Annotated in this window: 109 protein-coding genes and 2 riboswitches (2 of these 111 cut by a window edge); of the genes, 58 read left to right on the forward strand and 51 right to left on the reverse strand. The window is 68.4% G+C overall.

All coding sequences use genetic code 11. From position 1 onward, the window contains the following. The 7 genes from ACTZQ5_RS09735 to ACTZQ5_RS09765 all read left to right on the forward strand — a co-directional run. Positions 1-244, forward strand: the final stretch of a protein-coding gene (locus tag ACTZQ5_RS09735; protein ID WP_443584985.1) for a thymidylate synthase. It extends 551 nt beyond the left edge of the window; only the last 244 of its 795 coding nucleotides appear in the window; its start codon lies off the left edge, out of view; the stop codon is at positions 242-244. After that, entirely contained in the window at positions 241-702 is a 462-nt protein-coding gene (locus tag ACTZQ5_RS09740; protein ID WP_443584986.1) for a dihydrofolate reductase, read from the forward strand. Before ACTZQ5_RS09735 ends, ACTZQ5_RS09740 begins: the two co-directional genes overlap by 4 nt. Positions 703-850: 148 nt before the next feature. Continuing rightward, a complete protein-coding gene (locus ACTZQ5_RS09745; protein WP_443584987.1) occupies positions 851-2041 on the forward strand; it encodes a dipeptidase in 1191 nt (396 codons plus the stop codon). Positions 2042-2052: 11 nt separating this feature from the next. Beyond that, entirely contained in the window at positions 2053-2982 is a 930-nt protein-coding gene (locus ACTZQ5_RS09750) for a bifunctional riboflavin kinase/FAD synthetase (protein ID WP_443584988.1), read from the forward strand. 33 nt (positions 2983-3015) lie between these two features. Next, positions 3016-5817 (forward strand): isoleucine--tRNA ligase, encoded by a 2802-nt coding sequence (gene ileS, locus ACTZQ5_RS09755; protein ID WP_443584989.1) that lies wholly within the window; start codon positions 3016-3018, stop codon positions 5815-5817. Next, positions 5810-6319: a signal peptidase II gene (gene lspA, locus ACTZQ5_RS09760; protein WP_443584990.1), complete on the forward strand. Its 510-nt coding sequence runs from the start codon at positions 5810-5812 to the stop codon at positions 6317-6319. The genes ileS and lspA overlap by 8 nt, the downstream gene beginning before the upstream one ends. Further along, positions 6312-6725: a DUF3035 domain-containing protein gene (locus ACTZQ5_RS09765; RefSeq protein ID WP_443584991.1), complete on the forward strand. Its 414-nt coding sequence runs from the start codon at positions 6312-6314 to the stop codon at positions 6723-6725. Before lspA ends, ACTZQ5_RS09765 begins: the two co-directional genes overlap by 8 nt. A 146-nt stretch (positions 6726-6871) precedes the next feature. On the opposite strand, the gene metC is transcribed toward ACTZQ5_RS09765, so the two are convergent. From metC to ACTZQ5_RS09780, 3 genes are all read right to left on the reverse strand, one after another. Continuing rightward, positions 6872-8071 carry a cystathionine beta-lyase gene (gene metC, locus ACTZQ5_RS09770; protein WP_443584992.1) on the reverse strand — a complete coding sequence of 400 codons (1200 nt, stop codon included), beginning with the start codon at positions 8069-8071 and terminating at the stop codon, positions 6872-6874. Next, a complete protein-coding gene (sseA, locus tag ACTZQ5_RS09775; RefSeq protein WP_443584993.1) occupies positions 8061-8924 on the reverse strand; it encodes a 3-mercaptopyruvate sulfurtransferase in 864 nt (287 codons plus the stop codon). The genes metC and sseA overlap by 11 nt, the downstream gene beginning before the upstream one ends. A gap of 62 nt (positions 8925-8986) precedes the next feature. Further along, positions 8987-10531, reverse strand: a complete 1545-nt coding sequence (locus tag ACTZQ5_RS09780) for a cryptochrome/photolyase family protein (protein ID WP_443584994.1) — start codon at positions 10529-10531, stop codon at positions 8987-8989. Between the two features lie 29 nt (positions 10532-10560). Here ACTZQ5_RS09780 and queF point away from each other — a divergent pair, with 29 nt between their 5' ends. The 3 genes from queF (at position 10561) to ACTZQ5_RS09795 (ending at position 14737) form a co-directional block, all read left to right on the forward strand. Then, positions 10561-11007, forward strand: coding sequence for a preQ(1) synthase (gene queF / locus ACTZQ5_RS09785; protein ID WP_443584995.1), 447 nt, complete (start codon positions 10561-10563; stop codon positions 11005-11007). A gap of 124 nt (positions 11008-11131) precedes the next feature. Further along, positions 11132-13405 (forward strand): glycosyltransferase family 4 protein, encoded by a 2274-nt coding sequence (locus ACTZQ5_RS09790; protein ID WP_443584996.1) that lies wholly within the window; start codon positions 11132-11134, stop codon positions 13403-13405. Between the two features lie 51 nt (positions 13406-13456). Beyond that, complete coding sequence (locus ACTZQ5_RS09795; protein WP_443584997.1) at positions 13457-14737, forward strand: glycoside hydrolase family 130 protein; 1281 nt, start codon at positions 13457-13459, stop codon at positions 14735-14737. A gap of 50 nt (positions 14738-14787) precedes the next feature. On the opposite strand, the gene ACTZQ5_RS09800 is transcribed toward ACTZQ5_RS09795, so the two are convergent. The 3 genes from ACTZQ5_RS09800 to ACTZQ5_RS09810 all read right to left on the reverse strand — a co-directional run bounded on the left by ACTZQ5_RS09800 (position 14788) and on the right by ACTZQ5_RS09810 (position 18138). Then, the gene (locus ACTZQ5_RS09800) at positions 14788-15663 is read right to left on the reverse strand and encodes an FRG domain-containing protein (protein WP_443584998.1); all 876 of its coding nucleotides are present in this window, start codon (positions 15661-15663) and stop codon (positions 14788-14790) included. Positions 15664-15849: 186 nt separating this feature from the next. After that, on the reverse strand, positions 15850-16035 hold the full coding sequence (locus tag ACTZQ5_RS09805) for a hypothetical protein (protein ID WP_443584999.1): 186 nt from the start codon (positions 16033-16035) through the stop codon (positions 15850-15852). 135 nt (positions 16036-16170) lie between these two features. Then, positions 16171-18138 carry an OPT family oligopeptide transporter gene (locus ACTZQ5_RS09810; protein WP_443585000.1) on the reverse strand — a complete coding sequence of 656 codons (1968 nt, stop codon included), beginning with the start codon at positions 18136-18138 and terminating at the stop codon, positions 16171-16173. Positions 18139-18276: 138 nt separating this feature from the next. On the opposite strand from ACTZQ5_RS09810, the gene ACTZQ5_RS09815 reads away from it, so the two are divergent. Beyond that, a complete protein-coding gene (locus tag ACTZQ5_RS09815; RefSeq protein ID WP_443585001.1) occupies positions 18277-19572 on the forward strand; it encodes a homoserine dehydrogenase in 1296 nt (431 codons plus the stop codon). A gap of 175 nt (positions 19573-19747) precedes the next feature. Here the strand turns inward: ACTZQ5_RS09815 and ACTZQ5_RS09820 are convergent, their stop codons facing one another. The 4 genes from ACTZQ5_RS09820 to ACTZQ5_RS09835 are packed head-to-tail and all read right to left on the reverse strand — an operon-like array spanning position 19748 to position 21974. Then, positions 19748-20308 (reverse strand): hypothetical protein, encoded by a 561-nt coding sequence (locus ACTZQ5_RS09820; protein WP_443585002.1) that lies wholly within the window; start codon positions 20306-20308, stop codon positions 19748-19750. Next, on the reverse strand, positions 20305-20652 hold the full coding sequence (locus tag ACTZQ5_RS09825) for a hypothetical protein (RefSeq protein WP_443585003.1): 348 nt from the start codon (positions 20650-20652) through the stop codon (positions 20305-20307). Before ACTZQ5_RS09825 ends, ACTZQ5_RS09820 begins: the two co-directional genes overlap by 4 nt. A 57-nt stretch (positions 20653-20709) precedes the next feature. Then, the gene (locus tag ACTZQ5_RS09830; RefSeq protein WP_443585004.1) at positions 20710-21141 is read right to left on the reverse strand and encodes a CoA-binding protein; all 432 of its coding nucleotides are present in this window, start codon (positions 21139-21141) and stop codon (positions 20710-20712) included. 17 nt (positions 21142-21158) lie between these two features. Continuing rightward, the gene (locus ACTZQ5_RS09835; protein WP_443585005.1) at positions 21159-21974 is read right to left on the reverse strand and encodes an Mrp/NBP35 family ATP-binding protein; all 816 of its coding nucleotides are present in this window, start codon (positions 21972-21974) and stop codon (positions 21159-21161) included. A 243-nt stretch (positions 21975-22217) separates the two neighbouring features. Between ACTZQ5_RS09835 and hflK the strand changes: the two genes are divergently transcribed. The 7 genes from hflK (at position 22218) to ACTZQ5_RS09870 (ending at position 29748) form a co-directional block, all read left to right on the forward strand. Continuing rightward, a complete protein-coding gene (hflK, locus tag ACTZQ5_RS09840) occupies positions 22218-23357 on the forward strand; it encodes an FtsH protease activity modulator HflK (protein WP_443585006.1) in 1140 nt (379 codons plus the stop codon). Between the two features lie 32 nt (positions 23358-23389). Beyond that, entirely contained in the window at positions 23390-24229 is an 840-nt protein-coding gene (gene hflC / locus ACTZQ5_RS09845; RefSeq protein ID WP_443585175.1) for a protease modulator HflC, read from the forward strand. 115 nt (positions 24230-24344) lie between these two features. Then, a complete protein-coding gene (locus ACTZQ5_RS09850) occupies positions 24345-25898 on the forward strand; it encodes a Do family serine endopeptidase (RefSeq protein ID WP_443585007.1) in 1554 nt (517 codons plus the stop codon). Continuing rightward, the gene (locus tag ACTZQ5_RS09855; protein WP_443585008.1) at positions 25861-27708 is read left to right on the forward strand and encodes a helicase HerA-like domain-containing protein; all 1848 of its coding nucleotides are present in this window, start codon (positions 25861-25863) and stop codon (positions 27706-27708) included. Before ACTZQ5_RS09850 ends, ACTZQ5_RS09855 begins: the two co-directional genes overlap by 38 nt. Before the next feature lie 34 nt (positions 27709-27742). Next, positions 27743-28039 (forward strand): hypothetical protein, encoded by a 297-nt coding sequence (locus tag ACTZQ5_RS09860; protein ID WP_443585009.1) that lies wholly within the window; start codon positions 27743-27745, stop codon positions 28037-28039. Continuing rightward, the gene (locus ACTZQ5_RS09865) at positions 28020-28529 is read left to right on the forward strand and encodes a hypothetical protein (RefSeq protein WP_443585010.1); all 510 of its coding nucleotides are present in this window, start codon (positions 28020-28022) and stop codon (positions 28527-28529) included. The genes ACTZQ5_RS09860 and ACTZQ5_RS09865 overlap by 20 nt, the downstream gene beginning before the upstream one ends. A gap of 4 nt (positions 28530-28533) precedes the next feature. Continuing rightward, the gene (locus ACTZQ5_RS09870; RefSeq protein ID WP_443585011.1) at positions 28534-29748 is read left to right on the forward strand and encodes a M20 metallopeptidase family protein; all 1215 of its coding nucleotides are present in this window, start codon (positions 28534-28536) and stop codon (positions 29746-29748) included. Positions 29749-29788: 40 nt separating this feature from the next. Here the strand turns inward: ACTZQ5_RS09870 and ACTZQ5_RS09875 are convergent, their stop codons facing one another. Continuing rightward, entirely contained in the window at positions 29789-30748 is a 960-nt protein-coding gene (locus ACTZQ5_RS09875; RefSeq protein WP_443585012.1) for an isopenicillin N synthase family dioxygenase, read from the reverse strand. A gap of 325 nt (positions 30749-31073) precedes the next feature. On the opposite strand from ACTZQ5_RS09875, the gene ACTZQ5_RS09880 reads away from it, so the two are divergent. The 5 genes from ACTZQ5_RS09880 to ACTZQ5_RS09900 all read left to right on the forward strand — a co-directional run bounded on the left by ACTZQ5_RS09880 (position 31074) and on the right by ACTZQ5_RS09900 (position 35748). Beyond that, positions 31074-32243 (forward strand): M23 family metallopeptidase, encoded by a 1170-nt coding sequence (locus ACTZQ5_RS09880; protein ID WP_443585013.1) that lies wholly within the window; start codon positions 31074-31076, stop codon positions 32241-32243. Positions 32244-32374: 131 nt separating this feature from the next. After that, positions 32375-32713: an iron-sulfur cluster insertion protein ErpA gene (gene erpA / locus ACTZQ5_RS09885; RefSeq protein ID WP_443585014.1), complete on the forward strand. Its 339-nt coding sequence runs from the start codon at positions 32375-32377 to the stop codon at positions 32711-32713. A gap of 5 nt (positions 32714-32718) precedes the next feature. Then, a complete protein-coding gene (gene xth / locus ACTZQ5_RS09890; protein ID WP_443585015.1) occupies positions 32719-33489 on the forward strand; it encodes an exodeoxyribonuclease III in 771 nt (256 codons plus the stop codon). After that, entirely contained in the window at positions 33486-34292 is an 807-nt protein-coding gene (locus ACTZQ5_RS09895; RefSeq protein WP_443585016.1) for a transporter, read from the forward strand. Before xth ends, ACTZQ5_RS09895 begins: the two co-directional genes overlap by 4 nt. Positions 34293-34353: 61 nt before the next feature. Beyond that, complete coding sequence (locus ACTZQ5_RS09900; protein ID WP_443585017.1) at positions 34354-35748, forward strand: amino acid permease; 1395 nt, start codon at positions 34354-34356, stop codon at positions 35746-35748. 4 nt (positions 35749-35752) lie between these two features. Here ACTZQ5_RS09900 and ACTZQ5_RS09905 read toward each other — a convergent pair whose 3' ends face one another. From ACTZQ5_RS09905 to ACTZQ5_RS09920, 4 genes are all read right to left on the reverse strand, one after another. Then, positions 35753-36223 carry a DUF2141 domain-containing protein gene (locus tag ACTZQ5_RS09905; protein ID WP_443585018.1) on the reverse strand — a complete coding sequence of 157 codons (471 nt, stop codon included), beginning with the start codon at positions 36221-36223 and terminating at the stop codon, positions 35753-35755. Between the two features lie 141 nt (positions 36224-36364). Beyond that, the gene (gene acnA / locus ACTZQ5_RS09910) at positions 36365-39049 is read right to left on the reverse strand and encodes an aconitate hydratase AcnA (RefSeq protein WP_443585019.1); all 2685 of its coding nucleotides are present in this window, start codon (positions 39047-39049) and stop codon (positions 36365-36367) included. Positions 39050-39398: 349 nt separating this feature from the next. Then, positions 39399-40052 carry a GAF domain-containing protein gene (locus ACTZQ5_RS09915; RefSeq protein ID WP_443585020.1) on the reverse strand — a complete coding sequence of 218 codons (654 nt, stop codon included), beginning with the start codon at positions 40050-40052 and terminating at the stop codon, positions 39399-39401. 104 nt (positions 40053-40156) lie between these two features. After that, a complete protein-coding gene (locus tag ACTZQ5_RS09920) occupies positions 40157-40855 on the reverse strand; it encodes a L,D-transpeptidase family protein (protein ID WP_443585021.1) in 699 nt (232 codons plus the stop codon). 172 nt (positions 40856-41027) lie between these two features. On the opposite strand from ACTZQ5_RS09920, the gene ACTZQ5_RS09925 reads away from it, so the two are divergent. From ACTZQ5_RS09925 to ACTZQ5_RS09950, 6 genes are all read left to right on the forward strand, one after another. Beyond that, positions 41028-41582: a hypothetical protein gene (locus ACTZQ5_RS09925; protein WP_443585022.1), complete on the forward strand. Its 555-nt coding sequence runs from the start codon at positions 41028-41030 to the stop codon at positions 41580-41582. Positions 41583-41689: 107 nt separating this feature from the next. After that, entirely contained in the window at positions 41690-41947 is a 258-nt protein-coding gene (locus tag ACTZQ5_RS09930) for a hypothetical protein (RefSeq protein ID WP_443585023.1), read from the forward strand. 221 nt (positions 41948-42168) lie between these two features. Beyond that, entirely contained in the window at positions 42169-42741 is a 573-nt protein-coding gene (locus ACTZQ5_RS09935) for a helix-turn-helix domain-containing protein (RefSeq protein ID WP_443585024.1), read from the forward strand. A gap of 42 nt (positions 42742-42783) precedes the next feature. Further along, positions 42784-43161, forward strand: a complete 378-nt coding sequence (locus ACTZQ5_RS09940; protein WP_443585025.1) for a hypothetical protein — start codon at positions 42784-42786, stop codon at positions 43159-43161. A 59-nt stretch (positions 43162-43220) separates the two neighbouring features. After that, positions 43221-43688: a hypothetical protein gene (locus ACTZQ5_RS09945; RefSeq protein WP_443585026.1), complete on the forward strand. Its 468-nt coding sequence runs from the start codon at positions 43221-43223 to the stop codon at positions 43686-43688. Then, the gene (locus ACTZQ5_RS09950) at positions 43685-44158 is read left to right on the forward strand and encodes a hypothetical protein (RefSeq protein WP_443585027.1); all 474 of its coding nucleotides are present in this window, start codon (positions 43685-43687) and stop codon (positions 44156-44158) included. The genes ACTZQ5_RS09945 and ACTZQ5_RS09950 overlap by 4 nt, the downstream gene beginning before the upstream one ends. 20 nt (positions 44159-44178) lie before the next feature. Here ACTZQ5_RS09950 and ACTZQ5_RS09955 read toward each other — a convergent pair whose 3' ends face one another. Beyond that, on the reverse strand, positions 44179-44367 hold the full coding sequence (locus ACTZQ5_RS09955) for a hypothetical protein (protein WP_443585028.1): 189 nt from the start codon (positions 44365-44367) through the stop codon (positions 44179-44181). Positions 44368-44499: 132 nt separating this feature from the next. Here ACTZQ5_RS09955 and ACTZQ5_RS09960 point away from each other — a divergent pair, with 132 nt between their 5' ends. Beyond that, positions 44500-44910 (forward strand): phasin family protein, encoded by a 411-nt coding sequence (locus ACTZQ5_RS09960; protein WP_443585029.1) that lies wholly within the window; start codon positions 44500-44502, stop codon positions 44908-44910. Positions 44911-44913: 3 nt separating this feature from the next. On the opposite strand, the gene ACTZQ5_RS09965 is transcribed toward ACTZQ5_RS09960, so the two are convergent. The 4 genes from ACTZQ5_RS09965 to ACTZQ5_RS09980 all read right to left on the reverse strand — a co-directional run bounded on the left by ACTZQ5_RS09965 (position 44914) and on the right by ACTZQ5_RS09980 (position 51760). Continuing rightward, on the reverse strand, positions 44914-45417 hold the full coding sequence (locus ACTZQ5_RS09965; protein WP_443585030.1) for a GNAT family N-acetyltransferase: 504 nt from the start codon (positions 45415-45417) through the stop codon (positions 44914-44916). Positions 45418-45538: 121 nt separating this feature from the next. Further along, positions 45539-47119: an efflux transporter outer membrane subunit gene (locus tag ACTZQ5_RS09970; protein ID WP_443585031.1), complete on the reverse strand. Its 1581-nt coding sequence runs from the start codon at positions 47117-47119 to the stop codon at positions 45539-45541. Then, positions 47119-50361: an efflux RND transporter permease subunit gene (locus ACTZQ5_RS09975; RefSeq protein WP_443585032.1), complete on the reverse strand. Its 3243-nt coding sequence runs from the start codon at positions 50359-50361 to the stop codon at positions 47119-47121. Before ACTZQ5_RS09975 ends, ACTZQ5_RS09970 begins: the two co-directional genes overlap by 1 nt. Before the next feature lie 148 nt (positions 50362-50509). Next, positions 50510-51760, reverse strand: coding sequence for an efflux RND transporter periplasmic adaptor subunit (locus ACTZQ5_RS09980; RefSeq protein ID WP_504434243.1), 1251 nt, complete (start codon positions 51758-51760; stop codon positions 50510-50512). Between the two features lie 173 nt (positions 51761-51933). On the opposite strand from ACTZQ5_RS09980, the gene rpiA reads away from it, so the two are divergent. The 6 genes from rpiA to ACTZQ5_RS10010 all read left to right on the forward strand — a co-directional run bounded on the left by rpiA (position 51934) and on the right by ACTZQ5_RS10010 (position 58587). Further along, positions 51934-52611 (forward strand): ribose-5-phosphate isomerase RpiA, encoded by a 678-nt coding sequence (gene rpiA / locus ACTZQ5_RS09985; protein WP_443585033.1) that lies wholly within the window; start codon positions 51934-51936, stop codon positions 52609-52611. A 72-nt stretch (positions 52612-52683) separates the two neighbouring features. Next, the gene (gene tkt, locus ACTZQ5_RS09990; protein ID WP_443585034.1) at positions 52684-54759 is read left to right on the forward strand and encodes a transketolase; all 2076 of its coding nucleotides are present in this window, start codon (positions 52684-52686) and stop codon (positions 54757-54759) included. Beyond that, on the forward strand, positions 54752-55876 hold the full coding sequence (gene tal / locus ACTZQ5_RS09995; protein WP_443585035.1) for a transaldolase: 1125 nt from the start codon (positions 54752-54754) through the stop codon (positions 55874-55876). Before tkt ends, tal begins: the two co-directional genes overlap by 8 nt. Further along, the gene (gene gnd / locus ACTZQ5_RS10000; protein WP_443585036.1) at positions 55827-57026 is read left to right on the forward strand and encodes a phosphogluconate dehydrogenase (NAD(+)-dependent, decarboxylating); all 1200 of its coding nucleotides are present in this window, start codon (positions 55827-55829) and stop codon (positions 57024-57026) included. The genes tal and gnd overlap by 50 nt, the downstream gene beginning before the upstream one ends. Next, on the forward strand, positions 57023-57844 hold the full coding sequence (locus ACTZQ5_RS10005) for a Cof-type HAD-IIB family hydrolase (RefSeq protein WP_443585037.1): 822 nt from the start codon (positions 57023-57025) through the stop codon (positions 57842-57844). The genes gnd and ACTZQ5_RS10005 overlap by 4 nt, the downstream gene beginning before the upstream one ends. After that, positions 57841-58587 carry an HAD-IIB family hydrolase gene (locus tag ACTZQ5_RS10010; RefSeq protein ID WP_443585038.1) on the forward strand — a complete coding sequence of 249 codons (747 nt, stop codon included), beginning with the start codon at positions 57841-57843 and terminating at the stop codon, positions 58585-58587. Before ACTZQ5_RS10005 ends, ACTZQ5_RS10010 begins: the two co-directional genes overlap by 4 nt. A 24-nt stretch (positions 58588-58611) precedes the next feature. Here the strand turns inward: ACTZQ5_RS10010 and ACTZQ5_RS10015 are convergent, their stop codons facing one another. The 8 genes from ACTZQ5_RS10015 to aroQ all read right to left on the reverse strand — a co-directional run bounded on the left by ACTZQ5_RS10015 (position 58612) and on the right by aroQ (position 64993). Continuing rightward, positions 58612-58911 (reverse strand): hypothetical protein, encoded by a 300-nt coding sequence (locus tag ACTZQ5_RS10015; RefSeq protein WP_443585039.1) that lies wholly within the window; start codon positions 58909-58911, stop codon positions 58612-58614. A 238-nt stretch (positions 58912-59149) separates the two neighbouring features. Then, entirely contained in the window at positions 59150-60562 is a 1413-nt protein-coding gene (glnA, locus tag ACTZQ5_RS10020) for a type I glutamate--ammonia ligase (RefSeq protein WP_443585040.1), read from the reverse strand. Between the two features lie 123 nt (positions 60563-60685). Further along, positions 60686-61024 (reverse strand): P-II family nitrogen regulator, encoded by a 339-nt coding sequence (locus tag ACTZQ5_RS10025; protein WP_115377572.1) that lies wholly within the window; start codon positions 61022-61024, stop codon positions 60686-60688. Positions 61025-61341: 317 nt separating this feature from the next. After that, positions 61342-61677, reverse strand: coding sequence for an arsenate reductase family protein (locus ACTZQ5_RS10030; RefSeq protein ID WP_443585041.1), 336 nt, complete (start codon positions 61675-61677; stop codon positions 61342-61344). Positions 61678-61823: 146 nt separating this feature from the next. Then, the gene (locus tag ACTZQ5_RS10035) at positions 61824-62207 is read right to left on the reverse strand and encodes an HdeA/HdeB family chaperone (RefSeq protein ID WP_443585042.1); all 384 of its coding nucleotides are present in this window, start codon (positions 62205-62207) and stop codon (positions 61824-61826) included. A gap of 484 nt (positions 62208-62691) precedes the next feature. After that, positions 62692-64041, reverse strand: coding sequence for an acetyl-CoA carboxylase biotin carboxylase subunit (accC, locus tag ACTZQ5_RS10040; protein WP_443585043.1), 1350 nt, complete (start codon positions 64039-64041; stop codon positions 62692-62694). A 5-nt stretch (positions 64042-64046) separates the two neighbouring features. Next, positions 64047-64544, reverse strand: coding sequence for an acetyl-CoA carboxylase biotin carboxyl carrier protein (gene accB / locus ACTZQ5_RS10045; protein ID WP_443585044.1), 498 nt, complete (start codon positions 64542-64544; stop codon positions 64047-64049). 14 nt (positions 64545-64558) lie between these two features. Next, complete coding sequence (gene aroQ / locus ACTZQ5_RS10050; protein WP_443585045.1) at positions 64559-64993, reverse strand: type II 3-dehydroquinate dehydratase; 435 nt, start codon at positions 64991-64993, stop codon at positions 64559-64561. A gap of 291 nt (positions 64994-65284) precedes the next feature. Between aroQ and thiS the strand changes: the two genes are divergently transcribed. From thiS to ACTZQ5_RS10065, 3 genes are all read left to right on the forward strand, one after another. Then, positions 65285-66346, forward strand: a complete 1062-nt coding sequence (gene thiS, locus ACTZQ5_RS10055) for a sulfur carrier protein ThiS (protein ID WP_443585046.1) — start codon at positions 65285-65287, stop codon at positions 66344-66346. Positions 66347-66467: 121 nt separating this feature from the next. Next, positions 66468-66650, forward strand: a complete 183-nt coding sequence (locus ACTZQ5_RS10060) for a CsbD family protein (protein ID WP_443585047.1) — start codon at positions 66468-66470, stop codon at positions 66648-66650. 988 nt (positions 66651-67638) lie between these two features. Next, on the forward strand, positions 67639-67848 hold the full coding sequence (locus tag ACTZQ5_RS10065) for a hypothetical protein (protein ID WP_443585048.1): 210 nt from the start codon (positions 67639-67641) through the stop codon (positions 67846-67848). Positions 67849-67939: 91 nt separating this feature from the next. Here the strand turns inward: ACTZQ5_RS10065 and ACTZQ5_RS10070 are convergent, their stop codons facing one another. Together ACTZQ5_RS10070 and ACTZQ5_RS10075 are read right to left on the reverse strand one after the other, a co-directional pair. Beyond that, positions 67940-69592, reverse strand: a complete 1653-nt coding sequence (locus tag ACTZQ5_RS10070) for a thiamine pyrophosphate-binding protein (RefSeq protein WP_443585049.1) — start codon at positions 69590-69592, stop codon at positions 67940-67942. 41 nt (positions 69593-69633) lie between these two features. Next, positions 69634-70020 carry a hypothetical protein gene (locus tag ACTZQ5_RS10075; RefSeq protein ID WP_443585050.1) on the reverse strand — a complete coding sequence of 129 codons (387 nt, stop codon included), beginning with the start codon at positions 70018-70020 and terminating at the stop codon, positions 69634-69636. 44 nt (positions 70021-70064) lie between these two features. On the opposite strand from ACTZQ5_RS10075, the gene ACTZQ5_RS10080 reads away from it, so the two are divergent. Beyond that, a complete protein-coding gene (locus ACTZQ5_RS10080; RefSeq protein WP_443585051.1) occupies positions 70065-70247 on the forward strand; it encodes a BrnA antitoxin family protein in 183 nt (60 codons plus the stop codon). A 53-nt stretch (positions 70248-70300) separates the two neighbouring features. Here the strand turns inward: ACTZQ5_RS10080 and ACTZQ5_RS10085 are convergent, their stop codons facing one another. The 7 genes from ACTZQ5_RS10085 to ACTZQ5_RS10115 form a co-directional block, all read right to left on the reverse strand. Continuing rightward, positions 70301-71281 (reverse strand): type II secretion system F family protein, encoded by a 981-nt coding sequence (locus tag ACTZQ5_RS10085; protein ID WP_443585052.1) that lies wholly within the window; start codon positions 71279-71281, stop codon positions 70301-70303. Positions 71282-71303: 22 nt separating this feature from the next. Further along, positions 71304-72278, reverse strand: coding sequence for a type II secretion system F family protein (locus tag ACTZQ5_RS10090; RefSeq protein ID WP_443585053.1), 975 nt, complete (start codon positions 72276-72278; stop codon positions 71304-71306). 49 nt (positions 72279-72327) lie between these two features. Continuing rightward, on the reverse strand, positions 72328-73608 hold the full coding sequence (locus tag ACTZQ5_RS10095) for a CpaE/TadZ family protein (RefSeq protein WP_443585054.1): 1281 nt from the start codon (positions 73606-73608) through the stop codon (positions 72328-72330). A gap of 1 nt (position 73609) precedes the next feature. Further along, complete coding sequence (locus tag ACTZQ5_RS10100; RefSeq protein ID WP_443585055.1) at positions 73610-74251, reverse strand: CpaD family pilus assembly protein; 642 nt, start codon at positions 74249-74251, stop codon at positions 73610-73612. A gap of 21 nt (positions 74252-74272) precedes the next feature. Beyond that, a complete protein-coding gene (locus ACTZQ5_RS10105) occupies positions 74273-75886 on the reverse strand; it encodes a type II and III secretion system protein family protein (protein ID WP_443585056.1) in 1614 nt (537 codons plus the stop codon). Position 75887: 1 nt separating this feature from the next. Beyond that, positions 75888-76922 (reverse strand): Flp pilus assembly protein CpaB, encoded by a 1035-nt coding sequence (gene cpaB, locus ACTZQ5_RS10110; protein ID WP_443585057.1) that lies wholly within the window; start codon positions 76920-76922, stop codon positions 75888-75890. Positions 76923-76989: 67 nt separating this feature from the next. Then, positions 76990-77469 carry an A24 family peptidase gene (locus tag ACTZQ5_RS10115; protein ID WP_443585058.1) on the reverse strand — a complete coding sequence of 160 codons (480 nt, stop codon included), beginning with the start codon at positions 77467-77469 and terminating at the stop codon, positions 76990-76992. A 50-nt stretch (positions 77470-77519) separates the two neighbouring features. Between ACTZQ5_RS10115 and ACTZQ5_RS10120 the strand changes: the two genes are divergently transcribed. Both ACTZQ5_RS10120 and ACTZQ5_RS10125 read left to right on the forward strand, forming a co-directional pair. Further along, a complete protein-coding gene (locus ACTZQ5_RS10120) occupies positions 77520-78464 on the forward strand; it encodes an alpha/beta fold hydrolase (protein WP_443585059.1) in 945 nt (314 codons plus the stop codon). Further along, complete coding sequence (locus ACTZQ5_RS10125) at positions 78461-79555, forward strand: NAD(P)/FAD-dependent oxidoreductase (protein WP_443585060.1); 1095 nt, start codon at positions 78461-78463, stop codon at positions 79553-79555. Before ACTZQ5_RS10120 ends, ACTZQ5_RS10125 begins: the two co-directional genes overlap by 4 nt. 158 nt (positions 79556-79713) lie before the next feature. Here the strand turns inward: ACTZQ5_RS10125 and rnhA are convergent, their stop codons facing one another. The 3 genes from rnhA to ispH form a co-directional block, all read right to left on the reverse strand. Beyond that, positions 79714-80172 carry a ribonuclease HI gene (rnhA, locus tag ACTZQ5_RS10130; protein WP_443585061.1) on the reverse strand — a complete coding sequence of 153 codons (459 nt, stop codon included), beginning with the start codon at positions 80170-80172 and terminating at the stop codon, positions 79714-79716. Beyond that, positions 80169-81122 (reverse strand): homoserine kinase, encoded by a 954-nt coding sequence (gene thrB / locus ACTZQ5_RS10135; RefSeq protein ID WP_443585062.1) that lies wholly within the window; start codon positions 81120-81122, stop codon positions 80169-80171. Before thrB ends, rnhA begins: the two co-directional genes overlap by 4 nt. Before the next feature lie 85 nt (positions 81123-81207). Then, a complete protein-coding gene (gene ispH, locus ACTZQ5_RS10140) occupies positions 81208-82179 on the reverse strand; it encodes a 4-hydroxy-3-methylbut-2-enyl diphosphate reductase (protein WP_443585063.1) in 972 nt (323 codons plus the stop codon). Between the two features lie 115 nt (positions 82180-82294). Between ispH and ACTZQ5_RS10145 the strand changes: the two genes are divergently transcribed. The 10 genes from ACTZQ5_RS10145 (at position 82295) to proS (ending at position 92817) form a co-directional block, all read left to right on the forward strand. Next, positions 82295-82930: a hypothetical protein gene (locus ACTZQ5_RS10145; protein ID WP_443585064.1), complete on the forward strand. Its 636-nt coding sequence runs from the start codon at positions 82295-82297 to the stop codon at positions 82928-82930. 1 nt (position 82931) lies between these two features. Beyond that, a complete protein-coding gene (locus ACTZQ5_RS10150) occupies positions 82932-83252 on the forward strand; it encodes a hypothetical protein (RefSeq protein ID WP_443585065.1) in 321 nt (106 codons plus the stop codon). 24 nt (positions 83253-83276) lie between these two features. Next, a complete protein-coding gene (locus ACTZQ5_RS10155; RefSeq protein ID WP_443585066.1) occupies positions 83277-83585 on the forward strand; it encodes a hypothetical protein in 309 nt (102 codons plus the stop codon). Between the two features lie 135 nt (positions 83586-83720). After that, positions 83721-83812, forward strand: a riboswitch (glycine riboswitch). A 1-nt stretch (position 83813) separates the two neighbouring features. Further along, a riboswitch (glycine riboswitch) is annotated at positions 83814-83921 on the forward strand. Positions 83922-83980: 59 nt separating this feature from the next. Continuing rightward, positions 83981-85174: a glycine cleavage system aminomethyltransferase GcvT gene (gene gcvT / locus ACTZQ5_RS10160; protein WP_443585067.1), complete on the forward strand. Its 1194-nt coding sequence runs from the start codon at positions 83981-83983 to the stop codon at positions 85172-85174. Position 85175: 1 nt separating this feature from the next. Next, positions 85176-85547, forward strand: coding sequence for a glycine cleavage system protein GcvH (gcvH, locus tag ACTZQ5_RS10165; protein ID WP_443585068.1), 372 nt, complete (start codon positions 85176-85178; stop codon positions 85545-85547). A gap of 125 nt (positions 85548-85672) precedes the next feature. Then, positions 85673-87031 (forward strand): aminomethyl-transferring glycine dehydrogenase subunit GcvPA, encoded by a 1359-nt coding sequence (gcvPA, locus tag ACTZQ5_RS10170; RefSeq protein ID WP_443585069.1) that lies wholly within the window; start codon positions 85673-85675, stop codon positions 87029-87031. Further along, positions 87028-88596, forward strand: a complete 1569-nt coding sequence (gene gcvPB, locus ACTZQ5_RS10175) for an aminomethyl-transferring glycine dehydrogenase subunit GcvPB (RefSeq protein WP_443585070.1) — start codon at positions 87028-87030, stop codon at positions 88594-88596. The genes gcvPA and gcvPB overlap by 4 nt, the downstream gene beginning before the upstream one ends. Positions 88597-88677: 81 nt before the next feature. Then, a complete protein-coding gene (locus ACTZQ5_RS10180; protein ID WP_443585071.1) occupies positions 88678-89220 on the forward strand; it encodes a CcdC protein domain-containing protein in 543 nt (180 codons plus the stop codon). Positions 89221-89293: 73 nt separating this feature from the next. Then, positions 89294-91255: a DUF3857 domain-containing transglutaminase family protein gene (locus ACTZQ5_RS10185; RefSeq protein ID WP_443585072.1), complete on the forward strand. Its 1962-nt coding sequence runs from the start codon at positions 89294-89296 to the stop codon at positions 91253-91255. 32 nt (positions 91256-91287) lie between these two features. Further along, the gene (proS, locus tag ACTZQ5_RS10190; protein ID WP_443585073.1) at positions 91288-92817 is read left to right on the forward strand and encodes a proline--tRNA ligase; all 1530 of its coding nucleotides are present in this window, start codon (positions 91288-91290) and stop codon (positions 92815-92817) included. A 580-nt stretch (positions 92818-93397) separates the two neighbouring features. On the opposite strand, the gene trhO is transcribed toward proS, so the two are convergent. Continuing rightward, positions 93398-94318: an oxygen-dependent tRNA uridine(34) hydroxylase TrhO gene (trhO, locus tag ACTZQ5_RS10195; RefSeq protein WP_443585074.1), complete on the reverse strand. Its 921-nt coding sequence runs from the start codon at positions 94316-94318 to the stop codon at positions 93398-93400. 62 nt (positions 94319-94380) lie between these two features. Here trhO and ACTZQ5_RS10200 point away from each other — a divergent pair, with 62 nt between their 5' ends. Together ACTZQ5_RS10200 and ACTZQ5_RS10205 are read left to right on the forward strand one after the other, a co-directional pair. Further along, on the forward strand, positions 94381-96690 hold the full coding sequence (locus tag ACTZQ5_RS10200; RefSeq protein ID WP_443585075.1) for a ribonuclease R family protein: 2310 nt from the start codon (positions 94381-94383) through the stop codon (positions 96688-96690). Beyond that, positions 96687-97016: a hypothetical protein gene (locus ACTZQ5_RS10205; RefSeq protein ID WP_443585076.1), complete on the forward strand. Its 330-nt coding sequence runs from the start codon at positions 96687-96689 to the stop codon at positions 97014-97016. Before ACTZQ5_RS10200 ends, ACTZQ5_RS10205 begins: the two co-directional genes overlap by 4 nt. A 167-nt stretch (positions 97017-97183) precedes the next feature. Here ACTZQ5_RS10205 and ACTZQ5_RS10210 read toward each other — a convergent pair whose 3' ends face one another. Continuing rightward, complete coding sequence (locus tag ACTZQ5_RS10210; RefSeq protein WP_443585077.1) at positions 97184-98332, reverse strand: saccharopine dehydrogenase family protein; 1149 nt, start codon at positions 98330-98332, stop codon at positions 97184-97186. Between the two features lie 268 nt (positions 98333-98600). Further along, entirely contained in the window at positions 98601-100370 is a 1770-nt protein-coding gene (locus ACTZQ5_RS10215) for an ABC transporter transmembrane domain-containing protein (RefSeq protein ID WP_443585078.1), read from the reverse strand. A gap of 153 nt (positions 100371-100523) precedes the next feature. Between ACTZQ5_RS10215 and ACTZQ5_RS10220 the strand changes: the two genes are divergently transcribed. After that, entirely contained in the window at positions 100524-101741 is a 1218-nt protein-coding gene (locus ACTZQ5_RS10220) for a polyhydroxyalkanoate depolymerase (protein WP_443585177.1), read from the forward strand. Positions 101742-101816: 75 nt separating this feature from the next. Here ACTZQ5_RS10220 and ACTZQ5_RS10225 read toward each other — a convergent pair whose 3' ends face one another. From ACTZQ5_RS10225 to ACTZQ5_RS10245, 5 genes are all read right to left on the reverse strand, one after another. Beyond that, positions 101817-102299, reverse strand: a complete 483-nt coding sequence (locus ACTZQ5_RS10225; protein WP_443585079.1) for a pyridoxamine 5'-phosphate oxidase family protein — start codon at positions 102297-102299, stop codon at positions 101817-101819. Positions 102300-102647: 348 nt separating this feature from the next. Beyond that, positions 102648-103826: an acetyl-CoA C-acyltransferase gene (locus ACTZQ5_RS10230; RefSeq protein WP_443585080.1), complete on the reverse strand. Its 1179-nt coding sequence runs from the start codon at positions 103824-103826 to the stop codon at positions 102648-102650. A 22-nt stretch (positions 103827-103848) separates the two neighbouring features. Beyond that, positions 103849-104340, reverse strand: a complete 492-nt coding sequence (locus tag ACTZQ5_RS10235; RefSeq protein ID WP_443585081.1) for a MaoC family dehydratase — start codon at positions 104338-104340, stop codon at positions 103849-103851. Positions 104341-104479: 139 nt separating this feature from the next. Continuing rightward, the gene (locus ACTZQ5_RS10240) at positions 104480-105670 is read right to left on the reverse strand and encodes a mechanosensitive ion channel family protein (protein ID WP_443585082.1); all 1191 of its coding nucleotides are present in this window, start codon (positions 105668-105670) and stop codon (positions 104480-104482) included. A 12-nt stretch (positions 105671-105682) separates the two neighbouring features. Then, complete coding sequence (locus ACTZQ5_RS10245; protein ID WP_443585083.1) at positions 105683-106768, reverse strand: DNA topoisomerase IB; 1086 nt, start codon at positions 106766-106768, stop codon at positions 105683-105685. A gap of 114 nt (positions 106769-106882) precedes the next feature. Between ACTZQ5_RS10245 and ACTZQ5_RS10250 the strand changes: the two genes are divergently transcribed. Beyond that, entirely contained in the window at positions 106883-107449 is a 567-nt protein-coding gene (locus ACTZQ5_RS10250) for a type 1 glutamine amidotransferase domain-containing protein (protein ID WP_443585084.1), read from the forward strand. Here the strand turns inward: ACTZQ5_RS10250 and ACTZQ5_RS10255 are convergent. The 3 genes from ACTZQ5_RS10255 to ACTZQ5_RS10265 are packed head-to-tail and all read right to left on the reverse strand — an operon-like array spanning position 107388 to position 110020. Continuing rightward, positions 107388-108443, reverse strand: coding sequence for an acyltransferase family protein (locus tag ACTZQ5_RS10255; protein ID WP_443585085.1), 1056 nt, complete (start codon positions 108441-108443; stop codon positions 107388-107390). The genes ACTZQ5_RS10250 and ACTZQ5_RS10255 overlap by 62 nt on opposite strands. Before the next feature lie 49 nt (positions 108444-108492). Then, positions 108493-109878 carry a DUF5935 domain-containing protein gene (locus ACTZQ5_RS10260; protein ID WP_443585086.1) on the reverse strand — a complete coding sequence of 462 codons (1386 nt, stop codon included), beginning with the start codon at positions 109876-109878 and terminating at the stop codon, positions 108493-108495. Then, positions 109871-110020 carry a hypothetical protein gene (locus ACTZQ5_RS10265; protein WP_443585087.1) on the reverse strand — a complete coding sequence of 50 codons (150 nt, stop codon included), beginning with the start codon at positions 110018-110020 and terminating at the stop codon, positions 109871-109873. The genes ACTZQ5_RS10260 and ACTZQ5_RS10265 overlap by 8 nt, the downstream gene beginning before the upstream one ends. 111 nt (positions 110021-110131) lie before the next feature. Between ACTZQ5_RS10265 and ACTZQ5_RS10270 the strand changes: the two genes are divergently transcribed. Both ACTZQ5_RS10270 and ACTZQ5_RS10275 read left to right on the forward strand, forming a co-directional pair. Next, a complete protein-coding gene (locus tag ACTZQ5_RS10270) occupies positions 110132-111388 on the forward strand; it encodes a TIGR04063 family PEP-CTERM/XrtA system glycosyltransferase (RefSeq protein ID WP_443585088.1) in 1257 nt (418 codons plus the stop codon). Further along, positions 111340-111600, forward strand: the start of a protein-coding gene (locus ACTZQ5_RS10275; RefSeq protein ID WP_443585089.1) for a hypothetical protein. Its footprint extends 447 nt past the window's final position; only the first 261 of its 708 coding nucleotides appear in the window; the start codon lies at positions 111340-111342; the stop codon falls past the right edge of the window. The genes ACTZQ5_RS10270 and ACTZQ5_RS10275 overlap by 49 nt, the downstream gene beginning before the upstream one ends.

Below are 111600 nucleotides of genomic sequence, written 5' to 3' on the forward strand. Positions count from 1 at the left end.
GACCCACATGCTGGCGCAGCAATGCGGGCTGGAGGTCGGCGAGTTCGTCTGGACCGGCGGCGATTGCCACCTCTACAGCAACCATCTCGACCAGGCGCGGATGCAGCTGGCCCGCCAGCCGGGGCCGCTGCCGCGACTGGAGATCCTCCGCCAGCCGCCGGCGATCGACGCCTATGAATATGAGGATTTCGTCCTCCACGATTACGAGGCGCAGCCGCATATCAAGGCCGCCGTGGCGATATGATCAGCTTCCATCTCGCCCGCGCCGCCAATGGCGTCATCGGCCGGGATGGGCAGCTGCCGTGGCGGCTGCCTGCCGATCTCAAGCGCTTCAAGGCGCAGACGATGGGCCGGCCGATGGTGATGGGCCGCAAGACCTTCGACAGCTTCCCCGCGCCGCTGCCGGGCCGCCGCCACATCGTGCTGACCCGCGATGCCGGCTGGTCGGCGGCGGGTGCGGAGGTGGCGCACACCCCCGAACAGGCGCTGGCGCTGGCGGGGGACGACGTCGCGGTGATCGGCGGCGCGGAGGTGTTCGCGCTGTTCCACGCCGACCGGATCGAGCTGACCGAGGTGCATGGCGACTATCAGGGCGACGCGGTCGTCCCGCCCTTCATTGGCTATCGTGAGATCGCGCGCGAGGATCATCCCGCAGAGGGGGAGCGGCCGGCGTATAGTTTCGTGACGTTGGTGAGGATCTAAATTCCTCCCCCGCCAGGGGGAGGTGGCGCGGCGAAGCCGTGACGGAGGGGGGGGACAGGGTGGAGCATCGTTGCGAAGGACATCGCTTACCTCCCCCTTCGTCAGCGCTGGCGCGCTGCCACCTCCCCCTGGCGGGGGAGGAGTGAAGGTGCGGCGCTGGCCCATCATCGTCGCCGCGCTGCTGCTCCTCGCCGGCATCGGCTTCTTCGGCATCGCGCCGATCCTCGTCGAGCGATCCATCAACCGCGTCGTTGCGGTGTCCATCCGGGTCACCCCGCGCGCCGCGGCGCTGCACCGCCGCCTCGCCATCGCCGACATGCACGCCGACACCCTGCTGTGGCGGCGCGACATGCTCGCGTCGGGCACGCGCGGCCAGGTCGACCTGCCGCGGCTGGAGGCGGGCAACGTCGCGCTCCAGGTCTTCTCCTCGGTCACCAAGACGCCCAAGCACCAGAATTACGATGCCAACGGTGGCGACACCGACAATATCACGCTGCTGACCATCGCCCAGCTGCAACCGCCGCGGACCTGGACCTCGCTGCTCCAGCGTTCGCTCTGGCATGCCGACAAGCTGCACCGCGCTGCTGCCGATTCGTCCGGCCGCTTGCGTGTCGTCGCCAGTGCCGGCGACCTCGACCGCCTGCTTGCCGACCGCGCGCGTGGCCTGGCGCGGCCGGTCGGTGCGATGCTGTCGATCGAGGGGTTGCAGGATCTCGAAGGCGATATCGGCAATCTCGACCGGCTCTACGCCGCCGGTTTCCGCATGGCGGGCATGGCCCATTTCTTCGACACGGATGTGGCCGGATCGATGCACGGCCTCGCCAAGGGCGGCCTGACCCCGCTCGGGCGGCAGGTGATCGCGCGGATGGAGGCCAAGGGCATGATCGTCGACGTGGCGCATGCCAGCCACGCCGCCGTCGCCGATATCCTGCGCATCGCGCGTCGCCCGGTCGTCTCCAGCCACGGCGGCGTGCAGGCGACGTGCCGGGTCAACCGCAACCTGACCGATGACGAGATCCGCGGCATCGCGCGCACCGGCGGAGTGATCGGCATCGGTTATTGGGATGCCGCGATCTGCTCGACCACGCCGGCGGCGGTGGCCCGCGCGATCGCGCATGTCCGCGATGTCGTCGGCATCGACCATGTCGGCCTGGGCTCCGACTTCGATGGCGCGGTGACGACCGGTTTCGATACCAGCCAGCTGGCGGGGATCACCCAGGCACTGCTCGACCGCGGCTTTTCCGATGCGGAGGTCGCCAAGGTGATGGGCGGCAACGTGCTGCGGGTGCTGCGCGCCGGGCTCCAGCCCGCTGTTGCTCCGGCGCCGCGCCAGCCCTAAGGCGCGGGGCGATGGAGCGGCTGGACGGCGGCTCGGCGGTGCCGCGCGATCTCGCCGGCGGGATCGTCGCGCTCGGCAATTTCGATGGATTCCACCTCGGGCACCAGGCGGTGGTCGGGCATGCGGTGGCGCGTGCGCGTGCCGCGGGGCGGCCGGCGCTGGTCGCGACCTTCGATCCGCATCCCGTCCGGCATTTCCGCCCCGATGCCGCGCCGTTCCGGCTGACCACGCTCGATCAGCGGGCGGCGCTGTTCGCCGCCGCCGGCGTGGATGCGATGGTCGTCTTCCAGTTCGATGGCGACCTCGCCCGGCTGTCGGCGGAGCGGTTCATCGCCGAGCGGCTGCACGCCAACCTGTCGGCGGCAAGCGTGGTGACCGGCGAGGATTTCACCTTCGGCCACGGCAAGAGCGGCGACGTCCGCCTGCTCGCGGCGCGTGGCGCGGCGCACGGCTTTACTGCCGAAACGGTGGCGCCGGTGACACTGGATGGCGAGCCGGTGTCCTCCACCCGCATCCGCGATGCGCTGCGCCGCGGCGACCCGCGCACCGCGGCGCGGCTGCTCACCCGCCCGTTCGCGGTGCAGGGCGTCGTTCAGCATGGCGACAAGCTGGGCCGCACGATCGGCTATCCCACCGCCAATCTCGACATGGGGCAGTATCTGCGCCCCGCCTACGGCATCTATGCCGTCACCGGGCGGCTGGCGGATGGCCGCGTGTTGCACGGTGCGGCGAACCTCGGCATCCGCCCCACGTTCGATCCGCCCAAGGAATTGCTCGAACCCTATTTCTTCGACTTCACGGGCGACCTGTACGGCCAGCCGATCGAGGTGGCGCTGATCGACTATCTGCGACCCGAGGCGAAGTTCGACAGCCTGGATGCGCTGACGGCGCAGATGGCCCTCGATTGTGACCGCGCGAGGGACGTGCTGGGTGCGTTGTAAGCGGCACGCATGCACGCTAAGCCCGCCCGACCTATGACCGACGCTTCCGATACCGCCAAGGACTGGCGCGACACCGTCTTCCTGCCGAAGACCGACTTCCCGATGAAGGCGGGCCTTGCCGCCAAGGAGCCGGCGATCCTGGAGCGCTGGGCGCGGATCGGCATCTACGACCGGCTGCGCGAGCAGCGGAAGGGTCGCGAGCTCTTCATCCTCCATGATGGGCCGCCCTACGCCAATGGCGACATCCACATGGGCCATGCGATGAACAAGGTGCTGAAGGACATCATCGTCCGCACCCAGTCGCTGATCGGCAAGGATGCGCCCTACGTCCCCGGCTGGGACTGCCACGGCCTGCCGATCGAGTGGAAGGTCGAGGAGGCCTATCGCGCCAAGAAGCAGAACAAGGACGAGGTGCCGGTCGCGCAGTTCCGCGCCGAATGCCGCGCCTATGCCGATCGCTGGGTCGGCGTGCAGCGCGAACAGTTCCAGCGGCTGGGCGTGATGGGCGACTGGGCCGATCCCTACCTGACGATGAACTACGACGCCGAGGCGACGATCGTCGGCGAATTGCTCAAGTTCGCAGAGTCGGGCCAGCTCTATCGCGGCGCCAAGCCGGTGATGTGGTCGCCGGTCGAGAAGACCGCGCTCGCCGAGGCGGAGGTCGAGTATGAGGACATCATCTCAACCCAGATCGACGTCGGCTTCGAGGTCGCGACCGCGCCGGAGGCGGAGATTCTGGTCGGCGCGACCGCGGTGATCTGGACGACGACGCCCTGGACGATCCCGGTCAACCAGGCGCTCGCCTACAATCCGGCGCTCGATTACGTGCTGTTCGCGAGCGGTGGCCGGCGCTTCCTGGTCGAGGAGAATCTGCTCCCCGCCTTCACCAGGCGGACCGGCCTCAAGATGGAGGAATTCGTCGCGCTGGTGAAGGGCGCCGCGCTGGAGGGCGCGACCGCGCGTCACCCGATGCATGGCCTCGGCGGCTTCTTCGCCCGGCCGCGTCCGTTCCTTCCCGGCGAGTTCGTCACCCGCGACGCCGGCACCGGCCTCGTCCATATGGCGCCCGACCATGGCGAGGACGATTTCCTGCTGTGCAAGGCGCACGGCCTCGAACCGGTATTCGCGGTCGATGGCGCCGGTTTCTACCGCGCCGACTGGGGCTGGCTCGGCGGGCAGGGCAGCGTCATCAACAAGAAGTTCACCGCCGCCGACGGGCCGATCTGCACCGATCTGCGCGGTGTCGGCGCATTGCTGTCGGCATCGGACGATTTCGCGCACAGCTATCCGCATTCGTGGCGGTCGAAGGCGAAGGTGATCTTCCGCGCCACCCCGCAATGGTTCATCCCGATGGACCGGCCGATCCTGCCCGAAGGTGAAGGCCAGTCGAACGGCGCGACGCTGCGCGAGACGGCACTCGACGCGATCGAGCACACCCGCTGGGTGCCGGAGCGCAGCCGCAACCGCATCCGCTCTATGGTGGAGGGGCGGCCCGACTGGGTCATCAGCCGCCAGCGCGCCTGGGGCGTGCCGATCGCGCTCTACGTGCATCGCGAGACGGGCGAATATCTCAACGATCCCGCGGTCAACGCGCGCATCGTCGACGCCTTCCGCCAGGGCGGGGCGGATGCCTGGTTCACCGCCGATCATCAGGCGCTGCTCGGCGCCGATCACGCGCTCGCCGACTACGAGCCGCAGAACGACATCCTCGACGTGTGGTTCGACAGCGGCTCGACCCATGTCTTCACCGTCGAGGCGCGGTATGGCGAGGACATCCGCGCCAACCTGTATCTCGAAGGCAGCGACCAGCATCGCGGCTGGTTCCAGTCGTCCTTGCTCGAAAGCTGCGGCACCCGCGGCCGCGCGCCCTATGACGCGGTGCTGACCCACGGCTTCGCGCTCGACGGCCAGGGCCGCAAGATGTCGAAGAGCCTCGGCAACGTCGTCGATCCGTTGAAGGTGATCGGCGAAAGCGGCGCCGACATCCTCAGGATGTGGGTCGCCTCGACCGACTATTTCGACGATGTGCGCATCGGCAAGGAGGTGCTCGGCACCGCCAGCGACGGCTATCGCAAGCTCCGCAACACCTTCCGCTACCTGCTTGGCGCGCTCGACGGTTTCAGCGAGGCGGAGCGGGTCGAGGTGGAGGCGATGCCCGAACTCGAACGCTATGTGCTGACGCTGCTCGGCCAGCTCGACGTCGACCTGCGCGAGGCGGCGGACGCCTATGAGCTCAACCGCTACCTGCGCCGCCTGACCGATTTCGCCAACGAGGACCTGTCGGCCTTCTTCTTCGATATCCGCAAGGATTCGCTCTATTGCGATGCCGCGGACGATCCCAAGCGGCGCGCCTATCGCACCGTGCTCGACGTGCTGTTCCACGCGCTCGTCCGCTATGCGGCACCGATCCTCTGCTTCACCGCGGAAGAGGTATGGCAGGCGCGCTTCCCGAGCGAGGATGGGTCGGTGCACTTCCTCGAATGGCCGGACCTGCCGGCGCTGCCCGGCGACGATCCGGTCGGCACCGACTGGGCCGACGTGCGCCGCCTGCGTGCGAGCGTGACCGAGGCGATCGAGCCGCTGCGCCGTGCCAAGACGGTGCGATCGAGCCTGGAGGCGGAGGTGAGCGTGCCGGCGATGCCGCTGTCCGCCGATGCGCTGGCCGAGACGTTCATCGTCGCGCGCGTGGCCAAGGGCGAGGAGGTGGCGGTGACCCGCACCGACTATCGCAAATGCGGCCGCTGCTGGCGGCATCTGCCCGAGGTGAGTGTCGACGGCGACCTGTGCGCGCGATGCGAAGGCGTGGTGGGTGAAGGCGTGGTTGGCCATGCGTAAGCTTCCCGTCGCGGGGCTGGCTACTGCCGCCTTGCTCTTCCTCGCCGATCAGTTGTCCAAGTTCGCGGTCACCGACGTGCTGCAATTGAACGAGCTGACCGCCGAGCGGACGATCACGCCGTTCTTCAACCTGCGCTTCGTCGCCAACCACGGCATCTCGCTGGGGCTGCTCCACGCCGACAGCAACACCATGCGCTGGGCATTGGTGGCGATGACCGGCGCCATCGCGGTGGCGGTCGCGGTGTGGATGACGCGGGAGAGCAACCGCGCCGACCGTATCGCGCTGGGCGCGATCCTGGGCGGCGCGCTCGGCAACATCGTCGACCGCGTGCGCTTCGGCTATGTGGTCGATTTCGCCGACCTGCATTTCGGCGACTGGCGCCCGTTCCTCGTCTTCAACGTCGCCGATGCGGCGATCACCCTCGGCGTGCTGGTGCTGCTTGTCCGCGCGCTCCTGATGCGCGACAAGCGCGACGTTCCCACGGAGAATCCCCATGCGTAAGTCAGTTCCGATTCTCGCCGGCCTCGCCTGCGTCGTCCTGCTCTCCGGTTGCGGCAAGCGTGGGTTCGACCGGGCGCGCCCCGATGAATTCGCCGTCGCGCGCCAGGCGCCGCTGGTGATCCCGCCCGATTACGCGCTGGTCCCGCCGCAGCCGGGTGCCGCCCGCCCGCAGGACAATGCCACCACCGCGCAGACGCTCGACGCGCTGTTCGGCAGCAACACGCAGCGTTCGGCGGCGGAGAACGGCGTGCTCAACCAGGCCGGCGGCGACAACGCCGATGCCGGCATCCGCTCCGCGGTGGGCGATCCCGACACCAATGTCGTCGACAAGGGCGCCACCACCCGCGACATCGTCGCCGCACCGGAAAGCGACGGCCAGGACGCCAAGGCCTCGGCGACGAAGTAACCTGAAGTCCTCCCTCGGCACAGCCGGGGGAGGGGGACCGCGGCCGAAGGCCGTGGTGGAGGGGGCTTCGCCACAAGCACGACGTTTGTCGCTAACCTCCCCCTCCGACCACCTGCCGCGGCTACCTCCCTTTGGCGGGGGTGGAATCAGGCGGCTCGGAACGCCGCCAGGCCCTGCTCCAGGTCGGCGATCAGGTCGCCGGTGTCCTCCAGCCCGATCTGCAACCGCACCATCGGCCCGGCATAGTCGTGCCTAGTCGCCGTCCTGATCCGCGCCGGATCGGCGGGGATGGCGAGGCTTTCGAACCCGCCCCAGCTATAGCCGATGCCGAACAGGTCGAGCGCGTCGATCAGCGCCGCCCGCGCCGCCTCGCCGCCGCCGTTCAGAACGAAGGAGAAGAGCCCGCTCGATCCCTTGAAGTCGCGCGCCCAATATTCGTGGCCGGGGCAGGAGGGGAGTGCCGGGTGCAGCACCTGCGCCACCTCCGGCCGATCCTGCAACCAGCGCGCGATCGCGAGGGCGCTGCGCTGGTGCTGGTCCAGCCGGATCGCCATCGTGCGCAGGCCGCGACTGCCCAGCCAGCTGTCGTCGGGCGAGGCGACCTGCCCGAGCTGGAAGCTCATGTCGCGCAACGGCACGAAATGGCCCGGCGCGGCGGTGACCGATCCCAGCATCACGTCCGAATGGCCGACGACATATTTGGTCGCGGCAAGGATGGTGAGATCGATGCCCTTCTCGATCGCCGGGAAGAACAGCGGCGTCGCCCAGGTATTGTCGAGCAGGGTCGTCAGCCCATGCGCTTTGGCGACCGCGACGATGGCGGGCACGTCCTGCACCTCGAAGGTGAGGCTGCCGGGGCTTTCGAGGAAGATCGCCCTGGTCGCCGGCCCGATCAGGTCGGCGATGCCGGCACCGATCAGCGGATCGTAGAAGCGCGTGGTGATGCCGAACCGCTTCAACAGCTGCATCGCCTGCCCCCGCGTCGGATCGTAGGCGCTGTCGACCAGCAGCAGTTCGTCGCCCGGTGACAGGACGGAGAGCAGCGCCGCCGCGATCGCCGCGACGCCGGAGGGGTAGAGGAAGGTCGCCTCGGCCCCCGGCTCCAGGCTGGTCAGCGCGTCGGCGAGGCTCCACTGCGTCGGCGTGCCGCGGCGCCCGTAATAGAGGCGGTGATGCGTGTCGGGGCGGGCGTTGGCACGCAGATCGGCGATGCTGTCGTAGAGAATCGTCGAGGCGCGCCAGACCGGCGGGTTAACGATCCCGCCGGTCCATTCGGGGCGGCGACCGGCCTGGACGACGCGGGTGGCGTCGGCCAGCGGCCGGTCGGGCTTGGTGTCATGCGTCAACGGTTTCGCGGGCTCCCATGGCCTTGGGCGTCGAGCGATCCGCTCCCCATTCCGACCAGCTGCCGTCATAGATCGGCATCGCCTTGCCGACCAGATGCGCACCGAACGCAAGCACCGCGGCGGTGATCCCCGACCCGCAGGTGGCGACCATCGGCCGGTCGAGGTCGACGCCGGCGTCGGCGAAGGCGCGGCGCAGCGTATCGCCCGTCTTCCACGTGCCGTCGGCGTTGAACAGCGCGCCCTGCGGCAGGTTGCGCGACCCCGGGATATGGCCGGCATGCGTCGCCGGACGCGGATCGGGCTCGTCGCCGTCGAAGCGGGCCTTCGAACGGGCATCGACCACCTGTTCGGCCTTGCTGTCGACGTTCGCCTTCATCTGGTCGAGCGTGCGGACATTCTTGGTATCCGCCCACACCGTGAAGTGGCGGTGGCGCAGGCTTTCCTTGCCGCTCGCCGTTCCGCGCCCCTCCGCCTGCCATTTGGCGAGGCCGCCGTCGAGGATCGCGACATCGTGCGCGCCGAAGGTCCGCAGCATCCACCATGCCCGCGCCGCGGTATGGTGCGGCGAATTGTCGTAGAGGACGATGCGGCTGCCGTCGCCGAGGCCCAGGCTCTGCATGCGGCTGGCGAACTTCTCCGCGCTCGGCAGCATCATCGGCAGGTCGCTGTCCGTGTCGCGCAGGTCGCCGAGGTTCATGAACACCGCGCCGGGTATATGCGCCGCCTCATATTCGGCGGCGGCATCGCGCGGTGCCTCACCGGGAAAATTGGCGAAATAGGTGGCATCGACGATCCTGAGATCGCTTGCGCCGTGTTGCTCGGCCAGCCATTCGGTCGTCACCAACGCGTCCATCACTCTCTCCATACGTTTCCACGTGTTAGCCGGGCTACGACTGGGGAGGAGTGCCCGAAGCCTCAATAGCCATCTTCTGCTGCGTTGTCGAGCCCCCGCAAGAAAGTTGCGGCTTGCGACCGCGTTTCCTTGCGAGATTGCGCGGATTGGCGCGACCACGTACGATATGGCATGCGCAACCGCATGTTGTCGCCCAGCTTGCCCTCGTGGCGCGCGAGGAAGTCCCAATAGAGCGCGTTGAACGGACAGGCATCCTCGCCGACGCGCTGCTTCACGTCGTATCGGCAATGGCCGCAGTAATCGCTCATGCGGTCGATATAGGCGCCGGAGGACACGTACGGCTTCGATCCCAGCAGCCCGCCGTCGCCGAACTGGCTCATGCCCAATGTGTTGGGCAATTCCACCCATTCGTAGGCATCGACGTACACCTCCAGATACCAGCGGTGCACCTCGGCGGGGTCGGCGCCGATCAGCAAGGCGAAGTTTCCGGTCACCATCAGCCGCTGGATATGATGCGCATGCGCGGTGGCGAGCGTCTGGCCGATCGATTCCTTCAGGCAATGCATGTCGGTATCGCCGGTCCAGTACCAGCCGGGCAGCTTGCGGTCGTGGCGCAGGAAGTTGCGGGTCACATAGTCCGGCCCTTCGCGCCAATAGATGCCGCGCATATATTCGCGCCAGCCGATGATCTGGCGGATATAGCCCTCGACGGAATTGAGCGGCGCGCGGCCGGCGCGATATTCCGCCTCCGCCCGCCGGCACAGGTCGACCGGATCGAGCAGCCCCGAATTGATGTATGGCGACAGGATCGAATGCCACAGGAAGCGTTCGCCGGTCAGCATCGCATCTTCGTAATCGCCGAACTGCGGCAGCGCCTTGGCGAGGAAATACGCCGCCTGTTTCTCCGCATCCGCGGCGGTGACCGCATAGGCGAACCCGTCGAGGCTGCCGGGATGATCGGCGAAGCGGGTCGCGACCAGCTCGAGCACCTCGTGCGTCAGGGCATCCGGCGGGAAGGCATGCGGGCGCGGCATGAACAGGTCGTTCTTCGCCGGCTTGCGGTTTTCCTTGTCGAAGTTCCAGCGATCGCCGACCGGCTTGGCGCCGTCCATCAGCAGGCCGGTCTTGCGCCGCATCTCGCGATAGAAATACTCCATCGTCAGCTGCTTGCGGCCATCGGCCCAGGCATCGAACTCGGCGTGGCTGGCAAGGAAGCGGTCATCGGCGCGGATATCGACGGGGATGCCGAACAGCGTTTCCCAGCCCTCCAGCATCGCCGCGACGCGCCATTCGCCCGCTTCGGTGACGACGATGCGACCCGGCGCATGGCGCTGCACGGCGCGGGCGATCTCTCCGGTGAAGCTGCCGCTGTTGTCGGGATCGTCGAGCCGGACATAGTCCACGCTCCAGCCGGCCTGCGCCAGCGCCTCGGCATGATGGCGCATCGCCGACAGGATATAGGCGATCTTCTGCTTGTGATGGCGGACGTAGGTCGTCTCCTCGGCGACCTCCATCATCAGCACCATCGTTTCGGCGGGATCGGCATCGCGCAGCGACGACAGCGACAGGCTGAGCTGATCGCCCAGAACGGGAACGAGCGTTTTCATCCGGTGTGCGACGTCCTACATGGCCGGGCATGACCCCCAAGCACCTCGGCCAGACCAGCCAGCTGCCCGCCTCTCCCGAAGAGGCGGTGCTCGATTATGTTCCCAACCCCCGCATCGGCACCACCTATCTGGTGCGCTTCGCGGTGCCGGAATTCACCTCGCTGTGCCCCGTCACCGGCCAGCCCGATTTCGCGCACCTCGTCCTCGACTATGTGCCGGGCGAGACGATCGTCGAATCGAAGTCGCTGAAGCTGTTCCTCGGCGCGTTCCGCAACCATGCCGCCTTCCACGAGGATTGCACGGTCGGCATCGGCCAGCGCCTGTTCGACGAGATGAAGCCGCGCTGGCTGCGCATCGGTGGCTATTGGTATCCCCGCGGCGGCATTCCGATCGACGTCTTTTGGCAATCGAGCGTACCGCCCGCGGACCTGTGGTTGCCCGATCAGGGCGTTGCACCATACCGCGGCCGCGGTTGATCCAGATCAGCCCGATCGCGCCGGTTGCGGTGCAACATCAATGCAACCTTTTCCCTGATGGGCTGTTCATCCGCTGGTAAGATTGTGGCCCTGCCGCAATGTTGCACCAGCGAAGGACAACGGCATGGGTACGACGGCGGTAAACGGCGGTAGCATCGAACATCTCGCGATGATCGGTAACTTCCTGCCGCGCCAGTGCGGCCTCGCGACCTTCACGACCGACGTATGGCAGGCGATGCGCGATCGCTTTCCGGACGTGCAGGTCGACGTCTATGCGATGGACGATCATCCCGGCCGCTACGCCTATCCCCCCGCGGTGACCGGCAGCATCCCCCAGCATGAGCTGGCGGGATACCTGTCGACGGCCCGCGCGATCGAGGCGAGCGGTGCGCAGGCGATCTGGGTGCAGCACGAATATGGCATCTACGGCGGGCCGGCGGGCGAACACCTGCTGGCGCTGCTCGATCGCACCACGCTGCCGGTGATCGTGACGCTCCACACCGTGCTCGAAAAGCCGAACGCCGACGAGCGCCGCGTGCTCGAGGGGCTGCTGCGCCGCGCCGCCAAGGTGGTCGTGATGGCCGAGCGCGGTCGCGATATCCTGCGCCGCGTCTATGGCGCCAATCCGCGCCAGATCGCGATGATCCCGCACGGCGTTCCCGATCGTCCCTTCGTCGATCCCGAGACGCTGAAGCCGCGCTTCGGCTGGCAGGGGCGCGACGTCGTGCTGACCTTCGGCCTGCTCGCCCCCGGCAAGGGGATCGAGACGATCATCGAGGCGCTGCCCGCCGTCGTCGAGCGCCATCCGGACATGCTCTACGTCGTGCTGGGCGCGACCCATCCCAATCTCGTCGCGCACGAGGGCGAGGCATATCGCGACCGGTTGAAGGCGCTGGCCGAGACGCTGGGCGTCGGTGGCAACGTCGCCTTCATCGACGGGTTCGTCGAGCATGACGAGCTGCTCGACTATCTCCAAGCGGCGGATATCTATGCGACGCCGTATCTCAACCCGGCGCAGATCACGTCGGGCACGCTGTCCTACGCGGTCGGCGTCGGCAAGGCGGTCATCTCCACCCCCTATGTGCATGCGACCGAGATCCTGGCCGATGGCCACGGCGTGCTCGTCGATTTCCGCGATGTCGCCGCGTTCAGCCGTGAGATCGACCGGCTGCTGTCGAGCGCGCGTGATCGGTCGCGGCTCGCACAGCGGGCCTATGACCGCGGCCGCACGATGATCTGGCCGCGCCTCGCCGAGGCGGCGCTCCATGAAACCGAGGTCGCCGTGGCCGCCCGCCCCAGGCGGATTACCCAGAATCAACAGGCGGTTCGCGCATTGAAACCCAATTTTGCCGCGGTCGAGCGGATGAGCGATGCCACCGGCATGCTCCAGCATTCGATCTATTCGGTGCCCGATCGTCGCCACGGCTATTGCATCGACGACAATGCCCGTGCGCTGATGCTGATGAGCGCGATGGACGATCTCGATCCCGTCGAGCGCGACAAGTGGACGACCATCTACGCCTCGTTCATGCAATATGCCTGGAACCCGGATGCGCGCCGTTTCCGCAACTTCATGAACTTCGACCGGACGTGGTGCGAGGACGTGGGGTCGGAGGATTCGAACGGCCGCGCGATCTGGGCTCTCGGCGTCACCGCGCGCGACGGCAAGGACCCCAAGCACCGCGACTGGGCGCGCGCGATGTTCGATGCCACCGCCAGCATGGCGCTCGATCTCGGCTCGCTGCGCGCGCAATCCTTCGCGATGCTCGGCGCGGCAGCGATGTTGCAGGCATCGCCCGGCCACGACCTTGCGCGGTCCATCCTGGAGCGGTTCCCCGACGACCAGCTGGCGCTGCTCGCCGAGGCGCGCCGGCCGGAATGGCAGTGGTTCGAGATCGTGCTCGCCTATGACAACGCGCGCCTGCCGCAGGCGCTGATCGTCGCCGGCAGCGCGCTGGGGCGCAAGGACCTGATCGATTGCGGCCTCCAGACGCTCGACTGGATCGTCGCCAAGCAGACCTCGCCCGAGGGGCGTTTCCGCGCGGTCGGCACCGAAAGCTTCCATCGCCCCTATGCCGAGCCCTTGCAGTTCGACCAGCAGCCGCTGGAGGCGCAGGCGACCGTCGATGCCTGCATCGCCGCCTATGAGGCGACGGGCGAGGCACGCTGGGTGGCGGAGGCGGAGCGCGCCTATGCCTGGTATCTCGGCCAGAACGATCTCGACCTGCCGCTCGCCAGCCCGGCCGACGGCGGCTGTTTCGACGGCCTGATGCCGACGGGGCTCAACCGCAATCAGGGCGCCGAGTCGATTTTGGCGCTGCAACTCGCCTCATGTGCGATTTCGGGGCTTTCAAAGTCTGCCCAAGGCGTGGCAGGGACATCGCGCGCCGTCGCCTGATTGCAACAGCGACGGCCTCGTAGACGACCGACCGACGAGGCTTCAACCGCGATGGACCTGTTCAACCACCGCTTGCGGCTTCATGCCGATCCGTCCCGTGTCGTCGTCCGGCCGTTCCACATCGCGTGGGGCGGCAAGGGCGGCGCACCCAACCGTACCGAACGCCTGGTGGGCGAGGTGCTGGAGATGTCCGCCGAAGAGGCGCGCGACCAGCTGGAGAGCGTGCTCAAGGATTTCGAGGCGCGGCACTGGCAGACGCGCCGCGTCTTCATGACCCGCTACGAAGAGATCGAGGAACTGCTGGGCCTCGACGGGCGCGACATCGGCGATGAGAAGCGGCAGCTGATCGGCGCCTATTTTTGTCACGAATACAGCTATGCCGCCGCGGCGCTGATGAACCCCAGCGCGGTGCCGCATTTCGATCAGACCGGCATGCCCGAAGGATCGATGCGCATCCTGATGAGCCTGCGATCGGTGGGTGAGGGGCACATCTCGTCCGTCGCTTTCCGCGAAGGCATCATCACGCAGGGCAACGAGCTGAAGCTCGCGCCCGAGCCGCCCTTCGCCACCGCGACCGACGTGATCGGCGAGGGCGAGGAGATCCCGGAAGGGCCGGTCACCGTATGGCGGCATCGCGATTCGACGCTGTCGGGCACCGTCATCTTCCCGATCACCCAGGCCCAGTCCAAGGGGCTGGAGGACCTGCGCATCGTCCACTTCCGTCACGACGACGGCAGCTACGAATGGATCGGCACCTACACCGCCTACAACGGCTCGGTGATCCAGTCGGAATTGATGCGCACCCGCGACTTCCGCGCGTTCGACCTGGTGCCGATGTCCGGCCCCGCCGCCCGCAACAAGGGCATGGCGCTGTTCCCGCGCAAGGTCGCCGGGCAATATATGATGATCGGCCGGCAGGACGGCGAAAACCTGTTCCTGCTCAAATCGGACAGCCTCGAACATTGGGACGAGGGCGAGAAGATCCTCACCCCCGTCTTCCCTTGGGAACTGGTCCAGATCGGCAATTGCGGCCCGCCCATCGAGCTGGAGGAAGGCTGGCTGCTGCTGACCCACGGCGTCGGCGCGATGCGCAAATATTCGATCGGCGCCGCGCTGCTCGACAAGGACGATCCTTCGAAGGTGATCGGCCGGACGCGCGAACCGATCCTGGCCGCCAAGGACCAGGACCGCGAAGGCTATGTGCCCAACGTCGTCTACAGCTGCGGCGCGATCCGCCATGGCGACACGCTGTTCCTGCCCTATGGCATCGCGGACAGCTCGGTCGGCTTCGCCTTCGTCAAGATCGGGGACCTGCTCGCCGCGATGGTGTGATCGAAGGACCGAGCGGCGGGTGGATCGCTGATGATCCCCCGCCGCGTCGCTTAATTGGAATACCGTGCCTCGATCCGCTGCGCCGCTTTGTCGATCTCGGGAAACAATGTGCTCTCGTTGATGCCGAGCAAGTCCAGGGCCTGACGGAGCGGTTCCTTGCAGTCGGCGGGGATGACGAAGCGGGTTTCCTTGATCGTCCATCCGAACTTGATGTCACTCGGCGGGATCAGCCCATGGATAATGAAGCCGCCGGCCTGTGACAGGATGCGGCGGTTGCTCATCTTGGGGTGGACGTAGAATGGCTTGAACAGGTCGATCGGATGGATCGCAGGTTCGAAATGCGGCTTTTCGACGCGCACGAACTGTTGTAGCCGATGGTAGACGCGCTCTTGGTTGACCCGCGCGATCTCGTCGTTCCGATGCGTGCCGCGAGCGCGGACGGCGCGAAGATCGATGATCTCCTGCTTTTCGGCCTTGGTAAGGTTGGCGAGGTTCGCCACGCAGCTGACGGAATCGCTGTCGTAATATTTCTCGCGATCGGCAGGAATGGCAAAGGCGGTGACGACGCCATCGGTGGGATGGTCGTCTGCCCCCGGATGGGTCGCGAAGAAGAGCGCGACCAACGGATTGCGCGACACATCCATCAACCGCGTCGGCAGTCCGAAATGCTGCATGCGCACCAGCCGGTCGAACATCGTCGCGTCATTTGCGAATTCGGCCGGATGCACGCTGATGAGGTCGCGCGTCGCCCGGTTCTCATGCTCCTCCAATCGGCTACGATCCGGCCGGAACAATCCGGGAATATTGGCCCAGGAAGCATCCCGCTGTCCACGATAGCAATTGAACAAGGGTTCGCTTGCCGCATAGTCGGACACTTGGCGGATGAAGTCGACGAGGGTGGTAGGATGCGCCGTAATGATGGTCACGATGATCTTTCGATTCGAGATCGGGATAGATGACGTCCGTCATCTGCCGCCTGCGTATCGATGGCGCCGTTGCCAAAGCGTTACCGGACCATCCGAACCGGCAGCATCCCTTTGTCGGCGCAATGGCCGCGTGTCGCGTAACTCAAACCCGATGGGCGTCTCGTCATGTGCTTCGACGTGACGCGGTCAATTCCGTATCTGCGGCGGCGACGTCGTGTCCTTGGCTGATACTGGCGGGATCTGCGACAACCGGGTCAGCAGCAGGGGAATGTCTTCGGTGATGAAGGTATCGGTGGGCACCGAGAGGCTCGCCCTGAGGGCGTTGCTGACGGCGGCCAGCCGGTCGTGCTGGTGTGGTGCGGACGCTGTCACGAGGGAACCCTTACGCTTACGGCAAACCCGGCAGTCACCGGCCGGGGGGGGGATGGCGGGATGACTACCGGGTTCGTGTTGCAGAACGGCGAACGGCCCTGCGTGTTCCGCCTGCGATGAACGGTTGGTCGCGTTTCAGGCGGCCGCCGAACGCCGCGTGTAGCGATACAGGGCAGCGACGAGGGCGAGGAACGCGATGGTGCCCCCGATCAGCGCGAACCGCTCGAACCCCGCCGGTGCGATCGCCAGCGGCGCGTCCGAATTGGTGACGTAGACGATCACCGCGAAGGCGACGCCCCACAGGCTCTCGCCGACGATCATGCCGGTCGCGGTCAGCACGCCCATGCGCTTGGCGAACTCCACGTCGCGCTGCCGCTCCGCCCAGCGATCGTACACCGCGCCGATCACCGCGCCGATCACCACCGGCAGCGTCACCGCCATCGGCAGGTAGACGCCGAGGCCGATGCCGAGCGGCGGCAGGCGCAGCCGGCCTAGCCGGCCGAGCGTTTCGTCGATCGCGATCACCACGATGCCGATCAGCGCCCCGTAACCGATCATCGCCCAGTTGAGGTCGCCGCCCAGCACGCCCTTGGCCAGCGCGGAGATCAGCGCCGCCTGCGGCGCGGCTAGCGCATTCGGCCCGGCGCCTGGCGCGCCCTGGAAGCCGAGCGTCGTCGCCAGCAGTTCCAGCACCGGCGGCACCACCAGGCTGCCGAAGATCACGCCGAAGATCAGCGCCACCTGCTGCTTCCACGGCGTGGCGCCGACCAGCTGTCCGGTCTTGAGATCCTGAAGGTTGTCGTTGGAGATGGTGGCGACGCCGAAGACGATGCCGGTGACGATCAGCGCATAGGCGACCAGCGCCTGCGTCGTATCGGGTCCCGCACCACGCCCAAACAACCCGACCAGCATCAGGCTCGCGGCCAGCACAGAGAGGATGCCGATCCCCGACACCGGGCTGTTCGACGCGCCGATCAGCCCGGCCATATAGCCGCACACCGCCGCGATCACGAGGCCGAGGACCAGGACGAAGACGAGCGCGCCCAGGATCAGAACCACCGCCGATCCCGCCAGCGGCCCGCCCGCGATCACAGACCAGAGCAGCCCGGCGATCGGCACCAGCGTCAACAGGCTGACGACCAGCACGATGCCGATCGACAGGTCGCGTTCGCCGAGTTCCAGCACCGCACCGCCGCGCTTCGCCCGGCTCGCCGCGATCGACGAGCGGATGCCGGCCAGCACCGGCCCGATGATCTTGATGAGCGTCCAGATCGCCGCGACGCCGATCACGCCCGCACCGAGGAAGCGCACGTCGGTGCGGAACACGCCGCCCGCCCAATCCTCGATGCCGACGCCCGCGGCGGCGGGGGAGAGGCCGGTCAGTAGCGGGAGCGCGATCCACCAGCCGATGACTACGCCGGCGAACATGGCAAGGCCCACGGACAGGCCGACGAGATGCCCCGCGCCGATCAACGCAAAGGACAGCCCGCCCGAGATGCCCGTCGCGCCCGCGCCGACGCGGAAGAATTGCGCCGCCTCCGCCACCACCAGCTTGGTCTGGGTGAACACCGCGAACCCAGCCGATACCAGGGCGTTGACGACGATCAGCCGCAGCCCCTTGCCGCTTTCCGCCTCGCCCGCGCGGCTGCCGGCGCCGACCATCAGCACCTCGGCGGCGGCACGCCCTTCGGGATAGGGCAGGTCGGTATCGACCACCAGCGCCCGGCGCAGCGGCACGGAGAACATCACGCCCAGGATGCCGCCGGTCATCGTGATGCCGGCGGTGAGCAGATAGGGAAAGCCCTGCCACCAGCCGATCATGACCAGGCCGGGCAGCACGAAGATGATCGCCGCCAGCGTGCCCGCCGCCGATGCCACGGTCTGCACGATGTTGTTCTCGAGGATCGTCGCGCCCGGCAGGTAGCGCAGGATCGCCATCGAGATGACCGCGGCCGGGATGGACGTGGCAAAGGTCAGCCCGACCTTCAGGCCCAGATAGACGTTGGCCGCGGTGAACAGAAGCGTGATGAGCCCGCCGAGCAGCACGCCGCGGACGGTCAGTTCGGCGACGGGTGCGATCGGCGAACGGGGGGCGGTGGCCATGACGTGGGAAACTTTCGGGCGAAGGAACTGCCGCGCGGTTGTGCACGCCGCATCGCCCTCGGGCAATGGCCGCGGCCGTCGGCGAAACAAAGCTGCGCCGGGTCGACAGGCTAGGCGCCTTTCCGCTAGGCGGCGGGGATGAACGACACCATTCCATTGCGCGTCGCCCTGGCCGGGCTCGGTACGGTCGGCGGCGGCGTCATCCGTCTGCTCGATGCGAACCGCGACCTCATCACCCGGCGCGCGGGGCGCCCGATCGAGGTCGTCGCGGTTTCGGCGCGCGATCGCTCCAAGGATCGCGGCATCGATCTGTCCCGCTTCGCCTGGGTCGACGACACGCGCGAACTCGCCGGCCATGACGCGGCGGACGTGGTGGTGGAGCTGATCGGCGGTTCCGACGGACCCGCTCTGACGCTGGCCCGCGCGACGCTGGCGGCGGGCAAGGGCTTCGTCACCGCCAACAAGGCGATGCTGGCGCATCACGGCCTCGCCCTGGCGCAGGCGGCGGAGGCGGCCGGCGCGCCGCTCAAGTTCGAAGCGGCGGTCGCCGGCGGCATCCCGGTCATCAAGGGCCTGCGCGAAGGTGCCGCCGCCAATGCGATCGGCCGCGTCTACGGCATCCTCAACGGCACCTGCAATTTCATCCTCTCCAAGATGGAAGCCGAAGGCCGCGACTTCGCCGAGGTGCTCGCCGAGGCGCAGGCGCTCGGCTATGCCGAGGCGGATCCCAGCTTCGATATCGACGGCGTCGACGCCGCGCACAAGCTGTCGATCCTCGCCAGCATCGCCTTCGGCACGCAGCCCGCGTTCGCGGACGTTTCGGCCACCGGCGTGCGCCACGTCATCGCCGCCGATATCGCAGAGGCGGCGGCGCTGGGATACAAGGTGCGGCTGGTCGGCGTCGCGGAAGCGGGGCCGGGCGGGCTGTTCCAGCGCGTGCATCCGCACCTCGTTCCGATCGACCATCCGCTGGCGCACGTCACCGGATCGCTCAACGCCGTCGTCGCCGAGGGTAATTTCGTCGGGCGCCTATTCTTCCAGGGCGCAGGCGCGGGCGACGGCCCGACCGCAAGCGCGGTGGTCGCCGACCTCATCGACATCGCGCGCGGCGAATTCGGGCCGCCCTATGCGATGCCGGCCGCCGCGCTTGCCGCCGAGCCCAAGGCGGACAGCGGCGAACGGCGGGGCCGCGCCTATCTGCGCTTCACCGTTGAGGACAAGGTCGGCGTGCTGGCCGAGATCGCGGCGGCGATGCGCGATGCCGGCGTGTCGATCGAAAGCCTCATCCAGCGCGGCGTCACCGACGACGGCAGCGCGATCGTCGCGATCGTCACGCACGAAGGCCCCGAACGCTGCGTCGCGCAGGCGCTGGAGAAGCTGCGCGGCTCGCAGAGCCTCGCCGGCCAGCCGCTATGGATGCACATCCTGGGGTGAACGCCGTGGGTCTTGCCACTCCCGCGGGAGCGGGACCGAGGGCATGACGATGGAGCCCGTTGGTGCTGGGCCTGTCGAAGCACGGGTGAGACTCAGCCGCTTCGACGGGCTTGGCGCGAACCGTCCATGGTCATGTCGTCGCAAGGCGATAGGGTAACGCCAGCCACGCCGCCGCTCAGGGCTTTGCTGCGGGCTCCGGGGCGGTGACCGCTGCGGGCTCCGGCACTGCCGGCACGATCCGCCCGGCCGGCCCCGGGTCGTCGAGCGCGATCGGTACGCGGCCCGCGGTGTCCACCGGTTTGCCCGGTCCCTTCTTCATCGCGCGGGCGGCATCGCGGACGAGCGACAGCGGGTTGGTCGCGTCGCTGCCTTCGCAACACTCGCTGTTGGGATTGACCAGTTTCTGCACCACCCGCACCAGCATCGTCGGCGGCCCGAGGACGTTGAAGCCGACCTGGCATCCGCCGAGACGCGCCGCGCACGGCGGCGCCTGGAGCGCCAGCGCCGTGCCCGCGGACAGGTCGCGATTCGCACCGCGGCCGACGGGCGGGCCGTCGAACTGGTTCTGGTCCCTGCGGCCGCAGACGACGATCTCGCCGCTCGCCGCGCGCGTCTCGCACGACATGATCGACCAGCTCTGGCTGCCGTCGGGGCGGGTCTGCACCGGCTCGGGCTTGGCAGCAGCCGGTTCGGCCGCCGCCGTCGCAGCTTGCAGGGCCAGGGCGAGGAGGATCACGGCGCCAGCGGCCGCTTGGTGACGCCGGTGAGGCCGCTCCTGGTGCTCATCGTCGCGCCCGCCATGCCGCCGCCGACCAGGAAGGGGCTCAGCTCCTTCACCGGGTTGGTGCGGTTGAGCAGGCGGTCGCGCTCCACGATCACCGCCTCGTAGCGCGGGTCGCCTTCGTCATGGACGATGAACGGCACGCGAAACTTGTCCGCCTGCCGCCGCCCGCACACGGTGATGTCGGTCGCGTTGGGATTGGAATGGCAACGCTCGCCCGCGATCAGGGCGGAGGATCGCGCCACCAGCGTGGCGGCATCCTCGGCAGGCGCGGCAAGCAACAGCAGCAGGGCGAGCATCGGAACGGACTCCGGATGGCCGGTGATGCCCCGGTGTCCGCCAATTCCCCCCGAAGATCAAGCGGCGATCGGTGCGACCCCCAGCCGCGGGATCTCGATCGCGGGACAGCGATCCATGACCACTTTCAAGCCTGCGGCTTCCGCCCGTGCGGCAGCGGCCTGATCGATCACGCCCAATTGCATCCAGACCGCTTTGGCGCCGATCGCGATCGCCTGGTCGACCACCGCGCCTGCCGCCTCCGATCGGCGGAAGATGTCGACGATATCAACGGGATCGCCCAGCTGGTCGAGTTCGCGGAAGACGAATTCGCCATGGATGTGCTCGCCGGTGATCTGCGGATTGACCGGGATCACGCGATAGCCGTGCCGTTGCAGCCGCGCCATTACACCATAGGAGGGGCGGTCCGGCCGGTCGGATGCGCCGACCAGCGCGATCGTCCGCGCGCCTTCCAGCAGCGCCTTGATATCGGCATCGGCGGTCAGCGGCATGCGTGTCTCCCTCGCGTCTATCCGTTCGCGCGCAGCCAGTCGTCGACCTGCGCGGCAATGGAGTGGAACGCGGCCCCGTCGGCGCCGTTCCCCGCCGCCGGCGGCTGCCCGGCATCCGAGGCGGTGCGGATGCCGATCGCCAGCGGCACCCGGCCCAGGAAGGGCAGGCCGAGCCGCGTCGCCGTCGCCTCCGCACCGCCCTGACCGAACGGGTCGGATACGACGCCGCAATGCGGGCAGGCATAGCCCGCCATATTCTCGACCAGCCCGATCACGGGGATGCCCGCCTTGTCGAACAGGTCGATCGCCCGCGTCGCGTCGATCAGCGCCAGGTCCTGCGGCGTCGACACGATCACCGCGCCGGCCGGCTTGTGCTTCTGCACCATGGTCAGCTGCACGTCGCCGGTGCCCGGCGGCAGGTCCAGCACCAGCGTGTCGGTCGCCCCCCAATCCGCCTCGACCAGCTGGGTGAGCGCGCCCGCCACCATCGGCCCGCGCCAGGCGAGTGCGCGGCCGTCCGCCACCAGCTGCCCCATCGACAGCATCGGCACACCATAGGGGGTGGCGACCGGATCGAGCACCTTGTCCTTCGCGGTCGGCCGCTGGTCCTCCGCCGCCATCAGTCGTGGCTGCGACGGGCCGTAGATGTCGGCATCGACCAGCCCGACCCGCCGCCCGCGCGCCTTCAACGCAATGGCGAGATTGGCGGCGAGCGTCGACTTGCCGACCCCGCCCTTGCCGCTCGCCACCGCGATGAGCCGGCGCTGCACCCGCTCGGCGGTGACGACCACGCGGACTTCGCCCGGCCAGCTCTCCGCCGCGGCGGTGCGCACCGCCCCCTCCCTCCACCCCCACGTCCCACACCCCCGCCTCCAGCGCATCGCGCTCCGCCCCGCCGAGCCCGGTGGCGTCCAGCACGATGCCGGCGCGCTGGCCCTCGAATCGCACCGTCGCGCGGGTTCCGGCGGCGGCGCGGATGCGCGCGATCGTAACGTCTTGTGTCATGGCGAGGCAGATAGGCGCACGGCCGCGGCTTGCCACTGTTTTTCCGCGGACGCCTTCCTATAAGGGGAGGCATGAGCATCCTGCCGGGCCGCAAGGCGCGCCCTCCCATCCTCGCAGCCGAACCACCGAAGAGCCCGTGGGGGCAGGGCGACGACGCCGGCGGCTCGGGCGGCGGCCCGCGCAATCCCTGGTCGCTGCCGCCCGGCGGTCGCAAGCCCGGCGCGAAGCCCACGGCGCTCGATGATTTCCTGCGCAAGGCGCGGGGCGGTGGCGGCGGGGGTGGCGGCTTCAACGGCCTGCCCGGCGCGCCCAACGCACGGGCGCTGTGGCTGATCGGCGCGGGCATCATCCTGCTCGTCTGGATCCTCTACACCTCGATCCACCCGATCGCGCCGCAGGAGCGCGGGGTTGTGACCTATCTCGGCCGCTATTCGGGTACGCTCGACCCGGGCATCGCGATGACGCTGCCCGCGCCGATCGCGCGCGTGGTGAAGGTCGACGTGCAGAACATCCGCATCGAGAATTTCCCGGAGAGCGGCAGCGAGAACCTGATGCTGACGCGCGATCAGAACATCATCGATCTCGCCTATGCGGTGCGCTGGAAAATTTCGAGCCCGCAGAACTACGTCTTCCAGATCGACAAGCCGCGCGACACCGTGCGCGCCACGGCCGAGAGCGTGATGCGCGAGGTCGTGGCCAACGTCACGCTCGATTCCGCCCTGGGGCCGGGCCGCGCGGAGATCGAGAACCAGGCGCAGGAGCGGATGCAGAAGGTGCTGGACGATTACAAGTCGGGCATCGTCATCGTCGGCGTCGGCATCAAGCAGGCCGATCCGCCCGCCCGCGTCAACGATGCGTTCAAGGACGTCACCGCCGCCCAGCAGGACGCGCAGGGCGCCCGCAACCAGGCGCAATCCTACGCCAAGCAGGTGATCGCCCGCGCCGAGGGCGAGGCGTCGCAGTTCGACAAGGTGTACGAACAGTACAGGCTTGCCCCCGAAGTGACGCGCCGCCGCATGTATTACGAGACCATGGAGGCCGTGCTGGCCAAGTCCGACAAGACCATCGTCGAGCCGACCGGCGTGGTGCCCTACCTGCCGATGGGGCCGACGCGGCGCCTGCCCGATGCGGCCACCGCCCAGTCCGCCCAGCCGGAGCCGGCCCAGTCCGCCCCAGCACAGTCTGCCCCGGTACAGGGAGGCGGCCAGTGAAGGGGCTCTGGAAACACCCGATCGCGATCGGGATGGCGGCACTGATCTTCGTCATCCTGCTCGCCGCGACGGTGACGATCGTGCCGGAGACGCAGCAGGTGGTGATCCTGCGCTTCGAACAGCCGGTGCGCACGGTGAACGCGTGGAAGCCGAACCAGCGCTTCGGCGACACGGGCGCGGGGCCGATCCTGCGCATCCCGTTCATCGACCGGCTGGTGTGGCTCAACAAGCGCGTGCTCGACGTCGATTACGACAACCAGCAGGTCCTCTCGTCCGACCAGCTGAGGCTCGAGGTCGATGCCTATGCCCGCTTCCGCATCGTCGATCCGCTGAAGGCGGTGAACGCCACCGGCAGCACCTCGCAGACCGAGGCCCGGATCACCGAGCAATTGCGCCCGCTGCTCGGCAGCTCGATCCGCAACGAGCTGGGCAACCAGCCGTTCGCGACGCTGCTCAGTCCGGAACGCGACCAGGTGATGGACAATATCCAGGCCCGCCTGCAGCGGCTCGCCAGCCAATATGGCGTGCAGATCGTCGACGTGCGCATCAAGCACGCCGACCTGCCCGACGGCAGCCCGCTCGACCGCGCGCTCGCCCGCATGGCCACCGCGCGCCAGCAGCAGGCGATCACCATCCGCGCGCAGGGGCAGAAGGACGCGCAGATCATCCGCGGCGAGGCCGACGCCCAGGCGGCGCGCATCTACGCGGCCAGCTTCACCAAGGATGCCGATTTCTACGACTTCTACCGCGCGATGCAGTCGTACCGTCACACCTTCGGCGCGGATGGCGGCACGCCGCCGACCGGATCGACGTCGATCATTCTGTCGCCCAACAACAGTTACTTGCGCGAGTTCGAAGGGCGGGGGCGTTGATCGGGGGCAGCACCGCCCCCAGTTTTCCCGTTCATGAACATTCAAGCGGCGTTCAGGCGTTTGGGTCCAATAAGGCACCAATATTGAACGTCACCAACGAGAGGAATCTCCCCTAGTGCGCTACGCCTACGCCATCACCAGTGCGCTCCTTCTGGGCGGCGCGACCGCCACGCTGGCCCTCCAGCCGAGCGCCGCACAGCAGGCGCAGAACGAACCGGGCGCGATCCAGGCGAGCGCACCGCGCGCCGGCGCACCGATGAGCTTTGCCGACATGGTGGCAAAGCTGCAGCCGGCGGTGGTCAACATTTCGACCAAGCAGACGATCGTGCAGCGCCAGCCCGCCAACCCGTTCTCCGGCACGCCGTTCGGCGAGCTGTTCGGCGGCATGGGTGGCCAGGGCGGCGCGCCGGTGAAGCGCGAGGGGCAGTCGCTGGGTTCGGGCTTCCTCATTTCCCCGGACGGCTATGTGGTGACCAACAACCACGTCATCGCGCCGGGTGCGGAAGGGGCGACGGTCAACTCGATCACCGTCACCCTCTCCAACAACAAGGAATATACCGCCAAGGTCATCGGCAAGGACCAGGATTCGGACCTCGCGCTGCTCAAGATCGACGCGGCCGGCCTGCCCTTCGTGAAGTGGGGCGATTCGAGCCGCGCGCGCGTCGGCGACTGGGTGCTGGCGATCGGCGAGCCCTTCGGCCTCGGCGGCACCGTCACGGCGGGCATCATCTCGGCGATCAACCGCGTCACCGGTCAGGGTGGCGCCTACGACCAGTTCATCCAGACCGACGCCTCGATCAACCAGGGCAATTCGGGCGGCCCGATGTTCGACCTCAACGGCAATGTGATCGGCGTCAATTCGCAGATCTTCAGCCAGTCGGGCGGCAATATCGGCATCGGCTTCGCCATTCCCGCGGCGACCGCCAAGCCGATCATCGAGACGTTCATGAAGGGCGGCAAGATCACCCGCGGTTATATCGGCGTGTCGATCGGCGGCGGCGTCAACGACGATGCCGCGGCAGCACTCGGTATCCCCAAGAACCAGGGCGAACTGATCGCACGGGTCGAGCCCAACGGCCCGGCCGCAAAGGGTGGTCTGCGCGCCGGCGACGTGGTGACGAAGATCAACGGTCAGCAGGTTACCCCCGACCAGACGCTGACTCGCCTCGTCTCGAACCTGCAACCGGGAACGACGGCGCGGTTCGAGGTGCTGCGTAACGGGCAGCCGGTGTCGCTCACCGTGCAGGTGGCGACGCGCCCGTCGAATGACCAGCTCCGCGCGCTGGCCAACGGCGGCGAGGATTCGGGTGGCTTCGGTCCGAACGACGGGCAGGACGACGGCAGCGACGACGGCGATGGCGTGACGCAGGGATCGACCGCACCGCTCGGCATCACCGTGCAGGCGCTTACTCCCGGCATCGCCCGCGCGATCGGCGTCGATACCTCGGTGCAGGGCGTCGTCATCGCGACGGTCGACCAGTCGAGCGATGCGAATGGCAAGCTGCGGCGTACGGACGTGATCCAGGCGGTCAACGGCGTGCCCGTCCGCACCGCGGCCGACTTCGCGCGGGTCGTGGCACAGGCGAAGGCGGCGGGCCGTCCGCAGGTCCTGCTGCTCGTCCAGCGCGGCCGTGGCGCACCGGCTTTCCTGGCCGTCAAGGTCAAGTAGGCCTCGCTATATCGGCAGGCAGGGGCCGTCGCTCACCGGAGCGGCGGCCCTTTCCTTTTGGCGGCGCCGTGCGCTACAGAATCCGGCGTTCGGCCGGAGCGTTGGATTAGCCGGGTTTGACGCGCGATGCTCTGATGTAGGGCATCGGGCGAAGCGCAGGGAGTGGCGGATGACGGACGGCATCTTCATCGGCGCCAGCGTGGGGCAGGATGGCGGCAAGCCCCAGCTGCTCGACCTGCGCCGCGCCAATCGCCACGGCCTGATCGCCGGAGCCACCGGCACCGGCAAGACGGTGACCTTGCAGGGGATCATCGAAGGCTTCAGCCGCGCCGGCGTGCCGAGTTTCGTCGCCGACGTGAAGGGCGACCTGTCCGGCCTCGCTATGGCGGGCTCGCCCCAGGCCAAGACGCACGCGGCCTTCGCCGCGCGCGCGGCCGAGATCGGCGACACCGACTGGGCCTATGCCGACAATCCGGTGCAATTCTGGGACCTGTACGGCGAACAGGGCCATCCCATCCGCACCACGGTGAGCGAGATGGGGCCGCTGCTGCTCAGCCGGCTGATGGATCTCAACGAGGTGCAGGAAGGGGTGATGACCATCGCCTTCCACGTCGCCGACAAGGACGGGCTGCTGCTGCTGGACCTCGACGATCTGCAGGCGATGCTCGCGCATTGCGCGACGCGTGCCGACGAGCTGACGACCACCTACGGCAACGTCTCCAAACAATCGATCGGCGCCATCCAGCGCGCTCTGCTCCAGCTGCGCACGCAGGGCGGCGACCATTTCTTCGGCGAGCCCGCGCTGGAAATCGACGACCTCATCCGCACCGACGATCGCGGCCGCGGCATCGTCAACCTGCTCGCCGCCGACAAGCTGATGGCGGCCCCCAAGCTCTACAGCACCTTCCTCCTCTGGCTGATGAGCGAATTGTTCGAGCATCTGCCCGAGGTCGGCGATCCCGACAAACCCAGGCTCGTCTTCTTCTTCGACGAAGCGCACCTCCTCTTCGACGACGCGCCCAAGGCGCTGCTCGACAAGATCGAGCAGGTCGTGCGGCTGATCCGTTCGAAGGGCGTCGGCATCTATTTCATCACCCAGAACCCGATCGACGTGCCCGACACGGTGGCGGGGCAGCTCGGCAATCGGGTCCAGCATGCGCTGCGCGCCTTCACGCCGCGCGACCAGGCGGCGGTACGCTCGGCGGCGGAGACGTTCCGCGCCAATCCCGGTGTCGACGTCGCGACCGCAATCACCGAGTTGAAGGTCGGCGAGGCGCTGGTGTCGCTGCTCCAGGCGGACGGATCGCCGTCCCCGGTCGAGCGGACGCTCATCAGGCCGCCCGCCAGCCGCGTCGGCCCGATCACCCCGCAGGAACGCGCGGTGATGATCGACACCGACGCGGTCGGCGCCAAGTACGACACCGCCATCGACCGTGAATCGGCCGAGGAGATTCTTGCCGCCAAGACGCAGGAGGCCGCCGCCTCCGCCGCAGCCGCCCGCGCAGCCGATGATGCGGAAAAGGCGGCGGCGATCCAGGCGAAGGATGACGCCCGGACTGCAAAGGAGGCAGCCCGCGTCGCCGCCGCTGAGGCCAAGGCGAAGGCCGCGGCGGATCGCGAGGCGGCGAACTCGCCCTGGGCCAAGGCGATGACCTCCGCCACCCGCGCCGCCAGCTCGTCGATCGGGCGGCAGGTGGCGAACGAGATCGGCAAGCAGGTGTTCGGCACCGGCTCGCGACGCGCATCGTCCGGCGGCGGCCTGGTCGGCACGGTGCTGCGCAACGTACTCGGCGGCCTGATGCGGCGGTGATTGCGGGGCGGTGGCGATCCTGTAGAATGGCGATATGGCCGATCTAAACGAGATCAAGCGTATCGCCCGCATCGCGGCGCAGGCGACGATGCCCGGCACCGATATCGTCGATATCGACGTGCAATCGGACCTGTCCGTGGACGGGGAGGATATGGTCAGGATCCGGCTCGTCGTGCCGGACGATCAGGCGAACCATCTCGACTTCGCCAACCTGTTCACCGCCATCGTGCAGATCAAGGACGACGTGCGCCGCACGGGAGACGATCGCCGGACCAGCGTCAGCTACATCACGCCGACCGAATTGACCTACCATGCCGATCCTGAGGATTGACCACCTTCTTGACCAGGCCGATGGCCTGATCGTTGCGGCGAGGGGGCGGCCGCGCCAGGCGGATTTACGCCGCGCCATATCCTCGGCCTATTACGCAGTCTTCCATGCCGTCATCACGGCCGCGGCGGATGAGTTCGTCGGCGCCGTACAGCGCGGCACGCGGGAACACGCCCTGACGATGCGCTCGATCGACCATCGAACGATCAAGGCGTGCTGCTTGGAAATCGTCAAGACCTCGCCGACGCGGGCCTATCTGCCGTATCTGCCCGGCGGAGGGTTTTCGGCCCCGGTGCTTGGCTTCGCGAATGTCTTTCCTGATCTGCAGGACCAGCGGCATGGCGCCGACTACGACAGCCTGTCCAGCTATGTAACCGCAGATGCCCGCACCATGATCGCCACGGCGCGGGGCGCGATATCGAGTTTGGTGGCCGCTCCCCCTGCGGACCGTCGCGCGTTTTTGTTCATGATCCTCTTTCCTCCGAAACGGTAAGCCTATGTCCCTCGACGACCACAGCATGATCGATTGGACCGCGGCCGGTGAGGCCGAACTGGACGGCGTCGTCGCGCTGCGCCGCGCGATCCATGCCGAACCGGAGATCGGCCTCCACTGTCCCGGCACCACGGCCAAGATCAAGGCGGCGCTCGCCGGCCTGCCGCTCGAATTCCACGAAGGCGCCTCCACCACCGGCCTCGTCGCGATCCTGCGCGGACAGCAGGGGGGCAATGGCCGCACCGTGCTGCTGCGCGGCGACATGGACGCGCTGCCGATGCAGGAAGAGACGGGGCTGCCCTTCGCCAGCACCATTCCCGGCCGCATGCACGCCTGCGGCCATGATTCGCACACGGCGATGCTGGTCGGTGCCGCCAAGGCCTTGTGCGCGCGGGTCGATACGCTGCCCGGCACCGTCGTCTTCATGTTCCAGCCGGGGGAGGAGGGGCATCACGGCGCCCGCTTCATGATCGACGACGGCCTGTTGCGCATCGCCGCGCCGGACGCGGCCTTCGCGCTGCACATCACGCCCAACGCGCCGGCCGGGGTCGTCATCACCCGGCCGGGGTCGATCATGGCCTCGGCCAACACGGTGCGCATCACCGTGCGCGGTGCCGGCGGCCATGCGGCGATGCCGCAGGATTGCATCGATCCGGTGCCGGTCGCCTGCGAGATCGTCACCGCGCTCCAGACCTTCGTCGCACGCCGGATCGCCGTCACCGATCCCGCGGTGCTGTCGATCACCAAGATCGAGGCGGGCTCGGCGCACAACATCATTCCCGATGCCGTGGCGATGCTCGGCACGCTGCGCACCCTGTCGGAGGCGACGCGCGAGACGATGCACGCCGCGATCCGGCGAGTGGCGGAGCATGTCGCCATCGCCCACGGCGCCAGCGCGGAGGTGACGATCGACAGCGGCTATCCGGTGACCGTCAACGATCCCCGCGGCGCCGCGCTGGTCGAGGCGGTAGCCGGCGATCTCGGCGCCCGCTTCGCGCCCATGCCGCAGCCGATGATGGGCGCGGAGGATTTCTCCTATGTGCTGCGCGAGTTTCCCGGCGCCTTCGCCTTTCTCGGCGTCGCGCCCGCGGGCAGCGACCCCGCCACCAATCCGCCGCTGCACAACACCCGCATGACGATCGAGGAATCGGTCATGGCGCAGGGCGTCGCGTTGCACTGCGCGGTCGCGACGCGTTATCTCGAACGCGGCTTCGACTGAGGATCCATCCCTCCCCGGGCGGGGCAGGGGTGGCCTATGCTTACGCCTTGATGAGGCCGATCTCCACCAGCCGTTCGTACAGGTAGTCGTGCGCGGTGATCGGCGTCGGATAGCGGTTCGGGTTCTCGGCGGTCACCGTCTGCGGCAGCGTCTCGATCAGGAAATCGGGCGCCGGGTGGAGGAAGAAGGGCATCGAATAGCGCGAATGGCCGCGGCGCTCGGGCGGCGGATTGACGACGCGATGCGTGGTCGATGGCAGGACGTGGTTGGTCAGCCGCTGCAGCATGTCGCCGACGTTGACCACCATCGCACCTTCCGGCGGCTTGATCGCCAGCCATTGCCCGCTGTGCCGGTCGAGCAGTTCGAGGCCCGCTTCCTCCGCGCCCAGCAGCAGCGTGATGAGGTTGATGTCCTCATGCGCGCCGGCGCGTACGCCCTCGGCATCGGCGGGGATCGGCGGATAGTGCAGCAGGCGCAGCACCGAATTGCCGTCCTTCACCGCCGGGTCGAACCAGTCGGGCGCCAGCCCCAGGTGCCGCGCGATCGCCGACAGCAGCCGGTCACCGGCCCGGTCGAAGGCGGTGAACAATTCGAGGAAGGTCTGCTTGAACCCCTCCGGCCGCTCGGGCCAGATATTGGGCGACATGGTATCGGTATAACGATGCCCGGCGGGCAGCTCGCGGCCGATATGCCAGAATTCCTTGAGGTCGACGTGCTTCGCATCCTTGGCGATCTCCGTCTTGAACGGGGTATAGCCGCGGGCACCGCCACCCCCTTCGACGAAATAGCCGCGCTTCTCCGCCTCGGGCAGCGCGAACAGCGCCTCCGTCTCGCGCCAGGCGCGCGCGATCAGTTCCTGCGGCACGCCATGGTCGGCGACGATCGCAAAGCCGAACCGTTCGAACGATTCGCCGAACGCGGCGGCGAAGCCGTCGGGATCGCTTGCCTGGTCGGCGAGGCTGAGGGTGGGGACCTGCGCGGTCGAGGGGGTATCGAGCATAAGAGCCATCCGTTTGATGAAGCGGCGGTTATACGCCGCGCCTGCCGATGCGTCATGCGCAACTTCGCCTGCCGGGGCCTGGGGCGGGTGATTCCCGTACCGGTCGTGCGAAAGCGTCAGCGCCACCCGTGCATGTAACCCCGTATCATCCGTTCGGCGCACGTCCCAGCCGCTTGATCGCGGTAGCGGTATCCGCGGTCTTGTGGCCGTGGATCGGATGGTGTCTCACCATCCGGGTCTGGGGCGCGGTGGGGCTGCGGGTCAGGACGATGTCAAACAGCCGGTCCCGGTCAGGGCGGGAACGGCGCACTCGTGTTGGGGTACGATGAACACCTTCGCCCGTACTGCTGCTGCCTTCGGTTCGCGCGTCCGCGCGCTGTTCGCCACCCGCGATGTCCTGTTCCACGATGGCCGCGGCCTGCGCCGGGTCAGCATCACCGGCCGGTCGCAGGCGGTGGCGGCGGTCGCCGGCACGCTGATGATCGGCTTTTCAGGCTATGGCGCGGCGCAGGCGGCGCAGCTCGCCACCCAGCCGGCCGATACCCGCATCGTGCACATGGAGCATCGCCTCGACGCGATGCAGGCGCGCGTCTCCACCATCCGCCAAGTCGCGCGCGAACATGCCGAGCGGCTCGACCAGCGCCAGGCGCTGATCGCCGCCGCGCTGACCGGCAAGGGCGACGAGGCCAAGCTCGCGCTGGCGCAGCTGGCGATCGATCCCGCCGCCGACCGCCTCGCCGCCGATGTCGTCAAGCCGCTGGTCAAGGTGGAGGGGCGCCAGAGCGAACTCGCCGCCGCCGCGCAGAAGGTGCTCGATCGCCGCCTCGCCCAAACCGATGCGACGCTCAAGACGCTGGGCGTCGCCGGCCGCCTGACGGTCGCCAGGACGACGACCGGCGGCATGGGTGGCCCGATGCTCGACGCCAACGGTGCCGAGGCGCAGGCGGACCTCAAGGCCGACGCCCAGTTCCGCACCCTGTTCCAGAGCTGGAAGAAGCTCGATACGCTGCAACAGGGCGCCATCGCCATCCCCTCGGTGCAGCCGGTGCAGCATCTGCAGTTCACCAGCAACTTCGGCATCCGCTCCGACCCGTTCCGCGGCACCGCCGCGATGCACGCCGGCGTCGACATCCCCGGTCCGGTCGGCACGCCGATCTACGCCACCGCCGACGGCATCGTCGGCCACGCCGGCCGCCAGGGCGGCTATGGCAACATGGTGGAGATCAACCATGGCAAGGGCATCGCCACCCGCTACGGCCACCTGTCCAAGATCCTCGTCGCCGACGGCAGCCGCGTGACGCGCGGCCAGCTGATCGCGCTGATGGGCTCGACCGGCCGCTCCACCGGCCCGCACCTCCATTACGAAGTGCGTATCGACGGCCATGCGGTGAACCCGATCCCGTTCCTCACCACCGCCGACTATCTGCTCGCCGCCCAGGACCGCGCCGTTCACGCGATCCCGGTCTCGACCGACGGCCCCGCCGCCCAGGACTGATTGCGAGGCGGCTGCGACGCCCGCCCTTACTCTGCATCCCATTCGCCTTCGTCATCCCGGCTTCCGCCGGGATGACCGGCAGCGCCAACGCCCCCGTTGCCCCGATCCCCGCTCGCGCCTATCTCCCCCGCATGGCCAGCCTCGCTCCCGACATCATGCTCACCCCTGCCGCCGCCGCGCGCGTCGCCGCGATCGCGGGCAAGCAGAACAAACCCGCCATCCTGCGCCTGTCCGTCGACGGCGGCGGCTGCTCGGGCTTCCAGTATCGCTTCGGCTTCGCCGACGCCCCGGAGGGCGACGATACCGTGGCGGAGACGGACGGCGTCCGGCTGGTGGTGGATAGCGTCAGCCTCGATCTCGTCCGCGGCTGTCAGGTCGATTACGTCGAATCGCTGGGCGGTGCCGCCTTCCGCGTCGAAAATCCCAATGCCGCCTCCGGTTGCGGCTGCGGCTCCAGCTTCGCGATCTAGCTGCCGTGAAGCTCGTCACCTACAACGTCAACGGCATCAAGGCGCGTCTGCCGCGCCTGCTGGAATATCTTGCCGAGGAACAGGCGGACATCGTCTGCCTCCAGGAACTCAAGTCCAGCGACGATACCTTCCCGATCGCCGATATCGAGGCCGCCGGCTACGGCGCGGTCTGGCACGGGCAAAAGGGGTTCAACGGCGTCGCCGTGCTCGCCAGGGGGCAAACACCCGTCGAGCGCCAGCGCGGGCTGGAGGGCGAGCCGGAGGACGAGCATAGCCGCTACCTCGAATGCGAGGTCGACGGGCTGGTCGTCGCTTCCATCTACCTGCCCAACGGCAATCCGCAGCCCGGCCCCAAGTTCGATTACAAGCTGCGCTGGATGGAACGGCTGGCGGCGCGCGCTCGCGTGCTGCTCGATGCCGAGGTGCCGACGGTGCTGATGGGCGATTACAACGTCATCCCCAACGACGACGATACCTTTTCGGTGCGCGCGATGGCCGACGATGCGCTGATGCAGCCGGAAAGCCGCGCCGCCTACCGCCGCCTACTGGCGCAGGGCTGGACCGACGCCCTGCGCACCCGCCAGCCGACCGGCGGCGTCTGGACCTTCTGGGATTATCAGGCCGGCGCATGGCAGCGCGATGCCGGCTTCCGCATCGACCATCTGCTGCTCAGCCCTCAGGCTGCCGACCGGCTGGTCGATGCCGGCGTCGACAAGGCGTATCGCGGTCGCGAAAAGGCGAGCGATCACGCGCCGACCTGGGTGCGCCTGCGGTGAGGCGGCCGGCGCTCGCCGTCGCCGCTGCCTCTGCTGCCCTTCTCGCCGCGGCCCCCGCTGCGGCCCAGCTGCGCGAATATTGCCCGGAACGGCCCGGGCTCGATACGCCGGCGTGCATCGTCGACAAGGGGCATGTCTCGCTGGAAACGGGTGTCGTCGACTGGACGCTCGATCGCCAGCCGGACAGCCGCACCGACACGATCACGATCGCACAGACGCTTGTCCGGCTCGGTGTCACCGACCGGCTGGAGGTGCGCGCGAGCTGGGAGCCGTTCGGACATGAGCGGGTGCGCGACGTGGCGAGCGGCGCGATCGACCGCGCGGACCGCGTCGGCGATGCCGTGCTCGGGCTGAAGGCGTCGCTCCTGCATCCCGACGGCCAGGGCCTCGCCATTGCCGTTCTGCCCTCGGTCAGCCTGCCCGTCGGCCGGGTGCCGATCGGTGCGGGCGGCGTCGGCTACAGCCTGCTGCTGCCCGTATCCTACGACCTCAGCGATACGGTGCGGATTGATGCCACGCCCTCGGTGCGCGGCCTGCCCAACGACGAGACGCCCGGCCATCACCTGCGCTACGGCAGCGCCGGCGGCGTCACGGTCAAGGTGACGAAGGCGGTATCGCTGTCCGCCGAGGCGCAGGTGGTCCGCGACGCGGAGCCCGGCGACCACACCACCCGCGCGCGGACCGCGCTGTCGGTCGCATGGCAGCCGCAGGACGATTGGCAGCTCGACCTGTTCGGCATCGCCGGCCTCAACCGGGATACGCCCGACCTGGAACTGTCGGCCGGCATCGCCCGGCGCTTCTGAACGCACCGCTACCCACGTTCCCGCGGACGGCCTATAGCCGCTGCAAAGACGAGGGGATCCCATGAGCCTGTTCCGCCGCAAGACCATCCAGCCGCAGCCGCCGGGGCAGCAGCTCGCGCGCACGCTCGGCTGGCCGCATCTCGTCGCGCTCGGCGTCGGCGCGATCGTCGGCACCGGCATCCTGACGCTGATCGGTGTCGGCGCGGAACGGGCCGGCCCGGCGGTGATCCTGGCCTTCGTCGTCGCCGGCGCGATCTGTGCCTGCGCGGCGCTTTGCTATGCCGAAATGGCGACGATGATCCCCGCCTCCGGCTCGGCCTATACCTACAGCTACGCGGTGCTGGGCGAGGTGATCGCCTGGGTCGTCGGTTGGAGCCTGATCCTCGAATATTCGCTGGTCGTCTCCACCGTCGCGGTCGGCTGGTCGGGCTATGCCGTCGGCTTCCTCAAGGGGCTTGGCATCGTCGTGCCCGCCGCGCTCGCCAACGGCCCCGGCCTCGGCGGGGTGGTCAACCTGCCCGCGGTCGCGATCATCGCCGTCGTCGCCGGGCTGCTGATGCTCGGCACGCGGGAAAGCGCGCGGATCAATACCGCGCTGGTGGTGCTGAAGATCGTCACGCTGGCGCTGTTCGTCGGCGTCGCACTGCCGCATTTCGACGCCGCCAACCTCCACCCCTTCGCCCCCTACGGCTATGGCAGTCCCGAAGGGGCAGGGGGCGTCAAATATGGCGTGATGGGCGCCGCCGCGATCATCTTCTTCGCCTTCTACGGCTTCGATGCGATCTCCACCGCGGCGGAAGAGGCGAAGAAGCCCGAGCGCGACCTTGCCATCGGTATCGTCGGGTCGATGCTCGCCTGTACCGCGATCTACATGATCGTCGCCGCCACCGCGGTCGGCGCGGTCAGCTACGCCAGCTTCGGCAAGAGCCCGGAACCGCTCGCGCTCATCCTGCGCGAACTGAACCAGGGCGGCATCGCCACCGTGGTCGCCGCCGCGGCGGCGATCGCGTTGCCGACGGTGCTGCTCGCCTTCCTCTACGGGCAGAGCCGCATCTTCCTGGTCATGGCCCGCGATGGCTTCCTGCCCGCCGGGCTCGCCAAGGTGAGCCGGCGCGGCACCCCGGCGCGCATCACCGCGATGACCGCGATGTTCGTCGCGATCATCGCCGGCCTCGCGCCGCTCGACGTCATCGCCAGCCTGGCCAATGCCGGTACGCTGTGCGCGTTCGTCGCGGTCGCGGCCTGCGTGCTGGTGCTGCGCCGCCGCGATCCCGCCGCGCGGCGACCGTTCCGCACCCCACTCGCCTGGGTCGTGGCACCGCTCGCGATTCTTGGTTGCTGCTACCTCTTCACCAGCCTGCAGGCGGTGACGCAGATCGCCTTCGTTGGCTGGAACGCCTTCGGCCTGCTGGTCTATTTCCTCTACGCCCGCAGCCGCGCGGTGGTGACCGGCTGAGGCGTCAGCCCTCCGGCCCGATGCTGAGCCCGTGACGATAGTTCATCGTCACGCTCACCCGGCTGGTGCCGGCGCCCAGCGGCACCGCGACCTGGGCGAAGGCGGGCTTCAGCCGCAGGATCGACAGCTTGGGATCGCGCGAGAAGGCGCCGCCGTCGCCGCCGTCCGACTTGCCGTTGGCATTGGCATCGTGCCGCACCGCGATACCATAGGTGCCCGGCCGCGGCACCGGCACGCACACCTCGACGTTGCGCTTGCCCGCCGCCGGCGCCTCGACCCGCGCCAGCCAGCGCCCTTTGTCGAGGAAGCCGCTCTCCTCATACAATTGTACCCGCACGCCGCCGCTGGAGGCACGCAGGCCGCGGATGCTCACCAGCACCCGGTGAGGCGTGCCGGCGGTACAGCCTGCGGTGCTGTGCTGGGCGAATGCGGGTGAGCCAAAGGCGAGCAGCAACAGGGGTACGAAGCGAAGCATAAGCCGCTGTTATAACGAAGGATGTGGCGAGGGTATGTCGACGCCGTGGCGGTCGCCGTTTCCTGCACCGGGATGACGGCCGGACAAAAAAAGGGGAGGCGCCCCGCGGCACCTCCCCGTCTCATCCTTCGCTGTGGCCGCTTACGCCGCCAGGTTGCGCAGCACGTACTGCAGGATGCCGCCGTTGAGGAAATATTCCAGCTCGTTGACGGTATCGATCCGGCAGCGCGTCTCGAACGTTTCGCTCGATCCGTCGGCGCGGGTCAGCTTCACCTCCACGGTCTGGCGCGGCCGCAGGTTGGCGACGCCGGTGATCGTGAACGTCTCGGTGCCGTCCAGCTTCAGCGTCTGGCGGGTCACGCCGTCGGCGAACTGCAGCGGCAGCACGCCCATGCCGACCAGGTTCGACCGGTGGATCCGCTCGAAGCTTTCGGTGATGACAGCGCGCACGCCCAACAGGTTGGTGCCCTTCGCCGCCCAGTCGCGCGACGAGCCCGTGCCATATTCCTTGCCCGCGACGATCACCAGCGGCGTGCCGTCGTCCTTGTGACGCATCGCCGCGTCGTAGATCGGCATCGTCTCGCCCTGATACTGGGTCATGCCGCCTTCGACGCCCGGCACCATCTCGTTGCGGATACGGATGTTGGCGAAGGTGCCGCGGACCATGACATGGTCGTTGCCGCGGCGCGCGCCATAGCTGTTGAAGTCCTTGCGCGCGACCTGGCGCTCGGTCAGCCACTGGCCGGCCGGGCTGTCCGCCTTGATCGATCCGGCGGGCGAGATGTGATCGGTGGTGATCGAATCGCCCAGGATCGCCAGCGGCTTCGCCTCGATGATGTCGGTGACCGGCTTCGGGGTCATCTCCATGCCCTCGAAGTACGGCGGGTTGGCGACATAGGTCGACGCCGCCGGCCAGCTGTAGGTCGCCGAACCGGTCACGTCGATGCTGCGCCACTTCTCGTCGCCCGCATAGACGTTGCCGTAGCGGCTGCGGAACATCGCATCGTCGATGTTGGCCGCCATCACGTCGGCGACCTCCTGGTTGGTCGGCCACACGTCCTTCAGGAAGACGTCCTGCCCGTCCTTGCCCTGGCCGAGCGGCGTTTCGCTCATGTCCTGCGTCACCGTGCCCTTCAGCGCATAGGCGACGACCAGCGGCGGGCTGGCGAGGAAGTTGGCGCGGACGTCGGGCGACACGCGCCCTTCGAAGTTGCGGTTGCCGGACAGCACCGATGCGGCGACGAGGTCGTTCTCGTTGATCGCGGTCGAGATCGGGCCGGGCAGCGGGCCGGAATTGCCGATGCAGGTGGTGCAGCCATAGCCGACCAGGTTGAAGCCGATCGCGTCGAGGTCCTGGGTCAGCCCCGCCTTGTTGAGATAGTCGGTGACCACCTGGCTGCCCGGCGCCAGCGACGTCTTGACCCAGGGCTTGGGCTTGAGGCCGAGCGCGTTCGCCTTGCGCGCGACCAGGCCCGCCGCGACCAGCACGCTCGGGTTGGAGGTGTTGGTGCAGCTGGTGATCGCCGCGATCACCACGTCGCCGTCGCCGATGTCATGCCCGCGCTCCTCCACCGCGACGCGGCTCGGACGCTCCTTGTGGTAGATCTTGAACAGGTCGCCGTTGAACACCTCGTCCACCTTGCCCAGGCTGACGCGGTCCTGCGGGCGCTTCGGCCCGGCGAGGCTGGCGGTGACCGTCCCCATGTCGAGCTCCAGCGTGTCGGTGAACACGGGATCGGCGGCATCGTCGTGGCGCCAGAAGCCGTTCGCCTTGGCATAGGCCTCGACCAGCGCGATATTCTCCTCGGACCGCGCGGTGAGGCGCATATAGTCCATCGTCTTGTCGTCGATCGGGAAGAAGCCGCAGGTCGCGCCATATTCGGGCGCCATGTTGGCGATGGTCGCACGATCGGCGAGCGTCATCGACGACAGGCCCGGGCCGTAGAACTCGACGAAGCGGCCGACGACGCCCTTGGCGCGCAGCATCTGCGTCACGGTCAGCACCAGGTCGGTGGCGGTGATGCCTTCCTTCAGCGCGCCGGTCAGCTTGAAGCCGACCACCTCGGGGATCAGCATGCTCACCGGCTGGCCGAGCATCGCCGCTTCCGCCTCGATGCCGCCGACGCCCCAGCCGAGCACGCCCAGGCCGTTGATCATCGTCGTGTGGCTGTCGGTGCCGACCAAAGTGTCGGGATAGGCGATCGCCGTGCCGTCGCCATGGTCGCCGGTGCTTTCCGACGACCAGACCGCCTGGCCGATATATTCGAGGTTCACCTGATGGCAGATGCCGGTGCCCGGCGGCACGACCTTGAAATTGTCGAGCGCGGCCGAGCCCCACTTGAGGAATTCGTAGCGCTCGCCGTTGCGCTGATATTCCAGGTCGACGTTGTCCTCGAACGCCTGCGGCGTGCCGAATTCGTCGACCATGACGCTATGGTCGATGACGAGGTGCACGGGCACCTGCGGATTGATCTTGGCCGCGTCGCCGCCCAGCTTGGTGATCGCATCGCGCATCGCGGCGAGGTCGACGACGCAGGGCACGCCGGTGAAATCCTGCATCAGCACGCGCGCCGGGCGATACTGGATCTCGCGGTCGGAGCGGCGCTCCTGCTGCCAGTCGACGATCGCCTTCACATCCGCCTCGGTCACGGTCTTGCCGTCCTCGAAGCGCAGCATGTTCTCGAGCAGCACCTTCATCGAAAAGGGCAGGCGGCTGATGTCGCCGAACTTCTCGGCCGCCTTGGCGAGGCTGAAATAATCGTAGGTCTTGCCGCCGACGGTCAGCGTCGTGCGGGTGTTCAGGCTGTCCTGGCCGATGGCGGTCATCATGGTCCCTTCAATTTGGCTCGAGGGCGCTCGGGGGAGCGGCCGGGTACGGCCGATCGGGCGCGCGGGAGCGCTTCGCGAAAGCGTATGTTGCAGGGGGCCTTAGCAAGGGGTTTCCGGCGGGGGAAGCGCCTATGCTGCGCATGCGTGATCGCGGGATGCCGCATGCGCCGCCATCGCATATCGGCTGGCTCATTCGCGGCAATGTTCTGTAATCCTCCGTCACTCCGGACTTGTCCGGGCATGACGGAGGATTGAAGAACACCGCCCGGGATCGCACGACCCATAGGCGATAGCCCTGCCTGTCTCGCGGAGAAGGGAGAACGACGTCCGGACGTCGATCCGCCGCCTATCGCTGCGCCAGCCTCAGCGCATCGACCTCGACGATCACCTGTTCCAGCCGGGCGAGTTCCGCGGTCGCGCCGATCACGTCGAGCGCCGCCCAGGCCTTGACCAGATGGTCGCTCGCCTGTTCCAGCCACTGCGGTGCGGCATCGGCGGCGACCGGATCGCTGCCCTTCTCGCGCAGGTCGCGACGCAGTTCGAACGCTGCGACGGTACGGCGGGCGAGGTCCTCCAGCACCACGCGCTCTTCCTCTTCCAACCCCTCGCGCGGCTCGACGTCGACGACGCAGATCGTGCCGATCCGGGCGCCGTTGCGCATCTTGAGCGGCGCCCCGGCATAGAAGCGGATGCGGGTGCCGTCGGTGACGTTGGGATAGTCGCGGAACCGCTCGTCACGGCTGGCATCGGGCACCACGAACACGCCGTCCTGCTCGATCGCCTTGGCGCAGAAGGACTCGGCGATCGGCCCCTCGGCGGTGTCGAGGCCGATCCGCGCCTTGAACCACTGGCGCCGCGCATCGATCAGCGAGATGGTGGCGATGGGGGCGTCGGTCTGACGCGCCGCCTCTTCGACCAGTGCATCATATTGGCGCTCCGGATCGGTATCCAGCAGGCCGTACTGCGCCAGCGTCGCCAGCCGCTCTTCCTCATCCGTCATGCCGCAGGCCCCACCCCTGTATAGGGCCGAAAATGTATCAGTGTTCCTGACACTTGGCCAAGAGGTTTCTTCGCCGTTAACCAGACTTTGCGCTTGATCCGCGTCTATATGCCGGCAGTCGTCACCAGCGGTTCGCCCGTCGCCAGCGTCTTGCCACGGGTGATGATGACACGGTCGCCGACCTTCGCCTGCGCGAACAGCAGGCGGGCAAAGGCGGTCGGCACGCCGATGCAGCCGTGCGTCGCATAGCCCCAGGCGACCTCCGTCCCATGCACCGCGACGCCGTCGCGCGTCAGCCGCAGCGTGTAGGGCATGGGCGCATTGCCATAGGTGCGCGAGACGTGATGCGCATCCTTCATCAGGATCGGGAAGGTGCCGAGCGGCGTCGGCTTGTCGTCCGCGCCATAGAGGATGGCGGCGGCACCGATCTCATAGCCGTCGCGAAACACCGACAGCGTCTGCGCGGCGAGGTCCACGGTGATGATGAGGGGGCCGTCCGGCACGCCTTTGTCGTCCCAGGCGTAATCCCCGAACTTGATCGGCCCGATGTCGAGAACGCGCTTCACCTGCATCGAAGCGGGCGTGGTCATGGGGGCCGGGGTCGGTGCGGGCGCGGGCAACGGCCTTGCGGGCGCGACGCTCGCCACCGCGGCGACAGGCGGCGTAGCCGCGGCGCGTGCCGTGGCGGGCCGTACGTTGGAACGGGCAGGGCGGTTTGAGGACACGGTCGCGGCCGCCGCGATGCCGAGCGCGGCGACGGCGAGGATCAGCTTGGCCGCTAGGGCCTGGCGACGTGCGGCCAAGGAACGCTCCGGATGATCGAGACGCTGGGCAGAATGCGCGCAAACCCGCCCGCTGGCCACCCGCCGGAATCGCGCGTGCCGCAGCGGGACACCGGCGGGATGCGTCAACCTTTGCCGCTGCCGCTCGTTGACGACCCATGCGCACGGCATCCTCCCGCATCCGGGCCGCTCCATGGCGAAGCTGAAGGTCTTTCGCACGCCGATCGGCTTCCACGACGCCTATGTCGCCGCGCCCAGCCAGAAGGCGGCCCTGCAGGCTTGGGGCAGCGCCCGCGACCTGTTCGCGCGCGGCGTCGCGGAGGTGGTGACCGATCCCGCCCTCACCGCCGAGCCGCTCGCCAAACCGGGCACGGTCATCAAGCGGTCGCGCGGCAGCGCCGCCGAGCAGATCGCAGCACTGCCGCCCGATCGGGCACGGACGCGTCGCAAACCGGCTGCCACGGACGATGCGGACGCGGCGCCTGCCGCCAAGCGGGCACGTCCTGCGCCGCCCCCGCCGGTGCCGAAACCGAGCCGCCGTCCGCTTGCCGAGGCGGAGGCGGCCTTATCGCAGGCGGAGGCGCGCCACCGCAGCGACGAGCGGGCGCTCCGTGCCGAAGAGGCGGCGCTCGCCAGGCGGCGGCGCACGCTGGAGCGCGATCAGCGCGAGGAGCGCGAGCGGCTGGAAGCCGATCGGCAGAAGGCGGCCGACGCTTATGATGCCGCCATGCGCCGCTGGCAGGGTTGAGTCCCCGGATCGCGCCTGTCCGGAACCCCGATCCGGAACATTGCATGTGGTGTGCGGTTGGACGGCCGGAAAGGAACGCAACTATGTCGCATATCCCCAGCTCGGCCATGAAGCATGCCGGCCCCGTCCATCACGAGGAGGATGAGGCCGCCGCAACGCCACCGGCAGCGTCGCGCGCAGGGCAGGAGGATGGCGGCCTCGGCATCGGCGGATGGGTCGCGATCGGCGGCACCCTGCTGGCCGGCGCGGCGGCGGCGATCGCGGTGCCGTTGTTGCGCGCCCGGCGATCGGCGCCCGTCGCGACGCGCCGCGGCCGCAAGGCGACGGTACGCAAGGGCAAGGCGCGCAAGGCATCGCACGGCTGACGCGTCGCCGGGCGGCGCGGCGGTGCCGCCCGGTCGTCGTGCCCGAAATGGTGCTTTGCGTGGCTTAACCGCCGGATCGTGGTAAACATGTGCCTTCCGAACCGGGGGCATGACGATCTTGAGCGGGTCTGGACAGCAAGCGATCGATCACGGCCGCGCGCCGGCGGGAACGCCGTGCGCCGCCTCTTGCGCGCGCGCGCCGCAGGCGTGACAGCGATACCGTGAACGATTCCAGCCGATTCGACCGACTGACCAGGCGCCACCGCGATTGTCTGCGGGGCGTGCGCGACCTCAAGGGATCCAAGGAGATCGCCGAGGATCTCGGCATCGAGAAATCCACCGTCGACAGCTATCTGACCGAGGCGGTGAAGCTGATCGGCGCGCGCAACCGCCGCGATGCGGCGCTGCAATGGGCCCGCCACGAGGCCGAAAACGCTCAGCTAAGTGCTTCGCAAACAACAATTATTCCAGTAGAGGCCGCCCCCGATAAAATCGGGGGGCATTCTGCACGGCTATCCGAACCCGCTGCCGTTTCGCCATTGCCGGTGTCGCCGGACGAGTTGATCGTCGGGGCACCGGGGGTCCCCGAGGAGCCGCCTTCGAGGCAGCGCTCTTCGGGGATACGGCTGCCCTTCCGGCGGAAAGGACAAAGGGACAACGACCTTTCGGTCGGCGACCGGTTGATCTGGATACAGGCCATAACGTTGGGCATCGCCATCGCATTCGGCATGCTCATGACCGGCCTCCAGGTTCTCACCGGTCTGATCGAAACCGTCGCCCAGCGCCTTTCCTGACCTCCAGCGCGAGCACCCCGAACGGGTGGAAAGGTGGGCCTGATGTTCAACGCGAAATCCGATGCGAACACCGGATATGCGGATACCCGCGCGGCGGCCGAGGCGGTCGCGCAGCTGCTGTGGCGGCTGGAAACGCAGCTCGACGAAGCGTTCGCGACCGGTGGCGAACTGCTCGCCGCATTGCCGCGTGCCCGCAGCGCCGCGAACCTGCCGGCGATCGCCGGGCAGCAGGCCTTCGAAGTGCTCGGCCAGGCGATCATGGCGATCGGCACGGCGCGCGGCCATACCGTCGCCGGCCACCGCGTGATCGAAAAGCTGGGCAGGCAGATCGGGTATGAAACGAGTTTCGGCGACGAACTGCCGAAGCCTGCGTTCGTCCCGACGGGCGCCGACGCCAGTCATCTGCGCGTCGCTGCCTAGGTGTCATGGCTTGGCCGACAGACTGCTTCTTTGACCGGTCCGGAGTGCTCGGCCAGGCCATGACCCACGTGGTCTTCTTCAACGCGCTGCTGCTCGCCTGTTGCGGCTATGCCGCCTGGGCGGGCGGCGCGCCGGAGCGCTGGACGGCGCTGGTGTTCGTGCTGGGGGCGCTCGCGACGTCGAACCTGCCGTTCGTCCAGTATCGCAGCTATCATTCGGTGTTCTGGCTGCTGCTGGCCGTCGATGGCGCGATGCTGATCGGGCTGTTCGGCATCGCGTTGCGCGCCAATCGCTACTGGCCGCTGTACGTCACGTCGCTGCACCTCATCACCATCGCGATCCACGGCGTGAAGGCGTTCCAGCCGAGCCTCGTGCCGTGGATGTACGCCGGCGCCAGCAGCAAGATCGCCTATCCCATGCTGATGATGCTGGCGGTGGGCGCGCTGCGCCATCGCCGCCGCCTCGCCAGCTTCGGCAGCGATTGTGACTGGTCGCCGCTGCGCCAACCGGAATTCGAACGATCATGAGTGCCGACATCCGCCTGCTCCGCTGGCACCACCGCGACCGGGAGGATTACGAACGGCTCGCCGCCGCGCTGGAACGCGTCCGCGCCGCCGCCGCGCGGGGGCGGGGCGAGATCGTCGCGCCGGTCCCCACCGGCCCCGAGGAGCCCGAGGACGTCGATCGTGCCCGCGTCCTGCTGGCCCAGCGTCGCGCCCGCGACGCCGCCGCCGGACCGCTGGCGGAGATGTTCGGCGAACCCGGCTGGGATATCCTGCTCAACCTGTTCATCGCCTTCGAAGCGGGGGAGGCGATGCGGCCGCAGGTGGTGGCCGATGCGATCGGCCTGAGGCCGGCGGTGCTGGCACGCTGGATCGACGTGCTGACCGATCGCGGCCTCATCCGCGCGATCGCGGCCGACCCCGACACGCCGTCCACCCTGTCCCTGACCGATAGCGGCACCGCGCTGGTGCTGCGCTGCCTGGGCAGCGTCTGACCACGCAAAGGACCCGTCGATCAGTCCTCGGGACCGGTCAGCCGCTCGGCTTCCTCGCGCATCAGTTCGATACCCTGGCAGATATGCAGCCCCGCGATCGCCAGATCCAGGTCGTCGGCGAGCCGGATCAGCTCCTGGCCGAGCGCGACGGCACGATGCAGCAGCTCGCCGCGAATCCTGCGATGGGTGGCGTCGTCCGGCGTCTCCATGCGGCGGTTGTACCGGGACGCAGGCCGGACGCAACGTCCTGCAACGGACCGAATGCCGCGATCGTACGTTGAGCCGCACAGCGGCCGTTGCGGAAACGTAACCGTCGCCCGAGACACAGCAGGAGAGCGACGATGGCGGATGGCACCGGCGATGAGGGCAATGGCGCGGCGGCAGGCGATGCGATGCGCGACGCGGCGAACCGCGCCCGCGACAGCTTTTCGGAACATGTCCTCGATCCCGCCCGTCGCGCGGGCGAGGCGATGCGCGCTTCCGGCCAGAAGGTCGCGGACGGCAGCGCCACCATCGGGCTGAAGATCATCGAACAGGCCGAGCAGAATTCCCATGAGGCATTCCAGGCGATGCGCGAGGCGGCGCAGGCCAAGGATCTGTCGGACGTGATGCGCATCCAGGGCGAATATCTGCGCGAACAGGGCCAGCGCTCGCTCGCCCAGGCGCGCGAAATCGGCGATCTGATCGCCCGCTTCGGTCGCGATGCGGTGGCGCCGCTGCGTCCCGGCGGCACCGGCGTCAGCGACGGCTGAGCCTCATCCCCCAGGCATCGTCCGCGCCAGCACGATGAGGTCGTGCGCGATCCCGTCGCTGGCCCGGACATGCCCGGCAAGGCACGCCTCGCGCGCGAAGCCCAGCCCCTCGAACAATGCGATCGAACCGACCTGATCGGGCGTCATCGTCGCGGTCAGCTTGGCCAGCCCATGCGCGCCGGCGATCGCGAGCAGCGCCTCCAGCAGGTCCCGCCCCATTCCGGCCCCGCGGCGATCCGTCGCGACCAGCAGGCGTAGTTCGCCGACATGCCCGCTCCACCCCAGCGGATCGCGCACCAGCGCCGCGGTGGCGACGATGCGGCCGTCATCCTCCGCGATCAGGCTGTCGATCCAGCCTTCGCCGATCGCCTGCTGCCAGGCCTCGATCACCCGCGGATGGCGCAGGTCGCGGCCAAGGAACAGCAGGTCATGCTCCGGCAGGCCGGCGGCAAAGGCCAGCATGCCGGCATCGTCGGCGGGGCGGAAGCGGCGGATCGTATGGCTCATCGGCGGCGGCTCCTGCGACGATCGAAGCCGACCGACAAGGCCGTCATCCTACACGCGCGATCGGGCGAGTCGAACCTTGACGGGTTATGATGTCAGGCTGATCCACGCTCGCCGCCGACCCTCAATCGCTGCGCGGCGCGCCGCTCGGCGTCACCGGGCGCGGCCCGTCGGCCGTCGCCTCCAGCGACGAATCGCCCCCCAGCACCCGGTACAGGTTCACCCGGTTGGTCGCGCCGACCAACGTCGTCGCGATCAGCGAGCGCTGCGCCGTATACAGCGATCGCTGCGCGTCGAGGCTGGAGAGGAAGGTATCGATTCCCCCCTGGTAGCGCGCGTTGACCAGCTGCAACGTGTCGGCCGCCGCCGCCTGGAAATTCGTCTGCGCGCGCAGCTGTGCGGCGAGCGTGCCCTGCCGCGCCAGCGCGTCGGCGGTTTCCTGAAACGCGGTCTGGATCGCCTTTTCGTAGGTGGCGAGCGCCGCATCGCGCTGCGCCTCGGTGTAGCGGACGTTGTTGCGGCCCGCTCCGGCCTGGAAGATCGGATAGCTGACCGACGGCGCCACCGAATAGGTGAAGGCGCCGCCCGAGAACAGCGACGACAGCGCCGTGCTCGCAAAGCCGACCAGCCCGGTCAGCGAGATGCGCGGGAACAGCGCGGCGCGCGCCGCGCCGATCTCGGCGTTATAGGCGCGCAGCTCATATTCGGCCTGCACCACGTCCGGGCGGCGCAGCAGCACCCCGCTGTCGAGGCCGGCGGGCAGGCTGGCGATCGTCGCCTGCGCCTCGTCGATCGAGGCGGGCAGCAACGTCGCATCGATCGGCGCGCCGACCAGCAATTGCAGCGCGTTGACGTCCTGCGCCACCAGCGTCGTCTGTTCGGCGAGATCGGCGTTGGCCGTTTCCAGGATCTGTTCGGCCTGCCGCACGTCGGTGCGTGCGGCGATCCCGCCCTGCAGCCGGGCGCGGGTCAGGCGGACGCTCTGCTGCGCGCTGGTCGCGGTATCCTGTGCGACCTTCAGCAGGCTGCGGTCGGCGGCATAGGTCAGCCAGGCGGTGGCGACATCGCCGACCAGCGTCAGCCGGGTCGCCCGCGCCCCTGCTTCGGTGGCGAAATAGCGGTCCAGCGCCGCACGCGACAGCGAGCGGATGCGTCCGAACAGGTCGAGTTCGAAGGCGGTGACGCCGACCTGCGCGGAAAAGGCGCTGTTGCCGTTGCTGGTCGTGGTGATCGTGCCGGTCGATCCCGTTCCCGTGCCGACACCGGTTCCCGTATCGGTTCCAGTCCCCGTGCCGGTTCCCGTCCCCGTCCCCGTCCCCGTGTTGCCGGTGCCGCCGCTGCCAGCGGTGCTGCGCGCGCCGTTGCCGCCGCCCGACCGCGTGTAGCGGCCCGACGCGTCGACGGCGGGGAACAGGTCGGCCCGCTGGATGCGGTATTGCGCCCGCGCGGCGGCGATGTTGGCGGCGGCGACGCGCAGGTCGCGGTTGTTCGCCAGCGCCTGATCGATCAGCGCCTGGAGCCGCCGATCCTTGAACACGTCGCGATAGGTGATCGCCGGCAGCGCCGCCTCGCTCTGGCGCAGATAGGCATCGCCCACCGGCCAGGATGCCGGCACCGGCGCGGCCGGCCGCACGTATTTGGGCTCCATCGAACAGCCGCCGAGCGCGGTCGCGGCCATCGAGAGGGCGAGGATCAGGCGGCGCATCATGCAGGCTCCGGCGCGGCTGGCGGCATGGGGGGAGCGGGGGGATCCTTGTCATGCCCGCCCTGATGGCCGGTCGGCCGGCCACGCAGCTTGGCGAGGCCGTCGCGCACGCCGCGGCGTACCAGCACGAAGAACAGCGGGATGTAGAAGATCGCGAGGAACGTCGCCGACAGCATGCCGCCGATCACCGCCGTGCCGATCGCGATGCGGCTGTTCGCGCCCGCACCGGTCGATATGGCGAGCGGCAGCACGCCGAAGATGAAGGCGAAGCTGGTCATCAGGATCGGGCGCAGACGGATCTTGGCCGCCTCCAGCGCCGCGTCGATGACGCGCGCGCCCTTGCGCTCGGCCTGTTCGGCGAATTCGATCATCAGGATCGCATTCTTGGCGGCGAGCCCCATCGTCGTCAGCAGCCCGATCTGCAGATAGACGTCGTTGGTGAGCCCGCGCAGCGTCACGAAGGCGATGGCGCCGATCAGCCCCAGCGGGATGATGAGCAGCACCGCGAACGGGATCGACCAGCTTTCGTACAGCGCGGCAAGGCACAGGAAGACGACCAGGATCGACAGGCCGTAGAGCAGCGGCGCCTGCCCTGACGACAAGCGCTCCTGATAGGACAGGCCCGCCCAGGCGACCGAGGTGCCGGGGATCTGCGCCGCCAGTTCCGCCATTCGCGTCATCGCATCGCCCGAACTCTTGCCCGACGCGGCGGACCCCTGGAATTCGAACGAGGAGATGCCGTTGAAGCGCGACAGCGTCGTCGGCGCGGTCGCCCAGCCGGTCGACGAGAAGGAGGAGAAGGGCACCATCTGCCCGCTCGACCCGCGCACGAACCATTGCTTCAGGTCGTCGGGCGCGGAGCGGAATTGCGCATCGCCCTGCACGTAGACGCGCTTGACGCGGCCGCGATCGATGAAGTCGTTGACGTACTGGCCGCCCCAGGCGGTGGTCAGCGTCGCATTGACGTTGTTCTGCGAAAGGCCGAGCGCCGCGAGCTTCTGCGCATCGGTATCGACGCGCAGCGTCGCGATATCGGGCAATTCGGTAAGGCGCACCGATGCCAGCATCGGATCGGCATTGGCGAGGCCGAGCAGCTTGTCGCGCGCGGCATTGAACTGGTCCTGCGTCAGGCCTCCCGTGTTCTGCAACTCCATGGTGAAGCCGTCCGACGAGCCCAGGCCGCGCACCGCCGGCGGGACGAGGGCGAACACCTGCGCATCGCGCAAGCCCCGGAATGCGGCGGAGGCGCGTGCGGTGATCGCGTCGGCGGTATTCTCCTTGCCCTTGCGATCCTTCCAGTCGACGAAGTTGAGGAAGCCCTGGCCGGTGTTCTGGCCGCTGACGCCGCCGCCACCGCCGCCGGCGACGGTGAACAGGACCGAGCTGTTCTTGGGCTCGTATTGGGCGAAGTAATTCTCGACCTGCCGCTGCACCTGGAGCGTGCGCGCCTGGGTGGCGCCGGCGGGCAGGCGGAACTGCACGATCGCCGCGCCCTGGTCCTCGGTCGGCAGGAAGCCGGTGGGCAGGCGCAGGAACAGGATGGCGAGCAAGGCGACGAGGCCGACGTAGATCAGCAGGAACAGCCATTTGCGGGCGATCAGCGCCTGCACCGCGCCCGTGTATTTTTGCACGCCGCGATCGAAATTGCGGTTGAACCAGCCCGAGGCCTTGGTGCCCCAGCCGGAGACGCGCGGGAAGCGGCGCTTGAAGCCCTGGCTCTCCTCGGCTTCCTTCGATTTCTGCTTGAGCAGCGAGGCGGTGAGCGCCGGGCTGAGGATCAGCGCGACCAGCACCGACAGCACCATCGCCGAGACGATTGTCAGCGAGAACTGGCGATAGATGACGCCCGTCGACCCGCCGAAGAAGGCCATCGGCAGGAACACCGCCGACAGCACCAGCGCGATCGCGATCAGCGCGACGCTGATCTCGTTCATCGATTCGATCGTCGCCTCGCGCGGCCCCATGTCGGGGTTTTCCTCCATCAGCCGCTCGACGTTCTCGACGACGACGATCGCGTCGTCGACGAGCAGGCCGATGGCGAGGACGAGGCCGAACAGCGTCAGCGTGTTGATCGAGAACCCGGCGAGGTAGAAGACCGCAAAGGTGCCGAGCAGCACCACGGGCACCGCGATCGTCGGCACCAGCGTCGCGCGCCAGCTTTGCAGGAACACGAACATGACGATGACGACGAGGATCACCGCCTCGATCAGCGTCTTGACGACCTCATCGATCGACAGCTTGATGAAGGCGGTGGTGTCGTTGGCGTAGGCGACCTTGAGGCCCGGCGGGAAGCCCTTGGCGACGCGTGCGACCTCCGCCTTCACCAGCTCCGCCGTCTTCAGCGCGTCGGCGCCGGGGGCGAGCAGCACGGCGATGCCGGCGCCCGGATGGCGGTTGATGCGGCTGACCGCGGCATAGCTTTCCGCGCCCAGCTCGATCCGCGCGACGTCGGACAGCCGCACGGTGGCGCCGGTCGGCAGCGTCTTGACGATGATCTGCCGGAATTGCTCGGGCGTCTGCAATCGCGACTGTGCGGTCACCGTCGCGTTGAGCATCTGTTCGGGACCCGAGGGCAGGCCGCCCACTTCGCCCGCCGCGACCTCGGTATTCTGGTTCTGGATCGCCGTGGTGATATCCGACGGGATCAGCTGATAGCTCGCGAGGCGCGCCGGGTTGAGCCAGATGCGCATCGCATATTGCGAGCCGAAGACGTTGACGTCGCCGACGCCCTGCACGCGCCCCAGCGGGTCCTGCAAATTGGAGACGAGATAGTCGCTGACGTCCTGGTTGGTCTTGGCGTTCGTCTCGTCATAGACGCCGACGATCAGCAGGTTGTCCGGGTTGGACTTGCGGACGACGAGGCCCTGCTGCTGCACCTGCTGCGGCAGGCGCGCGACGCCCTGCTGCACCTGGTTCTGCACCTGCACCTGCGCGATGTCGGGATCGGTGCCCTTCTCGAAGGTCGCGGTGATCGTCACCGCGCCGCGGCTGGACGAGGACGAGCTGAAATAGAGCAGCCCGTCGATGCCGGTCAGCTGCTGTTCGATGACCTGCGTCACCGAATTCTGCAACGTCTGCGCGTTCGCACCCGGGAAGGTCGCGCGGATCGACACCTGCGGCGGCGCCACGTCGGGATATTGCGCGATCGGCAGGCTCAGGATCGCGCCGACGCCCGCCAGCATCACGATGATCGCGAGCACCCAGGCAAAGATCGGGCGGTCGATGAAGATCCGGGAGATCATCTGATATTTCGTCCCGCCGAGGCGACAATCGTTAGCCTGTCTGCTGCCGACACACACGCCGCTTGTGCTGAGCGTGTCGAAGCACGGTGAGTCCCAAGCCCTTCGACAGGCTCAGGGCAAACGGAGGCTGTTCTGCTGTCCTGCACGATCAGCCCGCCTTGCTTTGGGCGTCACCCTGTTGCTTGCCCTCACCCTGCTTGGGCGGCGCGACATTCTGTGCGCTGTTCGCCGGCACCGCCTTCACCTGCGCGCCGGGGCGCAGGTTGTTGAGGCCCTGCGTGATGATCTTGTCGCCCGCCTTCAGGCCGGCGGTGACCACCCAGTTCTCGCCCTGCGTGCGCGAGGCGGTGACCTGCCGCTGCACCGTCTTGTTGTTGGGGCCGACCAGCATCACCGTCGCATTGCCCTTGGCATCGCGGCTCAGCGCCTGCTGCGGCACCAGGAAGGCATTCTGGTTGATCGCCTGCGCGAAGCGCGCGCGCACGAACATGCCCGGCAGCAGCAGCCCCTTGGGATTGGGGAAGCGCGCGCGCATCGTCACCGTGCCGGTTTCGGTATTGACCAGCGCTTCGGCGAATTCGACGGTGCCGGTCAGGCCATAGTCGCTGCCATCCTCCAGCAGCAGGTGCACCACCGCGCGCGTCGGCACCACGCCGTTCTGGCTCAGGCTGCGGCGCAGCGCGAGCAGGTCGGCGGCCGATTGCTGGATATCGACGAACATCGGGTCCAGCCGCTGGATCTGCGCCAGCGGATCGGTCTGGCTCGCCGACACGAGCGCGCCGACGGTGAACAGCGACCGCCCGATCCGGCCGGAGATCGGCGCTGGCACGGTGGTGAACTGCAGATTGACCCGCGCCGTCTCCAGCGCCGCCTGCGTCTGCGCGACGGAGGCGGTCGCCTGGCGCGCGGTGGCGATGGCGTTGGTATATTCCTGCTTGGACACCGCCTCGATCGCGGCGAGCGGCTTGTAGCGCTCCGCCTGGATCCGCTGCGCCTCTTCGTTGGCGCGCGCGCTGGCGAGATTGGCCTGCGCCTGGTTTACCGCGGCGCGATACAGGCGCGGGTCGATCTCGTAGAGCGGCTGCCCGCGCTGCACCAGCGATCCTTCGGTGAAGAAGCGCCGGCGGATCACGCCGTTCACCTGCGGCCGCACGTCGGAGCTTTCATAGGCATTGGTGCGCGCGGCGAGTTCGGTGACCATCGCGGCGCTGGTCGGCTGGACGACGACATAGCCGACCGTCGTCGGTCCCCGGTTGCCACCGCCGGCGCCGCCCTTGCCCGCGCCCTTTTCCTGCGATCCGCCGCCGCTGCACGCGGCAAGCGCCAGGGCGAGCGCGCCGATCACGGCGGGGGTGGCCGCGGCGAGGCGCCCGCGGGTGCGAATCGATGCTGTGGTCAAATGGGTCACCCGGGGTCGTGTCTCGGCTCGCGCAGCCGCGACCCGCGCGATAATGCGCAAGGGCGGCGAAAGGTTGCTCGTGCTGGCCCAATGGCGACGAACGGCGCGGAAATGCAACCCGAGCCCTGCGTTATTAATGTCGCAAATTGTCGCAGTGCGGAAAGGAAGCGGCCATGACGATCGAGGCGGAAAAGGCGGCTGCGGCCCTCGCGGCGGTGGCCGAGGTGCAGGCCGGCATGCTCGTCGGGCTGGGGACCGGGTCCACCGCGACACAGGCGATCCGGGCGCTGGCCGCGCGCGTCGGCGAAGGGCTGGCGATCCGTGCCGTCGCTACCTCGCAGGCCAGCGCGACGCTGGCGCGCGACCTCGGCATCCCGATGCTCGACTTCGCCGACGTGCCGCGGGTCGACCTCACCATCGATGGCGCTGACGAGATCGATGCGCGGCTGTATGCGGTGAAGGGGGCGGGCGGCGCGATGCTGCGCGAGAAGGTCGTCGCCGCCGCCTCCGACCGGATGGTGGTGATCGCCGATGCGTCCAAGCGGGTGGCGGCGATCGGCGCCGCGGCGGTGCCGGTGGAGATCCTGCCCTTCGCCCGCGCCTCGCTGCTGGCGACGCTGGGGGAGGGGGCGGCGCTGCGGATGCGTGGCGATACGCCCTATGCCACCGACAATGGCAATTGGATCGCCGATTGCCGCCTCGATCTGGATAATCCTGCAAAGACAGCGGCTTGGCTGGATGCGATCCCCGGCGTGCTCGGCCACGGCCTGTTCCTTGCCGAGGTCGACGCCGCCTATATCGCGACGGGCGAGGTCGTTTCGCGGCTGGAACGGGGCGATCCGCCTCGCTAAAGGCGGCGGCATCCGCAACGGATCGGGCGTGCAGGCGTTCGACGCAGGGCTAGAGCGAGGGCTTTCATTCCCATGACCGATACCACCAACGCGATCCACGAAGACGGCTCGCTGGAACGCCTCACGATCGACACCATCCGCACGCTGTCGATGGACGCGGTGCAAAAGGCCAATTCGGGCCACCCCGGCACGCCGATGGCGCTGGCGCCGGTCGGCTACACCCTGTGGTCGCAGTTCCTGCGCTACGATCCCTCGCGGCCCGACTGGCCCAATCGCGACCGCTTCGTGCTGTCGGTCGGCCATGCCTCGATGCTGCTCTACAGCCTGATCCATCTCGCCGGGATCGAAGAGATCGATGCCGACGGCAACAAGACCGGCAAGCCCGCCGTCAGCCTCGAGGATATCGAGGGCTTCCGCCAGCTGTCCTCCAAGACGCCCGGCCATCCCGAATATCGCCACACCACCGGCGTCGAGACGACCACCGGCCCGCTCGGCGCGGGCTGCTCCAACTCGGTCGGCATGGCGATCGCCGAACGCTGGCTCGCCGCGCGCTACAACCGCCCCGAATTCACGCTCTTCGACCATGACGTCTACGCGCTGTGCGGCGATGGCGACATGATGGAAGGCGTCGCGGCCGAGGCGGCGAGCCTCGCCGGGCATCTCAAGCTTTCCAACCTCTGCTGGATCTACGACAGCAACCACATCTCGATCGAGGGCGGCACCGACCTCGCCTTCGACGAGGATGTCGGCCTGCGCTTCCAGGCCTATGGCTGGAACGTCATCCATCTCGACGACGCCAACGACACCCAGGCCTTCGCCAAGGCGATCGAGACGTTCAAGGCGACCAGCGACCGCCCGACCTTCATCGTCGTCCATTCGGTGATCGGCTGGGGCAGCCCCAAGGCCGGCAGCGAGAAGGCGCACGGCGAACCGCTCGGCGAGGACAATGTCCGCGCCACCAAAAAGGCGTATGGCTGGCCCGAGGACAAGAGCTTCTACGTGCCCGAAGGCGTCGCCGAGCATTTCCACGGCGCGCTCGCCGATCGCGGCACCGCATTGCGCGAGGCGTGGGAGCAGACCTTCGCCAAATACCGCGAAGCCGAACCGGCGCTCGCCGCCGAACTCGACCTGATGCTGAAGGACAAGCTGCCGGACGGCTGGGATGCGGACATTCCCGAATTCCCGGCGGATGAAAAGGGCCTCGCCAGCCGCGATTCCGGCGGCAAGGTGCTGAACGCGCTCTCCGCCAGGGTGCCGTGGCTGATCGGCGGCTCCGCCGACCTCGCACCGTCGACCAAGACGGACATCAAGGGCAAGCCTTCGTTCGAAGCCGACAATTACGGTGGCCAGAACTTCCACTTCGGCGTCCGCGAACACGGCATGGGCGGCGTCGTCAACGGCATGACACTGTCGCACCTGCGCAGCTATGGCTCCACCTTTCTCGTCTTCGCCGACTATATGCGCCCGCCGATCCGCCTGTCGGCGATCATGGAACTCGCCAGCATCTGGGTGTTCACCCATGATTCGATCGGCGTCGGCGAAGATGGTCCGACCCACCAGCCGATCGAGCATCTCGCGACGCTGCGTGCGATCCCTGGCCTCGACACGATCCGCCCCGGCGACGCCAACGAGGTCGCCTATGCGTGGCGCGCCGCGCTGGAGGACGCCAGCCGTCCGACCGCGCTGATCTTCTCGCGCCAGGCGCTGCCGACGCTCGACCGCAGCAAGTACGCGCCCGCGGAGGGCGTGCTTAAGGGCGGCTACGTCCTCGCCGACTGTGACGGCACGCCGGACGTCATCCTGATCGCGACGGGCAGCGAACTGGCATTGGTCGTCAAGGCGCACGAGCAGCTCAAGGCAGACGGGGTCAAGAGCCGCGTCGTGTCCCTGCCGAGCTGGTATCGCTATGAGCTCCAGTCCGACGAGTACAAGGAAAGCGTGCTGCCCAAGGCCGTCACCGCACGCCTCGCCGTGGAGCAGGCGGGCGAGATCGGCTGGCACCGCTTCGTCGGTCTCGACGGCCGCACGATCACCATGTCGACGTTCGGCGCCTCCGCCCCCATATCCAAGCTGCAGGACAAATACGGCTTCACCGTCGACAATGTCGTCAAGGTGGCGCGCGAGATGCTGGAGAAGACCAATGGGTAAGCTGAGCGACCTTTCCGCCGCGGGCACCGCGGTGTGGCTCGACTTCGTCGACCGCAAGTTCCTCGAGGCGAAGGGCCTCGACAAGCTGGTCGCCGAGGACGGGTTGACCGGCGTCACCTCCAACCCGTCGATCTTCGAAAAGGCGATGGGTCATGGCGATGCCTATGACGGCAGCCTCGCCGAATTCGACAAGGCGCATGCCGGCGCGGCGACGATCGACCGCTACGAAGCGCTGGCGATCCAGGACATCAAGGCGGCGGCCGAGACGCTGCGCCCGGTCTACGACCGGCTCGATGCCAAGGACGGCTATGTCAGCCTGGAGGTGTCGCCCTATATCGCCGACGATACCGATGCGACGATCGCCGAGGCGGAGAAGCTGTGGCATGCCGTCGACCGCCCCAATCTGATGATCAAGATCCCCGGCACGCTTGCCGGCGGCCCCGCGATCAGCGCGACGATCGCCAAGGGGATCAACGTCAACGTCACGTTGCTGTTCGCCCTCGACGCCTACATCCGCGTCGCCGAGGCCTATGCCGCGGGCCTCGAGGAGCGCGTGAAGAACGGTCAGCCGATCGACCGGATCGCCAGCGTCGCGAGCTTCTTCGTCAGCCGCATCGACACGATGATCGACAAGGAGATCGATCGCCGCGTGGCCGAGAACGACCCCGAGGCGGAGACGCTGAAGGGCTTGCGCGGCAAGGTGGCGATCGCCAATGCCAAGATGGCGTATCAATGGTTCCTCGATTTCGAGAAATCCGAACGCTGGCAAGCACTTGCCGCCAAGGGCGCGCAGCCGCAGCGGCTGCTGTGGGCATCGACCGGGGTGAAGGACAAGGCCTATCCCGACACGCTCTACGTCGACACGCTGATCGGCCGCGACACGGTGAACACCATGCCGCCGGCGACCATGGACGCCTTCCGCGAACGCGGCACGGTCGCGCCGACGCTGGAACAGGATGTCGAGGAGGCGCGCCGCGTCCTCGGCGAGGCCGACCGGCTCGGCCTCAACCTCACCGGCGTCACCGACACGCTGGTGGCGGAGGGCGTCGCCTCCTTCGCCAAGGCCTTTGACGACCTGCTGGGTTCCATCGCCGCAAAACAGCCGGCGGAGGCGTAAAAGGAGCTGGGGGGGCGGAAACCACCCTCTTCGGTGCGACTTTCGTGACCTTCCAGACCCTCCGGGCGCGACTTTTGGGACCTTCGGCCGAACCTGGGCCGGGGTCGCAACAACTTCGCGCCCGCCGGGTTCTACCCTCCATCCACTCATCCGCAGGACAGCAGACATGAAGATCGGACTGATCGGCCTCGGCCGCATGGGCGGCAACATCGCGCGCCGGCTCATGAAGGCAGGCCATCAGGTCGTTGCCTATGACCGCAGCGCCGAAGCGGTGCAGGCCCTCGCCAAGGACGGGGCGGAGGCCGCCAGTTCGCTCGACGACGTGCGCGCCAAACTCGACAGCCCGGCGATCTGGTGGGTGATGCTGCCCGCCGGCGGCCCGACCGAGGACACGATCGCGGCGATCGGCGAGGGCGCGACCGACGGCGACATCATCATCGACGGCGGCAACACCTTCTACAAGGACGATATCCGCCGCGCCAAGGCGCTCAGCGAAAAGGGCGTGCATTACGTCGACGTCGGCACCTCCGGCGGCGTGTGGGGGCTGGAGCGCGGCTATTGCATGATGATCGGCGGCGACACCGAGACGGTGAACCTGCTCGATCCGGTGTTCGACGCGCTGGCTCCCGGCCTCGGCTCGATCACCCGCACCCCCGGCCGCGTCGCCGATGCCGTCGATCCACGCGCCGAAAAGGGCTATATCCACGCCGGGCCGGCCGGCTCCGGCCATTTCGTCAAGATGGTCCACAACGGCATCGAATACGGCCTGATGCAGGCCTATGCCGAGGGCTTCGACATCCTGAAATCGAAGAACAGCGACAAGCTGCCCGAGGATGAACGCTTCGACCTCAACATGACCGATATCGCCGAGGTGTGGCGCCGCGGCAGCGTCATCTCCTCCTGGCTGCTCGATCTCACCGCGATCGCGCTCGCCAAGGACGAGCAACTGGAAAGCTTCTCGGGCAGCGTCGCCGACTCCGGCGAGGGGCAATGGACGATCGACGCCGCGATGGAGGAGAAGGTGCCCGCCAACGTCCTCACCGCATCGCTCTTCGCCCGCTACCGCAGCCGCATCGAGCACACCTATGGCGACAAGGTGCTTTCCGCCATGCGCTTCGGGTTCGGCGGCCATGTCGAGATGCCGCAGTGAGCGCAGACATCCGGCTAGTCGTATCGGACATCGACGGCACCCTCGTCGACAAGCAGAAGCAACTGACCCCCGCGACGACCGACGCCGTCCGGCGGCTGGAGGAGGCCGGCATCGGCTTCACCGTCATCAGCGCGCGGCCCATGTCGGGGATCATGCCGATCGCCGACACGCTGGGGATCGACGAACCGATGGCGGCCTTCAACGGGGGCATCATCTTCCGCCGCGACGGCAGCATCGCCGAACATCACGTCATCGATGCCGCGGCGGTCCGCGGCGTGCTCGACATCGCCGCCGACAGCCCGGTCGACACCTGGGTCTTCGCCGACGATCGCTGGTACGCCTCCACGGACGCAGGCGAGCATGTCCAGCACGAACGAGTGGCATCCAACCAGGAGCCGGTCGTCACCACCGACTTTTCCGCATTGGTCGACCGCGCCGACAAGGTCACCTTCGTCAGCGACGATCACGCGATGCTCGCCGACCTCGCCGAACGCTGCAAGGCGGCGCATGGCGCGGACGCGACGATCGCACGGAGCCAGCCCTATTATCTCGACGTCACCGCGCTTGCCGCCAACAAGGGCGACGGACTGGTGGCGCTCGCCGCGACCTTCGACCAGCCGCTCGATGCGGTGGCGGTGCTCGGCGACCAGTATAACGACGTGCCGATGCTGGAGCGCGCCGGCCTCGCGATCGCCATGGGCAATGCCCCCGATCCGGTCAAAGCGCTCGCCGATCACGTCACCGCCGGCAACGACGCCGACGGTGTCGCGCACGCGATCGACACGATCATTTTCCCCCGCATCGGAGTATCTTCATGAAGCAGCTGGTTGCCTTCGACCTCGACGGAACGCTGGCCGAGAGCAAGCAGCCCTTGCAGGAGCCGATGGGGGAGGCGCTGGCCGACCTGCTTGGCGTCGCGCATGTCGCGGTGATCTCCGGCGGCGACTGGCCGCAGTTCCAGAAGCAGGTGGCGAGCCGCCTGCCGGCACGCGCCGACCTGTCGAAGCTGTGGCTGATGCCGACCACCGGCACCAAGCTCTACACCCATCGCGACGGCGAATGGGGCTCGGTCTATGCCGAGCTGTTCGACGAGGATACGAAGGCGAAGATCCTCAAGGCGTTCGATGAATCGCTGGAAGCGACCGGCTTCGTGCCCGAGCGGACCTGGGGCGAGCGGATCGAGGATCGCGGCAGCCAGATCACCTTTTCCGCGCTCGGCCAGCAGGCGCCGGTGGCCGAGAAGGAGCATTGGGACCCCAAGTTCGAGAAGCGCAAGGTCATCCAGGCCGATCTCAAGCAGCGCCTGCCGGGCCTGTCGATCAACATGGGCGGCGCGACCTCGATCGACATCACGCGTGAGGGTGTCGACAAGGCCTATGGGCTCAAGAAGCTGCGCGACGAAAGCGGCATCGCGCTCGATGCGATGATGTTCATCGGCGATGCCATCTTCCCCGGCGGCAACGATTATCCGGCGAAGGAGCTGGGGCTCGACACGGTGCGCGTGCGCGATCCGGAGGAGACGCTGTCGGTGATCGCCGCGATCGTCGCATGCCAGAAATGACCTGAAGATGGTGCGGCGCCCCGGTCAGCTGGGGCGCTGCACCCGTTCGGTGAGGACGATCTCGCCCTCCACCTCGATATCCTCGTCATCATCGAGGTCCGATGTGTCGGGCATCTCGAACTCGGCGCGCCAGTCGTAGATCTTCTCGGCGCCGCCTTCCACCCAGACGCGCACCGCGCCGCTGGTGATCTCGCCACCCATCGCACCGACGAAGTCGGTGACCAGCGCGTCGGCCGCGCTCTCGTGATCGGCCACGCCGGGAATGCTGGCCGGCTCGATCGCCTCGTCCATCTCGATCAACTGAGCCCAGAATCGCTTGGCCATGGTCGTCGTCCTCCAGTGCGCGAGAGGGCGGCAGGGGCCGCATCTGCTCGGGATGGGCGGCCGATAGCGAGCTTGTGCGGTGTAGGACAGCCCGTTCCTGAGGGCTCGGTCAATAAGAAGGGGCGCCCGGTGTTCGCGAGCGCCCCTCCATCGGGCGGCGGCGTGGCGGAGCCACGCCGTCAGTCCTCGCGTGCCGCGAGGCTGGCCGACAGCGCCTGAGCGTGCCGGCTCGGCACGCTCAGGCGCTGTAGTACATGTCATACTCGACCGGGCTGGGCGTCATTTCCCAGCGCGCGACCTCGGCCCACTTGACCTCGACATAGGCCTCGATCTGGTCCTTGGAGAAGACGTCGCCCTTGAGCAGGAAGTCGTGGTCGGCGGTCAGGCTCTCCAGCGCTTCGCGCAGCGAGCTGCACACGGTCGGGACCTGGGCGAGCTCTGCCGGCGGCAGGTCGTACAGGTTCTTGTCCATCGCTTCGCCCGGATGGATCTTGTTCTGGATGCCGTCCATGCCCGCCATCATCAGCGCCGCATAGGCGAGATAGGGGTTGGCCATCGCGTCGGGGAAGCGCACCTCGACGCGCTTCGCCTTGGGGCCGGTGCCGTAGGGGATGCGGCACGAGGCCGAGCGGTTGCGCGCCGAATAGGCGAGCAGCACCGGCGCCTCGTAACCCGGCACCAGGCGCTTGTAGCTGTTGGTGGTCGGGTTGGTGAAGGCGTTCACCGCCTTGGCGTGACGGATGATGCCGCCGATGAAGTACAGGCACATCTCGCTGAGGCCGGCATAGCCCTCACCCGCGAACAGCGGCTTGCTGCCGTTCCAGATCGAGAAGTGGGTGTGCATGCCCGAGCCGTTATCTTCCTTGATCGGCTTGGGCATGAAGGTCGCCGACTTGCCATAGGCATGCGCGACCTGGTGCACGACATACTTGTAGATCTGCATGCGGTCGGCAGTGGTGGTCAGCGTGCCGAAGGTGAGGCCGAGCTCGTGCTGCGCGGCGGCCACCTCGTGGTGGTGCTTGTCGCAGGGCAGGCCCATCTCGAGCATGGTCGACACCATCTCGCCGCGGATGTCGACGGCGGAGTCGACCGGCGCGACCGGGAAATAGCCGCCCTTGGCGCGCGGACGGTGGCCGAGGTTGCCGCCTTCATATTCGCGACCGGTGTTGGTCGGCAGCTCGATGTCGTCGATCTTGAAATAGGAGCCGGCATAGTTCGTGTCGAACTGCACGTTGTCGAACATGAAGAATTCGGCTTCCGGACCGACATAGACGGTGTCGCCGATGCCGGTGGTCTTGAGATACGCCTCGGCGCGCTTGGCGGTCGAGCGCGGATCGCGGGCATAGAGCTCACCGGTCGAAGGCTCGACCACGTCGCAGAACACGATCAGCATCGGCGTCGCCGAGAAGGGATCGGTGTAGATCGCGTCCAGATCGGGCTTCAGCACCATGTCCGATTCGTTGATCGCCTTCCACCCCTCGATCGAGGAGCCGTCGAACATCAGGCCGTCGGTCCATTCGTCTTCGCCCATGACCGAGGCGACCATGGTCAGGTGCTGCCACTTGCCCTTGGGGTCGGTGAAGCGCAGATCGACCCACTCAATCTCTTCGTCCTTGATCTTGTTCAGGATGTCGTTGGCAGTCGCAGCCATGTGGTCGTCTTCCTCGTGTTCCCCTCCCGCCCCGCGGGAGGGGCTAGGGGAGGGCATGTTAAAGATACGAAGGGGTGGACAGGCCCTCCCCCGACCCCTCCCGCAGGCGGGAGGGGAGAGTGGTCAGATCGCCGCTTCGTCGCGTTCGCCGGTGCGGATGCGCAGCGCGGTTTCGACCGGGATGACGAAGATCTTGCCGTCGCCGATCCGCCCGGTCTGGGCGGCGGCGGCGATCGCCTCCACGACGCGTTCGGTGAGCGCATCGTCGACGACCACCTCCAGCTTCACCTTGGGCAGGAAATCGACGACATATTCGGCGCCCCGGTACAATTCGGTATGGCCCTTCTGCCGGCCGAAGCCCTTGGCCTCGGTCACGGTGATGCCGCTGACCCCGATCTCGTGCAGCGCTTCCTTCACCTCATCCAGCTTGAACGGCTTGATGATGGCTTCGACCTTCTTCACCGGAACACGCCCCTCGACTGAACCCTCGCCCCGAGCGCGGGTGTTGCACCAAACGTGCCAGCCGGCGCCTCTCGGGGCAATGCGGATTCGGCGCCGTCTGCTGCCTGCAAAACGGGCAGGATCGCAGGGGATGCCCGATCGTCGGGCAGGGCGCCGCCGCAGGCCGAGTCGCACCCGCGGAAGTTGGCGAAGTTTACGACACGTCCCCCTCGGAATCGCTCCCCGCGCGGTCCCGCGGGCGACTGGCGGACGCGGAGGGGCGAGCTGGGCATGCCGGCAGGATAGCGGGTCGGCGGCGTGTAGGACAGCGCCGCCGCTCAAAGGATGGAGCGGACCCGTTCCGGCGGCCGGGCGAGGACGACGCCCTTGTCGGTTTCGACCAGCGGGCGTTCGATGAGGATCGGATCGATCGCCATGGCTTCGAGGATCGCCGCATCGTCGCGGGCCGCGAGCCCCTTGGCGGCGGGTTCCGCCATGCGCAGCCCTTCGCAGGGCGACAGGCCGGCCAGCGCGTAGAGCCGCGACAGCGTCGCGACGGTGGGCGGGCGCTTCAGATACTCGACGATGGTCACGTCCGCGCCGGCTTCGGTGAGCAGGGCAAGAGCTTCGCGCGATTTCGAGCAGCGGGGATTGTGATAGATGGTGGCGTGCATATCCGGGCTTATCATCCCCGCTTGTGCGAGGGGAGATGCCGCAAAGCTATGGTGGAGGGATCGCGTCCCGCATGCCTGCGGTGCCGCGATCCCTCCACCACGCTTCACTCAGGCCGCTGCCGTTGGCCGGAGCGGCCGGCATCGGCTTACTTGCGTGCGTTCTTCATCGCCATCTTCACGGCACTCATGAAGCGGTTGCCCGGCTGCGCCTTGCACTGCTGGACGACCAGGGGGACGACATTCTCGACGCCATCGAGCGTCATGGTCGGATGCGCCTTGCCCTTGGGGCCGTAATTGGCCGCATACACAACCGCTTGCGGGCGGAAGCTTTCGTCGAGCAGGCCAAAGTCGCGGCAACTGACGGTTTCGAGATGCTTGCCGGTCTTGAGCAGTTCGATGTTGGTCATCGCCCCGTTCCTGCCGGGAACCTGAGCCTTTTCCTTGACTTGCAATGGAGCGGCGATGCTGGCCGAAGACATGGCGAGGATGGCGCCGGCGGCGATCGTTGCAAAAACCCGAGTCTTCATCATCTGACTTACTCCCGTGTTATAGGCAGCGGGTATAATGCAGATCGTGGCGAGTGGTTTCTTGCTGAAGGTGATTTCATGCAAGCGTCATGTTGGTTTTTGGGCGGCTGGAACAGTATAGTGAGGGCAGGTTGTTGAAGAGTCGAGAGTATTTGCGCGTATGCTTCCTTCTTCGACCGGCGGGGTGATCGCATTTCGCTGTCTGATTCGCGGTGGGTTTCTTCGATCCTCCGTCATGCCGGACGTGTTCCGGCATCCACCGTGCCGCACACCCATACGCTATGGGTTTTGCGGCACGGTGGACCCCGGAACAAGTCCGGGGTGACGGAGACTATCGGGATGGCCCCGCCTAGAACGGGGAGTTCTGCGAAGCTTGCCGGTATAGGTCGGTGGAGGGAGCGGGTCGCAGGCCTGCTTGGCGCGACGCCCTCTCCTTCCTGAAAGGAGAGGGCGCGATGTGCAGGCGTTGATGTGGTCTTGTGAACGGTCAGCCCTGCTGGGCCAGCCATTCCTCCAGCCACTTGATCGTATATTGGCCGTTCTGGAATTCGGGATCGTCGAGCAGCGCCTGGTGCAGCGGGATCGTGGTCGTCGGACCCTCGATCACGAATTCCTCCAGCGCCCGGCGCAGGCGGCGCAGGCAGCCTTCGCGGGTGGTGCCGTAGACGATCAGCTTGGCGATCATCGAATCGTAATAAGGCGGCACCTTGTAGCCCGCATACAGGCCGCTATCGACGCGGACGTGCATGCCGCCGGGCGCGTGATATTGCTTCACGAGGCCGGGCGAGGGGGCGAAGGTGCGCGGATCCTCGGCGTTGATGCGGCATTCGATCGCATGGCCGCGGAACTGCACGTCCTGCTGACGCAGGGTCAGCGGATGCCCCTCGGCGATGCGGATCTGTTCGCGCACCAGGTCGAGGCCGGTAATCATCTCGGTCACCGGATGCTCCACCTGCAGGCGGGTGTTCATCTCGATGAAGTAGAATTCGCCGTTTTCCCACAGGAATTCGATGGTGCCGGCGCCGCGATAGCCCATGTCGGCCATCGCCTTGGCGACGATGCCGCCCATCCGTTCGCGCTCGGCGGCGCCGATGACGGGGGAGGGCGCTTCTTCCAGCACCTTCTGGTGGCGGCGCTGGAGCGAACAATCGCGTTCGCCCAGGTGGATGGCGTTGCCGTTGCCGTCGCCGAAGACCTGGAATTCGATATGCCTCGGGTTGCCGAGGTATTTTTCCATGTAGACGGTGGCGTCGCCGAACGCGGCCTTCGCCTCGGTGCCGGCCTGCTGCATCAGCGTTTCGAGCGTGTCGGGACGATCGCACACCTTCATGCCGCGGCCGCCGCCGCCCGATGCCGCCTTGATGATGACGGGGTAGCCGATCCGCTCGGCGAGCGCCTGCGCCTCGGCGACGTCGGTGATCGCGCCGTCCGAACCGGGGACGAGCGGCAGGCCGAGCGCGCCGGCGGTGCGCTTGGCCTCCACCTTGTCGCCCATGGTGCGGATATGTTCGGGCTTGGGGCCGACGAACAGCAGGTTGTGCAACTCGACGATCTCGGCGAAGCGCGCATTCTCGCTGAGGAAGCCGTAGCCGGGGTGGATCGCGTCGGCGCCGCTGATCTCGGCCGCCGAGATGATGTTGGGGATGTTGAGATAGCTGTCGGTCGCCGCCGGCGGTCCGATGCAGATCGCTTCGTCGGCGAGGCGGACGTGCATCGCGTCGGCATCGGCGGTGGAATGCACCGCCACCGTCTTGATCCCCATCTCGTGGCAGGCGCGATGGATGCGCAGCGCGATCTCGCCGCGGTTGGCGATCAGCAGTTTCTTGATCGGACGCAACAGACTTACTCGACCACCACGAGCAGCTGGTCGAATTCGACCGGCTGGCCGTTTTCGATCAGCACCTGGCGGACGGTGCCGGCGGTCGGCGCGGTGATCGGGTTCATCACCTTCATCGCCTCGACGATCAGCAGAGTGTCCCCCGCAGCGACGCTCTGGCCGACCGCGATGAACGGCTTGGCGCCCGGTTCGGCGGCGAGATAGGCGGTGCCGACCATCGGCGACTTGACCGCATTGGCGGACGCTACGGTGGGGGCCATCGCGCCGGCTTCGGCGGCGACCGGTGCTGCTGCGACGGGCGCGGGCGCGGCGGGTGGCGGCGCGGCGTAGACGGGCGCGGCCTGCGCCGCGGCCTTGCGCGCGACGCGGATCTTGCGGTCGCCCTCTTCCACCTCGATCTCGGTGAGGTGCGTCGCGTCGAGCAGCTCGGCGAGCTGGCGCACGAGGTCTACGTCGACCTGCATGGCACCTGCGCCGTCAGTTTTCTGGGTCTGGTCGGTCATGGGGAGGCCTCCTGTCAGAACCGCGCCGCCGCTTCAAGCGCAAGCACATAGGACAACGCGCCAAAGCCGGCGATCGTGCCTTTTGCGGCACGGCCGACGTAGCTCAGGTGGCGAAAGGCTTCGCGGGTGTGCGGGTTGGACAGGTGCACCTCGATCACCGGTGTGCGGATGCCCTTGATCGCATCGTGCACCGCGACCGAGGTGTGGGTGAAGGCGCCGGCGTTGAGGATCACCGCTTTGGCGCCGGTCGCCTGCGCCTCGTGCAGCCAGTCGACGAGATGCCCTTCGTGGTTGGACTGGCGCATGTCGATCTCCAGCCCGAGATCGCGGGCGCGATCCTCCAGCTGGCCGGCGATATCGTCGAGCGTGTCCGATCCGTAGATCTCGGGCTCGCGGGTGCCGAGCAGGTTGAGGTTGGGGCCGTTGAGGACGAAGATCGTGTCGGTCATCTCGCTGGCTTATCGTTGTCAGGGAAAGAAGGCGAGTTTTCACGCGAAGGCGCGAAGACGCTAAGAAGGATCGATCACGCGGAGGCGCGGAGGGTGTACCGCGCGCGGCGGCGGACCGTCTTTCATCACGGTGATCGTGAAAGCGCTGCGCGCACGCCGGTCGCCCCTTCTTCTCCGCGCCTCCGCGTGAACCAATCTTCCTCTCTTCGCGGCTTCGCGTGAATCGTCCGTCGCCGGTGGACACAGGGAATCGCGCGCCTAGATGGAGCGCAGCAAGGAGTCTCAAGCGTCATGGCCCATAGCGACGGCACCGTATCGATCACCGTGAACGGCGAGCACAAGCGCGTCGCAGCAGGCCTCAGCCTCGCCGATCTGGCCACCGAGCTGGGGCTGGTGCCCGAAAAGGTCGCCGTGGAGCGCAACCTGGAGGTGGTGCCGCGCTCGACGCTGGCCGATGTGCGCGTCGAGGATGGCGACGATATCGAGATCGTCCACTTCGTCGGCGGCGGCGACCATCCGGTCGCGGGGGGCGGCGGCGACCATCCGGTCGCGGGAGGCGGCGGCGACCACCAGAAGCCGATCGCGGACGATACGTGGACCGTCGCCGGCAGGACGTTCCGTTCGCGCCTGATCGTCGGCACCGGCAAGTACAAGGACTTCGCGCAGAATGCCGCCGCGCTGGAGGCATCGGGTGCGGAGATCGTCACCGTCGCGGTGCGGCGCGTCAACGTGTCCGACCGCAACGCGCCGATGCTGACCGACTTCATCGATCCCAAGCGGGTCACCTACCTGCCCAACACCGCGGGCTGCTTCGATGCGGAGAGCGCGATCCGCACGCTGCGGCTGGCGCGCGAGGCGGGCGGCTGGGACCTCGTGAAGCTGGAGGTGCTGGGCGAGGCGAAGACGCTGTATCCCGACATGCACGAGACGCTGCGCGCGACCGAGATCCTGGCCAACGAAGGCTTCAAGCCGATGGTCTATTGCGTCGACGATCCGATCGCGGCGAAGCGGCTGGAGAATGCCGGTGCGGTCGCGATCATGCCGCTGGGCGCGCCGATCGGATCGGGGCTCGGCATCCAGAACCGCATCACCATCCGCCTGATCGTCGAGGGCGCGGGCGTGCCGGTGCTGGTCGATGCCGGTGTCGGCACCGCATCGGACGCGGCGGTGGCGATGGAGCTCGGCTGCGACGGGGTGCTGATGAACACCGCGATCGCCGAGGCGAAGGATCCGGTGATGATGGCGGCGGCGATGGCACGCGCCGTAGAGGCGGGGCGGTTCGCCTATCGTGCCGGGCGGATGGGGCAGCGGCGCTATGCCGACCCCTCCAGCCCGCTCGCCGGGTTGATCTGAGGCAAAAGACGTCGCCGCCGACCCTGAAGCATTTGTCACGGAACCGGTCCAACCCAGACCCGTTGTCCTGCTGTAGATCAAGTGGCCCGGCTGGCGGGGCACGTCACCGCAGGAGGTTCTCATGGGCGAACTCACGGACAAGATCAAAGGCAACATCAACGAAGCCATCGGCAACGTGAAGGAAGCCATCGGCAAGCACAACAACGACGGCGACATGGCCGCCGAGGGCAAGGCCCAGCAGGTCGAAGGCAAGGGCGAGCAGTTCAAGGGCAAGGTCAAGGGCGCGCTCGGCGACGACATCTGATCGGATCGACGAACACGCCGTGAAGGGCCGTTCCGGGGAAGCGGAGCGGCCCTTTCCTTTGTCGCCAAAGGACGCGCCGCCAAAGCGTGCTGCTGGCCCCGGTCGTGATTGCTGCGGGACATCTCAAGCCGGCCAAGGCCGATTACCCGAGCAGCGAGCTATGGGCACAGCCTGCCCTCACCGGCGGGGTCGGCGGCCGGCTTGAGAACCCGCGGCGGGCGCGTATCGTCGTGCGCGCCGATATTCGGCAGGCGGAGATCGGCACCGCATGCGAGCCACGGTGGGGAGGCCTGTCCGCTCTGGAACCCGGCGCAGGCGAAACGCATCGCGACCGACCGGTTCGTCCCCCGGCGAGGCTTCGTCAGCGGTGCCGAACCAGGACCAGTCGACCTTCAATCCTCCCCCGCCAGGGGGAGGTGGCAGGCGCAGCCTGACGGAGGGGGAGGTAAGCGACCACCAGCGTTGTGCGTCCCCCCTCCGTCGCCTTCGGCGCCACCGCATCGGGTTGAATGGCCGGGGCCATTCAACCCGATGCGCCCTGGCGGGGGGAGGGCTGAAAAGCATCTCTCATCTTTAACGTCGATCGGGCCTAGTCGTTTGCGGGCAGAGCTATCGCATGTGGGCTGTCTGATCCGCGATCTTCAATCCTCCGTCATGCCGGACTCGTTCCGGCATCCACCGTGCCGCACACCCATACGCGATTGATTTTGCGGCACGGTGGACCCCGGAACAAGTCCGGGGTGACGAAGGATATTGGGTTGGCATGCGCCTTCACCCGAAGCCGGCAGCTATCCTCCTCCTGGCGGGGGAGGATGAAGAGACCCCTCATCTTGAATGTCGATCGCGCCTAGCAAGCTACGACCGCGAACCGGCTGCGGCCATGCCGCCGCTGACGGTTCGTCGGCGCAGCGATTCAGGTCGTCGCACGATCGAACCACTTTGGTGGTTAATTGCGGAACGGCTGATTCTATCTTGAGTTAACGTTCGCATGAGTAAGCCGGAAGACTGGGCCTTCGCGTTCGAAGAGGCCGACCATTTGACCCGCATCCACCTGAAGCTCGCGCTGGAAGACGTCGGCTTCGCGGTGGCCGAAGCGGATGACGTGATCGCGATCGCCGGTGCGGGCGGTCCGGGGGACCTGGCGGCGCCGTTGCCGGGGCGTGCTGCCGGCGCGCGGGTCGGCAAGTCCGGCGCGTAGGGCCTTCGTGGGCTGCCCCGACTGAATCGCGGAAAACGGTACGGATCAGCTGCAAAGCCCGGCGGACAATGCGGGCTTATGCCGTCTCCCGCTAGCCCCGGCTGGCGATGGCGGACAGGGTGGTGCCGGCGGTGATTATCTCGATATCGGTCTTGAGATGCAACAGGCGCACGCCGCGCTGCGCCTGCGCGCGGGCGAGCGCATCGGCGAAGTCCGCGGTGCGCTCCACCGTCTCCGCCCAGCAGCCATAGGCGCGGGCGAGCGCCGCGAAATCGGGGTTGGCGAGGCGGGTGGCGGAGACGCGACCGGGAAATTCGCGCTCCTGGTGCATGCGGATCGTGCCGTAGCCGCCATTGTCGATCACCAGCACCAGCAAGGATGCGTCATGCTGGACGGCGGTGGCGAGCTCCTGCCCGTTCATCAGGAAGCAGCCGTCGCCGGCGAGCGCGACCACCTGCCGCTCGGGGTGACGCAAGGCGGCGGCGACTGCGGCCGGCAGGCCATAGCCCATCGCGCCGGAGGTCGGTGCCAGCTGCGTGCCGGGCGCGGCATAGGGCCAGTAGCGGTGCCACCAGCCGCTGTAATTGCCGGCGCCGTTGCAGATGATCGTATCGGCGGGCAGCGCCTCGCGCATCGCCGCGACGCAGGGGCCTAGGTCGAGCGCCACGCCCTCGCGCGGTGCGGGTGTCGACCAGGCGCGCCATTCGGCATGCGCCTCCGCGCCGCCGGGATGCGGGGGGCCGTCGATGCCGGCCAGCGCCTCGGCGAATTCCGCCATGGTCGCCGGGATCGCGAGGTCGGTGCGATAGGTCATGCCGAGCTCGCCCGCATCCGGGTGGACGTGGACGAGGCGCTGGCCGGGGTGATCGGGGGTGACGAGCGTATAGCCGTCCGTCGTCGCCTCGCCCAGGCGCGGGCCGGCGACGATCAGCAGGTCCGCCGCCTTGACCCGCGCGACGAGCTTCGGATTGGGGCCGTAGCCCAGGTTGCCGGCATAGCTGGGGCAGGCGTTGGGGATCGCATCCTGGCGGCGGAACGCGGCGGCGACGGGCACCCCGGTGCGATCGGCCCAGGCGGCGAAATCCTGTGCGGCGACCCCGTCCCAGCCGGCGCCGCCGACGATCGCGAGCGGACGTTCCGCGGTGGCGAGCAGATCGGCGAGCTGCACCAGCGCATCCTCGTCGCAGCCCTGCGCCAGCCGCTCGACCCGCGGCCGGTCGATCGCCTCGACGGTGTCGAGCAGCATGTCCTCGGGGAGCGCCAGCACCACCGGCCCTGGCCGACCGTTGATCGCCACCGCATAGGCACGGGCGACATATTCGGGGATACGGGCGGCATCGTCGATCCGCGCCGCCCATTTGGCGAGCGGCGCGAACATCGCCTGGAAATCCACCTCCTGAAACGCCTCGCGGTCGCGGGTGCCGCGGTCGACGTCGCCGATGAACAGGATCATCGGCTGCGAATCCTGGCGGGCGACGTGCACGCCGATCGCCGCATTGGTGGCGCCGGGGCCGCGGGTGACGAAGGCGATGCCGGGCCGATGGGTCAGCGTACCGTCGGCGCAGGCCATGAACGCCGCGCCGCCTTCCTGCCGACAGACGACGGTGTCGATTGCCGGCGTATCGCGCAGCGCGTCGAGTACCGCGAGGAAGCTTTCGCCGGGCACGGTGAAGATGCGCTCACACCCTTGCGCGAGCAATTGATCGACCAGGATGCGGCCGCCGGTACGGGTCTGTCTCTCCATCCCGCGACTATCGCCGGGCCGGGCGGCGGTGTCGAGCCGGATCAGAGGCGCGAACGGCCGCCGAAGTCGAACCAGCCCGGCCGCTGCCCGGCGGGATAGGCGGGCCGCGCGGCGGTCTGCCGGCGGCCGGTGACCCGCTCCGCCAGCGTCGGTGCGGGTGCGACGGGGGCAGCGACGGGCGCGGCGACGGGCGCCGTCTCGGCGGCGCGGGCGAGGCGGGCGTTCTCGCGCTCCAGCTCGGCGATGCGGGCGTTGGCGGCGGAAAGGCTGGTATCGCCCTGCTTGCGATAGCCGGCATGCGCCTCGCGCTCGGCGGCATAGCGCGCCTTCCACTTCTTGCCGCCGCCGCTGCTGGCGAGCCCGAAGAACCAGCCTGCGATCAGGCACAGCGCCAGTGCGGCGAGTTGCGTGGTGGTGGTGAACAGCATGCCGGTGCCTCCCTGTTACGGGGGCATAACGACGGCGGTGGGGGTTGGTTCATTGGGGGGGCAAGCTGCCGTCCCGACGCGGTCGCCCGAGACTGGAAGCGCCGAAGGTGGAGATCAAAATCCGCCTGAATGCGGCGACGGTCGAGCATCTACGCGGCACCGGACCCGGATGGCAGACCCGCGTGAATGCCGCGCTTATCCAATTGGTAGCCGCGGGGCAGATTTAAGAGCGATCGCTCCTATTCGCCCCGCGTGCCTTTCGTACCGGTTATGATCTTCGTCAGAAGGCGTCGCTGATCGAACAGGCGGCGGGGCCGAGGATGACGATGAACAGCGTCGGCAGGATGAAGAGGATCAGCGGGATCGTCATGATGGCGGGGAGGCGCGCGGCCTTTTCCTCGGCGCGCATCATGCGTTCGTTGCGGAATTCGCCGGACAGGACGCGCAGCGCACTGGCGAGCGGGGTGCCGTATTTCTCGGTCTGGATCATCGTGGTGACGACGCCCTTCACCGCATCCAGGTCGACGCGGGTCGCGAGGTTCTCGAACGCCTGGCGCCGTTCGGTGAGGAAGCCCAGCTCGATCGCGGTCAGGGTGAATTCGTCGCCCAGTTCGGGATAGGCGCGGCCCAGTTCCTTGGCGACGCGGTGGAAGGCGGCATCGACGGTGAGGCCGGCTTCGGCGCAGATCACCAGCAGGTCGAGCGCATCGGGCAGGCCCTTGCGGATCGCATCGCTGCGCTTGGTGATCTTGTTCTTGAGGAAGATGTCGGGCGCCTTGTAGGCGAGGACGGTGGTCACCGCGACGAGGCCGTAGCGCTTCAGCGGCGACCAGGCGGGGAAATAATCGAGGACATAGACGATCAGCACGGCAAGGCCGCCGAACACGATCGGCAGCGCCAGCCGGCCGAAGATCACGCCGACCGCCCATTCCTTGGAGCGGATGCCGGCCTGCATCAGCTTGACCTGCGCTTCCTTGACCTGGCTGTCCTGCAGCACCTTCAGCGAGGAGAGCAGGCTGCGCATGCGGTCGGTGGTGTCGTTGCGCTGGACCAGCTTGGCGCGCCGCTTGGTGGAGGCGGTGATGCCGGCCTTCAGCTGTTCGCGGCGGTCGTTCAGCGCCTTGACGCGCTTGGTCATCGGATCGCTGACGGTGGTGACGGCGTAGATCGCGAGCATCACCGCAAAGGCGGCGACGCCCGACAGGATCGTCGCGACCCACAAAACGTCGATGCCCATCAGCGTCGGTCCGGAAGCCTGCATGTCGGTTGTCCCAGTCTTTCCGTCAGATCTCGAAGCTGACCATCTTGGCCATGATGAACACGCCGATGCCCATCCATACCAGGCCACCGATGCCGGTGATGATGAGGCGCGGGTCGACGAAGAAGTTCTGCATGTAGTTCTGGTTGATGACCCAGATCATCGCGAAGACGATGAAGGGCAGGGCGCCGACGATATAGGCTGACGCCTTGGATTCCGACGACATCGCCTTGATCTTGAGCTTCATCTGGCCGCGCTGGCGCAGCACCGTGGCAAGATTGGCGAGCGTTTCGGCAAGGTTGCCGCCGGTTTCGCGCTGGATGGCGATGGTGATGACGAAGAACTGGAATTCGGGCGTGCCGAGCCGGTCGGCGGTGTCCTGCAACGCCGCGTCCATCGACTTGCCGATCTTCATCTTGTCGGACACCATGCGGAATTCCTCGCCGACGGGGCCTTCCACCTCGTTGCCGACGACGCCGATCGTCTCCGTGACGGGCAGGCCCGATCGCAGGCCGCGGACGAGCAGTTCGATGGCGTCGGGGAACTTGGCGGTGAAGCGGGCGACGCGGCGCTTGATGAAATAGCCGACCAGCCAATGCGGCAGGCCGGCGCCGACCGCGAGGCCGAACAGCAGCGCGAGCAGGATCGGCGCACCCTTCAGCCACATCAGCGCGGCGACGACGACGATCAGCCCGGCGCTGACCATGCCGTATTGCCCCACCGTCCAGTCGCGCCCGGTCATCGCCAAGCGCTTGGCGAGCTCGGCGGGGTTGGGGAGCAGCCGGCCGAAGGCGACGTCGGTCTTGGTCTGCGCGCGCCCTGCGGTGATGCGGCGCATCTGCGCCTCGGCGACGGTGGCGCTGTCGCCGTGCCGCTCGCGCATCGCGGCGAGGCGGCGGCTCTGCGCGCGCTGCGGCGAGGGGCCGGCAAACGCGAACAGCACCAGGCCGAGCGCGACCGTGGCACCGATCGAGAGCATCAGGAGGGGCAACAGGTCCATCGCGGCGTTTCTCGCCTCCGGTTGGTGCGCCGCCCGGGGGCGGCGAAGGTTACTTCTTGGCGCGCTTGGGCAGCAGCGCGGAGAGGCCGCCGATCAGCGACTTGCCGCCGGCCCCCTTGCCGCCGCCCTTGCCGTCCTTGCCCGCGACCAGTTCCTCGCCGGCGCTGAGGACGTGGCGCGCGAGGTCGAGGATCGGGGCCACCGTCTTCGAATTCTTGCCCGCCTCGGCGAACGGCTTGCCGAGCTTCGCGGCCTGCGCCGCCAGCTTCTGGTCGAAGGGGATGACGCAATCGATGCGGCGCTCGATCGACCCTTCGAAATCCTTGCGGCTGATCTCCAGCTGGCCCGAGGCGTGGAGGCGGTTGGCGACGACGGTGACGTGTGTCTGCGGCGCGTTGCTCTTCAGCCAGGAGAGGATGCGGATCGTGTCGCGCGCGGCGGCGAGCGTCAGCTCGGTCACCACCACGGCGGCCTGGATGTCGCTGATGAGATGGGGATGCTGGACCAGCATGCCGCGCGGCAGATCGACGACGGTCGCCTCGAACGCGGCGCGCATCTCTTCCTGCAACTGGTAGAAGGCGGCACCGTCGGTCATCAGCGGCGCGTTGATCGGCGCCTCGGCGGAGAGGACGGCGAGCTTTTCGGTCGCCTTCACCATCGCGCGTTCGATGAACAGGCCGTCGATGCGGCTGGGATTCTCGATCGCGTCGGTCAGGCCGCGGCCGGGCTCTAGGTCGAGCGTCAGCGCACCGGTGCCGAAATGCACGTCGAGGTCGAGCAGCGCGGTGGAGCGCTTCTCGCGCTCGCTGAGCAGCCAGGCGAGCGAGGTGGCGACGGTGGATGCACCGACGCCGCCGCGCGTGCCGATCACCGCGATCGCGCAATGCGGCCGGTCGACGGCCGCCTCGGCCGCCTTGGGCGCGTTGAGCATCGCCTGGGCATGGCCGAAGGCATCGCGCAGCGCATCGGGGTGCAGCGGCTTCAGCAGGTAATCCTGGATGCCGCTCGCCACCAGGTCGCGGTACAGCCGCACGTCGTTGACCTGCCCGGCGGCGATCACCACCGTGCCGGGCTCGCATACCTCGGCGAGCGCGTTGATGTCGTTCAGCGGATCGCCCGATTCGGCGAGGTCGACGAACAGGATCTGCGGGCTGGCCGACACCGACAGCGACTGCACCGCATTGCGCAGGCCGCCCTTGCTGACCTTGTCGACCGACCAGCCGAGTTCGGAGGCGATCGGCCGCAGCGTCTCTGCGGTGGTTTCGTCGCAGACATAGGCGGCGAAGGGTTCGCGATGGCCGACGCCGGCCGGCTTCCATGGCGCGTTCATATCAATTGCCTCCCCCGCGGGCGCTCTCGGCCTTCACGGTGTTGCCGTTGCCGGTCGGACCGGCCTTGCGATACGCCTCGATCGCCTTGGCCGACGTGGCGGTATCGATCGTGCCGGTGCCGCTGCGGCCGCGGATCAGGTCCTCCGGCTGCGCGATCATCGCGGCAAGGTTGCTGTTCACCGAGCAGCCGTAGTTGGACGACGTATTGCTTTCGAATTCGTGGCTGGCATCGCGCGACCAGTCCGGGCAGCCCGGCACTTCGGCGCGCGAGCGGCTGACGACCACGCGCACGGCGTGCGCCGCCACCGGCGCGTTGGTCACCGGCGCGTCGTCCGACAGGAGCAGGCCGTAGCTGGCGACGATGCTCGCCACGTCCTCGCGGGCGCCGGCGCCCTGGCCGGCGGGATCGTCGATCGAGACGCGATCGCCGTAGCCGAGCCGCATCGAGTTCAGCCATCCGGCGAGCCGCCGCGATTCGCCGGCGGCCAGCCGGTCGTTGGCGGTGGCGAGGTCGAGTGCATAATCCTGCCGGTGCACGACCGGCTGGTGCACCGATTCGACGCCGCGGTTCTGCGTGCCCATGCAGCCGCCGAGCAGCAGGGCGGGCGCCATGCTCGCGAGGAGGATCGTACGCTTGGTCATCGGTTCAGTCCTCGCACAGGATCAGTTGGAGAAGCCGGGGGCGGGAGCCGCCCCCTTCTTGCGCTGCTGACGGGCGTCGGCCTCGCTGCGCCGCCGGTCGGACAGCGGCAGCACCGGAGCCGGCGCGGCCGCGCCGATCGTCGGCGTGGGCGCCGCGACGGCGCCCGGCGCCATCGTCGGCACGGGCCGCTGCCCGCCGCTGACGCCGGAGCCGAGTTCACCCATGAACACGCGGCCGAGATCGGTCGGCGCCCGATAGCCGTCGGTCGGCAGCTTGATATCGGCGAGGTTGTTGACCGGCTTTACCAGATACGGGGTGATGACGATCACCAGCTCCGTCTCGTTGCGCTGCCAGCCGTTGGACCGGAACAGCGCGCCGAGGATCGGCACGTCGCCCAAGCCCGGCGTCTTGTCGAAGCTGTTGTTGTGGCTGTTCTGGAGCAGGCCGCCGATCATCATCGACTGGCCCGAGCCCAGTTCCAGCGTGGTTTCGGCCCGGCGCGTGCTGAGCCCCGGCACGCGGGTGCCGCTGATCGTCACCGCATTCGAATAATCGAGCTGCGATACTTCGGGGCGCACGCGCAGCGAGATGCGGCCGTCGGCCAGCACCGTGGGCGTATAGGACAGGCTGATGCCATATTGCTTGTATTCGACCGACACGGTGCCAAGGCCGCCCGCGAGCGGGATCGGCACTTCGCCACCGGCCAGGAACGTGCCCGTCTCGCCCGACAAGGCGGTGAGATTGGGGTTGGCGAGCGTCGACACCTGGCCGACGGTTTCACCGAGATCGAGCGCGCCCAGGATGTTGAGGCCGAGCAGCTTGGTAAGGCCGCCGACCGTGGTGCGCTGGCTACCGGGCGTGATCGTCGTGCCGGCCTTCTGCACGACAGACCCGGTGACCGGATCGATCGTATAGCCCTGCACCGCACTGCCCACGCCGAGCGGCAGGTTGGGATCGGTGGTATAGGTGCTCGCCGGCGCGCGGCCGCTGCCGAGGCCGAACTTGAAGCCGCTCGTCCCGTCGATCGTCGTCAGGTTCATGCCGACGTTCTTGGAGAAGCTGCGGTTGACCTCGGCGATACGCACCTGGAGGTTCACCTGCAGCGGCGTCGCGGTCTTGAGGCGGCTCAGCACCTTGGTGCCTTCGCCGACGAAGGCCTGCACCAGGCGTTCCGCCTCCGCCGCGTCGGCGGGCTGCGCCACCGTGCCGGTGAGGAGGACGAGGCCGTTCATCGGCGTCGCCGACACCTGCGCCTCCGGCATCGCCAGTTGCAGCATCGCGCCGATCGAGTCGATGTTCTGCCCGACGCGCACGGTGGTCGCGTAGACGACCGCGCCGCTCTTGGTGGTCGCCGAGATCGTCGTCTCGCCGGTCTTGCGGCCGAAGATGTAGAGCTGCGTCGGCGAGCGGACCTGCACGTCGGCGATCGTCTCGTCGGCGATGAACACGTCGCTCATCGGACGCGACAGGGTGACGAGGCGGCCGCGGCCGGTGTTGACCTGCACCACGCTGGACGTGGCGACCGAGCGGGCCGGGCCTGCCGGCGCGCCCGGCGTCGGCCGGGCGTCGGCCATGCCCCCGGCGGCGGCGGCGAGCGCGAGGCCCAGCGCGCAGGACGATACGAGGTTACGCATCTTAATTCTTCCCCCCGACCGGAACCACGGTCACGTTGTTGCCGCGCGCGACCCGCACGCTGGGCCCGGTGACGGCCGCGGCCGTCGTGGCCGTGGCGGGCGCGCCACCGGGGCCGCCCATCGATGTCATCGGCCCCTGCGCGGTCCGGCCCGGGACGGAGCTGCGCTGGAAGCGCGAGACGTCGGCACCGGTCGCATAGCTCGAGCTGCCGCTCTGCGGCTGCGTCGCGATGCGGACCATCATCGCCTTTTCGGCCTTGGGATCGCCGTCCGGCACCTTCACCGCGCCGCTGGCGATCGCTTCTTCGAGTTCGCTGGAATTATCGGCGAGCGCGCGCAGCGACAGCGACAGTTCGCCGATGGTGCGGGCGACCGCGACCTGTTCGGCCATCTTCGGCGTCGCTTCGAGCGTGACCGTAGAATAGGTGCTGACCCGCGTCTTGCCGTCTTCGCCCACCGTGTTGTCGGTGCGCTGGTCGGTGGCGAGCACGCGGACGTTGCGCATGATCGTTTCCGACACCTTGAGCGGCTGGCCGTCGCCGCCGCCGTTGACCGTCTGCGTCAGCACGAGGTCGATGCGGTCGCCCGGAAAGACGAAGCCGGCGACCGCCGCCTGGTTTGAAACGGCGACGGTGACCGCGCGCATGCCCGGCCCGAGTGCCGCCGCCAGGAAGCCGCGGTCGCCGGGCGAGACGAGCGCGCCCTTGGTGACCGGCTGGCCGGCGGTGATCGCGTTGCGCACCACGGTGCCCTGCAGCTTGGTGAGGTCGGTGCCGGCCTTCAGGTAATAGGCGCCGTCGACCAGCTCCTTGGGCCAGGGCTGGAACTTCAGCGCCGTGGCATCGAGGATGGTACCGACCGGCAGGGCGCGGGTGGCGACCAGCACTTCGGGGCCGGTCGGCACGACCGGCGCGGGCTGGCCCATCGCCACCGCCTGCGGCGCGGCGGCACCCGACATGAGGGTGCGGGCGGCGAATGCCGTGATGCCGGCGACGAACAACGCGCCCACCAGCAAAACGATCTTGCGACTATCCATGTTGCATCGGGCCTTTCAGCGCACCGGTATTTGAACCGGGACAAGCATTGAATCAGAGTGGTTAAGATCAGGTTTGTGACAAAGTCGGCGGCAGCAGCGCGGGCAGCGCGAGCAGCGCCGCGGCGGCGATGGCGACGCCATAGGGCACCTCCACCTCGCCGATCCGCCGCTGCCAGCGGTGTTCGAACATCAGCAGCAGCGTGATCGCGCCGCCCAGGATCGACATCACCATCAGCATCTCGACCAGCCGCCCCGGCGGCAGCCAGAGCGCGAGCGCGGCGATCATCTTGACGTCGCCGCCGCCCATCCAGCCGAGCGCGAAGGCACCGATGAAGACGGCGAAGGCGACGGCGGCGACGAGCAGCTGCACGCCGACCTCGCCCCAGCCGAGGCCGATCGCCCACCACCACAATGGCGCCAGCAGCGCGATCGCGGCATTCTTCGCATTGGCGATCTCTCGGCTGCGCACATCCTCGATCCCCGCTGCCAGCAGCAGCGCGGCGAGGACGCCGACCAGCGTCAGACTCACAAGATTGTCCCACCCCATCGGCGGAACAGGTAGACGCGATGGCTTAGGAAAACGTAACCATCGCAGGCATGACCCCGACGACGATCGACGCGACCCGCCTGCGCCGCGAGATGGCGGCCGATGCGCGGCTGTCGTGCTGGACGGCGCCCGACGGCTGGCGCCACCGCCGCTTCGACTGGGCGCATCCCGATCCCCGCGGCCGCATCCTGGTGCAGGGCGGGCGCGCCGACGTGATCGAAAAGTATCTGGAGACGATCGCGCACCTGCACGATCGCGGCTGGTCGGTGACCGCCTTCGACTGGCGCGGGCAGGGGGGATCGGGGCGCCTGTCCGCCGATCCGCGCGTCGGCCATGCGGCGAGCTTCGATCCCTGGGTCGCGGACCTCGGCGCCTTCTGGCGCGACTGGCGGGCGGAGGGGGACGGGGCCGCGATGCTGCTCGCCCATTCGATGGGCGGGCATCTCGCGCTGCGCGCGCTGCTCGACGGGGGCATCGACCCGCAGGCGGTGGTGCTGGTCGCGCCGATGATCGGCATCCGCTCGCCGGTCGGCGTCGGCGCGGGGATCCGCGTCGCGCGGCTGATGACGCGGATCGGCGATCCGGCACGCGCGGCATGGACGGTGCGCGACGACGCGAAATCCGCCGGGCACCGCCAGCAGCTGCTCACCCATTCGGTCGAGCGCTACGGCGACGAAGCCTTCTGGTATGCGCGCGATCCGGCGCTGCTGCTCGGGCCGCCGAGCTGGGCCTGGGTGCTGGAGGCGTTCGTCGCCTGCACGCGGTTGCAGGCCGATCCGCGACTCGCCACGCTGGCGACGCCGATCCTGATGCTGGTCGCCGAGGCGGACGGGCTGGTCGATGCCCAGGCGGCGCTGCGAGTCGCGGCGAAGCTGCCGGATGTGCAGCTGGAGCGATTCGGCGTCGAATCGGCGCATGAGATCCTGCGCGAGGACGATGCGGTACGGCTGCGCGCCTATCGCCTGATCGACGCCTTTCTGGAGGCGCATGGATGACCGCCGGCCCGACTTACGACGTCGCGATCGCCGGCGCGGGGATCGCCGGGGCCAGCCTCGCCGCCGCGCTGGTGCCGCACGCGCGCGTGCTGTTGCTCGAATCGGAGGATCAGCCGGGCTATCATGCCACCGGGCGTTCCGCGGCCTTCTGGTCCGAAACCTATGGCGGGCCGGGCATCCAGCCGCTGACCAGCGCATCGGAGGCGGCGTTGCGCGACGGCGGGTTCCTCGACCCGCTGGGCTCGCTGCATATCGGGCGGGCGGAGGATGCGGTGGCGGTGGAGGCGTTCCTCGCCGCATTCGAGGGGACGGCGGTGCCGCTGTCGCGGGTCGATCCGGCGGCGATGGTGCCGGGGCTGCGACCCGACTGGACGCTGGGCGTGTACGAGCCGAGCTGTGCCTATATCGACGTGGGGGCGCTCCACGCCTTCTACCTCGCCGCGGTGCGTCGGGGCGGCGGCTTGATCGCGACGCGCGCCGCCGTGGCGGCGGCGAGTCGCACAGGCGGCGTCTGGACGATCGAGACGCCGGCGGGGACGTATCGCGCGAGCGTGCTGGTCGATGCCGCGGGTGCCTGGGCGGATGCGGTGGCGGAACGCGTCGGCGCGGCGCCGCTCGGCATCCGTCCCTACCGCCGGACGATCGCGCAGATCCGCACCGATCCCGCGGCGCCCGCCACGCTGCCGCACGTCGCCGACATCGCCGGCCGCTTCTACTTCAAGCCCGAGGCGGGCGGGCGGCTGTGGCTCAGCCCGCACGACGAGACGCCGGTCGACCCCTGCGATGCCGCGCCCGAGGAGATGGACGTGGCGGTCGCCATCGACCGGTTCGAAGGGGTGGTCGACTGGCGGGTGACCGCCGTCGAGCGGCGCTGGGCGGGCCTGCGCAGTTTCGCGCCGGATCGGCTGCCGGTCTATGGCTTCGATGCCCGCGTGCCGGGCTTCTTCTGGTGCGCGGGGCAGGGCGGCTTCGGCATCCAGACCGCGCCGGCGGGGGCGGCGCTGGCGGCTAGCCTGCTGCTGGGCACCGCCGTGCCGTCGGGGTTGGAGCAGGTCGATCCGGAGCGCTACGCTCCGGGGCGGTTCGGTTAGCGCATCGCGCGGTAACCCGGCTTACCCTGTTTCCGTTTGCCCTGAGCTTGTCGAGGGGCATCGTGCCGCAAGCGGATCGCCCGTGGAAAGCCGCCCTTCGACAGGCTCAGGGCGAACGGTGCGGGGACGGCCCGGAGGCAGAAGAAAAGCGTGCCGGATCAGCTCGCCGGGCGACCCGCTGCGACGGCGGCGTCGCTGGCCAGTTTGTCGACGCGTTCATTGTCGGGGTGGCCGGCGTGGCCCTTCACCCACACCCATTCGATCTCGTGCTTCTGGGTTTCCGCGAACAGCGCCTGCCAGAGTTCGGCGTTCTTCACCGGCTTCTTGTCCGCGGTGCGCCAGCCGTTCTTGCGCCAGCCGTGGATCCAGCGGGTGAGGCCGTCCATCACATATTTGCTGTCGGTCGACAGGCGGATGCGGCACGGGCGGGTGAGGACGCGCAGCGCCTCGATCGCCGCGGTCAGCTCCATGCGGTTGTTGGTGGTCAGCGCCTCGCCGCCCGACAGTTCCTTCTCGTGCGCCCCGAAGCGGAGCAGCGCGCCCCAGCCGCCGGGGCCGGGATTGCCCTTGCACGCGCCGTCGGTGGCGATCTCGACCAGTTGCAGCGCTTCGGTCATGCGAAGGCCCCCGCATGCGCGTCGTACCAGTCGAGCCGGCGCAGATAGGCGAGCGGGTCCTTGCGGGTGACCAGCGCATCGGCCGGCGTGTTCAGCCAGTCCCAGGCGCGGGTGAGCAGGAAGCGGATGCAGGCGCCCTTCGCCAGCACGGGGAGGGCGGCGCGTTCCGCGTCGGAAAGGCCGAACGTCGCGTCGTAACCCGACACCAATGCCGGTCCGACGCCGGACAGGGGAGAGCCGGCGGGGTCGAAAGCCCAGGAGGTATGCATCACCGCGACGTCATAGGCGCGGATGTCGCGGCAGGCGAAGTAGAAATCGATGAGTCCGGTCACCTCTGCGCCGAGCATCAGCACATTGTCGGGAAACAGGTCGGCATGGATGACGCTGTGCGGCAGGTCGTGCGGCCAGGCCGCCTCGACGGCGGCAAGGGCACTGTCGATGCGGGCGAACAGGCCGGGGGCGACCGTATCGAGGTCGGCGCCGCAGCGCTCCAGCAGCGGGCGCCAGTCCGCCACCCCCAGGCTGTTGGCGCGCGTGCCCGCGAAATCGGCGGCGGCGGCGTGGAGCCGGCCGAGCGCGGCGCCCGCGGTCTGCGCCTGATCGGGCGTCGGCTGGGTCAGCGACACGCCGGTGAGGAAGCGGATCAGGCAGGCGGGCCGCCCCTCCAGCGTCTGGATCGCCACGCCGTCGCGATCCTTGACCGCGGGCGGTACCGGCAGGCCGCGCGTGGCGAGATGGTCGAGCAGGTCGAGGAAGAAGGGCAGGTCGCCGGCATCGACGCGCTTCTCGTACAGCGTCAGGATGAAGCGCGAGGCCGTGGTGTCGACGAGGTAGTTGCTGTTCTCCACCCCCTCGGCGATGCCCTTGGCGGAGACGAGATCGCCGACCCCGTCGTAGCGGCGAAGGAACGCGGCCAGTGCTTCCGCCGGAACCTGCGTGTAGACGGCCATCCTCTTCCCCCTCCCGCAGCGCCCGCCGCTGGATCATCGTCGCCCGCGTCATCCCCGGCCCCGCGGGGATGACGGGCCGGTTGCGTCAGGCCGCGGCGTCCAGGCCGCGCGGCAGCTTGAAGGCGATCGTCTCGCGCGTCGTCTCTTCCTCGCGCTCGGTGACGTCGAAGCGGGTGGAGAGCAGGTCGACCAGTTCGCGCACCAGCATTTCGGGAGCGGAGGCGCCGGCAGTGACGCCGAGCGTGCCGACGCCTTCCAGGAAGGTCCAGTCGAGGTCGGCGGCGCGCTGGATCAGCCGGGCGGGAACGCCCTCGCGCTCGGCCACTTCGACGAGGCGCACCGAATTGGAGGAATTGGGCGCGCCGATCACCAGCATGGCATCGCAGGCGCCGGCGATCGCCTTCACCGCCGCCTGGCGATTGGAGGTGGCATAGCAGATATCCTCGCCGCGCGGCGCCTGCATCTCCGGAAAGCGCCGTTGCAGCGCCGCGACCACCGCCGCCGTATCGTCCACCGACAGCGTCGTCTGGGTGAGGAAGGCGAGATTGGCGGGATCGACGGCCACGAAGGCCTCAGCATCCGCCACCGTCTCGATCAGCGACATGGCGCCCGGCGGCACCTGGCCGAAGGTGCCGACGACTTCGGGGTGGCCGGCATGGCCGATGAAGATGATGTGGCGGCCGGCGGCGACCAGCCGTTCGGCCTGGCGATGCACCTTGGAGACGAGCGGGCAGGTCGCGTCGAGATAGTCGAGGCCGCGATCCTGCGCCGCGGCGGGCACCGATTTCGGCACGCCGTGCGCCGAGAACACGACCGGCGCCCCGTCGGGCACCTGGTCCAGCTCCTCGACGAACACCGCGCCCTTCGCCTTCAGCGTATCGACGACGAACTTGTTGTGGACGATCTCGTGCCGAACGTAGACGGGCGCGCCGTGCTTTTCGATCGCGAGTTCGACAATGCGGATCGCGCGGTCGACGCCGGCGCAAAAGCCGCGCGGCGCGGCGATCAGCAGGTCGAGGGGCAGCTTGTCCGCGTGCGGATCGGGAAGGGATGCCATGGCTGGGCGCTCTACGCGATTGCTTGCGTGTGCGAAAGGCGGTTCCTATGGTGCGCGCCGCACCGCCGGCTTGCCCGCGCGAGGCTTGGCCCGTTCGACAAAGGTACGCGTTCCCGTGAAAACCCCGCTTCTCGGCCTGTCCGCCCTTGCGCTCCTCGTCTCCGGATGCGCCGGCAAGGGGGAGATCGTGGAAGGCGGCATCACCGCCGTGCGCTCCGCCTGCCCGACTGTGGGCGTCGCCGCGGGCACCGGCGACATCACGTTGTTCGACCCCGCGACCAGCCGCGATGCGAGCGCGATCGACGTGGTCGCCAACATGACGCACGTGCGCGGCACCTGCAGCGACGCCGGCGACCAGATCGCCACCACCATCACCTTCGACGTCGATGCCCGCCGCACCCGTACGGACGGCCCGCGCGACGTGGTGCTGCCCTATTACATCGCGATCGTGCGTGGCGGCAGCGCGGTGGCCGCGAAGCGCACCGGCCAGATCGCCATCCACTTCGATGCCGGCCAGGCGCGCGCGCAGGCGAGCGGCAGCGCCTCGACGCAGATCGCCCGCAGCGCGGCGACGCTGCCCGACGAGGTGCGCCAGGAACTCACCAAGAAGCGCAAGGCCGGCGACGAGGATGCCGCCACCGACCCGCTGTCGCGGCCCGAAATCCGCCGCGCCGTGCTTAGCGCGACGTTCGAGGCGCTGGTGGGCTTCCAGCTGACCGACGACCAGCTGAAGTATAACGCGCAGCGCTGAGATGCCGGATGACGTGGCGGCGAGGCGTGCGGCCTACGTCGCCGCGGTCCGCCGGCTGCGCGACGAGGTGGACCCGCTGCGTGACGCCGGCTGGTCGGAAGAGGCGATCGCCCGTCATTGCGTCGCGCGGCGCAATATGGTGAAGCAGGCGGCGCGGGCCGATGATCCCGCCGACGTGGTCGCCATGATGGCGGCTCGCAACCTGCGTAAATATGGTGATCCGGTCGGGCCGGGCGCCGACTGGTTCTTCGCGAGATACGGCAGCTGGGGCGCGGTGATCGAGGCGGCGTTTCGCACCGCCGACTTGAGTCAGGGCCTGTAAAGGGCCATAGTCGGCGACGGGACCATGGAACTGCTGTCGCTTCCTGATGCTCGTCTGAGCCTTGAGTTCACCGCGGAGGAAATGCCGTCGGTGATGTGGGGCTTGCGATCGGCTGCCCGCCGGTTCGGCTGGCCGGTGCGTTTGACGACCAAACAGGCAACGACACACCAGGACGTGCGCATCGGCCGCGCGCGCTTCATCCTGATGACCGACGATGGCGATCCTGCATTGCTGTCCACGTCCGGCGAAGGTGATGCGTTGCTGCGCGGCGTCATGGCAGCGCATGAGCCACCGGGTGCCGACGATCTGCCGAAGCGTAACGCAGGGCGCTGAGCGCGACCTGCCGCATTCCAGGTGTGTTATCGCCTCGCATGCCTGGACGACGGAACAGCGACCTGTCTGCTTTCCCGATTGACTAACCCCGCCGCCCCGGCCAGAGCCCGCTGTGTCGATGCCGGTTCGCCGGCATGGGCGCGCGCGGGAGAGAGCCTCTGGTGAAGGGGGCCGCCGAAGGAGCAACCACCCCGGAATCTCTCAGGCAAACGGACCGCGCGCCGCCTCACTCGACACTCTGGAAAGCGCCCCTTCGAGGGGCCACCGAAGGGGTAAGTCCGGCACCACCAGCAAGCCGGGTGAAAGCTCTCAGGTCACCGTGACAGAGGGGGTTCGACGGATCGGATGCGGCGCTGCGCCGTTGCTCGATCCCGTGCCTTGCTTGGAGACGGTTGATGAGCGATTCGCTGCCAGAGATGTTGCCCGACCCGCTCGATGGCGTGGATGAGGGCGACGAACCCGCGATCCAGCTGCTCCCGCTCGACGCCTGGCACCGCGCCCGCGGTGGCCGGATGGTGCCGTTCGCCGGTTACGAGATGCCCGTCCAGTATGAAGGCATCATGGCCGAGCATCTGTGGACGCGCGAGCATGCCGGGCTGTTCGACGTCAGTCACATGGGGCAGGTGGGCTTCACCGGAGACGGCGTCGCCAAGGCGCTGGAGGCTGTGCTGCCGGGCGATATCGCCGGCCTCGGCGCCGCCAGGATCCGCTATTCGCTGCTGCTGAACGACGAAGGCGGCATCCTCGACGACCTGATGGTGACGACGCTGCCGGCGGAAGGCGCGCATCCCTTCGGCGAGGCGAGCCATTATGTCGTCGTCAACGGCGCGACCAAGTACGACGATCTCGCCTATCTGCTCGACGTGCTGCCCGACGATATCACCATGAACCTGATGGAAGACCAGGCGCTGCTCGCGGTGCAGGGGCCGCAGGCGGTCGCGGCGGTGGCGCGGCTGGTGCCGGGTGTCGACCAGCTGGTGTTCATGACCGCGGGCGCGTTCGCCTGGAACGGCCATGAACTGTGGATCAGCCGGTCGGGCTACACCGGCGAGGACGGCGTCGAGATTTCGATTCCCGCCGAAGCCGCCGAAGGTTTTGCCGATGCGCTGTGCGCCGAGCCCGAGGTGAAGCCGATCGGCCTCGGTGCGCGCGATTCGCTGCGGCTGGAAGCAGGGCTGCCGCTCTACGGCCACGACCTCGATCCCGAGACGACGCCGGTGATGGCCGACCTCGGCTTCGCCTTGTCGAAGCGGCGGCGCGAGGCGGGCGATTTCGCCGGTGCGGCCCGCATCCTCGCCGAGCGCGAGGGCGGCGCGGCGGTGAAGCGCGTCGGCCTGTCGGTCGCCGGGCGCCAGCCGGTGCGCGAGGGCGCGAGCGTCGTCGATGCCGACGGCGCGGTGATCGGCCGCGTCACCAGCGGCGGCTTCGCCCCCAGCGTCGGTGCGCCGATCGCCATGGCCTATGTTCCCGCCGAACTGGCCGCGCCCGGCACGCCGCTGCGCCTCGTCCAGCGCGGCAAGATCCACGAGGCAACGGTCGCGCCGATGCCCTTCGTTCCCCATCGCTACGTTCGTGCAGGAGGCAAGTGAGATGAGCCGTTACTTCACCGAGGATCACGAATGGGTCGACGTCGATGGCGACATCGGCACGGTCGGCATCTCCGATTACGCGCAAGGGCAGCTCGGCGACATCGTGTTCGTCGACGTGCCGGAGGACGGCAAGAGCCTGGCCAAGGGCGACGAGGCCGCAGTGGTCGAATCGGTCAAGGCGGCGTCGGACGTCTATGCGCCGGTGTCGGGCAACGTGCTGGAAGGCAACACCGCGCTCGCCGACGAGCCGGGGCTGGTGAACACCGATCCCGAGGGCGAGGGCTGGTTCTTCAAGATCACGCTCAGCGATGCCTCGGAACTGGATTCGCTGATGGACGAGACCGCCTACGAGGCGTTCGTCGCGAAGCTTTGATGTAACTTGGAGCCCCTCCCCTTCAGGGGAGGGGTTGGGGTGGGGGCTGTCCGCGGGCGCTGGTTTCGGTGAGACGTCCCCCACCCCTTGCCCCTCCCCTGAAGGGGAGGGGTTGGGAGTAGAAAATGCGCTACCTGCCGCTTACCCAGCCTGATCGTCAGGCGATGCTGTCGGTCATCGGGGCCGGATCGATCGACGACCTGTTCGTCGACGTGCCTGAGGCCGCCCGCCTGTCCGGGCCTGTCGAAGGCCTCGCCAACCACGCCTCCGAACTGGCGGTGGAGCGGCACATGACGGCGCTCGCCCGCAAGAACACCGTGGCGGGAGAGGTGCCGTTCTTCCTCGGCGCGGGCGCGTACCGGCATCATGTGCCCGCCAGCGTCGACCACCTGATCCAGCGCGGCGAGTTCCTGACCGCCTATACGCCGTATCAGCCCGAGATCGCGCAGGGCACGTTGCAGATGCTGTTCGAGTTCCAGACGCAGGTCGCGCGCCTGCTCGGCACGGACGTGGCCAATGCCTCGATGTACGACGGCTCGACCGCCTGCTGGGAGGCGATCGGCATGGCGCGGCGGATTACCCGCAAGTCGAAGGCGATCCTGTCGGGCGGGCTGCATCCGCATTACGTCAGCGTCGCCCGGACGATGGCCAAATATACCGGCGACACGCTGGAAACATCGACGCCGGCGTTGACGGCGGAGACGGACATCGATGCGCTGATCGCCGGGATCGACGCCGACACGTCGTGCGTGGTGGTGCAATATCCCGACATCCTCGGCCGCATCGCCGACCTCCAGCCGCTCGCCGATGCCTGCCACGCCAGGAAGGCGCTGCTGATCGCCGTCGTCACCGAGCCGGTCGCGCTGGGCGCGATCCGCGCGCCGGGCGAGATGGACGCCGATATCGTCGTCGGCGAAGGCCAGTCGCTGGGCGTCGGGCTCCAGTTCGGCGGCCCCTATGTCGGGCTGTTCGGCTGCAAGGACAAATACGTCCGCCAGATGCCGGGGCGCCTGTGCGGCGAGACGGTGGACGCGGACGGGCGTCGCGGCTTCGTGCTGACGCTGTCGACGCGCGAGCAGCATATCCGCCGTGAAAAGGCGACCAGCAACATCTGCACCAATTCGGGGCTGTGCGCGCTCGCCTTCTCGATCCACATGACGCTGCTGGGCGAAAAGGGGTTGCGGCGGCTTGCCGGGATCAACCATGCCGGTGCCTGCCGTGCGGCCGATCGGCTCGCCAGGGTGCCGGGCGTCGAGCTGGTCACGCACACCTTCTTCAACGAATTCACGCTGAAGCTGCCCAAGGAGGCGCGCCCGGTCGTACGGACGCTCGCCGATCGCGGCATCCTGGCCGGCGTGTCGCTCGGGCGGCTCTATCCGGGCGAGGCGGACCTCGCCAACGGACTGATCGTCGCGGTGACCGAGACGACCAGCGCGGAGGATGTCGAAACCCTTGCCGCCGCACTCGAGGAGGTCCTGGCATGAGCATCAACCAGAGCGGCTGGCGCCCCGAAATGACCGCGCGCAGCGGTGAGACGGCCGCGACCTTCACCGGCAATCGGGCACTGATGCTGGAGGAAGCGCTGATCTTCGAGATCGGCGACACCGAGACGACCGGCGTCGACTTCGCCGAGGGCGACGTCGCCGGATCGCGGCTGGGGGACCTCGGCCGCAAGGCGCCGATCGGCCTGCCCGGCCTCGCCGAGCCGGAGGCGGTGCGGCACTATACGCGCCTCAGCCGCCAGAATTATGCCATCGACCTCGGGCTGTTCCCGCTCGGTTCGTGCACGATGAAGCACAATCCGCGCCTGAACGAGAAGATGGCGCGGCTGCCCGGCTTCGCCGACGTGCACCCGTTGCAGCCGGTCGATACGGTGCAGGGCGCGCTGGAGGTGATCCACCAGCTCAGCCACTGGCTGGTGACGCTGACCGGCATGACCAGCGTCGCGATGAGCCCCAAGGCGGGCGCGCATGGCGAGCTGTGCGGCATCCTCGCGATCAAGGCGGCGCTGGAAGCGCGCGGCGAGGGGCATCGCAAGGTCATCCTCGTTCCCGAATCGGCGCATGGCACCAACCCCGCCACCGCCGCCTTCGCCGGCTTTGCGGTAGAGGACATCCCGGCGACGGCGGACGGCCGCGTCGACACGGCGGCGCTGATCGCGCGGCTGGGGCCGGACGTCGCGGGCGTGATGATCACCAATCCCAACACCTGCGGCCTGTTCGAGCGCGATCTCAGGACGATCTCCGACGCGGTGCATGACGCGGGCGGCTACGTCTATTGCGACGGCGCCAACTTCAACGCGATCGTCGGCCGGGTGCGGCCGGGCGACCTCGGCGTCGATGCGATGCACATCAACCTCCACAAGACCTTTTCGACGCCGCACGGCGGCGGCGGGCCGGGTTCGGGGCCGGTGGTGTTTTCCGAAGCGCTCACCCCGTTCGCGCCGCTGCCCTTCGTCGAGCGGCAGGGCGAGCAGTTCGTGCTGGTGGAAGAGGAAACGGCGGGCGAGCATCACGCCGGCAGCTTCGGCCGCATGGTCGCCTTCCATGGCCAGATGGGCATGTTCACACGCGCGCTGACCTATATCCTCAGCCACGGCGCCGACGGCCTGAAACAGGTCGCCGAGGATGCGGTGCTGAACGCCAATTACGTGCTGCGCAGCCTGGAAGGCACGCTTGACGCACCGTTCGCGGGCGCGGGGCCGTGCATGCACGAGGCGATCTTCTCCGACGCCAACCTTGCCGAGGGTTTCTCGACGCTGGATATCGCCAAGGGGCTGATCGACGAGGGTTTCCACCCGATGACGGTCTATTTCCCGCTGGTCGTCCACGGCGCGATGCTGGTCGAGCCGACGGAAACCGAATCCAAGGCGGCGCTCGACCAGTTCATCGGCGCGCTGCGCCACGTCGCGGAACGGGCGAAGGCAGGCGATGCGGCGCTGAAATCGGCCCCCCATTTCGCGCCGCGCGCACGGCTCGACGAGACGCAGGCGGCACGCAAGCCGGTGCTGGTGTGGAAGGAGCGGCCGCTGGCCGAGGCCGCCGAGTAACGGCAGGGCGCCTGCTGGCAGGCGTTGCCGAAAGCGTATAACCTCCTGCCGCTAACGGGGTGACGGCAGGGGGATACGCACATGCACACGCAGCAACCGGGCGGGTGGATCAGCTATGCGATCCCGTTCGTCGTCATCGCGATCGTCATGGCGCTGCGCTGGCGGCGGATGAGCCGGGTGCGGCCGTTGAAGCTCGAACGGCTGTGGATCCTGCCGGCGGTCTATGCGGTGGTGATCGGTTTCACCTTTGCCGCGCACCCGCCGCAGGGGCTCGGCTGGCTGTTCTGCCTGGGTGCGCTCGGCCTTGGGGCGGCGCTGGGCTGGCAGCGGGGCAAGATGATGCGGATCACGCTCGATCCCGAAACGCATACGCTCGGGCAGACGTCGTCGCCCGCCGCGCTCCTCTTCATCGTCGTGCTGATCGTGGTGCGCAGCGGCGCGCGCGAGGCGGTGACGCTCGGCGGACCGGCGGGGCTCGATCCGATGGCGATCACCGACGTGCTGATGGCGCTGGCGCTCGGCCTGTTCACCGCGCAACGCGTCGAGATGTACCTGCGCGGCAAGCGGATGCTGGCGGGGGCATCACGACATGCTCCAAATCCGACTCATGTCAGCGGCCTGTAAGCTGCGCGCGCCATGACGGGTGCCGGTGCCGGGCCCGGATCGTGGGATGATGCGGGCGGCGAAAAGGGTCGGGATGAAGCCACGGTCGTTGTTCGCGGTGATGGTCGGTCTGACGTTCGCGGGGCAGGGCAATGCCGCCGCACAGGCAGGACAGGCCGTCCCGATCGCTCCGCCAGCGGCCTGGGTCAGCCGGGTGTCCATCCCGGCGCATGGCGATGCGCCCGCGGCGCTGGGCGCGCGGTGGCTGCTGCGCGACAGCCAAGTCCGCTTCGATCCGGACGGCGCCACGGTCGCCTATTGGAACGACGCCATGGAGGTCCTGTCCTCCGATGGTCTGGCGAAGGCGGCGAACGTAACGCTGCCGTGGAATCCAGAACTCGACCAGCTGACCGTTCACCACCTCCACATCCTGCGCGGCGGCAAGGTGATCGACGTGTTGAAGGACCAGCAGTTCACCGTGCTGCATCGCGAAACCGACCTGGAGCGCGCCTCGCTCGACGGCCGGTTGACCGCCACGTTGCAGATCGCGGGATTGCAGGTAGGCGATATCGTCGACCTCGCGGCGACGCAGCGCCATCGTGACCCTGCCCTCGACGGCCATCACGAACGCTGGGCGAACTTCGTTGCCGGTGCGCTCCAGTCGCGCCTCACGGCGCAATGGGGCCATAGCGACGCGATCACTTGGCACGTGTTGAACGGCCTGCCGATGCCAGAGGTCGCGAAGGGCGCGACGACCACGCTGTCGCTGGATGTGGCCGGGCTGCGGACACCGGTGCTGCCCAAGGGCGCGCCGCCGCGCTTCCGCGAGGCGGACGAGGTGCAATTCTCCGACTGGCGCGACTGGGCGCAAGTGTCCGGTGTGATGGCGCCGCTATATGCGAAGGCGGCGACGCTCTCGCCCGACAGCCCCCTCGCGGCGGAGGCGGCGAAGATCGCGGCGCAGACGCGCGATCCGGTGTCGCGGGCGGAGGCGGCGCTGGCGCTGGTGCAGGACCAGGTGCGCTACCTGTTCGTCGGGCTGAACGATGGCGGCTATGTTCCGGCCGCCGCGGACGAAACCTGGCGCCGTCGTTATGGCGATTGCAAGGGCAAGACGGTGCTGCTGCTGTCGATGCTCCATGCGCTCGGCATCCAGGCGCAGCCGGTGCTGGTCAACGCCAGCGGCCTCGGTGACACGATCCCCGGCAGGCTGCCCGGTGCCGGCGCATTCAACCACGTGCTGGTCCGCGCGACGATCGGCGGGCGCGATTACTGGCTGGACGGTACGCGCAAGGGGGACCGCCATCTGGCGGCGATCCGCACGCCCGCCTTCCGCTGGGGGCTGCCGGTGCAGGCCAGCGGCGCGGCGCTGGTGCCGATGATGCCGCCGCCCGCCGAACAGCCGTTTATCGCGACCGTGCTGCGGCTGGATGCGTCGGCCGGGCTGGACAAGCCGGTGCCGGTGCATGGCGAGCTTACCTTTCGCGGCGACGCCGCCACCACGCTCAACCGGCAATTCGGCGAACTGTCGTCCGATGTCCGCGAGCGATCGCTGCGCGAGACATGGCGCAAGAGTTACCCGTATATCACGCCGACTACGGTGTCCGCCCGGTTCGATCCCGCTGCGGGTGTCGAGACGCTGTCGGTCGACGGGGTCGCGGCGCTCGACTGGCAGGACGGCGCGCTGGAACTGAACGGGATGCAACTGGGCGCGGCAGTCGACTGGACGCGCGAGCCGGGTCCCAATGCCGACGCGCCCTATGCCGTCGCCTTTCCGGCCTATGTCGCGCACAACGAGATCATCGTGCTGCCCGATCATGGTCGGGGCATTACGCTCGATCCGTTGCCGGTCGACCGGACGATCGCCGCCACGGCGATGCATCGCGAAGGCGGCATCGTCGACGGCGTCGCCACCGTGGCGGTCAGCCAGCGGACGCTCGCACCCGAGTTTCCGGCTGCGGCGGCGGCATCCAGCGAAGATGCATTGCGCAAGCTGACGCACGAGCATGTCTACCTGCGCAGGGCGGCGGCCTCCTCGCCGCAACGTGCGGGGTGACGGGGAAGGGATTAGCCGATATTCGCCGCGCCATGAAGCACGCTCTTTCCGTCACCCGCGAGGCCGATTTCGCCGCCTGGTATCAATCCGTCATCACCGAGGCCGACCTCGCCGAGGAATCGGGCGTGCGCGGCTGCATGGTCATCCGGCCATGGGGCTACGGCATCTGGGAGCGGATCCAGCGGCTGCTCGACGACCGGATCAAGGCGACGGGGCATGAGAATTGCTATTTCCCGCTGTTCATCCCCTTGTCCTATTTCGAAAAGGAGGCGGAGCATGTCGAGGGCTTCGCCAAGGAGATGGCGGTCGTCACCCATCACCGGCTGATCCCGGACGGGCATGGCGGCCTGAAGCCCGATCCCGCCGCGAAGCTGGAGGAGCCGCTGGTGGTGCGGCCGACGTCGGAGACGGTGATCGGCACCGCCTTCGCCCGCTGGGTGCAATCGTGGCGTGACCTGCCCGTGCTCATCAACCAATGGGCCAACGTGGTCCGCTGGGAGATGCGGACGCGCATGTTCCTGCGCACCAGCGAGTTCCTGTGGCAGGAGGGGCATACCGCGCACGCCACCGCCGACGAGGCGCGTGAGGAGACGCAGCGGATGCTGGAGGTGTATCGCAGCTTCGCCGAGGATTGCCTCGCGCTGCCGGTCGTCGCCGGCGAGAAGCCCGAGAACGAGCGCTTCCCGGGCGCGGTCGCGACCTACAGCATCGAGGCGATGATGCAGGACGGCAAGGCGCTGCAGGCGGGCACCAGCCATTTCCTCGGCACCAATTTCGCGCACGCGCAGAACATCCGCTTCCAGAATGCCAGCGGCGAGCTGGAACTCGCCAACACGACGAGCTGGGGCGTTTCGACCCGCATGATCGGCGGCGTCATCATGGTGCATGGCGATGACGACGGCCTGCGCGTGCCGCCGCGGATCGCGCCGTGGCAGATCGTGATCGTGCCGATGCTGCGCGACCAGCCCGAGGACGAGGCGCTGATCGCTTATGCCAAGGATATCCAGTCGAACCTCGCCGGGCTGACGGCGCTGGGCGAGCCGGTGCGCGCGTTGCTCGACCTCAAGCCTGCCAAGGCGGCGACCAAGCGCTGGGGCTGGGTGAAGAAGGGCGCGCCGATCGTCATCGAGATCGGCGGGCGCGACATGGCGGGCGGCAACGTGTCGGTGATCCGCCGCGACCGGCTGTACCGCGCGGACGGCAAGCTGGATGCGCAGGTGATGCCGCGCGGCGACTTCGAGGCGGACGCGCCGGCATTGCTCGCCGCGATCCAGCAGGCGCTGCACGAGCAGGCGACCGAACGGCTGAAGGCGAACATCGTGGCCGCGGCGGACTTCGCGGCGGTGGAGGCGCATTTTGCGGAAGGGGTGAAGAACCCCGGCTGGGTCGAGGTGCAATGGTCGCGCCCGACCGGCGCGGCACTGGACGCGGTGGTGGAGCGGTTGAAGGCGCTCAAGCTGACGATCCGCAACGCGCCCGGCGATCAGGCACCGGCGGACGGGGCATGCGTGTTCACCGGCGCGCCCGCGGTGGAGCGCGTGCTGCTGGCGCGCGCCTATTGACGGAGCGGGCCGTCGCGCGCTCACCCTCACCCTTCCGCGCCTGCGGCGCTCCCTCCCTCCTCCGATGGGAGAGGGAAGAGACGGCGATAGGGTGAGGATGGGGGCGGGGCGGTCCGTCTCGCTTCGGCGTTTTGGTTCACGCGGAGGCGCGGAGGCGCGGAGGCGCGGAGGCGCGGAGATATGTCGTGCGCGGCAGCGCACCTGATAATCGCACCCGTGTGAAGATGAGCGCCGCTGCCGCGGCAAGCGCGACACCTCCGCGCCTCCGCGCCTCCGCGTGAACCTCTCTTCTTCGCGTCTTCGCGTGGAATCAAATGCAGCCACACTCACCCTTTCGACGGCCTCGCCGTCTCTTCCCTCTCCCGATGGGAGAGGGAGGGAGGCGCGTAGCGCCGGAAGGGTGAGGGCAGGCGCAGGACGGTTCGTGATTCTGGGCGTTTGGTTCACGCGGAGGCGCGGAGGCGCGGAGGTGTCGCGCTTGCCGCGGTAGCGGCGCTCATCTTCAACGGTTGGATAATCAGGTGCGCTGCCGCGCAGGGCATGCCTTCGCGTCTTCGCGTGGAATCAAAGGCAGCCAGGCTTACGCCTCATACCGCCGCCCGACATGCGCCTCGCCGCGCGCTTCGGCGAGCAGCGCCTGGCGGTGGCGTTCGGCGTAGCGCGCTCGGTCCGCGGCATCGCGCGTCGCGTGGCAGCGCGGGCAGCCGACGCCGTCCTCGTACAGCGGCGAGGCGCGGTCTTCGGGGGACACGGGCATGCGGCATGCCCGGCACAGGCCATGCGTCCCCTCCGCCAGGCCATGGCCGACGGCGACGCGTTCGTCGAAGACGAAGCATTCGCCCTGCCACGCGCTTCGCTCCGCCGGCACCTCCTCCAGGTAGCGCAGGATGCCGCCTTTCAGGTGGAAGACGTCCTCTACCCCTTCCGCCTTGAGGAAGGCGGTGGCCTTTTCGCAGCGGATGCCGCCGGTGCAGAACATCGCGACGCGCGCCTTGCCGGCGAGCAGCGTCTCGCGATGCGCGCGGAACCAGGCGGGGAAGTCGCGGAAGCTCTGCGTTGCCGGGTCGATCGCGCCGGCGAAGGTGCCGACGCCGACCTCGTAATCGTTGCGCGTGTCGATCAGCACCGTGTCCGGATCGGCGATCAGCGCGTTCCAGTCGGCGGGTTCGACATAGGTGCCGGTGTCGGTCGGATCGAGGCCGGGTTCGCCCATCGTCACGATCTCGCGCTTCAGCCGCACCTTGGTGCGGTGGAAGGGCATGGCCTCGGCGGCGGCGTATTTCACCTCCAGCGCGGCGCAGCCGGGCAGGGCGCGGATATGCGCGAGCACCGCCGCGATCCCCTCGGCCGGGCCGGCGATGGTGCCGTTGATGCCCTCGGCCGCGAGCAGCAGAGTGCCGCGCACCCCTTCCGCCTCGCACATCGCCAGCAGCGGCGCGCGCAGGGCGTCCGGGTCGGCGAAGCGGGTGAAATGATAGAGCGCGGCGATGGTGACGGACATGCGCCGCCCTTAGCCGGAAACAATCCGATGACGAAGGCTGCTTCGCCCCCTATCTCTCACCCGTGGCAAAGAAAACCAGACCCGGCCTGCCGACGCAGGCGCAGATCCTCGACTTCATCGAGCGTTCCGAAGTGCCTGCCGGCAAGCGCGAGATCGCCAAGGCGTTCGGCCTGACCGCGCAGGAGAAGATCGCGCTGAAGGCGCTGCTCAAGGACATGGCGGACGAGGGGCTGATCGACAGCGCGCCCGGCCGCGCCTTTCACAAGATGGGCGGCCTGCCCAAGGTGACGGTGCTGCGCATCGCCGCGGTCGACGACGGCGGCACGGTGTGGGCGGTGCCCGATCGCTGGGAGGCGGAGACGCCCGCGCCGCGACTGCGGGTGCGCGAGCGCAAGCGGGGCGCGCTCGGCATCGGCGAGCGCATCCTCGCGCGCACCGAAGAGGCGGGCAACGGCTGGATCGCGCACCCGATGAAGGTGCTGGCCAAAGCGTCCGAACAGGTGCTCGGCGTGTTGCGGCAGGAAGGCGCCGTCGGTGGGGAGGGGCGCTTCTGGCTGACCGGCGTCGAGAAAAAGGACCGGCGGGAGTTCCCCGTGTCCGACACGGGCGGGGCCGAGGCGGGCGATCTGGTGATGGCCGAGATGACCGGGCGGCCGCCGCGGATCAGCGTGCGCGTGGTGCAGCGGCTGGGCGATCCGTTCGCGCCGCGGAGCTTTTCGCTGATCGCGATCCACAAGCTCGGCATTCCCGATGTGTTTTCGGGTGACACGCTCGACGAGGCGGAGCGGATGGCCGAGACGCCGCTGGGCGATGATCGCGAGGACCTGACGCACCTGCCGATCGTCGCGATCGATCCCGCCGATGCGCGCGATCACGACGATGCCGTCTGGGCCGCGCCGCACGAGGACGGCGGCTGGCAGGCGGTGGTCGCGATCGCGGATGTCAGTTTCTACGTGCGTCCCGGCTCGGAGCTCGACCGCGAGGCGCGGCGGCGGGGCAATTCGGTATATTTCCCCGACCGCGTCGTGCCGATGCTGCCCGAGGTGCTGTCTGCCGAGGTCTGCTCGCTGAAGGAGGGCGAGGATCGCGCGGCGCTTGCCTGCCACCTGCGCATTTCGAGCGCGGGCAAGCTCGAAAGCTGGCGCTTCACCCGCGCGCGCGTGCGGATCGCGGCGAACCTGGCGTATGAAGAGGCGCAGGCGATCATCGATGGAAAGCCCCTCCCCTTCAGGAGAGGGGTCGGGGGTGGGGAAGGTCTCACCGAGACCACCGCTCGCGTCCCCCACCCCAACCCCTCCCCTGAAGGGGAGGGGCTTGATACAACCCTCCGTCACCTTTGGGACTGCTGGCGCGCGCTCGCCAAGGCGCGCGACGCGCGCGAGCCGCTGGACCTCGACCTGCCCGAACGGCGCGTGGTGCTGGACGAGAAGGGGCGGATCATGTCGGTCGCCCCGCGCGAGCGGCTCGATGCGCACCGGCTGATCGAGGATTACATGATCGCCGCCAATGTCGCCGCCGCCAAGGCGCTGGAAGCGAAGAAGGCGCCGGTGATGTATCGCGTCCACGAACCGCCGAGCCGCGAGAAGCTGGTCGCGCTGAAGGATTATCTGGAGACGTTCGGCGTGCCCTTCGCGCTGGGGCAGGTGATCCGCCCGGCGACGTTCAACCATGTGCTGGAGCGGGTAGGGGATGCCGATTTCCGCCCGCAGGTGATGGAGCAGGTGCTGCGCACGCAGACGCAGGCCTATTACGCGCCCGCCAACCAGGGGCATTTCGGCCTCTCCCTCGGCTCCTATGCGCATTTCACCTCGCCGATCCGGCGCTACGCCGACCTCGTCGTCCATCGCGCGCTGGTCGGCGCGTACCGGCTGGGGGCGGGCGAATTGTCGGCGGCGGATGCGGCGGCGATGGAGCAGATCGGCGAATCGATCAGCGGCCTCGAACGCCGGGCGATGGAGGCGGAGCGGGACACGATCGATCGCTATGTCGCGGCGTTCCTGTCGGAAAAGGTCGGAGAGACGGTGTCGGCGCGGATCACCGGCGTGCAGAACTACGGCTTCTTCGCCACCGTCGAGGGGATCGGCGGCGATGGCCTGATGTCCGTCCGCGACCTCGGCGGCGAATATTTCCGCTTCGATGAGGCGGCGCGCGAACTGGTCGGCGAGCAGAGCGGCGACACCTATGCGCTGGGGCAGCGACTCGACCTGAGGCTGGCGGAGGCCAATCCGGTGTCGGGCGCGCTGCGCTTCGAACTGCCCGGTGGCAAGGGCGCGGCGCCGGGGCCACGGCATGTCGGCAAGGTCCGCAAGGATCGCGTGCGGCCCCCGCGCGGCCGGCCGGCGAACATCCGCCACCAGGGGCGGCGGCGGTGAGCGGGCGGCTGACCCGCGTCGAACCCAAGGGGACGGTGCGGGAACGCTACCTCGTCCACGGCACGATCGCGCCGCGCTTCGTCGAGGCGCATGCGGTGACCGCGTCGGATGCCATGCCCTTCACGCCGGCGGATGCCCGCGAGGCGAAGGCGTTCGCGGCGATGGTGGCGGACGGGTCGATCCGGATGGGTGCGCCGGGGCGGTTCTGGTTCGACATGGAGGCCTATGAAGCCGCGGCGGCGGCGCGCCGGGCGAAGCGGGTGCCGGTGCTGCTGATCGTCGCGCTGCTGGTCGCCGCCGTGGCGGTGGCCTTCTATCGGCTGTGAACATCCTCCCCTGCCTTTGCAGGGGAGGTGGCACGCCGAAGGCGTGACGGAGCGGCGGCCGTAAGGCCGTTGCGCAGGCCGGGGGAACCGCCTGCGGCGGCCCCTCCACCATTGGGCTGTGCCGAACGGTCCCCCTCCCCCGCAAATCCGGGGGAGGAATTGGCGCGTCATCCCGCCGTGAAGGTCAGGCCGGCGCGTTCCTGCAATCGGTCGCGCAAGGTGGTGCCCAGCAACGCCCCCGGCGTCCAGATGCCGCCGGCCCCCTCCGTCTCCAGCAGGCAGCGCGCCGTCTCGGCGATCATCTTGCTCGTCGAGCCATAGCCCGGATCGCGGTCGCCGGTGACCACCGCGTCGAAGCGTGTGCCATCCGGCATCAGTCCGACGAACAGCAGGTCGTAATGGCCGCTGTCGCGCTCTTCCTTGCTGGGGCCTTCGCCCGGCTTGGGTCCCTTGTCGCTGGCGAGGGGGTTGAGCCTCGCGATGGCGTCGGCCGCGGCCCTGCCCATCTCGCCCAGGCCAGCGACCATCATCTCGTCGTACACGAAGTCCGCGCCGTAGCGGTGGCCGAGCAGGTAATTGGTGCGGTGGACGTTCTTGGTGTTGATCGCCGCCATGATGAAGGGCGCGACCCAGGTGTTGAGCGTGGCGTCGAATTCGGGGAGCAATCCGGTCGGCTGATGCGGTCCGCTGAACCCCGGCGTCAGCGCGAAGGGGCTGGACAGCAGCCCCAGGATCGACGGATCGCGCGCCGCGGCGGCGAGCGTCGCCTTGAGGCTGGCCGCCGTGCCGCCCGAAAAGCCGCCCTTCATCGTCCGCACCCGGCCCTTCACGCGCGGCGCGGGGTGGCCGTATCGGGCGATGGCACATTCCTGCAGCGTCAGCACGCCGAGGTCGAAGGGGATGGAATCGAAGCCGCAGGAAAAGACGATGCGTGCGCCGCTCGCCTGCGCCGCGGCGTGGTGCGCGTCGATCATGTGGCGCATCCAGGCGGGCTCGCCGCACAGGTCGACATAGGCGGTGCCGGCGGCGGCGCAGGCGGCGACCAGCGGCGCGCCGTAGAGTTGATAGGGGCCGACGGTGGTGATGACGACGCGGGTCGATTCGGCCAGCGACTTGAGCGATGCGGGATCGTCGGCGTCCGCGACCACCAATGGCGTGTCGGCGGGCGCGCCGATCGTGTCGCGGACCTCCTCCAGCTTGGCGCGGCTGCGCCCTGCCATCGCCCAGCGGCCGACGCCCTGCTGGCTGAGGTATTCGGCGACGAGGCGGCCGGTGAAGCCCGTCGCGCCATAGACGATGATGTCGAAGTCGCGCATGGCCGGGCTCTCCTTTGCTTTACGCGCACGTCATGCGCTTAGGCGGGGAGAGGATCAAGGCTGGACCTAAACGCAACGTCATCCCCGCGCAGGCGGGGATCCATAATCACGGCGTGACGGGCAGGAATCGAAAGGTCAGCCAGTATGGATCCCCGCCTGCGCGGGGATGACGGATGTGGAGGGGCGGGGAGGGGACGGCGTCAGTCGGGCCTACGCTGCGCGCAGGCGTCCATGGATCCCGGCGTTCGCCGGGATGACGGTATGGGGGTCAGGCCGCTTCGCTGAATTGCAGGCTGGCGAGCCGTGCATACAGGCCGCCGCGACCGATCAGCGTCGCGTGGCTCCCTTCCTCGACGATGCGGCCGGCGTCCATCACGATGATCCGCTCCGCCGCGCGCACGGTCGCGAGGCGATGCGCGATGACCAGCGTCGTGCGGTTCTCCATCAGCCGTTCGAGCGCCTGCTGCACCAGCCGCTCGCTTTCGGCGTCCAGCGCACTGGTCGCCTCGTCGAGCAGCAGGATCGGCGCATCGCGCAGCAGCGCGCGGGCGATGGTGATGCGCTGGCGCTGGCCGCCGGAGAGGCGCGCGCCGCCTTCGCCCAGGTTGGTGTCGAGGCCCTGCGGCAAGGCGCGCAGGAAGTCGGCGGCATTGGCCGCTTCCGCCGCCGCCCACAACTCGTCGTCGCTCGCCTGCCAATGGCCGTAGCGCAGGTTGTCGCGCGCGCTGGCGCCGAAGATCACCGTATCCTGCGGCACCATCGCGATCTGTGCGCGGATCGCGGCGGGATCGGCCTCGCGCAGGTCGACACCGTCGAGCAGCACGCGGCCGCCCTCCGGATCGTAGAAGCGCTCGGCCAGCTGGAAGAGGGTCGATTTGCCCGCGCCCGACGGGCCGACCACCGCCACCGTCTCGCCCGGCCGCACCGCCAGCGTGAGGCCGTTCAGCGCGGCCACGTCGCGGCGGGTCGGGTAATGGAACACGACCTCGTCGAAGGTCAGCGCGCCGGTGACCGGTACGGGCAGCGGCATCGGCGCGGCGGGGCGGGTGATCTCCGGCATCTCGCGCAGCAGCTCGGCAAGCCGGCTGGCCGCGCCGGCACCGCGCAGCAGGTCGCCATAAACCTCGGTCAGCGCGCCGAACGCGCCGGCGACGATGCCGCCGGTGATGACGAAGGCGAACATCGATCCGCCGCTCAGATGGCCGGCGGCGACATCGCTCGCGCCCTCCCACACCACCAGGGTGATCGACCCGAAGATCAGGCCGATCATGATCGCGGTCATCAGTGCCCGCAGCGCGATGCGGCGCTTGGCGGTGGCGAAGGTATTTTCCACCGTCGTCTGGAAACGCGCCGCCTCGCGCGCCTCCTGCCCGAAGGCCTGGACGATCTTCATCGCGCCCAACGTCTGCGTCACCTGCGCGCCGACGTCGGCGACGCGATCCTGCGTGGTGCGCGATAGATTGCGGATGCGGCGCCCGAAGATCGTCACCGGCAGGATGACGAGCGGGATGCCGAGGATCAGCATGCCGGCGAGCTTGGGCGACAGCGTGAACAGGTAGATCATGCCGCCGATGCCGGTGAAGGTGTTGCGCAGCGCCACCGATACGGTGCTACCGACCACCGTCTCGATCAGCGCGGTGTCCGACGTCATCCGCGAGGCGATTTCCGACGGGCGGTTCTCCTCGAAGAAGCGCGGGGTGAGCGCGAGCAGGTGGCTTTGCACCTCGCCGCGGATATCGGCGACGACGCGCTCGCCGAGCCAGGAGACGAAGTAGAAGCGGATCGCGGTCGCCACCGCCAGCACCGCGACGATCATCAGCAGATAGTGGAACGACGATGCCACCGTGCCGCTCGAGCCGGGGCCGAAGCCGTGGTCGATGACCCGCTTGAACCCCGACGGGATGCCGAGCGTCGCCGCGGTGGTCGTACACAGCGCGAGCAGCGCGGCGACGAGATGCCGCGGATAGCGCAGCACGCGTTCCCAGACGAGGCGCAGGTCGCCGAGGCGGCGGTCGGTGGGAACGGGGGGCTTGGCCATGACGCGCCGCCTAGCAGGCGAGGCGGGTGCGCTCAACGCCGCGAGGGCTGGCCGCCATGGGCCTCATCGTCCGTCTCGGGCGTTCAGACCGGATTGAACCCGCCGTATTTTGCGTTACGTATACGGCAACCTATCATGGGTGAAGAAAACAGCATGCTCTACGACGCCTATGAAATGCAACGCTCGATGCTCGCCGGGGCGAGCGCCATGGCGACCTTCGGTGCGGACTGGATGCGCAATCCCGCCAATCCTTGGTCGTATCTCGGCGGCGGGCAGCTGGTCAGTTCGGCGCTGGAGGTGTTCGCGCATGCCTCCGCGACGCGCGGCAAGCCCGCCTTCGGCCTGACGCATACCGAGATCGACGGACGGCAAGTGGCGGTGCACGAGGAGATCGTGCTCCAGAAGCCGTTCGGGCAGTTGAAGCGCTTCCGCCGCGAGGGCGTGGAGGGAAGCCCCAGGCTGCTGATCGTCGCCCCGATGTCCGGCCATTACGCGACGTTGCTGCGCGGCACGGTGGAGCGGATGCTGCCGAGCGCGGAGGTCTATATCACCGACTGGCGCGACGCGAAGCTGGTGCCGCTCGGCGACGGGCATTTCGACCTCGACGATTACATCGATTACCTGATCGCGTTCATGGAGGCAATCGGGCCGGGTGCACATATGCTGGCGGTCTGCCAGCCGTCGGTTCCCTGCTATGCGGCGACGGCGCTGATGAGCGCGGACAACCATCCCTGCCGGCCGCGCACGCTGACGATGATGGGCGGCCCGATCGATACGCGCGAGGCGCCGACCGCGGTCAATACGCTCGCCACCGAGCGGCCGCATGCCTGGTTCGAACAGAATGTCGTCGTCACCGTGCCGATGATGTACCCCGGTGCGGGGCGCAAGGTGTATCCCGGCTTCCTGCAACTCGCCGGCTTCATGTCGATGAACCTCGGCAACCACATGATGTCGCATTGGGAGATGTTCAAACATCTGGTTCAGGGCGACGGCGAAAGCGCGCAGGCGACCAAGAGCTTTTATGAGGAATACCGCTCGGTCTGCGACATGACGGCGGAATTCTACCTGCAAACGGTCGATCTCGTCTTCCAGACGCACGCCTTGCCGCGCGGCGAGATGATGCACCGCGGACGCCGTGTCGATCCGGGGGCGATCACCGATGTGGCGGTGCTGGCTATCGAGGGCGAGCGGGACGATATCTCGGGGCTCGGCCAGACCAAGGCGGCGCTGACGCTGGCGACCAGCCTGCCGGCCGACAAGAAGCGCTATCTGATGGCGGAAGGTGCCGGACATTACGGCATCTTCAACGGTTCGAAATGGCGCAACACGGTGGCGCCGGTGGTCGAGCAGTGGATGGCGGCGCACGGCTGATATGAAAACGGGCGGCCGATCGGCCGCCCGCTGACGCTATTCAGAAGGGGCGGTCGAGTGCCGCCCCTTGCGCTGTCACGCGACCGACCCGACCACCGCGTGGCTGCTCGATTCCTCACCGCGGATGGTGCCGCCGAACAGCATCTTGACCCGGCCGGAGATCGAGATGTCGGTTTCCCACAATTCGGCGCTATCGATCTCGAAGCGCAGCAGCGTGAGGTTGGGATCTTCCTTGCCGCCCGGAAACCAGGCCTCGACCTGATTGTTCCAGAGCTTGTCGATCTGCGCCCGGTCATTGTCCTGCACGACGTTGCCGGCGAGGCAGGCGAAGAAGTCGTGCCCCTTGCCGACGAACTGCGCCATGGCATCGCCACCCTTGGCGATCCGATTGTCGCGGCCGGCGAAGAAGAACAGGGTGTTGGGCTGATCCTCGTCGATCTGCGCGGTCATCGGCTCGGAATGCTCGCCGTCGACCAGGCCGATCATCACGAACGGACTGTCCTTCAGCTTGCCGAGGAACTTGGCAGCGATTTCCTGCGGATTGTCATGATCGGCCATGCATCGTCTCCTGTCGAGGGTCTGATCGGGAGAACGAGCGCAACGGGGCTTGGTTGCGCGGTAAGGCCGTTTCGGCCACGATGACGGTGGCGGCAATCCTGCCGTCGTACAGGAGTAGGACTTTGAATCTTACTGACCTGTGCCTGATCCTGGGCATGCTCTTCGCCTTCGCGACTTTGGTCGTGAAGATCATCGAAGTGTCGCGCAACAGGTAAGGTGCCGGGCGGGGCTCGGGTAGCAGCCTGGGCCCCAAACGATTTGAGCCCCAGCCGTAGCAGCGGCCGGGGCTCAGGAGTAGACTTTGAACCTACCGCGGCCGAGATAACTCAGAACCGCGCGATTTTCAACTCACAGCACCTCGAACAATCCCGCTGCCCCCATGCCGCCGCCGACGCACATCGTCACCACGACGTACTTGGCACCGCGGCGCTTTCCCTCGATCAGGGCGTGGCCGGTCATGCGGGCACCCGACATGCCATAGGGGTGGCCGATCGAGATCGCACCGCCGTTGACGTTGAGCAGCTCGTCCGGAATGCCGAGCGTGTCGCGGCAGTAGAGGACCTGTACGGCGAACGCCTCGTTCAATTCCCACAGGCCGATATCGCCGATCGACAGGCCGTTCTTTTCGAGCAGCTTGGGGATCGCGTAGACCGGGCCGATGCCCATTTCGTCGGGCTTGGTGCCGGCGACGGCCATGCCGACATAGCGGCCGAGCGGCGTCAGACCCTTCCTGGCCGCGACGCTTTCCTCCATCAGCACCGATGCGGAGGCGCCGTCCGACAGCTGGCTGGCGTTGCCGGCGGTGATGTGCCCCTCGGGTCCAACGACCGGTTGCAGCGCCTGCAATCCTGCCAGCGTGGTATCGGCGCGGTTGCCCTCGTCCTTGGAGAGGGTGACGTCCTTTGTGCTGACCTCCTTGGTCGCCTTGTCGATGACGTTCATCGTCGCGCCGAGCGGCACGATCTCGTCGTCGAACTTGCCCGCGGCCTGCGCGGCGGCGGTGCGCTGCTGCGACTGGAGGCCGTAGGCATCCTGCGCATCGCGACCGATGCCATAGCGGGTGGCGACGACTTCGGCGGTCTGGAGCATCGGCATGTAGATGTCGCCGTGCATCGCGAGCAATTCCTTGTCGGGAGCGACGCGCATCTGCGGCGTCTGGACGAGGCTGATGCTCTCGACGCCGCCGCCGACGCACACGTCCATGCCGTCGACGATGATCTGCTTGGCGGCGGTGGCGATCGCCATCAGGCCGCTGGCGCACTGGCGGTCGAGCGACATGCCCGCGACCGAGGTCGGCAGGCCGGCCATCAGCCCGGCCTGCCGCGCGATATTGCCGGCCTGATGACCCTGCTGGAGCGCGGCGCCGAACACCACGTCGTCGACTTCCGCGCCCTCGATCCCGGCGCGTTCGACGGCGTGGCGTATGGCGTGGCCGGCGAGCGCCTGCGGCGTCGTGGCGTTGAAGGCGCCGCGATAGGCGCGGCCGATCGGCGTACGGGCGGTGGAGACGATGACGGCGGAGCGCATGAGGGTTTCTCCCGAAGAAGCGTTAGACGAAGATCTGGCTGATCCACTCGGCGACCATCGCGGGCTTGTCCTGCCCCTCGATCTCGACGGTGAAGGCATTGGTCTGCTGGAACTGGCCCGGCCGCTTCTCGTCGAAGGCGAGCAGGGTGAAGCGGCCGCGAACGCGGCTGCCCGAGCGGACGGGGGTGAGGAAGCGCACGGTGTTGCCGCCATAGTTGACGCCCATTTTCGCGCCCTCGATGCGCGGTGCATCCGGTACCTTGGACGACAGCAGCGGCATCAGCGACAAAGTGAGAAACCCATGCGCGATCGTGCCGCCGAACGGCGTTGCGGCGGCGGCGACCGGATCGACGTGGATGAACTGGTGATCGCCCGTCGCCTCGGCGAAGCGATCGATCATCGTCTGCGTCACCTCCACCCAGTCGGAGACGCTTTCCGTGCCGATCCTGGCCTTCATCTCGTCGACGGTGACGGTCGTCACGGCTTGCCCCTCCACCTTTTCAGTGCCGGCCATCCTGTAGGCGGGTAACGGCCAATCCCGCAAGCCTCGACTGACCGAAAGCTTGAAGATGCGGCCGCCGCGCTGACCGCTCACCCGTGAATAGGTGCCTTAGTGACGATGTTGCAGCGGACCGGATGTTCTAAAACCCGGATCATGCGGCCGGGTCGCCCTTTTCGGGGACGGCATATGGCATCACCAGCGTGCCATCGGGCGCGGCGGTGTAGGTGGTCTGCGTCGGATAGGCGATGCCGATGCGTTCGGCGGCGAAGCGGCGGATCAGCGACACCATGATGCGATCGCGCATCGGGTGCGCGGTGGCCCAGTCGTCCCCCGGAATGTCGAACTGCAGCACGAAATCGAGGCTGGATGCACCGAACGTTTCGAAGCTGGATCGGGCGACCTTGCCGCCTTCGCCCTCCACGATCTCGCGCATGATCGCCGGCACCTGCGCCAGCAGATCGGGCGACGTTTCGTAGGTGACGCCGATCGTGAAGGCGAGGCGGATATGGTCGCGCACGCTGGTGTTCTGGATTTCCTTGTCGAGCAACTGCTTGTTGCTGATGACGCGCAATTCGCCGGTGAAGGCGCGGATGCGCGTGCTCTTGAGGCCGATCGATTCGATGACGCCGCTGGTCGTGCCGTAGCTGATCTTGTCGCCGCGTCGGAACGGGCGGTCGAAGATGATCGCGAGCGCGGCGAACAGGTCGCCGAAGATGCCCTGCGCGGCAAGGCCGATGGCGATGCCGCCGACGCCGAGACCCGCGATCAGGCCGGTGACGTTGACGCCCAGATTGTCCAGCACGACGACCAGCGCGATGGCGAACAGCGCCACGGTGACGAGCAGGCGGATCAGCCCCATCGCGCTCAGCAGCGCCTCGCCCGAATAATGTTCGCTGCTGGTGCGATGCTCGATCGCGCCCAGGATCAGCTCGCGCGCCCAGACCGCCGCCTGGAAGACGGAGGCGACCGTCCACAGGAAATTGACGGTGGTCGACACCTGCGAGGGCGCACCCGCATAGCCGACGACCAGCTTGGCGGCGAGCATGACGATGAAGAAGTTGTTGGTCCGCGTGATCGCCCGCCCGACGATCGTGCCCCAGCCGCGGCGGGCGAGTTCGCCGGTGCCGAGCGGCTTGCCGCACAGCCGCTCGCCCAGCTTGCGCAGGCCATGGAGCGCGAAGACGATGATCGTGCCGATCCCGAACGCGATGAGGATCTGCAGCCAGTGGGTGTGCAGCCAGATCTCGCTGGCGGTGTAGAGTTCGCCGATCTGGTTCTGCACGCCCTCGGCGTCGATCAGCGGCGCCTTGTCGGCGGCGTTTGCGGTGGTCTTACTGGCCATGAATCACTTTCGTCAGGCGGCCGCCTTGAGATCGGGCAGCTTGCGATCGGATCCACGGGCTCCTGAGCGCTGCGGATCGGACAATGCGGCGGCGATATGCGGATCCTGTCCCGCTTCCAGGAACGCGATCAGGCCGCGTTCCTCCCGGCTGAGATAGCGCGCCGAGCGGGGCAGGCGCAGCGCCTTGCGAAAGGCGCTCTGCCCCTTTTTCACCAGAGCGATGAGCGACGGGTGGACGTAGCTCTTGCGCGCGATCGCGGGCGTGTTGCCGAGCCGTTCGACGACGGGTTCGAGCAGTGCCTTCAGGCTGAGGTCTGCTTCGGCCCGGGCGAGCGCCTCGAACGCGGTGACGCTGGCGCCCCAGGTGCGGAAATGCTTGGCAGTGAAATCGGCGCCCGACGCGCGCTTGATATAGTCGTTGACGTCGGACGAGGTGACCGGGTGCGCTTCGCCGGCATCGTCCACCCAGGCAAACAGATGCTGTTCGTCCAAGTCCTGCATCTTCTTGACGGTGGCGGCGAGGCGCTTGTCGGTGACCTTCATGTCGCGCTCCTTGCCCGATTTGCCTCGGTAGCGGAGCTTCAGCGTCGCGCCGCGGACCTGCCCGTGTTCCTTGCGCAGCGTCGTCGCGCCGTAGCTCTCGTTCGCTTCCGCATAGGCTTCGTTGCCGACGCGGATGTGACCGATGTCGAGCAGGCGGACGACGGCGGCGATGGCGCGATCCTTGCCCAGCCCGCGGGCGGACAGGTCGGACTCGACGCGTGCGCGGATCTTGGGCAGGCAATGGCCGAAATCGGCGCATTTCTCGTATTTCGCCGCCTCCTGCGCCTCGCGGAAGCCGGTGTGGTAGCGATATTGCTTGCGGCCTTTCTCATCCCAGCCGACCGCCTGGATATGGCCGTTGGCCTTGGGGCAGAACCAGGCATCGCGATAGGCAGGCGGCAAGCCGACGGCGTTCAGCCGGTCGATCTCGTCGCGGTCGGTGATCCGCTCGCCGTCGGCGTGATAATAGGCCCAGCCATTGCGCACCTTCTTGCGGGTGCTGCCGGGCTTCGAATCGTCGCAATAGATGATCTTCGCTGCCACCCGGCGCTCCATCGTGTTCAGGCCATCGTCTTCAGGTCATCGGAAAATGCGTGAGCGCGCCCGCGTGTTCCGGAACGGCCGGCGTGGGCGTTGGTTGAGGCCCGGCATTCCCGACAGGAGATTATCATGGCCGACCTCGCCCAAGCCCGCGTGCTGATGCTCGCCGCCGACGGTTTCGAGCAGGACGAACTGTTCAAGCCGCGTCAGGCGCTGCTCGACGCCGGCGTCCAGCTGACGCTCGCCTCGATCAAGACCGATCCGATCCAGGGCGTCGTCAACGACAGCGAGAAGGGGGAGAGCATCACGCCGGACCTGACGCTCGACGATGTCGACACAGACGATTACGATGCGCTGGTGCTGCCGGGCGGCGTCGGCAACCCCGACAAGATGCGCCTGCAGGAGCGCGCGGTGGAGATCGTCACCGAGTTCATGGAGGACGACAAGATCGTTGCCGCGATCTGCCACGCGCCGTGGCTGCTGGTCGAGGCGGACGTGGTCGACGGGCGACGGGTGACGAGCTGGCCTTCGGTGCGCACCGACCTGGAAAATGCCGGGGCGGACGTGGTCGACGAACAGGTCGTGGTGGACGGCAACCTCATCACCAGCCGCAAGCCGGACGATATCCCTGCCTTCAACCAGGCGATCCTGGATGCGTTGCAGGAGGAACTGGCCGAAGAGAACGAGGACGCCTGAGCAGCAGGCGTTGTGCGGGGCGCTCTATCCCATGGTAGAGCGCCAACGACGCCGCCAGCACCAGCGCCAGGTAGAGCGCGACGAGCGGCGGTGACAGCGCGGGGGCGGCGAGCGGGAGCTTGAACGCCTTCCAGAGCAGGAAATGCGACAGGTAGGTCGCATAGCTGATCTCGCCGAGGCAGTGGATCGCGCGGCCCTCCAGCGGGTGGTGCGGCAGGCCGGCGGTCAGTCCCAGCGTGAGCAGCGCGGCCGCGAAGGTGACGGGCGCCGCGAGCGTTTCGGGAAGCCCCGTGGCCCATCCCGCCGTCGCCAGCCCGGCGACCGTTGCCGTCCACCGCAATAGTGGCCGGCGCAGGTACAGGGCGGCGAGGATCGAGCCGACGGCGAATTCGATCAGGCAGCGGACCAGCCCATAGCGCCGAATGTCCTCGCCCAAGGTCGCGGCCCCATTCATCGCCAGGTGGAGCGCCAGCAGCAGCGCGGCGGCCGTCGCGATCAGCACCGGTGTCGGCACGCGGCGCCAGTCGAGGCTCAGCACCAGCAGCGGGAACAGCAGATAGGCGGCCAGTTCGCAGCTGATCGACCAGGCGGGGTCGTTCCAGCGGAGCGTGTCGGTGAACCCCCAGTTCTGGACGAGCGCGAGGTGCAAGGGGAGCTGTGCGAACGGGAAGGCGGGATCGTCGCGCCCCGTCGCGCGCAACAGCAGCGCCAGCGCGACCGCCATGCCGAGCATCACCGCATGTAATGGCCAGATGCGGGCGATGCGCTTTTGCAGGAAATGCGGGATCGCGGCGGGATCGCGCAGCCGTTCGTGCCAGGTCAGCCAGATGACGAAGCCCGACAGCAGGAAGAAGACGTCGACCGCCAGATAGCCCTTCGCGAACACGGCTTCGGCGGCCGGCGGCAGGCCGGCGATGCCGCCGCGGATGTGATACAAGACGACCAGCCACGCCGCGATGCCGCGCAGGCTGGTGAGCGCGCGCAGCTCGGTCATGCGAGGCCTGAGACGCCGGGAGCCGGGTGCGCAAACCCGGCGCCGGGCCTCACGCGGGCACCGGCTGCGCGATGCGCGGGCGACGCAGCGGTGCCTTCGTGTCCTCCGCGCGGCGGCGGGCGAGATAGGAATCCAGTCCGATCTGCGCGCCGATCAGCATGTAGACGAACGGCTGGAAGGCGATGGCGATGAAGGCGGCGCCGAGCAGGTAGACGAGGTGCGCGCTCTGCAAGGCGGCGGCGAGCGGGCCGGCCCAGCCGAACGCGCCGGCGGGATCGCGATAACGGCGGCGCAGCACCTCCATGCGGACGAGGCCGATCAGGCTGATCGCGAGCCAGAGCGCGAGGCCGGGATAGCCCTGTTCGCCCAGCATCTCGAAATAGGCGCTGTGATAGCCACGCGCCTTGTCGGTCACCGCCTGATCGGTGACGGCCGGGGCGGCAGCGGGGGCGGCAGCGGGGGCGGCGCCGTCGCTCGGCACGGTCTTCTTGATCTCGTAGCGGATATGGTTGCCGCGATACGCCTCGAAACCGCCGCCCAACGGGTGCGATTTCGCATAATCGATCGTCCACTGCCACACCGCGAGGCGGGTGGAGGCGGATTCGTCGGCGTCGTGGCTCTTGATGGTGCTCATCCGCTCGGTGAAACTGGCCGGCAGGAAGGGCACGGCGATCAGCCCGGCGGCGGCGATGGCGAGGAGGTACAGCAGCTTGCGCCTGGCATTGCGCAACGAGAGCAGCGCGACGAGCGCGATGCAGACGAGGCCGGTGCGCGTCGAGGTGCCGATCGGGATCAGCAGGCAGGCGAAGATGAGGCACAGGCAGAAGCCCTTCACCTTCCAGTCGGGCGGGAAGATCGTGCCGAAGCGCATGAACCAGACGATGAGCGGCACGATCGCGATGGCGACCGTCGAGATGGTGCTGCCTTCGTAGAGGCCGGAATTGTTGGTCACCATGAGGTCGAGCTGGCCATAGCCGCCGCCGCCCGCCGCGGTCTTGATGCCGCCGACGATGATGATCGTCGCCGCCGACAGGATCATGAACAGCAGCAATGCCTCGATGCGCAGGCGGGTGCGCAGCGTGAGCGGCAGGAAGGCGGCGAAGGCCAGGCATTTCCACACCCAGTCCCATTTGTCCTGCGCATCGAGCGGGAAGTCGGCGCCCGCGGTCGTCCCCCAGCAATAGAGCAGCAGTGCGATGATGAGGCCCTGACGCGGCGCGAAGCGGCTGTCCGTCTTGTCGTCCATCACCAGCCAGCCGCCGACCGCCAGCGCCACCGCGATCAGCGAAATCGGCACCGCGTTGAGCAACACATAGGTCAGCCGCTGCGGCGAGACGATGTCGATATAGACATAGGCGAGCACCAGCAGGAACGGGCGCCTGAGGCCCATGCCGAAGAAGGCGGCGAGGAAGGCGACGAAGACGAGGTCACGCACCGGGCGGCTCCGCGTCGCGGGATCGGCGGCGCCAGTGACGGGGCGGCGGCGCCTCCGAATCGAGATCGGGGCGCTTCAGCAGCAGCCAGGCGGCAAGCAGCATCAGGCCATGCGTCAGGCCGAGCGACAGATTGTCGATCACGATGTCGCTCCCGTCCGCATGTGAGCCATGGCGCATAGGCGCCAAGGGATTGATGCGGCGTTAAATGCCCGATTGACGGGCTATTAAGCGACGCGTGGCACAGCTGCGGCCATGCGGATCCTCCATATCCTCGACCACGGCCTACCGGTGCAGAGCGGCTATACCTTTCGCACCCGCGCGATCCTGAAGGCGCAGGAGCGGCGCGGCTGGCAGGTGGCGGCGGTGACCGGACCGCGGCACGGGGCGGCGGCCGACGCGGTCGAGTCGGTCGACGGATTGACCTTCCACCGCACGCTGGAGCCGCTGCCGGGCGGGCCGCTGGGCGAGATGATCGGCATCGCGCGGCTGGCGCGGCGGATCGGGGCGGCGGTGGATTCGTTCAAGCCCGATATCCTTCATGCCCATTCGCCGGTGCTGGGCGCGCTCGCCGGGCTGCGCGTGGCGCGGGCGAGGGGGCTGCCGCTGGTGTACGAGATCCGCGCCTTCTGGGAGGATGCGGCGGTCGGCAACGGCACCGGGCGCGAGGGATCGGCGAAATATCGCGCGACGCGGGCGCTGGAAACCTGGGCGGTGCAGCGGGCGGACGCGGTGGCGGTGATCTGCGACGGCCTGCGCGGCGACCTGATCGCGCGCGGCGTGGCGGCGGAGAAGATCGTCGTGTCGCCCAACGGCGTCGACCTCGACCTGTTCGGCGCGCCGGTGCAGCGCGATGCGGCGTTGGCGCAGGCGCTGGATCTGGCGGGGGCCGAGACGATCGGCTTCATCGGCAGCTTCTACGATTACGAAGGGCTGGACGACCTGATCGCAGCGATGCCGGCGCTGGTCGCGGCACGGCCCGCTGCGCGGCTGCTGCTGGTCGGCGGCGGGCCGATGGAGGCAGCGTTGCGCGCGCAGGCGGCAGCGTCGCCGGTGGCGGAGGCGATCCGCTTCGTCGGGCGGGTGCCGCATACCGAGGTGGAGCGCTATTACGCGCTGGTCGACGTGCTCGCCTATCCGCGCAAAGCGATGCGGCTGACCGACCTCGTCACGCCGCTGAAGCCGCTGGAGGCGATGGCGCAGGGCCGGCTGGTCGCCGCGTCGAACGTCGGCGGGCATCGCGAACTGATCCGCGACGGCGACACCGGCACCCTGTTCGCGCCCGACGATCCGGCCGCCATCGCCTGTGCGCTGGCCGGGCTGCTGGCGGATCGCAGCGGCTGGGATGCGCGCCGCGAGCGGGCGCGCCGGTTCGTCGAGCGCGAGCGTAACTGGTCGTCAAACATTTGTCGTTACGAACCGATTTACCAGCGGCTGTGTGCCGCCGCATCAGTGGATGGATCATGGCAGCGTTCCTCGGCCAGAATGACACCCCGCCCGCAGCGGCGATGACCCCGGCGGCTGCGACCCGCTGGATCGCACCCGGCGGCGGCGTGGCGGCCGGCGTGGCCGCGGCGGCGCTGTTCCTGATGCTCCCCACGGCGATGCTGGAGGATTGGGTATGGCGTAGCGGCATCTCGGCGCTGGTCACGGTGGCCGAGCCGCCGCTCGGCACCACCGCGCGTGCCGTGCTGGCGCTGGGGGCGGGGGCGCTCGCTGCCGCC

The sequence above is a fragment of the Sphingomonas cellulosilytica genome (assembly GCF_052321755.1).
Lineage (GTDB): Bacteria > Pseudomonadota > Alphaproteobacteria > Sphingomonadales > Sphingomonadaceae > Sphingomonas.

Excerpts from the sequence above, each read along its gene's own strand:
- ACTZQ5_RS09975 (WP_443585032.1), bottom strand. The coding sequence starts at position 50,361 with ATGATCTCCCGGATCTTCATCGACCGCCCGATCTTTGCCTGGGTGCTC.
- ACTZQ5_RS09795 (WP_443584997.1), top strand. The coding sequence starts at position 13,457 with ATGGACCTGTTCAACCACCGCTTGCGGCTTCATGCCGATCCGTCCCGT.
- ispH (WP_443585063.1), bottom strand. The coding sequence starts at position 82,179 with ATGGCATCCCTTCCCGATCCGCACGCGGACAAGCTGCCCCTCGACCTG.
- ACTZQ5_RS10155 (WP_443585066.1), top strand. The coding sequence starts at position 83,277 with ATGGAACTGCTGTCGCTTCCTGATGCTCGTCTGAGCCTTGAGTTCACC.
- gcvT (WP_443585067.1), top strand. The coding sequence starts at position 83,981 with ATGAGCGATTCGCTGCCAGAGATGTTGCCCGACCCGCTCGATGGCGTG.
- ACTZQ5_RS10220 (WP_443585177.1), top strand. The coding sequence starts at position 100,524 with ATGCTCTACGACGCCTATGAAATGCAACGCTCGATGCTCGCCGGGGCG.
- ACTZQ5_RS10230 (WP_443585080.1), bottom strand. The coding sequence starts at position 103,826 with ATGCGCTCCGCCGTCATCGTCTCCACCGCCCGTACGCCGATCGGCCGC.
- accB (WP_443585044.1), bottom strand. The coding sequence starts at position 64,544 with ATGACCGACCAGACCCAGAAAACTGACGGCGCAGGTGCCATGCAGGTC.
- ACTZQ5_RS10180 (WP_443585071.1), top strand. The coding sequence starts at position 88,678 with ATGCACACGCAGCAACCGGGCGGGTGGATCAGCTATGCGATCCCGTTC.
- ACTZQ5_RS10225 (WP_443585079.1), bottom strand. The coding sequence starts at position 102,299 with ATGGCCGATCATGACAATCCGCAGGAAATCGCTGCCAAGTTCCTCGGC.
- ACTZQ5_RS10015 (WP_443585039.1), bottom strand. The coding sequence starts at position 58,911 with ATGGCCAAGCGATTCTGGGCTCAGTTGATCGAGATGGACGAGGCGATC.
- ACTZQ5_RS10035 (WP_443585042.1), bottom strand. The coding sequence starts at position 62,207 with ATGATGAAGACTCGGGTTTTTGCAACGATCGCCGCCGGCGCCATCCTC.
- ACTZQ5_RS09930 (WP_443585023.1), top strand. The coding sequence starts at position 41,690 with ATGAAGCATGCCGGCCCCGTCCATCACGAGGAGGATGAGGCCGCCGCA.
- ACTZQ5_RS10240 (WP_443585082.1), bottom strand. The coding sequence starts at position 105,670 with ATGGCCAGTAAGACCACCGCAAACGCCGCCGACAAGGCGCCGCTGATC.
- tkt (WP_443585034.1), top strand. The coding sequence starts at position 52,684 with ATGACCGATACCACCAACGCGATCCACGAAGACGGCTCGCTGGAACGC.
- gcvPB (WP_443585070.1), top strand. The coding sequence starts at position 87,028 with ATGAGCATCAACCAGAGCGGCTGGCGCCCCGAAATGACCGCGCGCAGC.
- ACTZQ5_RS09790 (WP_443584996.1), top strand. The coding sequence starts at position 11,132 with ATGGGTACGACGGCGGTAAACGGCGGTAGCATCGAACATCTCGCGATG.
- ACTZQ5_RS10120 (WP_443585059.1), top strand. The coding sequence starts at position 77,520 with ATGACCCCGACGACGATCGACGCGACCCGCCTGCGCCGCGAGATGGCG.
- gcvPA (WP_443585069.1), top strand. The coding sequence starts at position 85,673 with ATGCGCTACCTGCCGCTTACCCAGCCTGATCGTCAGGCGATGCTGTCG.
- ACTZQ5_RS10125 (WP_443585060.1), top strand. The coding sequence starts at position 78,461 with ATGACCGCCGGCCCGACTTACGACGTCGCGATCGCCGGCGCGGGGATC.
- ACTZQ5_RS09955 (WP_443585028.1), bottom strand. The coding sequence starts at position 44,367 with ATGGAGACGCCGGACGACGCCACCCATCGCAGGATTCGCGGCGAGCTG.
- ACTZQ5_RS09870 (WP_443585011.1), top strand. The coding sequence starts at position 28,534 with ATGTCCCTCGACGACCACAGCATGATCGATTGGACCGCGGCCGGTGAG.
- ACTZQ5_RS10010 (WP_443585038.1), top strand. The coding sequence starts at position 57,841 with ATGAAGCAGCTGGTTGCCTTCGACCTCGACGGAACGCTGGCCGAGAGC.
- rnhA (WP_443585061.1), bottom strand. The coding sequence starts at position 80,172 with ATGACCGAAGCGCTGCAACTGGTCGAGATCGCCACCGACGGCGCGTGC.
- ACTZQ5_RS10150 (WP_443585065.1), top strand. The coding sequence starts at position 82,932 with ATGCCGGATGACGTGGCGGCGAGGCGTGCGGCCTACGTCGCCGCGGTC.
- acnA (WP_443585019.1), bottom strand. The coding sequence starts at position 39,049 with ATGACCGCCATCGGCCAGGACAGCCTGAACACCCGCACGACGCTGACC.
- ACTZQ5_RS10100 (WP_443585055.1), bottom strand. The coding sequence starts at position 74,251 with ATGACCAAGCGTACGATCCTCCTCGCGAGCATGGCGCCCGCCCTGCTG.
- ACTZQ5_RS09780 (WP_443584994.1), bottom strand. The coding sequence starts at position 10,531 with ATGAAAACGCTCGTTCCCGTTCTGGGCGATCAGCTCAGCCTGTCGCTG.
- ACTZQ5_RS10030 (WP_443585041.1), bottom strand. The coding sequence starts at position 61,677 with ATGCACGCCACCATCTATCACAATCCCCGCTGCTCGAAATCGCGCGAA.
- trhO (WP_443585074.1), bottom strand. The coding sequence starts at position 94,318 with ATGTCCGTCACCATCGCCGCGCTCTATCATTTCACCCGCTTCGCCGAC.
- hflC (WP_443585175.1), top strand. The coding sequence starts at position 23,390 with ATGGCGGCACTGATCTTCGTCATCCTGCTCGCCGCGACGGTGACGATC.
- ACTZQ5_RS09740 (WP_443584986.1), top strand. The coding sequence starts at position 241 with ATGATCAGCTTCCATCTCGCCCGCGCCGCCAATGGCGTCATCGGCCGG.
- tal (WP_443585035.1), top strand. The coding sequence starts at position 54,752 with ATGGGTAAGCTGAGCGACCTTTCCGCCGCGGGCACCGCGGTGTGGCTC.
- ACTZQ5_RS09915 (WP_443585020.1), bottom strand. The coding sequence starts at position 40,052 with ATGACGGATGAGGAAGAGCGGCTGGCGACGCTGGCGCAGTACGGCCTG.
- sseA (WP_443584993.1), bottom strand. The coding sequence starts at position 8,924 with ATGGACGCGTTGGTGACGACCGAATGGCTGGCCGAGCAACACGGCGCA.
- ACTZQ5_RS10095 (WP_443585054.1), bottom strand. The coding sequence starts at position 73,608 with ATGAACGCGCCATGGAAGCCGGCCGGCGTCGGCCATCGCGAACCCTTC.
- ACTZQ5_RS09750 (WP_443584988.1), top strand. The coding sequence starts at position 2,053 with ATGGAGCGGCTGGACGGCGGCTCGGCGGTGCCGCGCGATCTCGCCGGC.
- ACTZQ5_RS10090 (WP_443585053.1), bottom strand. The coding sequence starts at position 72,278 with ATGGACCTGTTGCCCCTCCTGATGCTCTCGATCGGTGCCACGGTCGCG.
- ACTZQ5_RS10250 (WP_443585084.1), top strand. The coding sequence starts at position 106,883 with ATGGCCGACCTCGCCCAAGCCCGCGTGCTGATGCTCGCCGCCGACGGT.
- queF (WP_443584995.1), top strand. The coding sequence starts at position 10,561 with ATGACCCCCAAGCACCTCGGCCAGACCAGCCAGCTGCCCGCCTCTCCC.
- ACTZQ5_RS09825 (WP_443585003.1), bottom strand. The coding sequence starts at position 20,652 with ATGCTCGCCCTGCTGCTGTTGCTTGCCGCGCCTGCCGAGGATGCCGCC.
- ACTZQ5_RS09830 (WP_443585004.1), bottom strand. The coding sequence starts at position 21,141 with ATGCCGCTGACCGCCGATGCCGATATCAAGGCGCTGCTGGAAGGCGCG.
- ACTZQ5_RS09865 (WP_443585010.1), top strand. The coding sequence starts at position 28,020 with ATGCCGATCCTGAGGATTGACCACCTTCTTGACCAGGCCGATGGCCTG.
- ACTZQ5_RS09940 (WP_443585025.1), top strand. The coding sequence starts at position 42,784 with ATGTTCAACGCGAAATCCGATGCGAACACCGGATATGCGGATACCCGC.
- ACTZQ5_RS10105 (WP_443585056.1), bottom strand. The coding sequence starts at position 75,886 with ATGCGTAACCTCGTATCGTCCTGCGCGCTGGGCCTCGCGCTCGCCGCC.
- proS (WP_443585073.1), top strand. The coding sequence starts at position 91,288 with ATGAAGCACGCTCTTTCCGTCACCCGCGAGGCCGATTTCGCCGCCTGG.
- thrB (WP_443585062.1), bottom strand. The coding sequence starts at position 81,122 with ATGGCCGTCTACACGCAGGTTCCGGCGGAAGCACTGGCCGCGTTCCTT.
- ACTZQ5_RS09960 (WP_443585029.1), top strand. The coding sequence starts at position 44,500 with ATGGCGGATGGCACCGGCGATGAGGGCAATGGCGCGGCGGCAGGCGAT.
- erpA (WP_443585014.1), top strand. The coding sequence starts at position 32,375 with ATGGCCAGCCTCGCTCCCGACATCATGCTCACCCCTGCCGCCGCCGCG.
- ACTZQ5_RS10245 (WP_443585083.1), bottom strand. The coding sequence starts at position 106,768 with ATGGAGCGCCGGGTGGCAGCGAAGATCATCTATTGCGACGATTCGAAG.
- ACTZQ5_RS10185 (WP_443585072.1), top strand. The coding sequence starts at position 89,294 with ATGAAGCCACGGTCGTTGTTCGCGGTGATGGTCGGTCTGACGTTCGCG.
- ACTZQ5_RS10215 (WP_443585078.1), bottom strand. The coding sequence starts at position 100,370 with ATGGCCAAGCCCCCCGTTCCCACCGACCGCCGCCTCGGCGACCTGCGC.
- rpiA (WP_443585033.1), top strand. The coding sequence starts at position 51,934 with ATGACGATCGAGGCGGAAAAGGCGGCTGCGGCCCTCGCGGCGGTGGCC.
- aroQ (WP_443585045.1), bottom strand. The coding sequence starts at position 64,993 with ATGACCGACACGATCTTCGTCCTCAACGGCCCCAACCTCAACCTGCTC.
- ACTZQ5_RS10270 (WP_443585088.1), top strand. The coding sequence starts at position 110,132 with ATGCGGATCCTCCATATCCTCGACCACGGCCTACCGGTGCAGAGCGGC.
- ACTZQ5_RS09880 (WP_443585013.1), top strand. The coding sequence starts at position 31,074 with ATGAACACCTTCGCCCGTACTGCTGCTGCCTTCGGTTCGCGCGTCCGC.
- ACTZQ5_RS09860 (WP_443585009.1), top strand. The coding sequence starts at position 27,743 with ATGGCCGATCTAAACGAGATCAAGCGTATCGCCCGCATCGCGGCGCAG.
- lspA (WP_443584990.1), top strand. The coding sequence starts at position 5,810 with ATGCGTAAGCTTCCCGTCGCGGGGCTGGCTACTGCCGCCTTGCTCTTC.
- ACTZQ5_RS10235 (WP_443585081.1), bottom strand. The coding sequence starts at position 104,340 with ATGGCCGGCACTGAAAAGGTGGAGGGGCAAGCCGTGACGACCGTCACC.
- ACTZQ5_RS10255 (WP_443585085.1), bottom strand. The coding sequence starts at position 108,443 with ATGACCGAGCTGCGCGCGCTCACCAGCCTGCGCGGCATCGCGGCGTGG.
- ACTZQ5_RS09905 (WP_443585018.1), bottom strand. The coding sequence starts at position 36,223 with ATGCTTCGCTTCGTACCCCTGTTGCTGCTCGCCTTTGGCTCACCCGCA.
- ACTZQ5_RS10115 (WP_443585058.1), bottom strand. The coding sequence starts at position 77,469 with ATGGGGTGGGACAATCTTGTGAGTCTGACGCTGGTCGGCGTCCTCGCC.
- ACTZQ5_RS09945 (WP_443585026.1), top strand. The coding sequence starts at position 43,221 with ATGACCCACGTGGTCTTCTTCAACGCGCTGCTGCTCGCCTGTTGCGGC.
- ACTZQ5_RS10070 (WP_443585049.1), bottom strand. The coding sequence starts at position 69,592 with ATGGAGAGACAGACCCGTACCGGCGGCCGCATCCTGGTCGATCAATTG.
- ACTZQ5_RS09810 (WP_443585000.1), bottom strand. The coding sequence starts at position 18,138 with ATGGCCACCGCCCCCCGTTCGCCGATCGCACCCGTCGCCGAACTGACC.
- ACTZQ5_RS09900 (WP_443585017.1), top strand. The coding sequence starts at position 34,354 with ATGAGCCTGTTCCGCCGCAAGACCATCCAGCCGCAGCCGCCGGGGCAG.
- ACTZQ5_RS10060 (WP_443585047.1), top strand. The coding sequence starts at position 66,468 with ATGGGCGAACTCACGGACAAGATCAAAGGCAACATCAACGAAGCCATC.
- ACTZQ5_RS09965 (WP_443585030.1), bottom strand. The coding sequence starts at position 45,417 with ATGAGCCATACGATCCGCCGCTTCCGCCCCGCCGACGATGCCGGCATG.
- ACTZQ5_RS09970 (WP_443585031.1), bottom strand. The coding sequence starts at position 47,119 with ATGCGCCGCCTGATCCTCGCCCTCTCGATGGCCGCGACCGCGCTCGGC.
- hflK (WP_443585006.1), top strand. The coding sequence starts at position 22,218 with ATGAGCATCCTGCCGGGCCGCAAGGCGCGCCCTCCCATCCTCGCAGCC.
- cpaB (WP_443585057.1), bottom strand. The coding sequence starts at position 76,922 with ATGGATAGTCGCAAGATCGTTTTGCTGGTGGGCGCGTTGTTCGTCGCC.
- thiS (WP_443585046.1), top strand. The coding sequence starts at position 65,285 with ATGGCCCATAGCGACGGCACCGTATCGATCACCGTGAACGGCGAGCAC.
- ACTZQ5_RS10210 (WP_443585077.1), bottom strand. The coding sequence starts at position 98,332 with ATGCGCGACTTCGACATCATCGTCTATGGCGCGACGGGCTTCACCGGC.
- ACTZQ5_RS09925 (WP_443585022.1), top strand. The coding sequence starts at position 41,028 with ATGGCGAAGCTGAAGGTCTTTCGCACGCCGATCGGCTTCCACGACGCC.
- ACTZQ5_RS10075 (WP_443585050.1), bottom strand. The coding sequence starts at position 70,020 with ATGCTGTTCACCACCACCACGCAACTCGCCGCACTGGCGCTGTGCCTG.
- ACTZQ5_RS09815 (WP_443585001.1), top strand. The coding sequence starts at position 18,277 with ATGAACGACACCATTCCATTGCGCGTCGCCCTGGCCGGGCTCGGTACG.
- gcvH (WP_443585068.1), top strand. The coding sequence starts at position 85,176 with ATGAGCCGTTACTTCACCGAGGATCACGAATGGGTCGACGTCGATGGC.
- ACTZQ5_RS10065 (WP_443585048.1), top strand. The coding sequence starts at position 67,639 with ATGAGTAAGCCGGAAGACTGGGCCTTCGCGTTCGAAGAGGCCGACCAT.
- ACTZQ5_RS09765 (WP_443584991.1), top strand. The coding sequence starts at position 6,312 with ATGCGTAAGTCAGTTCCGATTCTCGCCGGCCTCGCCTGCGTCGTCCTG.
- ACTZQ5_RS09950 (WP_443585027.1), top strand. The coding sequence starts at position 43,685 with ATGAGTGCCGACATCCGCCTGCTCCGCTGGCACCACCGCGACCGGGAG.
- glnA (WP_443585040.1), bottom strand. The coding sequence starts at position 60,562 with ATGGCTGCGACTGCCAACGACATCCTGAACAAGATCAAGGACGAAGAG.
- ACTZQ5_RS09875 (WP_443585012.1), bottom strand. The coding sequence starts at position 30,748 with ATGCTCGATACCCCCTCGACCGCGCAGGTCCCCACCCTCAGCCTCGCC.
- ACTZQ5_RS10085 (WP_443585052.1), bottom strand. The coding sequence starts at position 71,281 with ATGCAGGCTTCCGGACCGACGCTGATGGGCATCGACGTTTTGTGGGTC.
- ileS (WP_443584989.1), top strand. The coding sequence starts at position 3,016 with ATGACCGACGCTTCCGATACCGCCAAGGACTGGCGCGACACCGTCTTC.